This window comes from Pseudomonas sp. 1, from assembly GCF_056626735.1.
On record NZ_JBWXMQ010000010.1, the window covers coordinates 57,062 to 168,641 of the forward strand.

The following is a 111,580-nucleotide window of genomic DNA, read 5'->3' on the forward strand; positions in this document are numbered from 1 at the left end:
CGCTGGAACACACCGACCTGTCGCGCAGCCAACTGGAAGAGTTGCTCAATCCCGAGAAACTCACCGCCGGCGGCGTGTAAGCACCGCAACCGCTTTGGAGGTTCACCATGGAGCACTGGAAACGCACGATCGAACGGGCCAATCGCTGTTTCATGCTGGGCGATCTGATCGATGCCCGCGAGGCTTATCTGCAAGCCTTGGCCCTGGCTCAAGTGTTGTTCGAACGCTGGGCCGATGCCGACGAAGCGGTGGCGGCCTGCGTCATTTCCCATCACAACCTGGCGGATCTGCATCTGCGCCTGAATCAGCCGGAGGAGAGCGCCGAGTACCTCTGCGCTATCCACCAGCGCCTGTTGCAGACCATGCAGGACGAGCGACTGCGCCCGGCGCTGCGTGAAGCGGCATTGCGCCAGAGCAGCAAGACCTACGTCGAGCTGCTCAATTTCATCAGCGAACACGGCGAATACCCGCGCACCCAGCGTTTGCTGCACCCGGATACAGGCAATGCGCGCCGCGCGCCTGCCCCACATCACCATGGAGTCCATTGAAATGGCTTTTACCCTGCCAGCCTTGCCTTACGCCTACGACGCTCTGGAACCGCACATCGATGCGCAAACCATGGAGATCCACTACACCAGACATCATCAGACCTATATCAACAATCTGAACGCTGCAATCGAGGGCACCGAGTTCGCGGAATGGCCGGTGGAAAAACTGGTCGCCAGCGTCCAGCAACTACCGGAAAAACTTCGTGCGGCGGTGATCAACCAGGGGGGCGGTCACGCCAACCACTCGCTGTTCTGGGAAGTAATGGTGCCCAACGGTGGTGGTAAACCGGATGGTGCGCTGGCCAGGGCGATCGATGAACAATTGGGCGGCCTCGACAGCTTCAAGGACGCTTTCACCAAAGCCGCGCTGACCCGTTTCGGCAGTGGCTGGGCCTGGCTCAGTGTGACGCCGGACAAGAAACTGGTGGTGGAAAGCAGCGGTAACCAGGACAGCCCGCTGATGAGCGGCAATACGCCGATTCTCGGGCTCGATGTGTGGGAGCACGCGTACTACCTGCGTTATCAGAACCGTCGGCCGGAATACATCAGCGCGTTCTACAACGTCATCAATTGGCCGGAAGTCGCTGCGCGCTATCAGGCCGCGCTGGTTTAAGTCTTCTATAAAAACAATCCAAGGCTGACTATGGGCACTGAAACACTGGCGATCGGAAGTGGGCGTATGTTTCGTTACGCAATTGGATCGCTGTTGCTGTTGGCGGGTATGACCTTACTGGTCGCCCACGGACTGGAATGGCTGAATCTGGAGCCCAGGCTATCGCGTGCATTGCAGGGCGGGGCGATTTGCGCCCTCGGCACCGCACTTGGAGCCGTTCCAGTGTTGGTGATCCGCAACATGCCCCAGGCACTGGGCGATACGCTGCTGGGTTTTGGCGCCGGTGTGATGCTGGCGGCGACCGCGTTTTCGCTGATCGTGCCGGGAATCGCCGCCGCCGAAAGTCTGGGACTGAGTCCGTGGGGCGCCAGCGGCCTGATCTGCTTTGGCATCATGCTCGGAGCGTTCGGTCTGTATCTGGTTGACCGCCGGGTGTCGGGCGCTTCGCCGGAAATGCTCATCGGCACTGTCGAGCATCCGGTGATTCCGCCGCGGATCTGGTTGTTTGTGTTCGCCATCATCGCCCACAACATCCCGGAAGGGATGGCTGTCGGCGTCTCGGCTGGCGGTGGAATGCCGGACGCAGACAGTCTGGCGATGGGCATTGCCTTGCAGGATGTGCCGGAAGGGCTGGTGATTGCACTGGTGTTGGCTGGCGCCGGGATGTCGCGGGTGAAGGCGTTTTTGATTGGCGCAGCGTCAGGACTGGTCGAGCCGGTGTTCGCGCTTCTGTGTGCGTGGCTGGTCAGTCTGGCCGAGTTGTTGCTGCCCTTGGGGTTGGCGTTGGCGGCGGGAGCCATGCTGCTGGTGGTGACTCACGAGGTTATCCCGGAGTCGCGACGCAATGGCCATGAGAAGCTGGCAAGTCTGGGATTGCTGATCGGCTTCTGTCTGATGATGGTGATGGACACGGCGTTGGGATGAGTCGGGAGGAGGGAGCGAACTCCCTCGCCTCAAGCGTTCTCAACCACCTTCGTCGAAGTAGTTGTTAATCAGCGTTACCAACTCGTCCATGGCTTCCTGTTCCTGATGACCTTCGGTGCTCAGGTAGATTTTGGTGCCCTTGCCTGCAGCGAGCATCATCATCGCCATGATGCTTTTGCCGTCAACCGTGGTTTCCGGGGTGCGGCCCACTCTGATCGTGCAATCGGGAAACTTACCCGCCACCCCGACGAATTTTGCCGATGCGCGGGCATGCAGGCCCAGCTTGTTGATGATTTCTATTTCCCGAGCAGGCATCGCGGTGTGAATCCTTTAGCTGAGGTCGCGGTGGCGAACCTGGACGTTCTTCAGGGTCTTCTGCAGCGCCTGGCCAAGACGTTCGGTCAGGTAAACGGAGCGGTGATGCCCGCCGGTGCAGCCGATGGCAATGGTGACATAAGCGCGGTTGCTCGCCGCAAAGCGCGGCAACCATTTGTACAGATACGAGTAAATGTCCTGGTACATCTCCTCGACCTCCGGCTGCGCCGCCAGATACTCGGCGACCGGCTGATCGAGACCGGATTGTGCGCGCAGCTCCGGTTTCCAGTACGGATTCGGCAGGCAGCGTACATCGAACACCAGATCCGCATCCACCGGCATGCCGCGTTTGAAACCGAACGACTCCACCAGAAACGCAGTGCCCGGCTCAGGCTGGTTCAGCAGGCGCAGCTTGATGGTGTCGCGCAGTTGATAGAGATTGAGGTTAGTGGTGTTGACCTTCAGATCGGCCAGATCGGCGATCGGGCCCAGCAGGGCGGTTTCGTCGTTGATGGCCTCGGCCAGCGAGCGGTTGGCATTGCTGAGCGGGTGACGACGACGGGTCTCCGAAAAACGTTTGAGCAATGTTTCGTCATCGGCATCCAGGAACAGGACATCGCACTGGATGTGCCGGCTGCGAACTTCCTCGAGCAGCTCTGGAAAACGTGACAGATGGCTCGGCAGGTTGCGGGCGTCGATCGAGACAGCCACCAGCGGCTGGAGCATTTCGGTATGCACCAGCGCGCGCTCGGCGAGATCCGGAAGCAAGCCGGCAGGCAGGTTGTCAATGCAGTAGTAGCCATTGTCCTCAAGGACATCCAGGGCAGTACTCTTACCCGAGCCGGAACGGCCACTGACAATGATCAAGCGCATGATTACGGCCTGTTCTGTTCTTCCAGTACAACCTGGTACAAGGCTTCGTTGCTTGGTGCGCTACGCAGTCTGTCGCGCACATCCTTGCGGTCGAGCATGCTGGCGATCTGGCGTAAAAGCTCCAGGTGAGCATCGGTGGCGGCTTCCGGCACCAGCAGGACGAACAGAAGGTCCACAGGCGCGCCGTCGATAGCGTCAAAATCGATAGGGGCGTCAAGGTGCATCAGCGCACTGATCGGCGCTTCGCAGCCCTTGAGGCGGCAGTGGGGAATGGCGATGCCGTTGCCAAAACCGGTGGAACCCAGTTTTTCACGGGCAATCAATGCCTCGAAGACATCTTGCATCTCCAGATCCGGGACTTCCCGGGCGATCAGGTTGGCAATTTGTTCGAGGGCTTTCTTTTTACTGCCGCCCGGCACGTTCACCAGGGAACGGCCGGGGGTCAGGATACTTTCAAGTCGGATCATGGGGGTGGGGGTTATCGACCGGTAGCGCCCTGAAGCAGGCTCTGGGTCTTTTCCTTATGCTTTTTGAGTTGTTTATCAAGCTTGTCGGTCAGCGCGTCGATCGCAGCGTACATGTCAGTATGTTCCGCGTTAGCGACGACTTCATTGCCGGGAATATGCAGCGTGGCTTCGATTTTCTGCTTCAGCTTTTCGACGCACATCGTGACTTGCACGTTGGTGATCTTGTCGAAATGTCCCTCAAGCCTCTTGAGCTTTTGCTCAACGTACTCACGGAGAGGTTGGGTAACTTCCAGTTGGTGTCCACTGATGTTGACTTGCATACAGCTTCTCCTTCGTTGCCAGTGCATAAAGCGGCAGGCCGAAGAGCCTGCCACTGGAACGCTGTAACGTGGCTTACATCAACCGCTTGCGTTCGCTCGAAGGCGCGATCCCGAGGGATTCGCGGTACTTGGCGACGGTGCGGCGAGCCACCTGAATGCCTTGTGCCTCCAGTAAACCAGCGATCTTGCTGTCACTCAACGGCTTTTTCTGATTTTCCGCGGCAACCAGTTTCTTGATGATCGCGCGGATCGCCGTGGAAGAGCATTCACCGCCTTCGGAGGTGCTTACATGGCTGGAGAAAAAGTATTTCAGCTCATATATGCCCCGCGGGGTATGCATGAATTTTTGCGTGGTCACTCGGGAAATTGTCGACTCGTGCATGCCCACTGCTTCAGCGATGTCATGCAGGACCAGCGGCTTCATGGCTTCGTCGCCGTACTCCAGGAAGCCGCGCTGATGCTCGACGATCTGGGTGGCAACTTTCATCAGGGTTTCGTTGCGGCTCTGCAGGCTCTTGATGAACCAGCGGGCTTCCTGCAACTGATTGCGCATGAAGGTGTTGTCGGCACTGGTGTCGGCACGACGTACGAAACCGGCGTACTGGGCGTTGACCCGCAGACGCGGCACTGATTCCTGGTTCAGCTCCACCAGCCAGCGTTCGTTGTCCTTGCGTACGATGACGTCAGGCACCACGTATTCGGCTTCGGTCGACTCGATCTGCGAGCCGGGGCGCGGGTTGAGGCTCTGCACCAGTTCGATGACCTGGCGCAGTTCGTCTTCCTTGAGCTTCATGCGGCGCATCAGTTGGCTGTAGTCGCGACTGCCGAGCAGGTCGATGTAATCGGTAACCAGGCGCTTGGCTTCGGCCAGCCAAGGGGTCTTGGCCGACAGCTGGCGCAATTGCAGCAGCAGGCATTCGCCCAGGTTGCGCGCGCCGATGCCGGCCGGTTCGAACTGCTGGATGCGGTGCAGGACGGCTTCGATCTCGTCCAGCTCGATATCGAGTTCCGGATCAAAGGCGTCGAGGATTTCTTCGAGGGTTTCGTCGAGGTAGCCCTGATTGTTGATGCAATCGATCAGGGTGACCGCGATCAGGCGATCGGTGTCGGACATCGGTGCCAGATTCAATTGCCACAGCAGGTGGCTTTGCAGGCTCTCGCCGGCGGAAGTGCGGGTGGTGAAGTCCCACTCGTCATCATCGCTGCTCGGCAGGCTGCTGGCACTGGTCTGATAGACGTCTTCCCAGGCGGTGTCGACGGGTAGATCGTTGGGGATTCGCTCGTTCCATTCGCCGTCTTCGAGGTTATCGACTGTCGGCGCGGTCTCCTGATAGGAGGGTTCCTGGATCTCGGTGTTGGGCTTCTGCTCGGCGTTGTCGGCCATGGGATCGGAGTTGTCGAAGTCGTCGCCGTCTTCCTGGCGTTCGAGCATCGGATTGGATTCCAGAGCCTCCTGGATTTCCTGCTGCAGATCCAGGGTCGACAATTGGAGCAGGCGGATGGCCTGTTGCAGCTGCGGTGTCATCGTCAGCTGCTGGCCCATTCTCAAGACTAGCGATGGTTTCATGGCAGGGGCTTAACACCTTTTTCGCCGGCGCTATGCGCCATCCACTACAGGGCGCCGGGGCGCCAAACTTAAGCAAATTATATGCCTGAAACTGTCGTGTTTGCCTAGAGCGCTGTAACAATAAAAGCGTATAAAAAAGCGCTTCAACGTTACAGCACCCGAACGGCTGATCGAATGCCGTCTTGCTTACAGGCGGAACTCGTGACCCAGGTAGACTTCCTTCACCAGATCGTTGGCGAGGATGGTCGCGGAGTCGCCTTCAGCGATCAACTGGCCGTCGTTGACGATGTAGGCGGTTTCGCAGATATCCAGCGTCTCGCGGACGTTGTGGTCGGTGATCAGTACACCGATGCCCTTGGCCTTGAGGTGGTGGATGATCTGCTTGATGTCGCCGACCGAGATAGGGTCGACACCCGCGAACGGTTCGTCGAGCAGGATGAACTTCGGTGCCGTGGCCAGTGCGCGGGCGATTTCCACCCGGCGGCGCTCACCACCGGACAGGCTCATGCCAAGGTTGTCGCGGATGTGGCTGATGTGGAATTCCTGCAGCAGGCTTTCCAGCTCCTTGCGACGACCGGCCTTGTCGAGTTCCTGGCGGGTCTCGAGGATGGCCATGATGTTGTCGGCGACCGACAGTTTGCGGAAGATCGACGCTTCCTGCGGCAGATAGCCGATACCAGCCTTGGCGCGACCGTGCATCGGCTGGTGGCTGACGTCCAGATCGTCGATCAGTACGCGACCCTGATCGGCCTGGACCAGGCCGACGATCATGTAGAAACAGGTGGTCTTGCCGGCGCCGTTCGGGCCGAGCAGGCCGACGATCTGACCGCTGTCGATCGACAGGCTGACGTCGCGCACGACCTGGCGGCTTTTATAGGCCTTGGCCAGGTGCTGAGCTTTCAGAGTTGCCATTACTGGGTTTTCTCGTCGGTTTTCTTCTTCGGCTGGATCACCATGTCGATGCGCGGACGCGCTTCGGTGACCTTGCTGCCAGTGGCTCGACCGGCGCTGGCCAGTTTTTTCACCGTGTCATAGACGATTTTCTCGCCTTGAGTGGTGTTGTTGTCCTTGTCGACGACTTTGGCCTTGTCGATCAGTACAACGCGGTTCTGCTGTGCGTGGTACTGAATGGTCACGCCCCAGCCCTGAACGGGTTTGGTGTCGCCGGCAGTCTGCAACTGTTCGAAGTAGGCGAGGTTGCCAACCGAAGTCACGACGTCGATGTCGCCGTTGGGCGCACGGGTCATGGTCACGGTGTTGCCTTTGACGACCATCGAACCCTGGGTGATGATCACGTCGCCTTTATAGGTGGCAACGCCGTTCTTGTCGTCCAGCTGGGCATCGTCGGCCTGAATGCGGATTGGCTGCTCTTGATCGTTCGGCAGAGCCCAGGCGCTCACGCTTCCCAGTGCTGCGCCCAGACTGAGCAAAATAGGGAGGGTTTTAACGAGCCTCATACTGTCCTCTTACGTTCGATAGCAGGTGTATCCTGCTTTCCTTCAAATACGCTTTCATTCCTACGCCAGTCGATACACCGCCAGCGCCGTCGATTCTAACGGGTTGCTGGGTCTGCGCATATTGCTGCTGCGGGAACACCGTCATGCGAGTGGAGGTGATCAGGGTATCGCGGTTCTTTTCGTCGGTGCGCTTGACGCGTACCGAGTCGATCAGTTCGACCTCGGTGCCACCGGAGTTCACTTCGCCGCGTTCACTGGTTACGTGCCATGGAAAATCGGTGCCACGGAACATGTTCAGATCGGGCTTGGTGACCAGTGTAATGTCGGTCGCCTTGACGTGCTCAGCCTTGTCGGACGTCATTTCGTACTGCACTTTGCCGTCTTCGAGGTACTGGATCGTGTGTGTATTGGTCGCATACCAGTCGATCGGGCTTTCCTCTGCCGAAACCGGCGGTTTGTCGAGGAAGCGCTCCGGGCTGATGTTCCAGTAGCCGACCGCACCGAAAATCGCTGCGATGCAACCGAACAGCAGGATGTTGCGAAACTTTTTGCTAAACATGGTTGGACTCACAGGTACGCGTTGTTGGCGGCGTCGAGGCTGCCTTGGGCGCGCAGGATCAGTTCGCAGAATTCGCGGGCGGCACCTTCGCCGCCCCGGGCCTGGGTCACGCCATGGGCGTGCTCGCGCACGAATGCAGCGGCGTTGGCTACGGCCATGCCCAGCCCCACGCGGCGGATCACCGGCAGATCCGGCAGGTCGTCACCGAGATAGGCCACTTGTTCATAGCTTAGGCCCAGTTGCTCCAGAAGACCGTCGAGAACGACCAGTTTGTCTTCGCGGCCCTGAAACAGGTGCGCAATGCCGAGGTTTTTTGCCCGGCGCTCGACCACCGGAGTCTTGCGACCGCTGATGATGGCGGTCTGGACGCCGGCGTTCATCAGCATCTTGATGCCCTGGCCATCGAGCGTATTGAAAGTCTTGAACTCGCTGCCGTCTTCAAGGAAGTACAGGCGACCGTCGGTGAGGACGCCGTCGACGTCGAAAACCGCCAGTTTGATGGCTTTGCCGCGTTGCAGCAGATCGTTGCTCATTTACATCACTCCTGCGCGCAGCAGATCGGAGAGGTTGAAGGCGCCGACCGGGCGATCCTCTTCATCCACGACAACCAGTGCGTTGATTCGGTGGTCTTCCATGATTTTCAGGGCCTCGGCGGCGAGCATCTCGGCGCGGGCGGTCTTGCCGTGCACGGTCATCACCTGGTCGATGGTGGCGCTGTGGATATCGATGCTGCGATCCAGGGTGCGACGCAGGTCGCCGTCAGTGAAGATCCCGGCCAGTTTGCCGTCCGCTTCAAGAATGACGGTCATGCCCAGCCCCTTGCGGGTCATTTCCATCAATGCATCCTTGAGCAGGGTGCCGCGCTGTACCTGCGGCAGTTCCTGACCGGCGTGCATGACATTCTCCACTTTAAGCAGCAGGCGCCGTCCCAGCGCGCCGCCCGGGTGGGAAAAGGCGAAGTCTTCGGCGGTGAAGCCGCGCGCTTCCAGCAGCGCCACGGCCAGGGCGTCGCCCATGACCAGTGCGGCGGTGGTCGAGGAGGTCGGCGCCAGGTTCAGCGGGCAGGCTTCGTGCTCGACGTGCACGTTGAGATTGACCTCGGCAGCCTTGGCCAGCGGCGATTGCGGATTGCCGGTGACGCTGATCAGCTGGATGCCCAGGCGTTTGATCAGTGGCAGCAGGGTAACGATTTCGTTGGTGGAGCCGGAGTTCGACAGGGCCAGAATCACGTCGTCACGGGTGATCATGCCCATGTCGCCGTGACTGGCCTCGGCCGGGTGCACGAAAAACGCCGGGGTGCCGGTGCTGGCCAGGGTCGCGGCAATCTTGTTGCCGATGTGTCCGGACTTGCCCATGCCGACCACGACAACACGGCCCTTGCTGGCCAGAATCATCTCGCAAGCGCGTACGAAATCGGCGTCGATATGGGGCAACAAGCCTTGTACGGCTTCCACTTCGAGGCGGACGGTGCGTTGTGCCGATTGAATCAGGTCGCTGGTTTGGCTCATGTCAGAAATCGTATAGCCCGATGAAAAGGCGGCGATTATAGCGGTTATGTTGAAAAGCCTCACGCAAGTTCGTCGTGCTTTGTCATTCCTTGTTGCCAAAACTCTGTAAATAAGGCTTCAAGCCCTTCAAGTCGCAGAATGCAGGCCGGTGCAGGCCTTGGGCGCTTGCCCTTTGCAGTGATATAGTTCGCCGCCAGTTCGGCCTGCCCGGGATGTAGGGGCTTTCCTCCAGAAAGCCAGGTGTCCGAGTGAGAGGCTGCATCGCAAGGAGTTTAGATGAGTGCCGATAACGCCTACGCGGTCGAGCTGAAGGGAGTCTCCTTCAAGCGCGGTGCGCGGAGCATTTTCAATAACGTCGATATCCGCATCCCGCGCGGCAAGGTCACCGGCATCATGGGGCCTTCCGGGTGTGGCAAGACCACACTGTTGCGCCTGATGGGCGCCCAGTTGCGGCCATCCAAAGGCGAGGTCTGGGTCAACGGCCAGAACCTGCCGAAGCTGTCGCGCAGCGATCTGTTCGATGCGCGCAAACACATGGGCGTGCTGTTTCAGAGCGGTGCGCTGTTCACCGATCTTGATGTGTTCGAGAACGTCGCCTTTCCGCTGCGGGTTCATACCGATCTGCCGGACGAGATGATTCGCGACATCGTGCTGCTCAAGTTGCAGGCCGTGGGCCTGCGCGGTGCGATCGAGCTGATGCCTGATGAGCTGTCTGGCGGCATGAAACGTCGTGTCGCCCTGGCCCGGGCCATTGCCCTCGATCCGCAGATCCTGATGTACGACGAACCGTTCGTCGGCCAGGACCCGATCGCCATGGGTGTTCTGGTTCGCCTGATCCGGCTGCTCAATGATGCCCTGGGAATCACCAGTATCGTGGTGTCGCACGATCTCGCCGAAACCGCGAGCATTGCCGACTACATCTATGTGGTCGGTGATGGCCAGGTATTGGGGCAGGGCACGCCGGATGAACTGATGAGCTCGGACGATCCGCGTATCCGCCAGTTCATGACCGGTGAACCCGACGGCCCGGTGCCGTATCACTTTCCAGCGCCGGATTACCGCGCAGATCTTCTGGGGAAGCGCCGCTGATGCGCAGAATTACTTTAATGGAGCGTGTGCGTCGTTTCGGCCTCGCCGGCATCGACAGCGTCGCAGTGTTCGGGCGTTCGACCCTGTTCCTGTTTCATGCCTTGCTCGGGCGGGGCGGCATCGGCGGCGGTTTTGGTCTGCTGGTCAAGCAGTTGCATTCCGTCGGCGTGATGTCACTGGTGATCATCGTGGTGTCCGGGATCTTCATCGGCATGGTGCTGGCGCTGCAGGGCTTCAACATCCTGTCGAGCTATGGCTCGGAGCAGGCTGTAGGGCAGATGGTGGCGCTGACCCTGCTGCGTGAGTTGGGGCCGGTGGTGACCGCGCTGTTGTTCGCCGGTCGTGCCGGTTCGGCGCTGACGGCGGAAATCGGCAACATGAAGTCCACCGAGCAGCTGTCCAGCCTGGAAATGATCGGGGTCGACCCGCTCAAGTACATCATCGCCCCGCGTCTGTGGGCCGGCTTCATTTCCCTGCCGGTGCTGGCGATGATTTTCAGCGTGGTCGGCATCTGGGGCGGTTCGTGGGTCGCCGTCGACTGGCTGGGCGTCTACGAAGGTTCCTACTGGTCGAACATGCAGAACAGCGTGAGCTTCGGTGACGATGTGCTCAACGGCATCATCAAAAGTGCAGTATTCGCTTTTGTCGTCACCTGGATCGCCGTATTTCAAGGCTATGACTGCGAACCCACTTCCGAGGGAATCAGCCGTGCCACCACCAAGACCGTGGTTTACGCCTCGCTGGCAGTACTCGGCCTGGACTTTATTCTGACCGCTTTGATGTTTGGAGATTTCTGATGCAAAACCGCACCCTGGAAATCGGTGTCGGCCTGTTCCTGCTGGCAGGGATCCTGGCTTTGTTGCTGCTCGCTTTGCGGGTCAGTGGCCTTTCTCCGACTTCGACCACCGATACTTACAAGCTTTACGCGTATTTCGACAATATCGCCGGTTTGACGGTCAGAGCCAAAGTGACCATGGCGGGTGTGACGATCGGCAAGGTCACCGCGATCGATCTGGACCGCGACAGCTTCACCGGTCGGGTGACCCTGCAAGTGGATAAAAGCGTCGACAACCTGCCGACCGACTCCACAGCATCTATCCTGACTGCGGGTCTGCTGGGCGAGAAATACATCGGTATCAGCGTGGGCGGGGAAGACACCCTGCTCAAGGATGGTGGAACCATCCACGACACGCAGTCGTCTCTGGTACTGGAAGACCTGATCGGTAAATTCCTGCTCAATACCGTTAGCAAAGACGCCAAATGAGGAGCTTTTGAATGATCTCTACCTTGCGACGTGGCCTGTTGGTGTTGCTTGCGGCGCTGCCGCTGGTGGCTAACGCCGTGGCGGTACAGTCGGCGCACGATCTGGTTCAGGACACCACAAACCGGATGCTCGCCGATCTGTCGGCCAATAAAGAGAAGTACAAGCAGGATCCACAGGATTTCTACACGGCGCTGAACACCATCGTCGGCCCTGTGGTAGATGCCGAAGGCATTTCCAAGAGCATCATGACGGTCAAGTATTCGCGCAAGGCAACCCCGGCGCAGATGAAGACCTTCGAGGAAAACTTCAAGCGCGGCCTGTTCCAGTTCTACGGCAATGCGCTGCTCGAGTACAACAATCAGGGCATTACCGTTGATGCGCCCAAGGACGAGTCTGGCGACCGCACCAGCGTCGGCATGACCGTCAAGGGCAACAACGGCGCGATCTATCCGGTGTCGTACACCCTGGAGAAGATCAACGGCGAGTGGAAACTGCGCAACGTCATCATCAACGGCATCAACATCGGCAAGCTGTTCCGTGACCAGTTCGCCGACGCGATGCAGCGCAATGGCAACGACCTGGACAAGACCATCAACGGCTGGGCCGGGGAAGTCGCCAAGGCCAAGCAGTCGGCCGAGCAGAACGAGAAGCCTGCCCAATGACCGAGTCGGCCATTCGTCTGGATGAAGCCAGTGAGCTGCAGCTCAGTGGCGTGCTGGATTACCGCACCGCGCCCGATCTGCGCGAGCAGGGCCGGGCGCTGATCAAGTCGTGCAATGCCCCGGCATTGGTGATCGATTGCTCGGCGGTGGAGAAGTCCAGCAGCGTCGGTCTGTCGCTGCTGCTGTGCTTCATTCGCGATGCGAAGGCCGCCGGCAAGGCGGTCAGTATTCGCGGGATGCCCGAAGACATGCGCGAAATTGCTCAGGTCAGCGAGCTGACCGAGCTTTTGGCGCAACCCTGAATCCGCATCAATAGAGAAGCCCCCCGTCAGAGTCCTGCGCAGCGGGGTTCGCAGGCGCGGGGCTTTTTTGTATGATGTCCGACCCGTGCGCACAGGGCGCCGATTGAGGTTGAGCATGCAGGCCGTAGAAGTGAAGAGCTTCCTTGAAGGAAAGCTGCCAGGAACGCTGGTGGAAGTGGAAGGCGAAGGCTGCAACTTTCAGCTGAACGTGATTAGTGATGAACTGGCGGCGTTGAGCCCGGTCAAGCGTCAGCAAAGCATCTATGCCCATTTGAACCCTTGGATCGCCGATGGCAGCATCCACGCGGTCACTATGAAATTTTTCAGCAGCGCGGCCTGGGCCGAGCGCACCTGAGCCCTAGGGCGTCGAGATTCTTATGGATAAATTGATAATTACCGGTGGCGCTCGTCTTGATGGCGAGATCCGCATCTCCGGGGCGAAGAACTCCGCCCTGCCGATCCTGGCCGCCACCCTGCTGTGCGATGGCCCGGTTACCGTTGGCAACCTGCCGCACCTGCACGACATCACCACCATGATCGAGCTGTTCGGTCGCATGGGCATCGAGCCTGTGATCGACGAAAAGCTCAGCGTCGAAATCGACCCGCGCACCATCAAGACCCTGGTCGCTCCGTACGAGCTGGTGAAAACCATGCGCGCCTCGATCCTGGTACTGGGTCCGATGGTTGCGCGTTTCGGTGAAGCCGAAGTCGCACTGCCTGGCGGCTGCGCCATCGGTTCGCGTCCGGTCGACCTGCACATCCGTGGCCTGGAAGCCATGGGCGCGGTCATCGACGTCGAAGGCGGCTACATCAAGGCCAAGGCGCCTGAAGGCGGCCTGCGTGGCGCGCACTTCTTCTTCGATACCGTCAGCGTGACCGGTACCGAGAACATCATGATGGCCGCTGCTCTGGCCAAGGGCCGCAGCGTGCTGCAGAACGCCGCTCGCGAGCCGGAAGTCGTCGACCTGGCGAACTTCCTCAACGCCATGGGTGCCAAGGTATCCGGCGCCGGTACCGACACCATCACCATCGACGGCGTCGAGCGTCTGGGTTCGGCTTTCTATAAGGTCATGCCTGACCGTATCGAAACCGGCACCTACTTGGTGGCCGCTGCGGTCACCGGTGGCCGCGTGAAGGTCAAGGACACTGATCCGACCATCCTTGAAGCCGTTCTGGAAAAACTCCGTGAGTCCGGCGCAGAAGTCACCACCGGTGAAGACTGGATCGAGCTGAACATGCACGGCAAGCGCCCGAAAGCGGTCAACGTGCGCACTGCGCCGTACCCGGCGTTCCCGACCGACATGCAGGCGCAGTTCATCTCGCTCAACGCCATTGCCGAAGGCACCGGTGCCGTGATCGAGACGATCTTCGAAAACCGCTTCATGCACGTGTACGAACTGCACCGCATGGGCGCCAAGATCCAGGTTGAAGGCAATACGGCCATCGTGACCGGTACCGAAATCCTGAAGGGCGCGCCAGTGATGGCAACCGACCTGCGGGCCTCGGCCAGTCTGGTGATCTCGGCCCTGATGGCCGAAGGCGATACCCTGATCGACCGCATCTACCACATCGACCGTGGTTACGAATGCATCGAGGAAAAACTGCAGATGCTGGGCGCGAAGATCCGTCGCGTTCCGGGCTAGTCGCTGCATCTGGACACAGGGAAGTGTCCGTTGAATTCGTTTTGATCGGGGGTGGCAACGCCCTCGATGTATGTCCGGCGCCGATTGCGACCGGACATGAGTACCTTGATAAGGACTGACGTTTCCCATGTTGACCATCGCACTGTCCAAGGGCCGCATCCTTGACGACACCCTGCCGCTTCTCGCCGAAGCGGGCATCGTGCCGACCGAGAATCCGGACAAGAGCCGCAAGCTGATCATCCCCACGACCCAGGAAGACGTTCGCCTGTTGATCGTGCGGGCCACCGACGTGCCGACCTATGTCGAGCATGGCGCGGCCGACCTCGGCGTTGCCGGTAAAGACGTGCTGATGGAATACACCGGCCAGGGTCTGTACGAGCCGCTGGATCTGCAGATTGCCCGGTGCAAGCTGATGACTGCCGGCAAGGTCGGCGCCGTCGAGCCCAAGGGCCGCCTGCGCGTCGCCACCAAATTCGTCAATGTCGCCAAGCGCTACTACGCCGAGCAGGGCCGTCAGGTCGACATCATCAAGCTTTATGGCTCGATGGAGCTGGCACCGCTGATCGGCCTGGCCGACAAGATCATCGACGTGGTCGACACCGGCAACACCCTGCGCGCCAACGGCCTGGAGCCCCAGGAACTGATCGCCACGATCAGCTCGCGTCTGGTGGTCAATAAAGCTTCGATGAAAATGCAACACGCCCGAATCCAGGCGTTGATCGACACCCTGCGCAAGGCAGTGGAGTCTCGACACCGCGGCTGATGTACCTGCGCGACGTTAAGTCGCGCCCGTCTATCCGCCTCATAGCCAGAATCTCAGGTGCCCAAGCGGATCGAATGGTAATTTCGGGCGCCTGAGTTTTTTGCCATTCCTATGAGGCTCTCGCTATGACCGCACCGACTGCAATTCGCCGACTCAACGCTGCTGACCCGGATTTCGCGCATCATCTGGATCATCTGCTGAGCTGGGAAAGTGTGTCTGACGACTCGGTCAATCAGCGGGTGCTGGACATCATCAAGGCTGTGCGCGAGCGCGGTGACGCGGCGCTGGTCGAGTTCACCCAGAAATTCGATGGCCTGGAAGTCACTTCGATGGCGGACCTGATCCTGCCGCGCGAGCGCCTGGAACTGGCCCTGACCCGCATCACTGTCCCGCAACGCGAAGCGCTGGAAAAAGCGGCGGCCCGCGTGCGCAGCTATCACGAAAAACAGAAGCAGGATTCCTGGAGCTACACCGAAGCCGACGGCACGGTGCTGGGCCAGAAAGTCACGCCACTGGATCGCGCCGGTCTGTACGTGCCGGGCGGCAAGGCGTCGTATCCGTCATCGGTATTGATGAACGCGATTCCGGCCAAGGTTGCCGGCGTGGCCGAAGTGGTCATGGTGGTGCCGACCCCGCGCGGTGAAGTCAACGAACTGGTGCTGGCAGCAGCGTGCATTGCCGGTGTTGACCGGGTGTTCACCATCGGTGGCGCGCAAGCCGTTGCCGCGTTGGCCTATGGCACCGAAAGCGTGCCGCAGGTGGACAAGGTTGTCGGCCCGGGCAACATCTACGTCGCCACTGCCAAGCGTCACGTGTTCGGTCAGGTCGGCATCGACATGATCGCCGGCCCGTCGGAAATCCTCGTGGTATGCGACGGCCAGACCGATCCGGACTGGATCGCCATGGACCTGTTTTCACAGGCCGAGCACGACGAAGACGCCCAGGCAATCCTGGTCAGCCCGGACGCCGAATTCCTCGACAAGGTTGCCGCCAGCATCGACAAACTGCTGCCGACCATGGATCGCGCCACCATCATTGAAACCTCGATCAATGGCCGTGGCGCCCTGATTCACGTGCGCGACATGGCCCAGGCCATCGAAGTCGCCAACCGTATCGCCCCGGAACACCTTGAACTGTCGGTCGCCGACCCGCAGGCCTGGCTGCCGCAGATCCGCCACGCCGGCGCGATCTTCATGGGGCGTCACACCTCCGAAGCGCTGGGCGACTACTGCGCCGGTCCGAACCACGTGCTGCCGACCTCCGGCACTGCGCGTTTCTCCTCGCCGCTGGGCGTGTATGACTTCCAGAAACGTTCGTCGATCATCTTCTGCTCCGAGGCCGGTGCTTTGGAACTGGGCAAGACTGCATCGATCCTGGCCCGTGGCGAATCCTTGAGCGCCCACGCGCGCAGCGCCGAATACCGCATCAAAGACGACGTGAAGGGGAACTGAACATGAGCAAATTCTGGAGCCCGTTCGTCAAGGATCTGGTGCCTTACGTGCCGGGCGAGCAGCCGAAGCTGACCCGTCTGGTCAAGCTCAACACCAACGAAAACCCGTACGGCCCGTCGCCAAAAGCCTTGGCGGCGATGCAGGCCGAACTCAACGACAACCTGCGTCTGTATCCGGATCCGAACAGCGACCGGCTGAAAAACGCTGTCGCCGAATACTACGGCGTGCAGAGCAATCAGGTGTTCCTCGGCAACGGTTCGGATGAAGTGCTGGCGCACATCTTTCACGGCCTGTTGCAACACGATCAGCCGATCCTGTTCCCGGACATCAGCTACAGCTTCTATCCGGTCTACTGCGGTCTCTACGGCATCACGTTCGACGCGGTGCCGCTGGATGCGCAGTTCCGGATCAACCCGGCCGACTACGCCAAACCGAACGGCGGGATCATCTTCCCCAACCCGAACGCGCCGACCGGTTGCCTGCTGGCGCTGGAAGCGGTCGAGCAGATCCTCAAGGCCAGCCCGGATTCAGTGGTGGTGGTCGACGAGGCCTACATCGACTTCGGCGGCGAAACCGCGATCAGTCTGGTCGAGCGTTATCCGAACCTGCTGGTCACCCAGACGCTGTCCAAATCCCGTTCGCTGGCGGGCCTGCGGGTCGGTCTGGCGGTCGGCCATCCGGATCTGATCGAGGCGCTGGAACGGATCAAGAACAGCTTCAACTCCTACCCGATCGATCGCATGGCCAATGTCGGCGCGGCGGCAGCGTTCGAGGATCGCGAGTACTTCGACAAGACCTGCGCACTGGTCATAGAGAGTCGCGAGTGGGTGGTTGCGCAGTTGCAGGCCAAAGGTTTTGAAGTGCTGCCGTCAGCGGCCAACTTCATCTTCGCCCGGCATCCGCAACACGATGCGGCGGGGCTGGCGGCCAAACTGCGTGAGCAGGGCGTGATCGTGCGCCACTTCAAGCAGGAGCGGATTGCCCAGTTCCTGCGGATCTCGATCGGCACGCCGGAACAGAATCAGGCGTTGATCGACGGTCTGGGCGAACTCTGAAACGACGCTGATCCCTGTGGGTTCAGTCCCGCAGGGATCAGCGCTGGTTTATTCGTGATGCGGCTCGCCAAGGAACGTCAACGAACTGAACAACCCTCTGCTGCTCACCTCTGCACTGTCCTTCACCGGCACTTCCACCTGCGCCGCAATCACATTCAATCCCTCATTACGCACCAGCACCTGAGCGCGGCCGTCCTTGTCGGTTTCAGTGCTCAAGGTATTCGGCGCGCTGCGGTAGTCACCGATCAACTTCACGCCCGCGGCCGGTTTGCCATCCAGCAACACCCGCACCGGCAATGATTTCCCCGGGCCGACGGTCAGCGGATCGACCTCCGGCAAAATCAGCAATTTGATCTGATCCAGTTTGGGCAACTTCGCTCCGGGCTGATAAATCGCCAGGCTGTACTTGAGGGTCTCGGTCGACTCGATGGCTCCCGGGACTTTGCTACGCCCCTCGTTGACCCATTTCTTGTCGGCGGTTTGCGACCACATGCCGTTGTTCAGGGCCACGGCCATCACCGCCGGCGGTTTCAACGGTTGCAGGCGGGCGTGATCTGCCAGGCGCTGCACGCTGACGGGAATCATCTTGCCGCTTGCGTCATAGGCCCACGCTCCGCTGACTTTCTGCGGTTTGAACGCATTGTCCTCGGCACCGTGGCCGTAGACGACTTCGATATTGCCGCGCCGTTGTTCGGTCCACAAACCATGGGCCGAGGCGTGAGTGGCGAAGAGCGCGGCGATGAACAGCAGGGATTTGCCGTATTGCATGGAGACGTCCTTTTACAGGTTGAGTGTCAGGCTGACCGTGAAATTGCGCGGCTCGCCGGGGTTGACCCAGTAGTTGCTGTACGAGCGCTCGTAATACTTTTCGTCGAACAGGTTGTTCAGGTTCAGGCCGACGGTGATGTTGTCGCTGGCCTTGTAATGGGCCAGCAGGTCAACGGTGTGATAGGCCGGCAGCTCGAAATCGCTGCCGGACTCACCTGAGCGGTCACCGACGTAAGTGAACGCCGCGCCGATATCCGAGCCGCGCAAGCGGCCGTCCTGAAACTCGTAGACACCCAGCAGGCTGCCGCTGCGTTTGGCGACCCCGAGGATGCGGCTACCGGCGGGGATCGCGGCATCCCCCTTGGTCACTTCGGCGTCGATCCAGGCGAAAGCGCCGATCACCCTGACGGCGTCGGTGACTTGCCCGGTGACTTGCAGATCGAAACCCCGGCTGCGGGCCTTGCCCATGGCGCGGCTGGTGTCGGTGCCCGGGTCGAGGGCGAGGACGTTTTCCTTGTCGATATGGAAGAAGGCGAGGGTGCTGCTTAACCGTTCGTCGAACAGCTCGTTCTTGATGCCGATTTCGTAACCCACACCTTCTTCCGGATCGAAGGATTTGCCAGCCGCATCGAGGCCGTTGTTCGGTTTGAATGAGGTCGAGGCGTTGGCGAACAGGCCGGTGTCCGGTGTCAGTTGATAGAGCAGGCCGGCACGTTGAGTGAGCGCATCGTGGGTCTGGCGGCTGGTGCTGTTGCGGCTGTGGTCATCGATGGTTTGCTCAAAGTGCTCCAATCGCGCCCCGATCATCCCACGCAGTTTTTCGCTGAAGACGATTTGATCCTGCAGGTTCAGCGCAAGGCTATCGACGTGTTCGAAGAAGTCCGTGCCGGAGCGTGCACCGTTGGGTTTGGGCTGGCCGTATACCGGGTTATAGATATCGATGGCGTAAGGCCTGCCGGCGATGTTGGTGACGCGCTCGTTCTTGCGGAAGTTCTCGTACTCGCTGCCGATCAGCAGTTCATGCTGCCAGGTGCCAAGGTCGAACAGACCGCGCAGTTCCAACTGGGTGATGCTGTCGTGCCAGTTGGTATCGCGTTCGCGATAGCGGCGGTTGACTGAGTGGCCATCGGCATTCAAAGGACGGCTTTCAGAGGCGAATCCCCAGAGTTTGCCTTCCTTGTAGTGGCTGGCCAGGCGCAGTTTCCAGGCATCGTTGAGGTGGTGCTCAAGCGTGGCTTGCAGTCTGTTGTTGTGGTTGTCGATGTTGCCGTCGTTCGGTTCACCCAGGAATGTCGAACGCGAGACGCCGCTCCATTTATTGTTTGGCGCAACAATGCCGCGGTCGAAGGTCGAGCTATGACGTACGAATTCGCTCTCCACCAGCAGGCTGGTGTCCGGGTTCAACTGCCAACTGAAAGAGGGGGCGACGAATACACGTTTACTGTCGACGTGGTCGCGAAAACTGTTGTTGTCCTCGACCGCGAGGTTGATCCGCGACAGCACATCTCCCTGATCATCCAGCGGCGTGTTGACGTCCAGCGCGGTGCGATAACGATCCCAACTGCCGGCACTGGTTTGCAGGGTAGTAAACGCTTCGGGCTGCGGTTTTTTGGTGACGATGTTTACCGTGCCACCCGGATCGCCTCGGCCGTACAGGCTGGCGGCTGGTCCTTTGAGCACTTCGATGCGCTCGATGTTGGCAGCGTCGGGTGTGCTCGGGTAGCCACGGTTGGCGCTGAAGCCGTCCTGGTAAAACTCGGAAGTAGTGAAGCCGCGCACACTGTATTCGTAAAGCGTCAGGCCGCCGAAGTTGTTTTGCTTCGACACGCCACCGGCGAATTCCAGCGCACGTTCGACGCTGGTACTACCCAGATCCTTGAGTACGGTGGCGGGCACCACGCTGATGGCCTGTGGAATATCGCGGATTGCGGTGTCGGTTTTGGTGGCGCTGGACGAGCGCGTAGCGCGGTACCCTTTGACCGGACCGGTAGGGGATTCGTAATCGGAGGTGACGCTGATGGTATCGAGTTCAAGCGTTTGCGGTTCATCGGCAAACACGGGATCGCCAAGCAGGCCAAGGGTCAGGCCGAGCAGAGAAGCCTTTTTTCGAGACGACATGTTATGTTGTTCCAATGTATTAATTGAAACAATATAACATGCCCGTTGAGAATGTCTGTTATTCGCGCCATTGGTGCGAACAAAGTCTTACTCTTCTTTCTCTTGCACCGGCGCTGGCGGCGGACGCAGGCCGATTTCAGCGGTCAGCTTCAACTCCTTGCCATTGCGCATCACCTGAATCGTGACCTTGTCGGTCGGTTTGATTCGCGCTACCTGGTTCATCGACTTACGGCCATCACCGGCCGGTTCGCCGTCGATGCTCAGGATCACATCACCCAGTTGCAAGCCGGCCTTCTGTGCCGGGCCGTCGCGGAAAATGCCCGCCACCACGATTCCCGGGCGCCCGGACAGGCCAAACGACTCGGCCAGTTCCTGGGTCAGCGGCTGCACTTCAATGCCGAGCCAGCCGCGAATCACCTGACCGTGCTCGATGATCGATTTCATCACTTCCATCGCCAGTTTCACCGGGATTGCGAAGCCGATGCCTTGCGAGCCGCCGGACTTGGAGAAGATCGCGGTGTTGATGCCGGTGAGGTTACCGTTGGCGTCTACCAGCGCGCCGCCGGAGTTGCCCGGGTTGATCGCGGCGTCGGTCTGAATGAAGTCTTCGTAGTTGTTCAGGCCCAGTTGATTGCGGCCGGTGGCGCTGATGATGCCCATGGTCACGGTCTGGCCGACGCCGAACGGGTTGCCGATGGCCAGTGCGACGTCGCCGATGCGGATGTTGTCGGAACGGCCGACGGTGATCGACGGCAGGTTTTTGAGATCGATCTTCAGGACGGCGAGGTCGGTTTCCGGGTCGCTGCCGATCACCCGGGCCAGGGTTTCGCGACCGTCCTTGAGCGCCACGACGATCTGGTCGGCGCCACTGGTAACGTGGTTGTTGGTCAGAATGTAGCCTTCCGGGCTCATGATCACGCCGGAACCGAGGCTGGACTCCATGCGTTTCTGCTTCGGCGAATTGTCACCGAAGAAGCGGCGAAACTGCGGATCCTCGAACAACGGATGCGCCGGTTTGGCGATGACTTTGGTGGTGTAGAGGTTGACCACTGAAGGCGCGGCGATGGTCACCGCGTCGGCATAGGACACCGGCCCCTGCTGCACGCTGGTGGTCTGCGGGGCCTGTTGCAGGTTGACGTCAAGGCTTGGAAGCCCGACCCACTGCGGGTAACGCTGAATAATCAACAGAGCGATAAGTACGCCGGCCAACAGCGGCCAGCCGAAAAAACGCAGCGCCTTGAGCATTAAGCACGTCCTGGAAAAGTTGCAGGCGGGGTCAGACCGCCCATAATGTCGCGCATTATACGAGGCCGCGCGCGCCTCTGAACGGGATTTTCAGGAGTCTTTCATGGCCGTTGCCCTCAGTACCCTGGTCGAAGAAGCCGACCGTTACCTCGGCAGTGCGAAAATTGCCGATTATTGCCCCAACGGTCTGCAGGTCGAAGGCCGTCCGCAGGTGATGCGCATCGTCAGCGGCGTCACCGCCAGTCAGGCGCTGCTCGATGCTGCCGTCGAGGCCGAAGCCGATCTGGTGCTGGTGCATCACGGTTATTTCTGGAAGGGCGAGAACCCGTGCATCACCGGCATGAAACAGCGCCGTCTGAAGACGCTTCTCAAGCACGATATCAGCCTGCTCGGTTATCACCTGCCGCTGGATCTGCACCCGGACGTCGGCAACAACGTGCAGCTTGCGCGTCAGCTGGACATCACCGTCGAGGGGCCGCTGGATCCGGACAACCTGAAGGTCGTCGGTCTGGTCGGTTCACTGAGCGAGCCCATGACCCCGCGCGACTTCGCCCGCAAAGTGCAGGAAGTCATGGGCCGCGAGCCGCTGCTGGTCGAGGGCAGTGCGATGATTCGTCGGGTCGGCTGGTGCACCGGGGGCGGTCAGGGCTACATAGACAATGCCATCGCCGCCGGCGTCGATCTGTTCCTCAGCGGCGAAGCCTCCGAGCAGACATTCCACAGCGCCCGGGAAAACGACATCAGCTTCATCGCCGCCGGCCACCACGCCACCGAACGCTACGGCGTGCAGGCGCTGGGCGACTATCTGGCGAAGCGTTTTGCCCTCGAGCACATTTTCATCGACTGTCCGAATCCGATCTGACTTCACCCAAATCCTGTGGGAGCGAGCTTGCTCGCGAAGAGACAGTATCAGTCGCCATCATTGTTGAATGGCAGACCGCTTTCGCGAGCAAGCTCGCTCCCACATTGGCTTTCATCACCCGAACGGGCGGGCATATTCATATGCCCTTTCGATCTAGTTGGCGTCCTGATTAGAAGAGGTCGCTGTGCTAGGATTCGACGCTCGAACACGGCCCGCTGGCCGTTCATAAGAAAGCTTTCGTGAGTAGCCATGGTCGACAAACTGACGCATCTGAAACAGCTGGAGGCGGAAAGCATCCACATCATCCGCGAGGTGGCCGCCGAGTTCGACAACCCGGTGATGCTGTACTCCATCGGTAAAGACTCCGCCGTGATGCTGCATCTGGCACGCAAGGCGTTCTTCCCGGGCAAACTGCCGTTTCCGGTGATGCACGTCGACACCCGCTGGAAATTCCAGGAGATGTACAAGTTCCGCGACAAGATGGTCGAAGAGCTGGGCCTGGATCTGATCACCCACGTCAACCCGGATGGCGTTGCGCAGGGCATCAACCCGTTCACCCACGGCAGCGCCAAGCACACCGACATCATGAAGACCGAGGGCCTGAAGCAGGCGCTCGACAAGCATGGTTTCGACGCAGCCTTCGGCGGTGCCCGTCGCGATGAAGAGAAGTCCCGCGCCAAGGAGCGCGTCTACTCGTTCCGTGACAGCAAGCACCGCTGGGACCCGAAGAACCAGCGTCCCGAGCTGTGGAACGTCTACAACGGCAAGGTCAACAAGGGCGAATCCATTCGTGTGTTCCCGCTGTCGAACTGGACCGAGCTGGACATCTGGCAGTACATCTACCTCGAAGGCATCCCGATCGTACCGCTGTACTTCGCGGCCGAACGTGAAGTGATCGAGAAGAACGGCACGCTGATCATGATCGACGACGAGCGCATCCTCGAGCACCTGTCCGACGAGGACAAGGCGCGCATCGTCAAAAAGAAAGTGCGTTTCCGTACCCTTGGCTGCTACCCGTTGACGGGCGCGGTGGAGTCCGAGGCCGAAAGCCTGACGGACATCATTCAGGAAATGCTCCTGACGCGAACTTCCGAGCGCCAGGGCCGGGTCATCGACCACGATGGCGCAGGCTCGATGGAAGACAAGAAACGTCAAGGCTATTTCTAAGGGGCTGTCATGTCGCACGCATCTGATTTGATCAGCGAGGACATCCTCGCCTACCTGGGCCAGCACGAACGTAAAGAGCTGCTGCGCTTTTTGACCTGCGGTAACGTCGATGACGGCAAGAGCACCCTGATCGGGCGCCTGCTGCACGACTCGAAAATGATCTACGAAGATCACCTGGAAGCCATCACCCGCGATTCGAAGAAAGTCGGCACCACCGGTGACGACATCGACCTGGCATTGCTGGTCGACGGCCTGCAGGCCGAGCGCGAGCAGGGCATCACCATCGATGTCGCGTACCGCTATTTCTCCACCGCCAAGCGCAAATTCATCATCGCCGACACCCCCGGCCATGAGCAGTACACCCGCAACATGGCCACCGGTGCGTCCACCTGTGACCTGGCGATCATCCTGGTCGACGCCCGTTACGGCGTGCAGACCCAGACCCGTCGCCACAGCTTTATCGCCTCACTGCTGGGCATCAAGCACATCGTTGTCGCCATCAACAAGATGGACCTCAAGGGCTTCGATCAGGGCGTGTTCGAGTCGATCAAGGCCGACTACCTGAAGTTCGCCGAAGGCTTGAAGATGAAGCCTACGAGCATGCACTTCGTGCCGATGTCCGCCCTGAAGGGCGACAACGTGGTGAACAAGTCCGAGCGCTCGCCTTGGTACACCGGCCAGTCGCTGATGGAAATCCTTGAGACCGTGGAAGTGGCGGGCGACCGCAACTTCACCGATCTGCGTTTCCCGGTGCAGTACGTCAACCGTCCGAACCTGAACTTCCGCGGTTTCGCCGGCACCCTGGCCAGCGGCATCGTCAAGAAGGGCGACGAAGTCGTGGTCCTGCCGTCGGGCAAGAGCAGCCGCGTGAAATCCATCGTCACCTTCGAAGGTGAACTGGAACACGCAGGTCCTGGCCAAGCGGTAACGCTGACCATGGAAGACGAGATCGACATTTCCCGTGGCGACCTGCTGGTGCACGCCGACAACGTCCCGCCAGTGACCGACAGCTTCGAAGCGATGCTGGTGTGGATGGCTGAAGAGCCGATGCTGCCGGGCAAGAAATACGACATCAAGCGTGCTACCAGTTACGTGCCGGGCTCCATCGCCAGCATCGTCAACAAGGTCGACGTCAACACCCTCGAAGAGGGCCCGGCGAGCGCGTTGCAGCTCAACGAAATCGGCAAGGTGAAGATCGCGCTCGACGCGCCGATCGCCCTCGACGGTTACGACAGCAACCGCACCACCGGCGCGTTCATCGTTATCGACCGTTTGACCAACGGCACCGTCGGCGCCGGCATGATCGTCGCTCAGCCAGTGACCCACGGTACGGCCACGCACCACGGCAAAATGGCCCATGTAGCGACCGAAGAGCGCGCTCAGCGTTTCGGTCAGCAACCGGCTACCGTGCTGTTCAGCGGCCTGTCGGGCGCTGGCAAAAGCACCTTGGCGTATGCGGTCGAACGCAAGCTGTTCGACATGGGCCGCGCGGTGTTTGTACTCGATGGCCAGAACCTGCGTCAGGATCTGAACAAAGGTCTGCCGCAGGATCGCGCCGGGCGTACCGAGAACTGGCGTCGTGCCGCGCACGTGGCGCGTCAGTTCAACGAAGCCGGTTTGCTGACCCTGGCGGCGTTCGTTGCGCCAAGTGCCGAAGGTCGCGAGCAGGCCAAGGAACTGATCGGCAAGGATCGCTTGCTGACGGTCTACGTGCAGGCCTCGCCGACAGTGTGCGCCGAACGTGATCCGCAAGGGCTGTACGCCGCTGGTGGCGACAACATCCCGGGCGAATCCTTCCCGTACGACGTGCCGCTCAACGCCGACCTGGTGATCGACACGCAGTCGCTGAGTCTGGAAGAAAGCGTCAAGCAAGTGCTGGAGCTGTTGCGGCAGCGCGGCGCGATTTAAGCACTGAAGCAGCGACAAGCTTCCAGTTTCAAGCGGCAAGAAAAAGCCCGTCGATGAGCAATCATCGGCGGGCTTTTTTTGTGCCGGGTGATCGTTCCCACGCGGAGCGTGGGAATGATCAAACGATCAACTGTGGGAGCGAGCCTGCTCGCTCCCACAGGGGTCAGTGTTTGGGTGGATATTCGCGGTGCATCTGCTCCAGCAACGCATCCTTGTCCAGCCACAGCTGATTGATCCAGTCCTGAAACTGCAATCGATACTCGCCGTCCTGGTCGTAGTTCTTGCCGATGAAGGCCGGCGGGATTTTGATTTCCTCAAAATGCACCACCACATCGCGCACATTGCCGCAGAGCAAATCCCAGAACCCTGGACGCCCCGCTGGATAATGAATCGTCACGTTGACGATCGATTCCAGCTGTTCGCCCATCGCATCCAGTACAAACGCAATGCCGCCGGCCTTTGGTTTGAGCAAGTATTTGAACGGCGATTGCTGCTGTGCATGTTTGCCTTCGGTGAAGCGCGTGCCCTCGACGAAGTTGAAGATGCCTACCGGGTTGTCGCGGAATTTCGCGCAGGTCTTGCGGGTGGTTTCCAGGTCTTTGCCTTTCTTTTCCGGGTGTTTTTCCAGATAGGCTTTCGAATAGCGTTTCATGAATGGAAAGCCCAGCGTCCACCACGCCAGACCGATCACCGGGACCCAGATCAGCTCCTGTTTAAGGAAAAACTTCAGCGGCTGGATGCGTCGGTTGAGCACGTATTGCAGCACCAGGATGTCGACCCAGCTCTGGTGATTGCTGGTGATCAGGTACGAGTGTTGATAGTCCAGACCTTGCAGGCCGCTGAGGTGCCAGCGGGTGCGGCGCACCAGGTTCATCCAGCCTTTGTTGTTACTGATCCAGGCTTCGTGAGTGTGGCTCATCAGCCAGCGCGAAGCGCGGCGTGCGAGGTCGAACGGCAGCACTTTGATCAGTGCCACGAGAAACAGGAACGAGCACAGCACAATGGTGTTCAGCGCCAGCAGCAGCGCGGCGATCACGCCGCGCAAGTTGGCAGGGAGAAAAGCCAGCATCGGGTCAGATATCCAGAGGTCGGTTGGCAGCCTGAATCGCGGTCAGGGCAATGGTGTAGACGATGTCGTCGACCTGCGCGCCGCGCGGCAGATCGTTCACCGGTTTGCGCAGGCCTTGCAGCATCGGGCCGAGGCTGACGCAGTCGGCACTGCGTTGCACGGCCTTGTGGGTGGTGTTGCCGGTGTTCAGGTCAGGGAACACGAACACCGTGGCGCGACCGGCCACCTGGCTGTTCGGCGCCAGTTGCCGGGCCACGTTTTCGTTGGCGGCGGCGTCGTACTGCAACGGGCCGTCGATCAGCAGCGAGTGCTGTTGTTCGTGGGCGAGCAGGGTGGCTTCGCGAACCTTTTCGACTTCTTCGCCGGTGGCGGATTCGCCGCTGGAGTAACTGATCATCGCTACCCGTGGCGTGATGCCGAACGCGGCGGCCGAGTCGGCGCTTTGCAGGGCGATTTCGGCCAGTTCGCTGGCGCTCGGGTGCGGGTTCATCACGCAGTCGCCGTAGACCAGCACTTCTTCGGGAAACAGCATGAAGAACACCGACGACACCAGCGTGCAGCCCGGCGCCGTTTTAATCAGCTGCAAGGCCGGGCGGATGGTGTTGGCGGTGGTGTTGATGATGCCCGAAACCAGGCCGTCGACTTCATCCAGCGCCAGCATCATGGTGCCGATCACTACGGTGTCTTCCAGTTGCTGTTCGGCCATCGGCGCGTTGAGGCTCTTGCTCTTGCGCAGGGCGACCATGGGTTCGACGTAGCGCTCGCGGATCAGATCCGGATCGAGGATTTCCAGCCCCGGCGGCAGGACGATGCCCTGAGCCCGGGCGACGGCTTCGACATCCTCCGGTTTGGCCAGCAACACGCAACGGGCAATCCCGCGTTCCTGGCAGATCGCGGCCGCTTGCACGGTGAGCGGCTCGCTGCCTTCGGGCAGGACAATGCGCTTGTTGGCAGCCTGCGCGCGTTGAATCAATTGATAGCGGAACACCGCCGGCGACAGGCGCATTTCCCGCGGTGTACCGCAGCGCTGGTGCAGCCAGTTGGCGTCCAGGTGACTGGCGACGAAGTCGGTGATGATCTCCGCGCGTTCACGGTCATCGACGGGAATTTCCTTGTTCAGGCCGTTGAGCAGGTTCGCGGTGTCGTAGGAGCCGGTGCTCACCGACAGCACCGGCAAGCCAGCCTGCAACGCGCCACGGCACAGGTCCATGATGCGCGGATCGGGCAGGGTGTCGCTGGTCAGCAGCAGGCCGGCCAGCGGCACGCCGTTGATCGCGGCGAGGCTGACGGCGAGGATGATGTCGTCGCGATCGCCAGGAGTCACCACCAGCACGCCGGGCTTGAGCAGATCCACGGTGTTGCGCATGGTGCGCGCGCAAATGATGGTCTTGGTCATGCGCCGGGTTTCGTAGTCGCCGGCGTTGAGCACCTGGGCGCCCATCAGGTCGGCGACGTCGCGGGTGCGCGGGGCGTTGAGTTCCGGCTGGAACGGAATGCAGCCGAGCAGACGGAAATCACCGGTGCGCAGCAAGGGCGAATGCTCTTTCAGGCGCGCAGCGAAGGCGTCCATGCTCTCGTCGGTCTTGACCTTGTTGAGGATCACGCCGAGGACTTTCGGGTCCTTCGGCCCGCCGAACAGTTGCGCCTGCAACTCGACGCGGCCGGAAAGTTCGGTCAGCACTTCGTTTTCCGGGGCCGAGACCAGTATCACCTCGGCATCCAGGCTCTTGGCCAGGTGCAGGTTGACCCGCGCGGCGTAGCTGGCGCTGCGGGTAGGCACCATGCCTTCGACGACCAACACGTCTTTGCCGATGGCTGCCTGCTGGTAGAGGGTGATGATTTCTTCGAGCAGCTCGTCGAGCTGACCGTCGCCGAGCATCCGCTCGACATGGGCCAGACCCAGTGGCTGTGGCGGTTTCAGGCCGTGGGTGCGGGCCACCAGTTCGGTGGAGCGCTCAGGGCCGGTGTCGCCCGGATGCGGCTGGGCGATCGGTTTGAAGAAGCCGACTTTCAGCCCGGCCCGTTCCAGCGTACGCACCAGCCCGAGGCTGATGGAGGTCAGACCCACACCAAAGTCGGTGGGCGCGATAAAAAAAGTTTGCATGCGGATTCTCTAAGGGTGCATGGCAATGGCGATCGTCTCTGTGTGCCGATCTGCCGAGATTCAGTCGCCAAGGTTATCGCTAACCGAGGCTTGAGCGCACCAACCGCAAGCAAAGGGTTGGCCTATTTTTTCAATGCGTTGCGTGGCGTCCAGAACCCACGCCCGGGACTGCCAGGGCGGGAGGTGGCGCAGGTGCTGGGTGTGGCCGCAGGACAGCTCGGCGACCCAGTGGCCGTCCTCGTCCTGATGGAATCCGGTGACGGTCACGGGCGCCAATCGATCCCGTCTGTCCGGGTTCTGTTCGCTTTCGGGCAAATCCTTGTTTAGACTTGTCCGTTCTTCATTCTTATGCAAAAGGTCTCGCCCCATGCTGATCGCCGCCAATAAGGCTGTCTCCATCGACTATACCCTGACCAACGACGCTGGTGAGGTCATCGACAGCTCCGCCGGCGGCGCTCCGCTGGTCTACCTGCATGGCGCAGGCAACATCATCCCGGGCCTGGAAAAAGCCCTGGAAGGTAAAGAAGTCGGCAACGAGCTGGAAGTGTCCGTCGAGCCGGAAGATGCCTACGGCGAATACGCCGCTGAACTGGTCAGCACCCTGAGCCGCAGCATGTTCGAAGGCGTTGACGAGCTGGAAGTCGGCATGCAGTTCCACGCTTCGGCGCCGGACGGCCAGATGCAGATCGTCACCATCCGTGACCTGGACGGCGACGACGTTACCGTCGACGGCAACCACCCACTGGCCGGTCAGCGCCTGAACTTCAAAGTGAAGGTCGTTGCCATCCGTGACGCCAGCCAGGAAGAAATCGCTCATGGTCACGTCCATGGCGAAGGTGGCCATCACCACTGATTTTCTGCGCTAAGCTCAGAGAACTGGAGAGGCGCCCGAGGGCGCCTTTTTAGTCCGCGGCTGTCCTTGGTGCCCTCGCCAAGTGGCTGTTTCGAGTAGAACACGGGAATCTGGAGTTCGTCATGAGTGCTTTTCACGACCTTAAGTTGACAGCCCTGGATGGTCAGGAGCTACCGCTGGCACCCTTCAAGGGCCAAGTCGTGCTGGTGGTCAACGTCGCCTCCAAATGCGGCTTGACCCCACAGTACGCGGCGCTGGAAAACCTTTATCAGCAATACAAAGGCAAAGGCTTCAGTGTGCTGGGCCTGCCGTGCAACCAGTTTGCCGGTCAGGAACCGGGCAGTGAGCAGGAGATCCAGGAATTCTGCAGCCTCAACTATGGCGTGAGTTTTCCGTTGTCGAAAAAGCTCGAAGTCAACGGTCACGACCGTCATCAGCTGTACCGCCTGCTGGCGGGCGAGGGCGCGGAGTTTCCCGGTGACATCACCTGGAATTTCGAGAAATTCCTGCTCGGCAAGGACGGTCGGGTACTGGCCCGCTTCTCGCCGCGCACGGCGCCGGATGATCCTTCGGTGATTACGGCGATTGAAAAAGCCCTGAGTTGAAACACGAAAATCGCAGCCATTGAGCTGCGATTTTTTTCGCCTGCCTTTTGACCCTTAATCATTCAGATCAATAGTGCTATCGGGCGTTTGAAACTCCGCATATTATCGCCGTCATATGAATTGCGTGCCCGTCGATCAATTTTTCGTGGAGCTTCCCATGCCCGTGCAAGCCCTGTTCAAACCGTTCCAGCTCGGTTCCCTCGAACTGCCGACCCGCGTGGTCATGGCGCCGATGACCCGTTCGTTCTCTCCGGGCGGCGTGCCCAATTCCAAAGTGATCGAATACTACCGTCGTCGCGCGGCGGCCGGTGTCGGCCTGATCATTACCGAAGGCACCACCGTCGGCCACCAGGCATCCAACGGTTACCCGAACGTGCCGCACTTCTACGGTGAAGCAGCCTTGGCCGGCTGGAAGAAAGTCGTGGATGCGGTACACGCCGAAGGCGGCAAGATCGTTCCGCAACTCTGGCACGTCGGCAATGTGCGCCGTCTGGGCACCGAGCCGGACGCGAGCGTGCCGGGTTATGGCCCGTCGGAAAAACTCAAGGACGGTCAGGTCGTGGTGCACGGCATGACCAGACAGGACATTCAGGACGTGATCGCAGCCTTCGCCCAAGCGGCGAAAGATGCCCAAAGCATCGGCATGGACGGCGTGGAAATCCACGGCGCCCACGGTTACCTGATCGACCAGTTCTTCTGGGAAGGCAGCAACCAGCGCACGGACGAATACGGTGGCAGCCTGGCCAACCGTTCGCGTTTCGCCATCGAGCTGATTCAGGCTGTGCGTGCGGCGGTGGGCGAAGGCTTCCCGATCATCTTCCGTTTCTCGCAGTGGAAACAGCAGGACTACACCGCGCGTCTGGTGCAAACCTCTGAAGCGCTGGGGGAATTCCTCAAGCCGTTGTCCGACGCCGGGGTGGATATTTTCCACTGCTCGACGCGCCGTTTCTGGGAGCCTGAGTTTGACGGCTCCGACCTGAACCTGGCCGGCTGGACACGCAAGCTGACCGGCAAACCAACCATCACCGTCGGCAGCGTCGGCCTCGATGGCGAGTTCCTGCAGTTCATGGTCAACACCGACAAGGTCGCGCAACCGGCCAGTCTGGAGAGACTGCTGGAGCGTCTGAACAACGACGAGTTCGATCTGGTGGCAGTGGGGCGTGCGCTGCTGGTCGATCCGGACTGGGCGCAGAAAGTGCGCGAAGGCCGCGAGCAGGATATTCTGCCGTTCAGCCGTGAGGCGTTGATGACGCTGGTTTGATCGATGTGGGAGGCTTGTCGTGCAGGTCGCGGCAAGCCCCCAGCAAATGGTTTTCAAACTGTTCGACGATGGCCGCCCAACCCTGGCGGCTGGCGTGCTGGCGTGCGTTCAGGCGTACGCAGCGCAACCTTTCGTCTTCTTCCAGCAGCCATGCGGCTGCCTCGCAGAACGCCTCTTCATCTCCGGGCATTGCCAGCACGCCGTTGTAGCCATGGCGAATATGCTGGGCCGCCGCGGCCTGATCGTAAGACACCACCCCAAGGCCTGAGGCCAGCGCTTCCAGCACGACGTTGCCAAAGGTCTCGGTCAGGCTCGGAAACAGAAACACATCCCCCGACGCATAGTGCGCCGCCAGCGCTTCGCCCCGTTGCGAGCCGCAGAAAATCGCCTCGGGCAGTTCGTTTTCCAGTGCCATTCGTTGCGGTCCGTCGCCGACCACGATCAGCTTCAGGTTGCGCTGTGGATAAGTGCCGGCGAGCTTTTCGAAACTGCGCTTGAGCAAGCCGAGATTTTTCTCCGGCGCCAGGCGTCCTACGTGAATGACAGCAATGTCCCGCTCGCCAAGACCCCATTGCTCACGCAAGGCATTCAGGCGTTTGGCCGGGTGGAACAACTGACTGTCGACACCCCGGGACAGCAGCGCCAGGCGCTCGAAGTGCCGACGCTCCAGCTCCAGGCGCTGGCTGACGCTCGGCACCAGGGTCATGGCCGAACGATTGTGAAACCAGCGCAGATAGTGGGTGAGCAAGCGCGTCAGCAAGCCCAGCCCGTACTGGTGGGTGTATTGCTGAAAGTTGGTATGAAAACCACTGACCACGGCAATCCCCAGGCGCCGTGCCGCGCGTAACGCCGACAGCCCGAGCGGGCCTTCGGTGGCGATATAGAGCACGTCGGGGCGATGGCGCGTCCAGCGTCGCAACAGTTTGTGCATCGACGACTGGCCCCATTGCAGCCCCGGATATCCCGGCAACGGCCAGCCCCGGCACAGCAGCAGGGCGTCGTCTTCACTGCGCTGCGGATCGTCAGTCTGACGCGGTCGCACCAGTTCCACCCGATGCCCGCGTGCGCGCAAACCGTCGCACAAGCGGCCAAGGGTATTGGCCACGCCGTTGATTTCCGGTGGGAAGGTTTCGCTGATGAGGGTGATATGTAGAGCTGTCGTCATGGCCTCAGTGTCGGCTGAGGCCATGTCGTGGTTGTGACGTTCCGATGATGGATTTGTGACGCGGTCTCAGCGTTGCATCACCAGATTCTCGGCCCCGCGCTCACGCACCCAGAACAGCGTCGCGCCAGCCACGGCGGCCGGCATCATCAGGATGTTGACCAGCGGAATCAGCAACACCAGATAAACGATCCCGCCGAAGCTCATGCTCTGCCAGCGCTTCTGGCGCAGCCAGGCGAGCATTTCGTTCCAGCCCAGCTTGTGGTTATCCGCCGGGTAGTCGATGTACTGGATCGCCATCATCCACACCCCGAACAGCAGCCACAACGGCGCGGCGACGATGTTCACCACCGGGATGAACGACAGGATGAACAGGCCGATCGCGCGGGGCAGGAAATAACCGAGTTTGCGCATTTCCCGGGCCAGGGTGCGCGGGATCATGGCGATCAGTTCGCCCCAGCTGAAGGCCGGGAAGTCGTCGGTGCCGCGCACCACCACTTCAACCTTTTCCGCGAGGAAGCCGTTGAACGGCGCGGCGATCACGTTGGCCAGCATCGTAAAGGTGAAGAACACCATCAACGCCACCAGCACCACGAACAGCGGCCACAGGATGTAACTGAGGAAACTCAGCCATTCAGGCAGCGACGGCATCAGCGTGTCGACCCACAGGCTGAACTGGTGACCGGCCAGATAGATCAATCCGACGAACAGCACCAGGTTGATGGCCAGCGGCAGCAGCACAAACAGGCGCAGGCCGGGACTCAAGACCAGTTTGAGGCCTTCGCGCAGGTATTGCGGGCCGGACAGAACAGGGGCGGGCATAAGGTGCTCCGAGCAAGGGAAAACGCGCCGACCTTACCGACTTTGCAGAACCTGTGAAAGCGCGGCAGCGGGATCGACATTCACTGTAACAAAGACGTCCATCTCGTCCGTGTGTCGGCATAGAGACCACCTATGAGCTGGATTGTTAAACCGTATTTCCTTAATCTTGCCCCCCTCGATACGCTGCACCCAACTTTTTACAGGACTGTCGAGCTCACGCCTTCCCCAAGGTTATCCACAGTCCTTTTTTATTCCCGCCGGCAGTCCGGCGTCCGGCCAGGTGTCTTGGCCGGTCAACAGGAGCAGGTTCATGTCTGAAGTCCGTCATTCGCGAGTGATCATCCTCGGTTCCGGCCCTGCCGGTTACAGCGCTGCCGTCTACGCTGCCCGTGCCAACCTCAAGCCGCTGCTGATCACCGGCATGCAGGCCGGCGGTCAATTGACCACCACCACCGAAGTCGACAACTGGCCGGGCGACGTCCACGGCCTGACCGGCCCGGTGCTGATGGAACGCATGCGCGAGCACGCCGAGCGTTTTGAAACCGAGATCGTGTTCGATCACATCAACGCCGTGGACTTCGCTTCCAAGCCCTACAGCCTGACCGGCGACAGCGGCACCTACACCTGCGACGCGCTGATCATCGCCACCGGCGCCAGCGCCCGTTACCTGGGCCTGCCGTCGGAAGAAGCGTTCATGGGCAAGGGCGTTTCGGCCTGCGCGACCTGCGACGGTTTCTTCTATCGCAACAAGCCGGTGGCCGTGGTCGGTGGCGGCAACACTGCTGTCGAAGAAGCCCTGTACCTGGCCAACATCGCCAGCAAAGTCACCCTGATCCACCGTCGCGAAACCTTCCGCGCCGAGAAGATCCTGATCGACAAGCTCAACGCCCGTGTGGCCGAAGGCAAGATCGAGCTGAAACTGAATGCGACCCTGGACGAAGTGCTGGGCGACAACATGGGCGTGACGGGTGCGCGTCTGAAGAACAACGACGGAAGCTCCGACGAAATCAAGGTCGACGGCGTGTTCATCGCCATCGGCCACACCCCGAACACCTCGTTGTTCGAAGGTCAGCTGGAATTGAAGGACGGCTACCTCGTGGTTCAGGGTGGCCGTGAAGGCAACGCCACCGCGACCAGCGTCGAAGGCATTTTCGCTGCCGGCGACGTGGCCGACCACGTTTACCGTCAGGCCATCACCTCGGCCGGCGCCGGCTGCATGGCGGCACTGGACACCGAACGTTACCTGGACGGTCTGCAGAACGCTTCGTTCTAAGATCGCAGACACAAAAAAACCGGCCAATTGGCCGGTTTTTTGTGCCCGATTTTCAGAAACCACACAGTTCCAGTGTGGGAGCGGGCTTGCTCGCGAATGCGTCGTGTCAGGCAGTATTTTGGGTGACTGACACACCGCTTTCGCGAGCAAGCTCGCTCCCACAGGGGATTGTGATTGGCTTTGGAATCAGCGGCGGGTCAGCGGTTGCGCATCGAATTTCACGCCCGCCAGACCGTGCTGGATCAACGCACGGATATTGCCGTGATCGCTGCCTTCAGGCGTTGCCACGACCGAGCGGTAGTGTTCGCCGAACGCCAGCAGCGCTTCTTCATCGCTCAAGCCTTCCAGCAGCGCCAGACCCAGGGTCTTGCACGAACCTTCGTTCTGCCCGGCTGCGTTTTCCACGCCGCCGTTGTTGAACGCCTGAGGCTGGTAGTCGTAACCGGCGGCGATGAAGGCCAGGGTGTCGGCAAAAGCATGTTCGCCGCTCTTGAGGCTGGCGCGCAGGGTGTTCAGATCACTCATGACTTACGACTCCTTCTCAACAGTTACATGTGATATTCACAAATATATTCAAGAACTTACACATGGTAACTTTTTCGTGCCAGATGCGCGCCGGGTAATCGCACGGACGTGAAACTTATCCCTATGCCTTGCTCGCAAGCACGGTGTCGCGACAGCCATGTGCGCGATTGAGCTGCACCTCGATGTGATCGAACCGGTTTCCAGTCAGTAGCGCCACCAGAGAACTTGCGCTGAAGTTCTGCCCGCCCTCGGTCAGGATCTGTACATAGAGACTCATGAGCGCCGGCAGAATCGGCCCGGCCAGATCATCGTCCAACAAGGTTTCACTGACCGCCAGACATCCTCCTGGCTTGAGGTAATGGTGAGTATTGGCCAGCAGCTTGATCTGGTAATCATGACTCCAGTCCCCCAATACAGCAGAGATCAGCACCACATCGAAGTCAGCCTCGGTCAACGGCAAGTGATCGAAGATATTCCCTGACAGGCATGAAATTCGATCGCTCAATCCCTTGCGCTCGACTTCGGCGCGAGCGAAACGCGTGGCTTTATCCAGATCAATCATTGTGATCTGCGCCTGAGGGATCGCCTGCGCAATTTCAATGGACACCTGCCCACCGCCGCCGCCCAGATCAAGTATGCGTAACGGGGTCGCAGAACCGACTCTGGCGTTCAGCGCGTCGGCAATACGAGTCCCTGCGCCGGTGCTGAACGTGTTCATGGCCGTCATGAACACATTGAAGTCTTTCTCGCTTTTATCCAGCTCGGCATAGAACTCATTGGTATCGCCGTGCGTCGAGGACAGGTGCAGACGATCGGAGATCGGTTTACCGCTTTTAAGCGACTCGGCAAGCTGACCGAACAACGGATAGACATGACGGCTGTGGTGCTCGACCGCCGAACAAATATTGTTCGTACTATGGCGGGAGAGCAGTTTCTGCGCATCGCTTGAGTTGAAGAACTTTTCATCTCGCTGAATGATCAGTCCCACCGACAAACCGAAGGACACCAGTTTCTGGACTTGCGCCGCACTTAGCTGGCACGCGTCGGCCAATTCGCTGATTGCCGTTCCTGATGTCTCATCCAGATGACTGAACAGATTCACCTCGATACAACCGAATAACGAGGCAGACAGCATATAGCCATTAACCAGGGTGTGAACCAATGCTTCGGAACTTGGCAATTTACCGCGAAAATCAATCGTTCCCTGATTCTGCATATCTATGATCCCAGTATTGAGTTGATGTAAGCCAAAGTCTTGGCCGGTGCATACTTGAAAGCGGCTCCTTCGCCGAAAGCCAATACATGTGTGTGGGCCGGCAATGCGGTTTGCGCCTCGGGTGGCAGTGAGGCGAAGGCGTCTGCCGAGCGGGTGGTTCGTACTTCGGAGAATGAAAGCGGCAAGGGTGCGAACCGCTGCAAATGTGCCAGGGCCTTGTTCAGATGAGCGTCGGCGCGGTCAGGCAGATGGTTTGGCGCAACGTCCCAATCCGGCTGAGGAACGCCAAATAAAATCTCGCCGCATGCGGTCGGACGAGCATGGAAGCCACTGTCGTGTTCGACCACAAAGGGCAGATGCGACAGGTTATGGCCTGCAAGCCGATGAACAGTGATGGTTCGATTGCGCACTACAGCCGGCAGTCCCAAGCGTTCGAGCAGGCTCGGCGTCCAGTAACCGGTGGCAAAGATCACCCCATGCGCCGCGTAACGCCCCGCTTGCGTCAACAAGTGCCGTGCACCGGCACTTTGCTCCAGAGCCAGAACCGGATGGCCGAACCGGAAGGTCACCCCAAGTCGCTCACAGGCTGAACGCATTGCATGCCATGTGAGCAGGGGATCTCTGAAACCGGCGTGTTCATCTTCCACGGCGTAATCCACAGCCCCCCATTCGATATGCGGTCTGCGGGCCTGAAGTTGCGCACGTGAAAGAACCTGCAGGCCCCTCGGACTGGCCCCGTCCAGCAAAACCGCAGCTGCCGCACCGAAGCAGTAATAACTCGGGCAGGGACGGAAATCGCCAGCCAGGCCCAGTTCCGAGTAAAAACCGTGGCTTTCTACAACCTGGGCGCTGACAACAGGGTCAGGGTCGAAAAAACGTATCCCGGCCCCGGATGCAGTCGAAGCGTTTGTTACCTGGGACATCTGCTCGATGACACACACACGCAGCTTGCGTCGGGCCAGGTGCAGTGCGGTGCACAGACCAATGAGCCCGGCCCCGACGACGAGCCAGTCGTAGTGGCTGGATACCTGGCGTGAGCTCATCAGCGACCCAGCTCGCCAATCACTTGCGGCATTATGCAGCCCAAGTGCAGACGCAGCAGCGCCACGGCTTCGGTCTCCAGGTACATGCTGGTGCGTCGCTCGCCGTGATCGGCCGAGTCCTCGAAGTCGTCGGCGGTCATCCGCTGGAAGCGGCTTACCACATCAAGCAGTTGCTTGACCGAGCTGGCGTACTGTTTGACGGCATAGCCGTTGGGTACACCAAGGGCGTTGCCCAAATGGATCTTGTGCCGATTGAAAAACGTGTCGTATTCCTGGTGCAACCGAGTCCAGGAACCGGGCTGGGGGACGACTCCCGCGAATCGCCCCTCAAGTCGCTGCCGATGAGTCGCGAACAACCGTGCCAGATCAGCCAGAGTGCTTTGACGAAAGCTTTCAAATTCACTGCGATCATAGTTTTCACGGTTGACGTCGGGTCTTTTCAGCGACAGGTAAAAGCGATACCAGTCAGCAACGGCCGGTGAGGTAAATACATCGTTGGCCCAGATCGCGTGGTTGCGACTGGTGGAGAATTTCAACTGATCCAACAGCAGAAACTCATTGACCACGAACGTCATCTTCAACGCCCGTACGCCCAGTGCGGCAAATAACTGTGGGTACAGATGGGCGTAATAGAACGAGTTGTCGAAACCCATCAGGTGAATGATTTCGAAGTCTGCGGCGTTCAAGCGTTCGATTGCCCGCCCGACATCACTGATTTCCTCGCCAAATACACTCTTGTAAATGGCGGCCAGGTAGCCGGCAGCCATTTCGATCCAGGCCAGATAGGATTGCCCCCTCAATTCCGGATGTCTTGATGGCACGCCCCATTCGCTGTGGAACGTCACCACATAATCCTCTTGCTTGAGCGCTTGTTGCTTGAGCAAGTACTTCTCGAGTTTAGGTGGCGCAGTCACCTGAAAACCGGCGTGTACAAAATCGGCAGCGCATCGGCCCAGATCCAGTACACCCTTTTTACCTTGCCGCAGCGTCGGCGCCGAACCGCACAGGTTGCAGGACACAGCATGCAGGTTGTAGCTGTTATTGGGACTGCCGCAGTCTTCGCACACGCACCCGTTGGAGGGCGCCTGACAGGTGGGACAACCGCCTCGGGCAAAGGCGTCAAATACTTCGATCCGGCAATCGGCACACCATGCGATGTCCTGCGGTTTGATCTGCAGAATGTCTTTGGCCAGCAGGCGATGAATAAAGTCGTGGACGAATTCGAGGTGAAAATGACTGTCGCAATCATGCACGTCGTCGTAATCGATACCGGCATTGTCAAAGGTGCTCAGGATCGATCGACTGAAATGTTCATAGACTTCGCGGGCAGGAACGTCCTGTTGCCGAGCCTTCAGGTCGACATAGGACTGATGCTTGTCCAGACCGACAATCAGGCTGGCCGGAGTGCCTTGACTCTGTAGATAGCGCTTGATGATATCGGCACAGATATAAGGCCCGGAAATATGCCCCAGGTGCAGATTGCCGTTAGGTGTCGGTGGCGGAGTAAACAGGATCTGGCGAGTGGTCCGGGGGGCGGATTGTGATTCTGCGTCTTCCCACCAGATACTCATGAACTCGACTGGCGACTCAGGATGAGCCTCGATGTAGTGTTCGCTGAAAGGCTTGATGTAAATAACATCCCCGGCCGAGATATCGCTGCGAGTGTTGTCCTGAACAAACGCTCCATGACCGGATACGATGATGAACGTTTCATGTTCGTGATGCAGATGCGGTTGGCTTAGTGTCCCGGCTTCAACGGTGACACAGGCAGAACCGAAGGGTGTACGCAGCGACGGCTCAGGATAGATACGCTTGATCAGTGCATTGTATTCATGACTGGATTTGAACTGTTGGTGCTTTCTGACGACTTCCATGCTTGTCTCCCCAACTTGCAAAATGCTAATCACCGGGCACACGAATCCCCGGATGCAGACTTGTGTCTGCACCCTTCATCCGTTCTTATTTTTTTAAATCGTTTCTAGCGAAAGTAACTCGTCGAAAGTCTGACGACGACGGATAACCCTGACCGAGTCGCCATCCAGGAGTAACTCCGGGATTAACGGTCGGGTGTTGTAACTGGATGACATGCTTGCACCGTAGGCGCCGCAATCATGGAAAACCAGCAAGTCTTCCACCTGTAGATCCGGCAGCAATTGGTGATCGATTTCGCCGTTGCTCTGCTGAGTGAATACATCCCCAGCCTCGCACAACGAACCCGCCACCACGGTATTGCGCCACGTCCCCCGATCCAGCACCGGGATTTTCTGAATGGCAGTGATCTGGTGAAAACTGCCATACATGGCTGGCCGCATCAGATCGTTGAAGCCGGAGTTCACCAGCACGAAATGATTTGGCCCGACATCCTTCTTAGCTCTGACCTGAGTGACCAAGCATCCGGATTCAGCGACCAGAAGGCGCCCTGGTTCGATCTCCAGCGTCACCGAATGCCCGAGATGTGCTTCGATCTGGCGACGCGCCAGATCCCAGATCCGGAAGTACTCGTCAATGTCGATCTGCGGGTCATTGTCGCGATAGGCGATCGGCAATCCGCCCCCCGCCGAGATCGCCGAAATATCGAACGGGCAACGCAATACGTGCTCGACCATGCTTGCGCAGACACGTTGCAGATGCTCGTAATCGACGCCGGAGCCAATGTGCATGTGCAGACCCACCAACTCCAGGCCATAGGTTTCGATCAGTTGGTAGCATTCAGCCAGGTTTTCATGCCAGTTGCCGTGTTTGCTGCTTGGCCCCCCGGTATTGGTTTTGCGGCTATGGCCGTGACCGAATCCCGGGTTAATCCGCAACCAGACTTTATGCCCGGGACTTGCCTTGCCCAGTTGCTCCAGCATTTGCGGTGAGCCGGCGTTGACCGGAATGTTCAGTTCGATCACCCGCTCCAGCGTCGCTTCGTCCAGGACATCACAGGTGTAAACGATTTGGGCATGCCCTTCATCGTTGCGAAATCCGGCTCTGTGAGCGCGTTCAATTTCGCCCAGTGACACTGCGTCGACCATAGCGCCCAGACTTTTCATCAACTTGAGTATTTGAAGGTTCGGATTGGCTTTCTGTGCGTAGCGAATCACGTCGAATGCGCGCAACTGTGCGGTCCGGCGTCGAATGGAATCGGCGTCATAGAGCCAGAACGGCGTACCGAACTCGTGCGCCAGTTGGTTGATCAGTGAATCGTTGAAGTTGTTCACAATGAGGTATCCGTTCAAGGAGTCGGAGGGCTTAGTTCGTACCAGACATAAGACTTTCGGGACGGTTCGAGCACATTCCATTCGCCCTTGTAACCGGCGGGAAAGACCAGTTGCATACCGGGTAAAAACATGACCTGGGAGCCATGCTCGTCTTCGATCATGATCCGCCCCTCCAGCAGGCTGGCGAATTCATGCCCGGTGAAATTCACCGTAAAACTGCCCACGGTGCATTCCCAGATCCCGACCGAGAACAAACGGTCAGCGCTCTCGAACTGTTTGTGAAAAGTTTGCACGGGACGACCCTGCGTGCACTTTTCAGGTGGTGTTGCGTACTCGATCAATTCCATGGCCGGATTGGCTAGCGAGCGAATGTGGCGATTGTCAAACATGCTTTTATCTCGCGAAGGCGTTGGCAGAGCCGGCTCAGTTTTGTTCGATTTCAAACAGGTCGGCTGAGAGCCTGGCGGTTTGAAACATGAAGTCGGGCGTGTCCTGATGCTCGATCGGCCAGAACCATTCCACATGCCCTTCCCGGGTTTCGAAGTTCTGTGCGTCCCGGTCGGAAAAATCTCCCACGCCTTTATAAAGGCTGAGTTCGTGCACACCCTCGGGCAGTGCAACGGGATTGATACGGGTGATTCTTCCAGGTGCCGCTTTCAGGAAAGCGACGGCCGCCGTTCCGCGATGCTTGATCAGGGGCATGTCGTCCCAGATATCGCAATAGCTCTTGGCATGCAGGGCATAAAGGTCGACACCCAGCGAGCGATAAACCAGGTCGATGATGCGGTCGCCTGCGGGCCGGGCACCGACCTCGATAATGAAAGGCACACCGTTGACGATCTTGATCTCGACGTGTGATACGCCACGTTCGATACCCAGCGCCCGACATGCCTTTTCGGCGGTAACGCACAAGGCGTGGTAGTCCGTCCCGGCATAGGGAACGATGTGACCCATTTCAGCAAAAAAAGGACGGGGCGACAGTTGCTTGTGGGTGACGGCCGCCGCCTTGCACTCCCCAGGTCTGCAATAAACTTCGACGGAGACTTCAAGCTCGCTGTCGAGAAAGGCTTCCAGATGAATCCGCTCAGGATCGATGTAAAGAATGTCCTTGTACTTGTGCAACAACTTCGCAGCGTCCTCAATCGCCACCTGCAACTCCTGCGGGTTGCTCACCAGACGCACGCCGCCACTGCCACCAAAGACACTGGGTTTGAAAATGACCTTTTCCTGATCTTTGAAGATGTAACTGGCGACACTTTCATTGACGGCCAGGGTCGGCGCGACGTTCAGACCGGCCCCGCTCAGTTCAGTCTTCATCAGTAACTTGTCGCGGCAGCGCAGAATGACCTCGTCACTGTGGAACGGTATTGCGTATTGTCTTGCTATCGCAGCGCCAGCCTCCAGAACGAAATCATTGACCGGAATGACCGCTGCCGGTGTGAGGCCGGTCTTGCGTTCGTAGTCTTTGACCGCCTCAAATGCGCGCACCGGATCCAGCAGGTACGGGCTGACGATGTAGTCATCGGCCAGGCTGGCTGCCGGCCTGCGCCGCTGGGCCAGGACCTCGCCTGGATAGGCCAGCACCACAACGGCCATACCCAGCGCACGCGCGGTACACAACACGGCCCGCTCCCTCATGGGTAAGTCGGCGCCGATCAACAAGGCGTAGCGATTGGATAAGGTCATATCGAATCCTCAAACTTTTACGTAGTTAGGGTGCGGCCTTTATCAGGCGCTGGCAGATGCAGTGTTCGCTTGCCCTTTGGCGAAACGAGTCGCTGAGGTCTGCAGCAGGAGCGCGATGGACAACGTGATCATCAGGAACGGCACAAACCAGGCCGTTTCGATCATTGCCAGTTGCAGGCTAAGAATCAGCAACAACACCGGCGTAGCCAGCGCATTCGCTCTGCTGACACAAAGGCCGACGGCGGCCTCGCTGTAGCGATAGGCGATCGCAGCGCGGATATGCACCCGGGCGCCGCCAAACGCCATGCCTAGAATCAGCAGACTCAGGGCCTTGAGCACAAGTGTGTCAGGCACCAGGAACCACACCAGAGCGGCGGTGATGGCAAGTGCAATCAGGCCGGACAGGAAGACCAAGAGGTTACGGCCGGTATTGCCCAGAATGATCAGCACACCGATTAACGCCATGCCCATGCCGAATACGGCGTCCAGCACACCTAACTCAAACAGCGCCCAGCCATGGCTCGACACGTACACCGGAAGCATGAAATTGAATGCTCCGAGGATGGGCCAGATCAACACCATTGGAATGAACAGGGTCAGTGGAAGCTTCGCCGGCGCTGCCAGGGCACTGCCTTCCTGGGCTTCAATCACGGCGGCGCCGTTTCGGGTGTAGCAGACCACTGCGACGAGCAAGAAGCTGACGCCCAGAAGAATGGAAAACCCCATGCCGGTCAGAATCGGCATCAGTCCGGCCGCCAGCAACGGTCCAATCATCAGCGCCGCCTGGCTGGTGGCGGTGGTCGCACCGCTGATGCGTCTGACTGTCGCTACATCCATACCGCGCTGAACCTGGGTAAACCACATATCCAGGCTGGCCTCCAGCAACATGAATATCAGCCACACAAACAGATTGGTGATCAACAGCCCGACCGTGATATCACGGCACACCCCGGCGACCAGGCTCAGACCTGCGAGACAGACCAGGAACCAACTGCTCATCTGGCGTCCGTTCATTCGGGTCGACAGGCGTTTGATCATCATCGGCGTAACAAACGCCGGAATGAAGGAACAGAAAATCGCGAGTGCCAGCGGCAAGTGGCCGCCTTCATCCTGATTGAGAATGGTCCATGTCAGGGAAACCAGCAGTGCACCGGAAAACAACCGGTAAACCGTGGAACAGATTAAAAAAACGATCAGCTCTCTGCGTGTTTTCATGTCGTCAATGCTCCCTGCAAGACTTCTTTATTCAGAGTGTTGACGATTTCCCCACCCACTTCATGGGACCGCCGTGAGATAACCGAAAGCAACGTATCGCTCAGGCCATGGGTATGTTCCGACATGCCTTGGATAAAAATGTTGGGTTTGAAGTTGTCATTCATCTGCAACGCGTAATGACGGCTCAAACGCGGCATGTGTGCAGGCTCTGCCCAATAAGACTTGAGGGAGTCCAGCAGCGCCAGGTTGTTCCGACGGCTGTAGCCGGTTGCGCAGATGACGACGTCCACTTCAAGTTCCTGATGCTCGCCGTCTAGCGTCGAGACCAATGTGACGGACAACGCATTATTGCGCTCGACTACCTCGGTGAGTCGTTTGAACTTGAGCATTCCGAAGCGATCGACGTTCTCGCCAATCGTGGCTTCGTATTCTTCGCGATAAAGGTTTTGAATAATTGCCAGATCGGCCACCGAATAGTTGGTGTCGAAGTGTTTTCGAATCAGTGCCTGGCGATTGTCCGGATCCAGATAATAAACCCGGTCGATCATTTCGTTATCAAATACTTCATTTACATATTCACTGTCATCGGCTTGCTTGAACCCGATACCACTGCTGGCCACTCGAACATCTGCATGACGATAATGGCCTATCAGGTGCTGATAGATCTCCGCCGCGCTCTGTCCGGAGCCCACGACCAGAAAACGATAGCGTTTGTTCTCGTCGTATTCAGGCAGCTTTTCCAGCAACTGCGAAGAGTGGAAGACATGGGGACTGGCGCACGCCACAGGCATTGCCGGTTCACCGCCAATTGCGATGGCGAGGTTTTGCGTCCTGACGACCTGTGTGTTGCCCGTCAGCGTGTCATTGACGGTTACATCAAGAGCTACGACTTGATCACCTTCTTTAACCGGTAAAACCGATTGAACCCATGATGAGTAACGCGTTACATGATTGAAGTGGCCGGCGACCCAGCGCAGGTAATCATCAAATTCCTTGCGACTGGGATTGAAGTCTCGCAGGTTGGCGAAAGAACCCAGTCGGCGATGTTCATGCAAGTAGTTCACAAATGTGAAATGACTTTTTGGATTGCGCAAGAAACAAAGATCTTTCATGAAGGAAATTTGCATTTTGGCACTGGGTAGCATCATCGGATGGTGCCAGCCATGTTTGTTCTTGGCTTCAAAGAACATGATTTTTTTGCCTTCAGTCTCTTCTTTGTAATCTTCATAAAGCGAGACTGCCAAGCCAATATGCGAAGGACCAAAACCAACGCCAACCAAATCATGCATGTCCATAAGTTGACCCCTCACCTGGGTCGATTCCGGTTAATCCGTTGGTAAACCTGATCCGCCTCTTGCTCGCACGCGCCGGCTTCCGAAGATCATGTCGGCACCGCTGAATAACGGGCAGCTGATCTCGGATCTGAAGGGCGCAGTGGCAGAGGTTTATTTTGTCGGGCCATTGTAGTTATATGGCCAGTACATTCAAAATATCATTTCTTCTGAGGGGGCTTTCATTCCTGATATGCCCTGAGCAAGCTTCAAACAGCCACGCTTGCTATGTTCGCTGGCGCTTTTCAATGAATTCAGGCGGTATCTGTCTGGGGGTAGAGTGAGATTCAGTTTCAGGCAAGTCGAAATATTCTGGGCGGTCATGACCACCGGCAGCGTGACGAAGGCGGCGGCGTTGCTCAAAACCTCACAGCCGACCGTCAGCCGTGAAATCGCACGGTTCGAGCATGTCCTGGGGCTCAAACTGTTTGAACGGACACAAGCGCGCTTGCAGCCGACTACTCAGGGGCTGAGTTTGTTCGAGGAGGTAAAAACCTCCTATTACGGGCTCGAACGCATCCACAATGCGGCGCAGTCGATCAAGAATTTCCAGAGCAGTCTCACGATCGCGTGCCTGCCTGCTTTTTCGCAGAGCCTGTTGCCTTATGTGTGTGGTCGGTTCATCAACGCGTTCCCGGAGGTGAACATCAACATCACCCCGCAGGAATCCCCGTTGCTTGAGGAATGGATGACAGCCCAGCGGTATGATCTGGGACTGACTGAAAACAGTGACACGCCGCCAGGTACTCGGTGTGAAAACATCTTTACCGGCGATGAAGTGTGCGTGCTGCCACTCAGTCATCCGCTGTGCGACAAAAAGGTGATTACGCCTTTGGATATGGCCGGTATCAACATGGTCAGCCTATCGGGTCAGGATCCCTACCGGATCATCTTCGACAAGATACTTGCCGACGCCCAGGTTAAGACGCGCACGGTCATAGAAACCCACAGCGCAGCAGCCGTCTGCTTCTTCGTTCAGCAAAACGTAGGGGTCGGTATCATCAATCCGCTGACGGCCTTGAGTTTTGCCGATCAGGGTGTGTGCTTGCGGCGGTTTTCGATCTCGATACCGTTTTCCGTCAACCTCATCCGACCGCTGTACCGGCCACAGACGCCAGTTGCTAACGCCTTCATTGATGAGATGAAGTTGAGATCCGGTGAGTTGCACCAACAGCTTCACACTTTGCTGGGGTAGCAACGAAGTGAAAGCTGTCTGATTCCCTGTTCGTCAGGCATGCCTGTTTTTGATACCTGGCAAGCGCCTAACCGTTGGGTTTTCCTTTGGCGAACGCCGCTTGCTGTTCGGCGCTGGCTTCATGCTGATATTGGGCTTTCCAGTCGGCGTATGGCATGCCGTAAACCACTTCACGGGCATCGTCGAGGCTGACCTCGATCTGGCGCTCGTCGGCGGCTGCCTTGTACCACTTCGACAGGCAGTTGCGGCAGAACCCGGCGAGGTTCATCAGGTCGATGTTCTGCACGTCCTTGCGGCTGTCCAGGTGGGCGACCAGCCGGCGGAAGGCGGCGGCTTCGAGTTCGAGGCGTTGTTGCTCGGTCATGATGGGCTCTGTGCAGTCAAATCGTGGCGCGGATGATAAAAGTCTGACGCCCGGAGCGCCAGACACGTTCAACGGCTGGCGGCGAGGGTGATCGACACCGATTCGGCAAAACGCAAGGCATGCGGCTTGTCGACTTCGACTTCGGCGTACAGCACCGATTCGTTGGCCATCACCAGATCCAGCAGCTCCTGGGTCAGGCGTTCGAGCAGCGCGAAACGGTTGCCTTCCACGTGGGCGATGATCGCCTTAGTGATCGTGCGGTAGTTCAGCGCGTGGTCGATGTCGTTGTCACGCACCGCTTCCTGCGCGGCGTACAGGATGGTCAGGTTGATCAGCACATCCTGCTTGTTGAGGATTTCGTCCTCGTTGATCCCGATAAAGGTGCGCAGGCGCAGATCCTTGACCCGGATGCGCGCCATTCCCGGCTGAAGTTGAGGCATTTACTTGCTCCGTCCAATCAATTGCAGGAACTCCTGACGGGTGTTGCTCGACTCGCGGAAGGCGCCGAGCATGACCGAGGTGTTCATGGTCGAATTCTGTTTCTCGACACCGCGCATCATCATGCACATGTGTCGGGCTTCGATGACCACCGCGACACCGGCGGCATCGGTGACTTGCTGGACCGCCTCGGCGATCTGGCGGGTGAGGTTTTCCTGGATCTGCAGGCGACGGGCGAACATGTCCACCAGTCGCGCGATCTTCGACAACCCCAGCACCTTGCCCGTCGGAATATAAGCCACATGGGCCTTGCCGATGAAGGGCAGCAGGTGATGTTCGCACAACGAATAGAGCTCGATGTCGGCGACGATGATCATCTCGTCGCTGTCGGAGGCAAACAGCGCGCCATTGACGATTTCCTCGACGCTCTGTTCGTAGCCGTGACACAGGTACTGCATGGCCTTGGCCGCCCGCACCGGGGTGTCGAGCAATCCTTCGCGGTCAGGGTCTTCACCGAGACCGATCAGGATCTCGCGGTAACTCTCGGGCAGGGAACGGGTCATGGAGCATCCTCGCGGGGCGTATTACTTGACGTGCCGCCCGCCATTGACGGTCAGGGTCGTGCCGGTGACGTAAGGGTTGTCGAGCAGATAACGCAGGCTCTGATAAATCACTTCGCTGCCGGGTTCGATGCCCAGCGCGGACTTGGCCAGCGCTTTGGCGCGGTACGCTGCGTCGTCGTCGGGATTGAACAATAGCAGGGCCGGCGCGATGCCGTTGACCTTGATTGAGGGCGCGTAGCGCGCCGCGAAGGACAGCGTGAGACTGTCGAGCCCGGCCTTGCTGGCGCAATAGCCGATGTGTTTGCTGCTGCCCTTGCGGGTGACGTCATCGCTGATGTGGATGATGTCGGCAGGACTCGAACGTTGCAGCAATTCGGCGCAATGCAGGTTGATCAGGTACGGCGCAAGCATGTGGACGTTAAACATGCGGCAGAACGCTTCGGCTTCGCCGTCGTCGGTTTCCGCCAGCCACTGCGAGGCGTTGTGCACGATGGCGCGCAGGCTGTCGGTGTGGGTCTTCAGTTCGGTGATGAATGCGAGGATCGAGGCTTCGCTGGAAAAGTCCGCGTGCAGCCCGAGGGCGCCCAGATCCCGCAAAGCCTTCACTCCCGGTCGTTCGCTGCGGTAGGTGAAGATCACCCGATGGCCGTCGTCCAGCAGACGCTGCGCACAATGCAGGCCGACCCGCTGGCCGGCGCCGGTGATGAGGATGGGAGCTGTGGGAAAAGTCATGTACGGCTCGCGTCGAAGTCAGAGCAAAAACTATAACAGCGACGCGAGCGACGGCTTCAGCGATTTTGCGTAGAGGGCGCGGCGGGCAGTGGGCGTGCAGGCGCCGGGTTGAGCCAGCCGGCCAGCAGGCGGGTCGACAGCGGAATGAAGAAGTAGACCATCAACGGGGTCAGGCACAGCGTGCTGACGAAGACTCGGGGAACCAGGCTCATTTCGGCGAGCAACGGTCCCAGCACGAAATTGAACAGCAGCGACACCGGGAAGAACGCCAGCCAGATTGCCACGGCCTGTTTCCAGCGCGGGGGGCGATGACCGGCAGCACCGAACCAGCCTTCAATGCCGCTGACCCGATGTTCCGTCGGGTGGGCAAACAGATCGCTGCCACGCGCCAGCCATGCGGTGCGCGATGCCGAGTGTTCCCAGGCATGCAGGGTCTGTTCGTCGACGAAGCGGAATATGATCTGGAATTCATCGTCGCCGGGAGGCGGGGCCAGTACGCCGGAGCCGAGGTAACCGGGGAAATCGGTGGCCAGTTGTTCGCCTTCTCGCAACCAGGCGATCAGATCCTGATAACGACCATGGGTGACGCGACGCGCGACCATCAGCGTGACGGGGGAAGTAGACATTGTGTATCTCCGTATTGCATGTGCGTCGCTCCGGGTAGGAGTTTCGCCTGACGCAGCGCCGGGTAGAGGGCTGCGTTTTTCGACAAGCAAGGATTATTCCTCATCTTCGTGACAAACCAGAGACTTTCGTCTCATTTCACCGCTTGAACCGCTCGATGGCATCCGGAGTAGAATGGGATCCAACTACGCTCACACTCGCCAACGAGGACGTACCCGCGCAAATGCCTGTCATGACTGACGTTCGTCCTGCTTTCCCCGTCTCTGTTGCGCTGGAGCGCGAAGAGCTTTTCCCTATCCGCGAAGTAGCGCGGCTGACCGGCGTGAACCCGGTTACGTTGCGCGCCTGGGAGCGTCGCTACGGTTTGATCCAGCCGACACGCACCGAAAGCGGGCATCGGTTGTATTCGATGACCGATATCGAGCGCGTTCGCAGCATCGTCGACTGGATCGATCGGGGTGTCGCCGTGAGCAAGATCGGCAGGATCCTGGCCAAGACCGAGCCGATGAAAGTCCTGGCCCCGTTCATATCCGATGACAATATGCAGACGGATTACCTGCAGTGGCAGGAACAGGTTCGGCACGCGGTCGGTTCATTCGACGATCAGGCGCTGGATCAACTCTACGGCCAGATTTTCTCCTCCTACGCATTGCCTGTCGTGTTTCAGGACATCCTGATGCCGTTATGGCTGCAAATGCTGCAGCGCCAGGACGCTTTCGGACAAACCAGCGAGTGGCTGTTCCTTGATGGTTTTCTGCGAGCGAAGGTGCTGCAGCGCATCGTCATGCTCCGCGGCTCTCAACCGCGCAGGGTGATCGTCAGCGCACTGGCCGGTCAATGTCGTGAGCTTGAACTACTGGTGGCGGCGCTGTTTCTCAGCGGCAATGACGCGGGTGTTCGTGTACTCACCACCGGCCAGCCGTTCGATGAACTGACGCTGGTGTGCGAAAAGACCAGGCCTCAGGCGCTGGTGCTGTTTTCCAATCATGCGCCGACTGCAGAGCTGCCACGACGTCTGAATCGTCTGGCCTTGAGCCTGGATTGTCAGTTGATGCTGGCGGGCGATGCCGCCGATCTGGCGCAGGACAGCCTCGCCGGATCAGCGGTTGGCTGCCTGGGCAATGACGGATCGACCATGCGTCAACGCATGAATCAGTTTCTGGCGGGGACGCTGGATACCTGAGACTCAGGTGTGCATGGCAGGGTGGGTCAAACGATGCTGTTGCAGGATGAACTGGCGCAGACGCTCGGTTTCGTCGGCATCGCTCTGGCTTAGCTCGTAAGCATAAAAGCCGCTTTCGGTTTCCCGCTCGAACGTCCCGCGCAGGGAAATCCGCTCATAGCCCGACGGGCTGAACCACAAGGCAAAATGCTTCGGTGGTTTGGTCTTGTTGCGCACTTCCAGCAGCACACCCTTGTGCGAAACCTCGTGAACCCACAGCGTACCGGGCTGACCCTTGGCATTTTCCAGTGCCACCGGCTCTTCCAGAGTCAGTCGCCATGGACGCACCATCGGTCCGTCTTCATAGATGCTCGGTACACCCAGGCGCAGGTGCAGGGCGTGGAACTCATCTTCCACCAGATGCAACGGGAAGGTCATCTGCTGATTTTCGAAGTTGGCCTGGATGGTGACTTGTTCATGGGCCGCCAGGCGCGTGAGCAGGTCACGGATCTGCGAACCACCGTTGACCAGCAGGCTCGACGTCGCATCCCGCACGTTGAGTTGCGGGTTGTGTTGCATGGTCTGGATGAAATCCAGCTCATCCTGGGTCAGGAGGGCGTCACGCTGCATGGCTAACTCGAAATGAATAATTACAAAGTCATTGGTGATTGTAGTTAGTGACAATTAGTTCGCTGTTTTGTTTGCGCCGTTCGTCGCTTTCAGTTCAGCGAGCTCGGCTTCCAGAGCCGCGACCCGGGCTTCCAGTTGCACAACGCGCTGCTGGGCCTTGACCTGAACCGTAACGTCCTTTTGCACGCCGACGAAATAGGTCAGCCCGTCGTCGGCATTTTTCACGGTCGACAGCGACAGTTCGTTCCAGAACGGCGTGCCATCCTTGCGGTAGTTACGCAGGATCTCCCGGCATGAGCCGCCTTCGCTCAATACGTCGCGAATCAACTTCAAACTGGCCTGGTCACGATCTCCGGCCTGCAGGAAGCGGCAGTCCTGATAAAGAATCTCTTCACTGGTATAGCCGGTCATTTTTTCGAAGGCCGGATTCACGTAGATCAGGATGTTGTCCTGATCGCCTTCCTTTTCTGCCACCACGATCCCTTCGTTCGACGCGTTGATCACCATTTGCAGCAAACTGGCACTGATCATCTATGAAGCCTTTAAGGATTTCGGTGGCAGGCATTCTAGAAGATCGATCGGCGCTGTCTACCGGCCACCAGCGCTTATCGAGAGCCAATCGCGACAAGGCGCCGCTGGCTGTTACTATCGCCGCTCTTTTTTTCAGTTTCAGGATCAGATTGATGAAAGTCGCCATCCTCTCCGGCTCTGTGTATGGCACGGCCGAAGAAGTCGCTCGCCACGCTCAGAGCCTGTTGAACGCCGCCGGTTTTGAAACCTTCTACAACTCGCGCGCCAGCCTCGCTGATCTCCAGGCCTTTGGCCCTGAAGTCTTGCTCGGCGTAACTTCGACCACCGGCATGGGCGAGCTGCCGGACAACCTGCAACCGTTGTACTCGGCCATTCGCGACCAATTGCCGGCGGCCTGGCGTGGCTTGCCTGGTGCCGTGATCGCCTTGGGCGATGCCAGTTATGGCGACACCTTCTGCGGCGGCGGCGAGCAATTGCGCGAGTTGTTCGGCGAACTGGGCGTGCGCGAAGTGCAGGACATGCTGCGCATCGACGCCAGCGAAAGCGTCACGCCTGAAACCGACGCCGAACCTTGGCTGGAACAGTTGATTGCCAAGCTCAAGGGCTGATTTCACGTTCGCGCAGCAGCGCCAGCCAGGCCTGCGCAGCCTTCGACAGATAGGCGCCCCGGCGCCAGATGAAAGCGATGTCCCAGCGCAAGTAATCCGGCGCGTTCAAGGTCAGGCGCACCACGCCTGGTCGCACCAGTCCGCGCGCCACCACGCTGGGCAGCAACACCACGCCTTGTCCGGCGGCGACCAGCGCCGCGAGAAAATCCGCCTGCCCACTGCGCCCGCCTTCCTTCGGGGTGAAGCCCATCTGCTGGCAGGCCTGAAGCAAACGATCGTTGAGCACGAAACTGCGCTGATACAAAAGGAACGGCGTATCGGCCAATTCCTCCAGGCCGATTTCGCCTTTTGCCGCCAGTGGGTGATCCACCGGAAGCAGCGCATCGAGCGGTTCATCGCAGAACGGCTGAAAGTCGAACTGCGGATCTTTCGGCAGCAAGCTGCCACCCAACTCCAGCTCCCCGCTGAGCACAGCCTGTTCGATGTTGCGACTGCCACCCTCTATCAGTTGAACGCTGATGTTCGGATATCGCCGTCGGTATTCGGCAAATAGCCCGGCAAACAACGCGTCGCTGCCCAGTAATGGCAGCCCGAGACGCAGCTCGCCGCGTGCCAGATGACTGAGATCATCCAGCTCGCTGAGCAATTCATTGCGCAACCGCAGCATGCCTTCGGCCCGTTGCAGCACCACGCTGCCGGCGGCGGTCAGGCGTATTTGCGAGCCCAGCCGTTCAAGCAGCGGGGTGCCGAGACTTTGTTCGAGCTGGGCAATCTGCTTGCTCACCGCAGACTGACTGATGTGCAGGTTTTTTGCGGCTTGAGTGAAACCGCCCTGATGCATGACTTCGACAAAGCTTTTGAGCTGTTTGAATTCCATGGCCTGATTCCAGATTGGAATGGCCTTGAGTCTAACAATTCGCTTCGGAGATGGAAGTCCGGTTCGTAAAATAGGCACCTGTGAAAGGAGCCCCCCGATGAAATCCTCGACCGTTAAATACTTTTCCCGCCTGCTGGCCGAACTGGCCGTGCTGCTCGGTCTCTACCTGCTCGGATGCCAGATCGCAGCGTGGCTGCCCTGGCCGATTCCCGGCGGGGTGATCGGCATGGCATTGCTGCTGCTGGCTTTTGCGTTCGGCTGGGTCAAACCGGCGGCGCTGCAAATGGGCGCGGGATTGCTGATGGCCGAGATGCTGCTGTTCTTCATTCCGGCGTTGATGAGCCTGCTGGATTACGGCGCGTTGCTGCACGATGACGGCTGGCGGATCTTGTTGGTGATCGCGGCCAGCACATTGATGGTGATGCTGGTGACCGCGTTCACCGTAGAGCTGGCCGTGCGCCTGAGGCGGTCCCATGAAGCTTGAGCTGATGCCGATGTTCTGGCTGGCGTTCACGTTGCTGGCTTATCTGTTCAGTCGCTGGCTGTATCGCCGGACCGGGCGCTACGTGTTGTCGCCACTGATTCTGGTCCCCGCGTTGCTGCTGGCGCTTGCCGTGCCGCTGCACACCGCTTACGCCGAATACTCGAGCAATACCCATTGGCTGATGCTGGTGCTTGGTCCGGTCACCGTGGCATTTGCGGTGCCGATCTGGCAGCAGCGCCAGTTGCTGGTGCGGCATTGGTCGGCATTGCTGCTGGGCATGCTGGCCGGCAGTGCGGCGTCGATCGCCACTTCGTTCGGTCTCGCGAAAGCACTGGCGCTGGACAGTCCGGTGGCGCTGTCGCTGGTGCCGCGCTCGATCACCACACCGTTTGCCATGCCGCTGGCCCAGGACCTCGGTGGCGTGCCGGAACTGACAGCGGTGTTCGTGATGTTCACCGGGGTGTTCGGCGCGATGCTCGGTGGTGTGCTGCTCAAGTGGTTGCCGTTGCGCAGCGCTTTGGCACGCGGTGCATTGTTCGGCGTCGGTGCGCACGGCGCCGGGGTCAGCCGGGCCCATGAAGTGGGTGGCGAAGAAGGCTCGGTCGCGGGCCTGGTGATGGTGCTCACCGGGCTGCTCAATCTGTTCGCCGCACCTTTGTTGGCGTCGTTGCTTTGACATGGATCCAAGCTGTTTGCGTTGCTGACTCGTTCAGTCATCAAGCTGGCTGCCAATGCAACTACGCGACCGTCCGGGGCTGACTAGACTGCTGACACACGCAAAAACAATAAGAACGCAGAGGTGCATACAGTGAGCGTAGCCCCCGTCCCTTCGTCCATAAACGTCAAAGACCAGGTCAGTGCCGCGGAATGGCAGACCCGGGTCGATCTGGCCGCCTGCTATCGTCTGGTCGCGCTGCATGGCTGGGATGATCTGATCTTCACCCACATTTCCGCCAAGGTGCCCGGCACCGAAGATTTCCTGATCAACCCGTTTGGCCTGATGTTCCATGAGATCACCGCCTCGAGCCTGGTGAAGGTCGACCAGGCCGGCAACAAACTCATGGACAGCCCTTACGAAATCAATCCCGCTGGCTACACCATCCACAGCGCCGTGCATGAAGTCCGCCACGACGTGGCCTGCGTGCTGCACACCCATACCGCTTCCGGTGTCGCGGTGTCGGCGCAGAAGCAGGGTGTGCTGCCGATCAGTCAGCAATCGTTGTTCGTGCTGTCGAGCCTGGCCTTTCACGCCTATGAAGGGGTGGCGCTTAACCATGAAGAGAAAGCGCGGTTGCAGGCGGATCTGGGCGACAACAATTTCCTGATGCTGCACAACCACGGTCTGCTGACCTGTGGCGGCACCATCGCCGATACCTTCCTGATGATGTTCACCTTCCAGCGCGCCTGCGACATCCAGGTCATGGCGCAGACCGGCGGGGCCGAACTGATCGCCATCGAACCGCAGATTCTGGCAGGCGCCAAGGCGATGATCGCCGGTGTAACCAAAAGTGCTCAAGGCATGGGTGGCGCGCTGGCCTGGCCGGCGCTGCTGCGCAAACTCGATAAACAAGACCCGGGGTATAAACTCTAATGCCTCTTGCCGAGATTCCGCTGAGTGCCTGGCGCAAACGCAGCCAGGCGTTTGTCTTCCATGGTCAGCCGATCCGCTACTGGACGGCCGGGCAGGGTGAACCGCTGCTGCTGATCCATGGCTTTCCCACGGCCAGTTGGGACTGGCATTACTTGTGGCAACCACTTTCCCAGCGCTACCGGGTGATTGCCTGCGACATGCTCGGCTTCGGTGACTCGGCCAAACCGCTCAATCACACCTACAGCCTGCTGGAGCAGGCCGATCTGCAACAGGCCTTGCTCGCGCATCTGCAGGTCGAGCAACCGGTGCACATTCTGGCCCACGACTACGGCGACAGTGTTGCCCAGGAACTGCTGGCCCGACATTACGAAGACCTGATCGAAGTCGCCAGTTGTGTGTTCCTCAACGGTGGTCTGTTTCCGGAAACCCACCGGCCACTGCTGACGCAAAAACTGCTGCTCAGCCCGCTGGGCTGGATGATCGGCCGGGCCTTCACCCGGGATGCGCTGGTGAAAAGTTTCCATCAGATTTTCGGCCCGGACACCCGGCCCAGCGAAAGCGAGATGGATGATTTCTGGAGCCTGATCGAGTGCAATCGCGGGCAACGCGTCATGCACAAGCTGATTCACTACATTCCCGAGCGTCGGGTTCAGCGTGATCGCTGGGTCGCGGCGATGCAGCGTGGCGAGGTGCCGCTGCGGGTGATCGATGGCGAAGTCGATCCGATTTCCGGGGCGCACATGGTCGAGCGTTATCGCGAGCTTATCGCCGACGCGGACATCGTGCTGTTGGCGGGTATCGGCCACTACCCGCAAACCGAAGCGCCGGTACAGGTGCTCAAACACTATCTCGCATTTCGCGATCACTTCGTGTTGCCACCGCGCAAGGCGGCGTGCTCCTGAGTTCTTGCCGGAGGCGCCTGGCGCCCCGGCACGTTTTCATCATCCCCCAGCCTTATCGCGCACCATTCAGCCCCAGCTGTGTTCGTTGTGACCGAGCGCGTCGTGCCTGACACTCGGGGAAACTGTCCCTCAGGCCTGCTGGAGTTGCCCCGATGAATGATTCTGTGCGTTTCGAAGATAAAGTCGTGATCGTCACCGGAGCCGGTGGTGGCCTGGGACGCGCGCACGCCTTGCTGTTCGCCAGACAGGGCGCCAAGGTGCTGGTCAATGACCTCGGCGGCTCGACTCAGGGCGAAGGCGCCAACGCTTCGGCGGCCGACCGCGTGGTGGCGGAAATCCGCGAGGCCGGCGGCATCGCCGAAGCCAACCATGACTCGGTCACCGACGGCGAAAAACTGGTGCAGAACGCGCTCGACGTATTCGGCCGCGTCGACGTGGTGGTCAACAACGCCGGGATCCTGCGCGACAAGACTTTCCACAAAATGGAAGACGCCGACTGGGATCTGGTCTATCGCGTCCATGTCGAAGGCGCCTACAAGGTGACCCGCGCCGCGTGGCCGCACCTGCGCGAGCAGAACTATGGGCGAGTGATCTTCACCGCATCGACCTCGGGCATTTACGGCAACTTCGGCCAGTCCAACTACGGCATGGCCAAACTCGGCCTCTACGGCCTGACTCGCACCCTGGCCATCGAAGGCCGCAAGAACAACATCCTGGTCAACGCCATCGCCCCCACCGGCGGCACCCGCATGACCGAAGGCCTGATTCCGCCGCAAGTGTTCGAACAACTCAAACCGGAACTGGTCAGCCCGCTGGTGGTGTACCTGGCCAGCGAGCAATGCCAGGAAACCTCGGGCCTGTTCGAAGTCGGCGGCGGCTGGATGGGCAAAGTGCGCTGGGAGCGCAGCCTGGGCGCCGGGTTCGATCCCCGCGTCGGTTTTTCCCCGGAAGACGTCGCGGCGCACTGGCAGCAGATCTGTGATTTCGAAGGCGCGGCGCATCCAAAGGACAACATCGAGGCGCTGAAGGAAATGATGGCGAACCTGCAGAAATATTCGCTGTAAACCGTACCGGCAAGGTCAAGAAACGACCTTGCCTTTCAAGTGTTCAAGGAAAGTATTTGGCCACGAGTGCCGCCAGGTTTGCCGCCGTCTGTGCGTCCATTTCTCCTTCGCAGGCTTGCGGGCGAAAGTGCAATTGAAAGGCACGCACGAGTTGCCGATAGCCCGCCTCGTCTGTGGCCCTGGATGTGTCGTAGCCATAGGTCTTGAACTGTTGCAGCAGGTTGGCCCGGGATGGAATGCCTGATTCGGTGAACTGCTGCAAAAAGCGGTTCCGGGTGTCCTCGTCATACCAGGCGCCAACGCCCTTCAAATACAACGCGTACCACGGAAACATCGGTCCGGGATCACTCTTGCGGCCGATGGCAATGTCCGAATGGCCGAGCACCTGGGTCGGCCCGATATCCGGATAGCGCGCAAGAATGTTCAATGCCAATTCTTCGATCGCACGGATCTGTTCAGGATGGTACGGCGGAAAGTTGAAGAGGCCGTCCTTGAATGTCGCCATGTTGACGATTTCCACGCCGATGGACGTGTCGTTGAGGTTGCTGCGATTACCCCACTGACTGATCCCGGCATGCCAGGCACGCTGGGTTTCATCCACCAGACCGAAAACCTCCTGGGTGCTGTGACCGGCCCGCTGATAGCTGGGATCAGTGATGTCCGGCACCAGATAGTGCGCACTGACACTCGGGCCGGTCAGGGCGGCAATCGAGCCGGCGAAGTCGACGGCGGTGTAGTGAAAGACAAGAAACCGAATCCGTCCGTTGAAACTGTGGATGGAGCGGTATTGGTTATAGCTGATGGTTTTCAACGAGCAATCCTTCCAATGGATAAAGTCAAAACCAGCCCTTGGTGTTCGCTGGTCTGGCAATGATCTTAATTGAGAAGCGCGATCGCGAAGTTACAGAGACGTGTAGCCGATTTCGGGAAATTGTGTAGTTCGGGCACTTGTAGATCGCATTGCCCAGTGCAGAGGAAGCTGTCGGTGCGCCAGCGACATTTGCCAGGTCGCGCCCATAAAAAAGGCCGCTGCAAACGCAGCGGCCAAGGTAAGACGTTGGATCAAGGAGCTACAAATCAACGTCAGTGAACACCGGGGCGATGGATCGAGGAAATGCTTCGGTCCATCAGAAATCGGTTGCCGACGACTCGGTCGCGGACTTTGTGCTTGCGGGCGGTGCGCCGTGAAAGCCCGCTCAGAATAAGCGCTCGAGACCAAAGTAAAAATAGCGAAACCGGACATGCACTGTTACGGGGCATGTAACAGTGCAGTGATTCGAAGGGCCATCATCCGTCACGTTGATGGTGGTGCATCCAGCCTGTTCATGGCGGGCGCAGAGCCTTGCCGCAGGCGGGTATTCATCCTTTCGAGCGACGGCGCGAATACCTCCTTGGTGCGCTTATCGTCCCCGTGTGGCGGCAGTAGGGTGGGGCCTTCTGTCACTCACCGGGGAAGACGCATGACAAAAACAACAATGCGCGCCATCTTCACACCGCAGGCGCTCGCCGCTGCGGTGGCCTTGGGCTGCTGTGCCCAGGCGCACGCGGTCGCTTTCAATATCGGGGAAATCGAAGGCACCTTTGATTCTTCGCTGTCGGTCGGCGCGAGCTGGGGCATGCGCGATGCCGACAAGTCGCTGGTGGGTACGGTCAACGGCGGAACCGGCCAGTCGTCCACCGGTGATGACGGGCGTTTGAACTTCAAGAAAGGCGAGACCTTTTCCAAGATCTTCAAAGGCATCCACGACCTCGAACTCAAGTACGGCGACACCGGTGTGTTCGTGCGCGGCAAGTACTGGTACGACTTCGAGCTCAAGGACGAAGACCGCGAGTTCAAGCCGATCAGCGACAAGGGCCGCAAGGAGGGCGCCAAGTCCTCCGGCGCGCAGATTCTCGATGCGTTCATCTATCACAACTATTCCATCGCCGATCTGCCGGGCACCGTGCGCGCCGGCAAACAGGTGGTGAGCTGGGGTGAAAGTACTTTCATCGGCAACTCGATCAACAGCATCAACCCGATCGACGTCTCGGCGTTTCGCCGGCCGGGTGCGGAGATCAAGGAAGGGCTGATTCCGGTAAACATGCTGTTCGCCTCTCAGGGGCTCACCGATCAACTGACGGTCGAGGGCTTCTATCAACTGGAATGGGATCAGACCGTCCTCGACAACTGCGGCACCTTCTTCGGTGTTGACGTGGCGGCGGACGGCTGTAACAACGGCTACACCGTCGGCAGTCCGGCGATCGCCCCGTTTGTACCGCTGACGGCAGCCTTCGGTCAGCCGATCCAGGTGACCCGCGAAGGCGTGATCGTGCCCCGTGGCGGCGACCGCGATGCGCGGGATTCCGGACAATGGGGTACGGCACTGCGCTGGCTCGGCGATGACACCGAGTACGGCCTCTACTTCATGAATTACCACAGCCGCACGCCGACCGTCGGCACCAGCACCGCCGGGCTTTCGACCCTCGCGGCGCTGCCGGGCATGGTCGGGATCGCAAACGGTCTGGCACCCGGCAGCGGTTCGGGGCTGGCGCAAAGCGTGATGCTCGGGCGCGGCCAGTACTACCTCGAATACCCGGAAGACATCCGCCTGTACGGCGCGAGTTTCTCCACCACGCTGCCGACCGGCACCGCCTGGACCGGCGAGATCAGCTACCGGCCCAACGCGCCGGTGCAGGTCAACACCAATGACTTGACCCTGGCGCTGCTCAATCCGATTGCCGGCGGTGCGGCGTCGCCGCTGGTGACCTCGCCGGGCGCCGACAACAAGGGCTACCGGCGCAAGGAAGTGACGCAGATCCAGAGCACGCTGACGCACTTTTTCGATCAGGTCTGGGGTGCGGAACGCCTGACCCTGGTCGGCGAAGCGGCGGTGGTGCGGGTCGGTGGGCTGGAGTCGCGCAGCAAGCTGCGTTATGGCCGTGACTCGGTCTACGGTCAGTACGGTTTCGGCGGTGACACCGACGGTTTCGTCACCTCCACCTCCTGGGGCTATCGCGCCCGGGCGATCCTCGATTACGCCAACGTGATCGGCGGGATCAACCTCAAACCCAACCTGTCCTGGTCCCACGACGTTGCCGGTTATGGCCCCAACGGTCTGTTCAACGAAGGCGCCAAGGCCATCAGCGTCGGGGTGGATGCCGATTACCGCAATACCTATACCGCCAGCCTGAGTTACACCGACTTTTTCGGTGGTGACTACAACACCCTCGAAGACCGTGACTTCGTGGCCCTGAGTTTCGGTGTGAACTTCTGATCTGCCCGAGAAGGATGAATGCAATGCGCAAGATGATTCTGCAATGCGGTGTCCTGGCCCTGAGCCTGCTGGCCGCCAACGTGATCGCGGCGGTCTCGCCGGAAGAGGCCAGCAAGCTCGGCACCAGCCTGACGCCGCTGGGCGCCGAAAAGGCCGGCAACGCCGACGGCTCGATTCCGGCCTGGACCGGCGGTATTGCGAAAAACGCCGGTGCGGTCGACAGCAAAGGCTTTCTGGCGGACCCGTTCGCCAGCGAAAAACCGCTGTTCACCATCACTGCTGCCAACGTCGACAAGTACAAGGACAAGCTGTCCGACGGCCAGGTGGCGATGTTCAAGCGCTACCCCGAAACCTACAGGATCCCGGTCTACCCGACCCATCGCACCGTGGCCGTACCGCCGGAAATCTACGAATCGGCCAAGCGCAGTGCGCTCAACGTCACTAGCATCAACGACGGCAACGGCCTGGCCAACTTCACCGGCAACCGTTACTACGCATTTCCGATTCCGAAGAACGGTGTTGAAGTGTTGTGGAATCACATCACCCGGTATCACGGCGGCAATCTGCGACGGATCATCACTCAGGTGACCCCGCAGACCAATGGCAGCTACACACCGATCCGCTTCGAAGAAGAGATCGCCGTGCCGCAATTGATGAAGGATCTCGATCCGGAAAAAGCCGCCAACGTCCTGACCTTCTTCAAGCAGTCGGTGACCGCCCCGGCGCGTCTGGCCGGTAACGTGCTGCTGGTGCACGAGACCCTCGATCAGGTGAAGGAACCGCGTCTGGCGTGGATCTACAACGCCGGCCAACGGCGGGTGCGTCGTGCGCCGCAAGTTGCCTATGACGGGCCGGGCACCGCTGCCGATGGCCTGCGCACCTCGGACAACTTCGACATGTTCTCCGGTGCGCCGGATCGCTACGACTGGAAACTGATCGGCAAAAAGGAAATGTACATTCCGTACAACAGCTACAAGCTCGACTCGCCGAGTCTCAAGTACGACGACATCGTCAAGGCCGGGCACATCAATCAGGACCTGACCCGCTATGAACTGCACCGGGTCTGGGAAGTGATCGGCACGGTGAAACCGAACGAGCGGCACATCTACGCCAAGCGCCACATGTACATCGACGAGGACAGCTGGCAAGTGGCGCTGGCCGATCATTACGACGGTCGCGGGCAACTGTGGCGGGTGGCCGAGGGACACGCGCAGTATTACTACGATCACCAGACCCAGGCCTACACCCTTGAAGCGCTCTACGACATCATCGCCGGCCGCTACATTGCTCTGGGGATGAAGAACGAAGAGAAGCACAGCTTCGAATTCGGCTTCGAAGCCAAGGCTGCCGACTACACGCCGTCAGCCCTGCGCGCCGAGGGCGTACGGTAAGGGTTTTGATACATCGGCAAGGCGAAAGGCGACCGTACGGTCGCCTTTTTTATGGGCGCCAATCAGCTTGCTGAATACTCGTCAACAAGCGCCGGAGAGAGGTCTAGGGTGAGCGTACAACGATAAGAAGGCGCACCCGATGACCGCCATGACACCCAGTTTGGACCGACCGGATTTTCTCCCGAGACTGTCTCCCCATCATCTGCCGCGCCCGCGCCTTTGCGAGGCACTCTTCGATTCGACGGCCCGGGTCAAACTGATCTGTGCGCCGGCCGGCAGCGGTAAAACCGCGCTACTCACCGAGTGCCTGCTGCAAGCGCCGGCCAATTGCACCGTCTGCTGGTTGCCGCTGGCAGGGGCTGCCTTGGGTGTCGGCGAATTTTGCGAACGGCTTGCATGTGCGATGGGACTGACGGTCTCGGACGAGGCTTCGTTGCTTTATGAACTGGCGCGAAGGTCCTCGGAAACCTGGGTGTTGATCGACGATTACTGCCGCAATCCACAGCCGGCGCTGGACGCATTGCTCGACCGGATGCTGGCGATCAGCAGTCCGGCCGTGACATGGTGGATCGGTACGCGGCGGCGGCCACCCTGCAACTGGCCGCGTCTGCTGCTCGATGATGCCCTGTACGAATGTGAAGGGGCGATGCTGGCGCTGACCCGGGACGAAATCGCACAACTACTGCGGCACTTGCCGCCAGACCAGGCCGACAGCGTGGCGGCTCGTATTCATCAGCGCAGCGGTGGCTGGTGTGCCGGAGTACGGATGCTGATGATGCAAAAATGCGACTGGTCGCAAAAGACCTTGCCCCAGCAGCGCATGGATACCTTGCTGGACTACCTGCAACACGAACTGTTCAGCGGCCTGAGCCCGGAACTGGCCGAAGCCTGGCGGGTGCTGGCGCATTTGCCGCGTTTCAATGCCAGCCTTTGCGATCACCTGTTTGGTGCCGGAGACGGGGCGCAATGGATGCGCAACCTGCAGACGCTGGGATGTTTTATCGAACCCTGGCGAGGATCTCCGGACTGGTTGCAGGTGTGTGCGCCACTGTCACGCCTGATGCGTGACGAACCGTGGCCTGCCGGGCGTTCCTGGCATCGCCGGGCCTGTCAGTGGTTTGCTGCCGGGCAACATTGGAAATGTGCTTTCGAGCAGGCGTTGCTGGCCGAGGAGTACGAGGTCGCTGTGAGTCTGTTACAGCATTTCAGTTTCGAGCATCTGTTCGAGGAACAGACGGTCGTGCTGTTGCTGCGTCTATATGAACAGCGCGGCGAGGAACTGTTGCTGGGTTCGGCGCAACTGGTCGGGTTGATCACGGCTGCATTGTTGTTCGCCGGTCGCTTTGTCCAGGCGGCGGATTGCATCGGGCAGCTGTCGCGTTTTTTGCCGCCACCGACGGCTGGCCAGCAACGGCAATTGATCGCCCGCTGGCAGGCTCAGCAAGGCTGGCTGTTGCACCTGCAAGGACGGATGGAAGAGGCGCGTGATCACTTTGAACAAGCCTTGAGCGATCTGTCGCCGAAGGCCTGGACAGCGCGCCTGCTGTGCCTGTCGGGACGTACACAGCAGGCGCTGCTGTGTGGCGATCTGGAACTGGCGCATTCGATCAATCGTGAAGCACTTTGCCTGGCCCGGGCTGAAGGTTCATTGCTGTTCGAGGCGTTGCTGGAGCTTGATCATGCCCAGGTGCTCGAACAGCGTGGTGGGGCCGCCCGGGCCGAAGAGCTGCTGGCCAATCTCTGCGAAATGCTCGGATTGTCCATTGAGCGGCCGACGCCGCTGCTGGGCCGTATCGCCCTGCGACGCGGGCGACTGGCGCTAAGCCTGGGACAGCAGGAACGGGCAGCCGAGTTCTTTCAACAGGGGCTCGACGACTGTCTGCGCAGCTTTGACAAGCGTGTGCTTTACGGCTTTCTGGGGCTGGCTCAACTGGCTGCCGATCAGGGGGATTTCCCACAAGCCTTCATGCGTCTGCGCGATGCGGAACGGTTGATGCAGCAGCGGCAGATTCCGGACACGGTCTATCGCAGCATCCTGTTGCAGGTCAGCAGCGAGTTCTGGCTGCAACAGGGGCGGCCAGAACTGGCCCGGGAGGCCTTGACTCGGGTAATTCGGCACTTTCGTGGCCCCAACGCACGGCAGGCACCGCCGGCGACGCTGGAGCTTGTCCCGCGCATCGAGTGTTTGCTGATTCTGGCCGAGACCCGGTTGCATCAGGCACCTCAACCAATGGCACGTTTGCAGCGACTGTTCGAACAGGCCAGATCCCGTCGGATGATCCTTCTTGAAGCCGAACTGTTGCTGGCGATGGGGGAGGTGGCCTCGTTGCTCGATGAAGGCGAATCTGCCCGGCTTTACTTTGAAAGAGGCCGGGCATTGGCAAGCCATTTCAAGTTGTCACGATTATTGTTGAAGTTTGAAGAGCAAGTGCCGGATGCCTGGGTTGATTTGGTACAGCAAAAGAAACTTTCAGATAAAAGTGGCGATGAAAATTCATTGAGTTTGCGAGAGTCTCAGGTCCTGGAATTGATTGCTTCGGGAAACTCCAATCAACAAATAGCGGACAAGTTGTTCATCTCATTGCATACGGTTAAAACTCATGTCCGAAGAATTCACGCCAAGTTGGGCGTGGAACGTCGGACGCATGCCGTGGCGCGGGCAAGAATGCTGGGGTTGTGCAGTTAATTGTCAGTTAATGAAATTGTAGGTCAGGTTGGCGGCCGGAAATTTTCAAAACTTTGTAAAGTGTGGTGGGTGTCTGTGTGGGTGCTTCTCAAGCTAAGTTAATTACACGTTTCGGGTGATGTTGTATTGCCTGGTAGTAATGTGTATTGCCGGAGTTTGTTTATGAGTGCCATGGAAAAAATTTCGATTGAAACAAGTCTGGGTAAAGTTGATCAGGGTTTTGTAGAGTTTGAACGTATGCTGGGAGGGTTGCCTTCGTTCAAGTCGTATTTGCAGGAGCTAGTGTTAAACGAACTTCAGAAATTGCTGCCGGATATTTACATCAGCAAGACTTACATCACTGCCCGAAGTCGGGAAATCGTCAATCCGCAACCGACCGGGCTGGTCATGAACGTATTCATGCAGTGCCTGGCGCGGGGCCGGGCACCCGTGTATGACGCCAGCCAATACGGCGTCTACGACTGGCCTGACTCCACGGATGACGAGGATCGAATCCAGGGTCTGGATGTGGCTGCCGTCGGCTCGGTGATCGCCAATGTGTTGGGCTCGCTGGCACAAAAATACTCGCCCTTGCTGGCGCAATATTGGGCCGCATCTTCGGGCAAGGATGACAAGGGGCGCAAGCTGCCGTCGCGCAGCCGTCAACTACAGGATGCCTATGCCGCGCTGTTCTGGCAGGAATTGAGTGCGACAGTGCAGTTGCAAGGTGTTTTGCCGTCTTCATAAGGAACGCATCCATGACGCCGGCCTACAGTGTTTCTCTGCAACTGGAAAACGGCCGATTCGCGACGCTGGCCGGTTGCTTTGTCACTTACCTCTCTGGCCGCTCGGTCTCTGAACTGATACCGGGCGAGAACGAATGGGTCGTTCTTTTCACTCACGTGAACGGCCTGGAAACATTCCGCACATCGGCCATGATGCAGCGTGTTCTGGAGCAGCGCCTGAGCAACCCGGACAGCCGGCTGCAACTGCTCAAGGGCATTGCCCTGGAAGACGCCGCTCAGGTCAGGCAGGTTCCGGACATCCGTTACCTGAACATTCAGGGAGAACTCTTCCACACCCTCACGGCCGGGTTGCTAGAACAGCAGCAGAGAGACGTGACCTGGCATCTTCGCCAACTGGAAAAAAACGGCGCGGATCTGCAGGCCGTCATTCAGTCCATCGAATCGGTGCATCGTCAGCAGACAGTGAGCGATACCGCAAAGGGACGCATTGCCCACCTCCTGATCCTGATGAACAAAAAAAATCGGCCGCAATGGCTCAAGGACGCTCCCGCCGCCCATCAGGAAGTTTTCGCCTCGATGGAAAACGGATTGTTGAGAAGTCAGGTGGCATTGCATGAGTCGATGGGCGGGGTGTCTTCATTCCAGGAATATGTGCGCGGTGTCGTCGAAACTCATATTTCCGCAGACGATACCCAACGTGTGGATCCTGATACGGTCTGGGTGACGGTGCAACATTCACTGCCGATGGGCAGCCGGCGTATCGAGCATATCGAGCGTAAAACCCTGACCCAGCTGTTCATGTACGGCGTGCATGACAAGGGGGCTGCGTACTCGATCAAGTTCGAGGCGTTTCACAACAACCCGCGACTGACCGCGTCCAATATCGAACGCACCATCCGCCAGCTTGATCTGCGGGTGCAATACGCCAATGAACGCAATGACCGCTTTGGACGGGCGTCGGTCAGAGAAGCCATGTGTAAAGTGCTGGCACAGCAGATTGCCGTCAGTAACTTCGCCGCGATCCTGCAAAAACACATCAGCCCGCAGGCCCAGGATATGGTACAGCGGTATCTGCTCGGGAAACCGGAAATGGAGGCAACGGGTGTTGCTTTCCGGCCTTACTACAAACCGTTCAGGGACATGCTTGCGTTTCGCGCGAAAGGCGCGGCGCCTGATCATTCAAGGCATGTCCTTTATGCTCCCGGCGCACCGACAGGGCAGCAGTGGTTCGAGTTCACCGATCTGACGGCATTGAAGCGACAGTTCATTGCCTGGGGATTCGAGCCGCGTGACCGTGACTTCCTGACCGGTCAGGCATTCAGCGAAAATCGTGCGGAATTCGAGAAGGACTACCTTTCCTTCAGCGAACCGGGCCCGGTATTCCAGCCATGGTGGTGGGGGGACGTGACACTGGTGCAATGGACTCAAGGGCTGGATGATGGCCCGCTGATGGGGGCCATCCACGGGATCATCGACTGGGAAGTCGCTGAGGAAAAAGTGGCTACCCCCGTCTGGTACCGGAACGCGGCGGCGCAGGATCGTGAGCTGCTCACCCGGCTGAATACGGAGTTCAAGGCGATCTACGAAGTGTCAAAAGATGAGCTGAATATCCCCACAATGGTGTCGTTTTCGCGAGACCTGGTGATGGAAAGGCTGAACCGTCATCTGCGAGGGGCTGACCCGAAACACCCATTGATCGATCCTGATCAAGTGAACGTCAAGGTGCGTGGGCAGGAGTGGATGACGCTTACTCAACTGTTCATTCAATGGCAACTCTGGCCGAGCGATGGTCAGGTGGCATTTGCCTCCAGAAATGGTGCTTCGCTGGGAAATCTGAATGCGAGCGTTGTGAGGGCCTTGATCAGCCTGAAACCGGCCATGGCGTATGAGTGGCATCTGGTTGACCATTTCGCCAATTCCCCGAAGCAGAGCCTGAAGGCGAAGCTCTTCTGCAAGGTCAAGCAAAACGAAATGCTCAAGGCTGCAGTGACCCAAAAGATGCAGGGCTCCCTGTCCTCCGAGCAATTCAATTGGTTGGCGGGACTGGTCGAGGGGCTGGATCATGACCGCCCTCATGAGCTGGAACCGTTCAAACCCGGAACCACCCCGCAGGAAGGTATTTATACGCTGACCCTTGAGGGGCGACGCATCGAGGGTGCCTACACGTTCGGACGCCGTGTGGCGGGGAAGTTGCAACTGCTGGTCTACATTCCCAAGGCACCGGACGGTTTGAGCTTTCGTCCGCTCGCGTCGCTGACACTGGGACTCAAGGGCGGCAGCCTGGGCAATCACGTCATTGCACTGGCAAGGCTGGAGCACCGAGCTGTCGTGCAGAATTTCGTCATTCGTTGTCAGAAAGCTGCAAACACCCTCCCTGCACCTGCATTGATCAACAGTTACGCCGTGACTCATTTCAAGTTCGAGTTCGACAGCATGGTTTCGCGGGTGCTCAGCGATGTCGATCATCAAACGACCACGCCTGCCGAGCGTTTCTGGAACACGGTGCTGGTGGTCACGGAGCTGGCGGTGGATATCGTCTCGCTGTTTGTACCGCCGGTGGGACTGGTCGCCAGTATCGTACGGATCACAAGGTCGATCGTTCAGGGCATCGTTGCCTACAGCCTGGGGGATGACGACGCAGGCAGGAACCATCTGGCCTCGGCCTGGAGAAGCTCCATCCTCTTGTACGTCGGCGTGATCGCCGGTGTTGGCGGATCGGTTTCGGCGGTGGGCGCGTTGACACGGGTCAAGGATATTGCGGACATCGTATCTACCGCGACCGGCGTGCCGGTCGGGATCGGTTACATCACCGCAGCGGTTTCTCCCCATGTGATTGCGGACAGCAAGACCCATATCGTCGGCTGATCATTCAATCTTTCAAGCTGGCTGAAACCCCATCCGCCAACTCACGGCCCGCGTCGCCGCCAGCAATCGCTGCGCCGCCGGGCCGTTTTCGTCGGCGTGGAACAACGAGGTCGGGCCGACGATGGTCAATACCGCCGCGACCTGCCCGAGGGCGTTGAACACCGGTGCCGAGAGAGCATCGACGCCAGGCATCAGCAAGCCGTGGACATGATGCAGACCGCGTTCGCGAATCTGTCCGCACAACGCCGCATAGGCTTTTTCGTCCGCCAGCGGATGGCCGCCGACGGCGATTTCCTGCTCGCGCAATTCATCGGTTTCACGATGCGGCAGGTACGCGCCGAAGACCAGACCAGTGGATGAACTGAGCAGCGGCAACACCGAGCCCAGTTGCGTCACCACGGTTACCGCGCGCACCGCCGGTTCGATGTGCACCACGGTCGCGCCCTGATTGCCCCATACCGCCAGGAAACAGGTTTCGTTGAGTTCGTCGCGCAGCTCGGCCAGGGGCAGGGCGGCGACTTTCAGCACGTCCATACTGTTGAGTGCCGCCAGGCCCACGCGCAGCGCTTCACGACCGAGGCCGTAATGGTTGGTGGCGGTGTTCTGCTCGGCGAAGCCGCTGGCGATCAATGCCTGCAGATAACGATGAACCTTGCTCGCCGGCATCTGCACATGTTCGGCCAGACGCGACAGCGAAGTGGACGGCGACAACTCGGCCAGGGCCTTGAGGATGTCGGTGCCGACCTCGGCGGAGCGGACTTTCTGTTTGCCGTTGCTGTCGCTGGTTTTTTCCATGGTGCTGCCGTGTCCCGGAACGAATGGGCGTCTTTATAGCTTGACGCTGGATAGCGAGCAAATTACGTTATGCGTAATTGAATTACGATAAAAATAACCCCGGCGTGCCAAGACCTCCGATCCAGAGCGTCCGGCCATGCCGACTCCCAGTTCAGGAGGCTCCATGAACCTCGATTCAGCCCTGGCTTACCAGTCCGGTTTCGGCAACGAATTCAGCTCCGAAGCGTTGCCCGGCGCGCTGCCCGTCGGCCAGAACTCTCCGCAAAAAGCCCCTTACGGTCTGTACACCGAACTGTTCTCCGGCACCGCGTTCACCATGACCCGCAGCGAAGCGCGGCGTACATGGATGTACCGGATCCAGCCATCGGCCAATCACCCGGCTTTCGTCAAACTGGAGCGGCAACTGGCAGGTGGTCCGTTGGGTGAAGTGACCCCCAATCGCCTGCGCTGGAACCCACTGGACATCCCGGCCGAACCCACCGATTTCATCGATGGTCTGGTGAGCATGGCGGCCAACTCCGCTGCCGAAAAACCGGCCGGCATCAGCATCTATCACTATTGCGCCAACCGTTCGATGGAACGCGTTTTCTTCAACGCCGACGGCGAGCTGCTGCTGGTGCCGCAACTGGGTCGCCTGCGCATCGCCACCGAACTGGGTGTGCTGGAAGTGGCGCCGCTGGAAATCGCCGTGCTGCCACGGGGTTTGAAATTCCGCGTCGAACTGCTCGATCCGCAAGCGCGCGGCTACGTCGCCGAGAACCATGGCGCGCCGCTGCGCCTGCCGGATCTGGGACCGATCGGCAGCAACGGTCTGGCCAATCCGCGGGACTTCCTGACCCCGGTCGCCGCCTACGAAAACCTGCAACAACCGACCACCCTGGTGCAGAAATTCCTCGGTCAGTTGTGGGGCACCAAACTCAATCACTCACCGCTGAACGTGGTCGCCTGGCACGGCAACAACGTGCCTTACAAATATGACCTGCGCCGCTTCAACACCATTGGCACCGTCAGTTTCGATCACCCGGACCCGTCGATCTTCACCGTGCTGACCTCGCCGACCAGCGTCCACGGCCTGGCCAACCTCGACTTTGTGATCTTCCCGCCGCGCTGGATGGTGGCCGAGAACACCTTCCGTCCGCCGTGGTTCCACCGCAACCTGATGAACGAATTCATGGGCCTGATCCAGGGCGAGTACGACGCCAAGGCCGAAGGTTTTGTGCCCGGCGGCGCATCTCTGCACAGCTGCATGAGCGCCCACGGCCCGGACGGCGAGACCTGCACCAAAGCCATCAACGCGGACCTCAAACCGGCCAAGATCGACAACACCATGGCCTTCATGTTCGAGACCAGCCAGGTGCTGCGCCCAAGCCGCTTCGCCCTCGAGTGTCCGCAACTGCAATCCACTTACGACGCCTGCTGGGCTTCGCTGCCCGCCACGTTCGACCCGACCCGGAGATAATCCATGACTCAGAATTCCATCACCCGCAGTTGGGTCGCTTCCGCCAATGGCCACAGCGATTTCCCGCTGCAGAACCTGCCGCTGGGTGTGTTCAGCCTCAACGGCTTGGCGCCGCGCGCGGGCGTGGCGATTGGTGAACACATCTTCGATCTGCAAGTAGCGCTGGAGGCCGGGCTGTTCGACGGCGTCGCGCGCCGTGCTGTCGAAGCCATGCGCGGCGGTCAGTTGAACGCCTTCTTCGAACTCGGCCGCGACGCCCGCGTTGCATTGCGCGAACGTCTGCTGGAGCTGTTCAGCGAAGGCAGCACCCATCGCGGCAACATTGAAGCCCAGGGCGCAAAACTGCTGCCGCTGGCTGCCGATTGCCAGTTGCACCTGCCGGCGCGCATCAGTGACTACACCGACTTCTACGTTGGCATCGAACACGCGCAGAACGTCGGCAAACTGTTCCGCCCGGACAACCCGCTGCTGCCGAACTACAAACACGTGCCGATCGGCTACCACGGTCGTGCATCCACCGTACGCGCCTCCGGCGCCGACGTGCGCCGCCCGAAAGGCCAGACCCTGCCAGCCGGTGCGACCGAGCCGACCTTCGGCCCGTGCGCGCGTCTGGACTATGAGCTGGAGCTGGGAATCTGGATCGGTCAGGGCAACGAGATGGGCGAGCCGATTGCCATTGGCGATGCCGCTGAACACATTGCCGGTTTCTGCCTGCTCAACGACTGGTCGGCCCGTGACATTCAGGCCTGGGAATACCAGCCGCTTGGCCCGTTCCTGTCCAAGAGCTTCATCACCAGCGTCTCGCCATGGGTGGTGACTGCCGAAGCGCTGGCGCCATTCCGCACCGCACAACCGGCGCGTCCGCAAGGTGATCCGCAGCCGCTGCCGTACCTGCTCGACAAACGCGATCAGGAGGGCGGTGGTTTCGACATCGAGCTGGAAGTGCTGCTGCTTACCGAGAAAATGCGCGAGCAGAATCTGCCGGCCCATCGCCTGACCCTGAGCAACACGCGCTACATGTACTGGACCGTTGCGCAAATGGTCGCGCACCACAGCGTCAACGGTTGCCAGTTGCAGGCCGGTGACCTGTTCGGTTCGGGCACCTTGTCCGGCCCTGAAAACGGTCAGTTCGGCAGCCTGCTGGAAATCACCGAGGGCGGCAAAAAACCGATCGAGCTGGCGTCCGGCGAAGTGCGCAAATTTCTTGAAGACGGCGACGAAATCATCTTGCGCGCTCGCTGCGCCCGCGAAGGTTTTGCCTCGATCGGTTTCGGCGAGTGCCGTGGCACCGTGCTGGCGGCACGCTGACAGGAGCGGGTCATGGATCTTTACACCTATTACCGTTCCACCTCGTCGTACCGGGTGCGGATTGCGCTGGCACTCAAGGGCCTCGACTATCAGGCGCTGCCGGTCAATCTGATCGCAGCGCCTGGCGGCGAGCATCGGCAACCGGCGTATCTGGCGATCAATCCTCAGGGCCGGGTGCCGGCGCTGCGCACGGACGAAGGCAAGTTGCTGATCCAGTCGCCGGCAATCATCGAATACCTGGAAGAGCGTTATCCACAGGTGCCGTTGCTCCCCGAGGACCTCGTTGCCCGTGCCCAGGTGCGCGGTGTGGCGGCGGTGATCGGCTGCGACGTGCATCCGCTGCACAACGTCAGCGTGCTCAATCGCCTGCGCGGGTTGGGGCATGACGAGCCGCAGGTCAACGAGTGGATCGGCCACTGGATCAGTCAGGGGCTGGCGACGGTGGAGCAATTGATCGGCGACAGCGGTTTCTGTTTTGGCGAGTGGCCGTGTGTGGCTGACGTTTACCTGATTGCGCAGTTGTACGCGGCCGAGCGGTTCAACGTTTCGCTGGAGGCCTATCCACGGATTCGCCGGGTCGCCGCGTTGGCCGCTGAACATCCGGCGTTCATTGCGGCGCATCCGGCGAATCAGCCGGACACACCGTAACCCTTGTGGGAGCGAGCTTGCTCGCGAAGAGGGGGGGGGCCGCCAGCAATGTCGCCTGACTGACCGCTTTCGCGAGCAAGCTCGCTCCCACAATAGATCTGCGCTGTGACCAAAAAATCATAAAAACAAAACAGGTACCTTGCGATGCACAACCAGATTGCCAGCTTCCGGGCGGCACTCGACGCCCGTCCTGTGTCCCGCTTTCAGTGGTTGCTCCTGATTCTTCTCGCCTTGCTGCTGGTCACCGACGGCTATGACGCCCAGGTGCTCGGTTACGTGGTGCCGGCACTGGCGCAGGACTGGGGCCTGGAAAAGTCCGCGTTCGGCCCGGTGTTCAGCGCCAACTTGCTGGGTCTGACGCTTGGCTCCCTCGCGGTGACGCCTCTGGCCGACCGCTTCGGCGTTCGACGGATTCTGCTCGCCTGCGTGCTGATCTACGCCAGCCTCACCGTGCTGATGGTGTTCGCCGATTCCCTGAATACCCTGATGATCGCGCGCTTCATCTGCGGTATCGGCATGGGCGGCGCGATGCCCAGCGCCATGGCGCTGATGTCGGAATATTCACCGCCACGCCTGCGTACGCTGATGGTGACGCTGGCGGCTTGCGGCTTCTCGTTCGGCGGTGCGGCCGGTGGTTTTGTGGCGGCCGGGTTCATCGACCGGTTCGGCTGGCAGGCGGTGTTCCTCGCCGGTGGTGTCACGCCGTTGCTGCTGTTTCCGTTTCTCTGGTGGATGTTGCCGGAATCCTTGCCGCGTCTTCTACGTGATGCGCCGCCCTATGCGCGCCTGCGCAAGGTCACCGCACGCATGCTGCCGGAGTGGCAACCGCCCGCCGCATCGGTCGAGCAGAACGAACGCGAGCAGGGCAGCAAGCTGACCGTGGTGGAATTGTTCCGCAACGGTTATGCGCGTCCGACCTTGCTGATCTGGGCAACCTTTTTCGTCAGCCTGATCCTGCTGTATTTCATGATCAGTTGGCTGCCGTCGCTGCTGCTGGAAAGTGGCCTGAAACTCAACGAAGCGAACCTGGTGACGTCGATGTTCCTGTTCGCCGGTACGCTCGGCGCGATCTGCATGGCGTGGTTCGCCGATCGATTGAAAAGCAAGGTGCGACTGTTGTCCGGCGTGCTGGCTGGCGCGGCGGTGTGCACGATTCTGCTGGGCCTGAATCACGACAACCCGCGTTATCTGGTGGCCTGTGTGTTCGCGGCAGGGTTCTGCATCATCGGCGGGCAACTGACGCTCAATGCGTTCGCCAGCAATTTCTATCCGGCCCAGGTTCGCGCCACCGGCACTGGCTGGGCATTGGGAGTCGGGCGATTCGGCTCGATTCTCGGGCCGCTGTTCGGCAGCCTGTTGCTGGCGATGCACATTCCGGTGGAGCAGATTTTCTTCTTCTGCGCGATTCCGGCGGTGATCGCGGCGTTGCTGATCATTCAGGTGCGTTCGCCTTCGCAGGTTGCGCAAGATCCTGTGGGAGCGAGCTTGCTCGCGAAGAACGATAACGCGGTTTGACTGATCGACCGCGTCGCCTGATTCGCGAGCAAGCTCGCTCCCACAAGGGATCAGTGGACGACTGAGTTGGGTGGCAGATGTCCCAGCCGCTCCGTCAGGCGAAGTCGCTGAATCGGGTCGTCACTGAGCAACAGCGCGTGCTCCAGATCGAAACGCTCGGCGTTCGGGCAATCAAGGCGCTGGTACAGACTGGCCCGGGCCAGGTAATCGGCGGCGCTGGCGTTGCCCAGTTCGAGCACGCGCTCGGCATCAATCAGCGCCGCGATGAAATCGTCGTGGGTCAGGTGCAACTGGCGCAGGTTGCGTGACAGACGCTGAAGCATCTGCACCGGCTCGGCAGTCAGCAGGTGGTCGGCGTTGAGTTTCATCTGATGGCCGTACTGGCGATGCAGCAGTTCGCGGCAATCGTTCGGGTACAGGCGCCGCCCGCCGCACGGATCGAGCAGGTGATCGGCTCCGGGCACTTTCAGCAGGAAGTGCCCGGGGAAGTTCACGCCAACCAGCGGGATCTCCAGACCACGGGCCAGTTCCAGGGCGATCAGTGCCAGCGCCAGCGGCTGGCCGCGTTTGGTCTGCATGACTTTGTGCACCATCGCGGCCTGCGGACGCAGCGGTACGAAATCATCCTGGGCAAAACCGAGGTCGGTCATGCGCCGCAGCAACGGTTGCGCCAGTTCGCTGACCGGAAGCAACGGCAAGCCATAACTGACTCGCTGCTGCAGTTCCTTGAATTCCTGCAACAGCGCTTCGGGATCGGCTTGTTTGTCGTGTTCGGCGGCCATCCACAACGCGGCTTCGAACAGCGCGGGCGGTGAACGGTGCAGACAATCGAAGAAACGTTGGCGCGGACTCATCAAAATCTCCGGAGCATGCCTCGTTTTAGCCCCGTCTTTGCCATTCGTCCAGTGTCGGGGCTGCTCTGCCATCGGGTTATGCCGCAACGTATTGGTCGCTGTCGGGCCTTATTCCCGTGCGCTTCAGCAATTTTTGGGCGCAAGCCTATACTGGCGTCTACCAGAAGTGATTCGGGAGCCTGCCGATGTTTGCTCTCATGCAAAGCACTCGCCTGGAATCGCTGCACCTTAGCGTTGATCCGGTGTCCGGATTGAAGGCGGTCATTGCCATCCATAACAGTCGCCTCGGGCCAGCCCTGGGCGGTTGTCGTTATCTTGCCTACCCGAACGACGAATCTGCGGTCGAGGACGCCATACGCCTGGCCCAGGGCATGAGCTACAAGGCCGCGCTGGCCGGTCTTGCTCAGGGCGGCGGGGTGGCCGTGATCGTGCGGCCGGTCCACGTGGAAAACCGCGCTGCATTGTTTGAAGCCTTCGGCCGTTGCATCGATCAGCTCGACGGGCGCTACATCACCGCCATCGACAGCGGCACCTCGGTGGCGGACATGGATTGCATCGCCCAGCAGACTCAGCATGTCACCAGCACTACTTCAGCCGGCGACCCGGCGCCGCATGCCGCGATGGGCGTGTTCACCGGGATTCGCGCCACGGCCATGGCACGGCTGGGGAGCGACAATCTCGAAGGCTTGCGCGTGGCGATTCAGGGGTTGGGCAATGTCGGGTTTGCGCTCGCGGAGCAGTTGCACGCAGCGGGCGCCGAACTGCTGGTCAGCGACATCGACCACGGCAAGGTGCAACTGGCGATGGAACAGCTCAACGCCCATCCGATTGCCAACGACGCATTGCTCAGCACGCCGTGCGACATCCTCGCACCGTGCGGCCTTGGCGGTGTGCTTAACAGCCACACGGTCACCCAGTTGCGCTGCTCGGCGGTGGCGGGCTCGGCCAACAATCAGCTGACGCATCTGGACGTCGCCGATCAACTGGAACGGCGCGGCATCCTGTATGCACCCGATTACGTGATCAATGCCGGCGGGCTGATCTACGTTTCCCTCAAGCACCGGGGCGAAGAACTGACGACCATCACTGCGCACCTGTCGAAAATCAGTTCGCGGCTGACGGAAGTGTTTGCCCATGCCCAGGCGGAAAAACGTTCACCGGCGCGGGTGGCGGACGAACTGGCGGAAAAGGTGTTGTACCGCTGAGGTTTGTCCGGGCATGAAAAAGCCCCTGAGTCTTTCAACTCAGGGGCTATTCAATTCAAGTGCCGATTACTTCGCAGCCTTTGCCGCCTTGGCAGGTTTGGCCGGCGCTTCTGCCGGTTCAGCCACCTCTGCAGGCTCGGTTGCCACAACCGGTGCCGCTGGTGCGTTGATCAGCTCCGACAATGCGTCAGGCTGGCTCTTGAACGCCCGGGCGAACACATCGCGGTTCTTCGCCATGAAGATCCCGACTTCTTCCACTTGCTGCTCGCTCAACGAAGGAACGGCTTTTTCCAGCACTTCGGCCAACAGTTCGGCCAGTTCGAGCATTTTGTCATGACGGTCAGCTTCGGCTTTATCCATGAACAAGCGCTCCAGATCTCGGCTGCTGCGGTATACCACTTCGACGGCCATTCACCACCTCACATGCCTTCACATTAAGTTGTCTTTGCGACTACTGTATCTATATACAGCGAAAAGGATAAGCGAATCCCTGCGCTTTGGGTAGTGGCTTTTCAATGTAGACCGGATTCGGATTTTGTCAGCCCTGCGCCTGCGCGCAGGTGCGACCAAACGCCACGGCGCGGGTTTTGCGTCACCTCGCCATCATGGCGTGGCCTCTTTTCTGCATGCATCTGCGTACGTGCGCAATAACCGTCACGTCCAGCACGCAACATCCGCTCGAACCGGGCTAAGGAACCTTCATCGTGAAAATCAACTGGGCCGAGAAACTGCGGCAAAACGTGCATCAACTGGCCGAGTCCCTGGGCAACCTGTTCGTCGAGACTTTCCACTACCTGGCGCTGTTTGCCATCGGTGCGGTGACCGCGTGGGCGGCGGTGATGGAATTTCTCGGGATGCTCGAGGAAGGGCACATCAAGATCGATGACATTCTGTTGCTGTTCATCTATCTGGAACTGGGGGCGATGGTCGGGATTTATTTCAAGACCAACCACATGCCGGTGCGCTTTCTGATCTACGTGGCGATCACGGCACTGACGCGCCTGCTGATCTCCAACGTCTCCCACCACAATCCGCCAGACATGGGCATCATCTACCTGTGCGGCGGGATTCTGCTGCTGGCGTTTTCGATCCTGGTGGTGCGTTACGCCTCATCGCAATTCCCTTCGGTGAAAATCGAGAACCCGCACCGCAAGATCGGCACGGGTTCCAGTGAACATCCTGAAGTGGAGAAGGGCGAACTCTAGAGGCCGGCAGCTGGCCGGGGCTGATGTCTGGCCTGACGCGGTGGCGGAGTGATTCCGTCGCCGCGGGTCATGGCGTCGAGGATCGCCATGGCGCTATGGCCCTGCTCGATGGCGATGCCGAACTGAATGCTTTGCACCAGGCGCTTGAGGCGCTTGGGGTCGTTGCGCTGTTCGGCGCTGATCATCCGTTTGGCGACGATCCGGCCGCCGTTGGAAAGGGTCAGCATGATGCTGCCGTCGAGCCCCTGAATGCTCAGGTTGATCTGATAGTCCGGCGCGAAGGCATCGGTAATGATCTGAAAAGGATTGTCCATGATGCGTCACCGCCTGATTGAACGTGCAGTTGTTGACCGGCCTTGATCGGGTTGGTTCGCCAAACCTGACCATCGGCCCTTCCGTGGTCCCGTCTCCTTCAGCGATGTAGCAAGGGACATGCCGGGAATATTGTCGAACAATGAAACCGTTCAAAAAGAAGGCGAGCCCATGGCTCGCCTTCTTCGTTTGCGGCTCGTTTCAGGGCAGAACCGAGTAGATGATCGCTGACAGTGCAATCAGACCGATCAGCACCACGAACACGTTGGACGCCTGGCCCGAATACTGGCGCAAGGCTGGCACGCGGCGGATGGCGTACATCGGCATCAGGAACAACAGGCAGGCAATCACCGGGCCGCCGAGGGTTTCGATCATGCCGAGGATGCTCGGGTTGAAGGTCGCCACGGCCCAACAGCTGAGGATCATGAACAGCGCGGTTGCACGGTTCAGCCAGCTCGCCGACATCACCCGGCCACGGCTGCGCAGACTTTTGACGATCATGCCCTGGAAGCCTTCGCTGGCGCCGATGTAGTGGCCGAGGAAGGATTTGGTGATCGCCACCAGCGCGATCAGCGGCGCAGCGTAAGCGATGACCGGGGTCTGGAAGTGGTTGGCCAGGTACGACAGGATCGAGATGTTTTGCGCCTTGGCCGCTGCCAGATCCGCCGGCGACAGCGCCAGCACGCAGCTGAAGCAAAAGAACATCACCGTGACAACCATCATGCCGTGAGCCATGGCGAGAATGCCGCTGCTCTTGCGCTCGGCCTGATCGCCATAGCGCTGTTTCTGGTCGACGGCGAAGGCGGAAATGATCGGCGAATGGTTGAACGAGAACACCATCACCGGGATCGCCAGCCACAGGGTCTTGAGGAACACCGACATTTCCATCGGTTCCCGGGCACTGGCGAAGAATGCACCGTTCCAGTTCGGAATCAGGCTGATGCCGAGCAACAGCAACGCGGCGACGAACGGATAGACCAGCACGCTCATGGCTTTGACGATCACGCTCTGACCGCAACGGACGATGGCCATCAGACCGAGGATCAGCGCCAGCGACAGCACCGCGCGCGGCGGCGGGGCGATGTGCAATTGATGTTCAAGGAAGCTGCCCAGGGTGTTGGTCAGCGCCACGCTGTACACCAGCAGGATCGGGAAAATCGCAAAGAAATACAGCAGCGTGATCAGCTTGCCGGCGCCGATGCCGAAGTGTTCTTCCACCACTTCGGTGATGTCGCCGGAGCGGCCCGACAGCACGAAGCGGGTCAGGCCCCGGTGCGCGAAAAAAGTCATCGGGAATGCCAGCACCGCCAGGATCAGCAACGGCCAGAAGCCGCCGACACCGGCGTTGATCGGCAGGAACAAGGTGCCGGCACCGATGGCCGTGCCGTACAGGCCGAGCATCCAGGTGGTGTCGAATTTGCTCCAGCCCTTGTGGGCGATTTCGTTGTTGCATGTGCGGTCTACAGCGGGATTCTCGGCAGCAGGTGTGCGTACATCGGTCATCGTTTTTGCCTCGTTATTATTCTTGCTCGGGCTCACGTGTTACGGGCGGTCAGGGAGCGCTCCTCAGCACTCCACCCAGCTCACGGCCAGGCCGCCCCGTGAAGTCTCTTTGTATTTGTCATGCATGTCGGCGCCGGTATCGCGCATGGTGCGGATCACCCGGTCGAGGGAAATGAAGTGTTTGCCGTCGCCGCGCAGGGCCATTTGCGTGGCGTTGATCGCCTTCACCGCAGCGATGGCGTTGCGCTCGATGCATGGCACCTGCACGAGCCCGCCGACCGGGTCGCAGGTCAGACCGAGGTTGTGTTCCAGGCCGATTTCGGCGGCGTTTTCCAGTTGTTCCGGCGTGGCGCCGAGCACATCGGCGAGCCCCGCAGCAGCCATCGCACAGGCAGAGCCGACTTCGCCCTGGCAGCCGACTTCGGCGCCGGAGATCGAAGCGTTTTTCTTGCACAGGATGCCGACCGCTGCCGCGCCCAGAAAGAACGCAACCACGTCATCGTCGGACGCATCCGGATTGAATTTCATGTAGTAGTGCAGAACGGCCGGGATGATCCCGGCGGCGCCGTTGGTCGGCGCGGTGACCATGCGCCCGCCGGCGGCGTTCTCTTCGTTGACGGCGAGGGCGAACAGATTGACCCACTCCATCGCCGACAGGGTCGAACTGATCACGTTCGGCTTGCCGATTTCCAGCAGGCTGCGGTGCAATTTCGCGGCACGACGCGGCACATTCAGACCGCCAGGCAGGACGCCTTCGTGACGCAGGCCCTGCTCGACGCATTCGCGCATCACCGACCAGATGTGCAGCAGGCCCTGACGGATTTCGGCGTCGCTGCGCCAGGCCCGTTCGTTGGCCATCATCAGTTCGGAAACCCGCAGGTTGTGCTGCTTGCACAGCGCCAGTAGTTCGACGGCGCTGGAGAATTCGTAAGGCAACTCGACGTCGCCGGCCGGCACTACACCGGATTCGGCTTCGTCCGCTTCGATGATGAAACCGCCGCCGACCGAGTAGTACGTTTGCTCGAACAGTTGCCCGGATGCACCGAAGGCTGTCAGCGACATGGCGTTCGGGTGGTAGGGCAGGCTCTCGTCCAGCAGCAGGAGATCGTGCTGCCAGTTGAAGGCGATCGAACGTTCACCGGCCAGAGACAGTTGGCCGGTTTCGCGCAGTTGCTGGATGCGCGGTTCGATGGTCGATGGATCGATGCTGTCCGGCCATTCGCCCATCAAGCCCATGACCGTCGCGCGGTCTGTGGCATGGCCGACACCGGTGGCCGAAAGCGAGCCGTACAAGCGGATTTCCACTCGCTGCACATCATTCAGCAAACGCTGGTCGATCAGGGCTTGGGCGAAGGTCGCGGCGGCGCGCATCGGGCCGACGGTGTGGGAGCTGGACGGGCCGATGCCGACTTTGAATAGATCGAAAACACTGATAGCCATGCTAAACCCTTACAAGCAATGGAGTAGGAATCGCTGCCATTTTTTGTAGGACAAGCGCAATGTCGGCGATACTGCCTGCCTCGCTACAACGTGACTAACGAAACTTCCTAAGTAAGCCTTTAGCAGGACTAAACCATGAGTCGTCAATTGCATGCCCAGACTTACGTCTGGCTGCAGGTGTTTTCCTGTGCCGCGCGGCACCTGTCATTCACCCGTTGTGCCGAAGAACTGCACATCACGCCGGGAGCGGTGAGTCAGCAAATCCGACAGCTGGAAGAGCGCCTGGGCTTTCGTCTGTTTCACCGTCGTGCGCGGGGTGTGGAGCTGAGTGCGGAAGGGCAGCGACTGGCGATTACGGTCAACGAGGCTTACGGCAGCATCGATGCGGAATTGCGTCGTCTTGATGCAGGGATGATCAGCGGGATTCTGCGGCTGCGCTCGATTCCGTCGTTCCTCAGCAAATGGCTGACCCCGCGCCTGCCGCGTCTGCAACAGCGTTATCCCGACATACAGCTGCGGCTGGTGGCCGAGGACAGCAGCGTGCCGTTACATGAAGGGGATTTCGACCTGGCCATCGACCTGAACGATGGCAGCTATCCGGGACTGTTATCCACAGCCTTGCTCGATGAGCAGATTTTTCCGGTGTGCGCGCCGGGCCTTCTGCGTGGGCGACCACCGCTGCATGGGCCGGCGGATCTGGTGCATTTCCCACTGTTGCACGACATCACTGCCTGGCGCGGCAGCTACGAATACGCGGAGTGGGAGTTTTATCTCAATGCCATCGGTTTCGAGGGCGCCGATGTGCGGCGCGGGCACACATTCAATCGCAACCACCTGACCATCGAAGCAGCGATTGCCGGTATGGGCGTGGCGATTGCCCGGCGCACGCTGCTCAACGACGAGTTGGAGCGGGGAACGCTGATTGTGCCGTTCGGGATTTCGGTGCCCAATCACAAGCGCTATGTCTTGCTCTACTCGCCGGGGGCGTTGAGCCATCCGGGTGTGCGGGCGGTGCATGACTGGCTGGTGGAAGAGGCGGGGATTTTTCGCAGCCTGCACCCGTTGGGTGATGGCCAATTGTGAGCAGATTTTTCGGGGTGGCGGGGCGATGCAACTCCCGACCTTACCAGCGCTTTGCTCGGTTGTCCGGCTTTTTTTGCGTATGAATATTTATCTTTTTTAAGGGGTTGAAATGTTCGTCCGGCGGGCCGATTGTTGTAATCAAGAGGTCACGAAATCCTGTTCCAGGCCTCTTGCGAGCTAGCTGAAATAAGGGATGAACTATGCAAATCCAAGTCAACAGCGACAACCATATTCAAAGCAGCAAACGACTGGAGGAGTGGGTACGCACCACAATTGAGAGCACGCTCGACCGTTATGAGGAAGACCTGACCCGTGTCGAAGTCCATCTGAGCGACGAGAACGGTGACAAGCCGGGTCCCCATGACTTGCGCTGCCAACTGGAAGCGCGGCCGAAAGGCCATCAACCGATTTCCGTCACCCACAAAGCCGATTCGCTGGAACAGGCGATCGATGGTGCAGCCGAAAAACTGGAGCACGCGCTGGAGCACCTGTTTGGCAAACTGCGCGGCAAACCGCGGGCCGCTGTGGTGCCATTCACAAGCAAAGCCAATGACAAGCTGTTGGCGGAAGAGTTTGACGAAAACGAACAGGCAGCGATCAACAGTTGATGCGCTGATTTTCCAAGCCACCCAATGAGAAAGGGCCTGCAATTGCAGGCCCTTTCTGTTTTCGGCAGGGATCAGAAAGCAACGGAAGTCTGCACGTACACCGTGCGCGGCTCACCGACATACTTGCCTTTGTTGTTGTCATCGAACGAACGGGTGAAGTACTGGGTGTTGAAGATGTTCTTCACCCCCACCGCCACGTTCAGGTCCGACAACTGCGGGCCGAAGTCTTGGCGTAAGTGGCGTAGACATCGAAGCCGGCCAGCGCCGGGCTCAAGTCGTCGAGAGCGTAATTGACGCTGGTCTCGATGCCCTGATGCCGGGTTTCACCACGGGCGATCACCGAGTCGTTGGTCTGGTTGCTTTCGTACTGGTTGTCGAAGTTGATCAGGAATGCGCCGATCTCCGCTCGCAGCGCACCGTTGTCGTAACGGGTACCGACTTCCCAGGTGCGGGCCTTTTCCGGTTTCACTTATTCGCATTGTTGGGCTGTCAGTGATGCCCGGCAATCAGACTCTTTTGCGTATGAGAATATTTATCATTAATATCGCATGCCTGCCGTCCCGGTCTGTTGACCGGGCGTTAACCGTTTCAGGGTCGAAACATGAAAGCCAAACTCGCCACTCTCCCCATGTCCTATCGTCTGGCCGTCACTTCGCGGGTGCTCGCGGCGGTGCTTGGCGGCTATCTGGTCGCGGCGCTGGCCAGTGTCACGCTGACACTGTGGTTGCCGCTGAACCGCGCCGAAGCGGTTGTCACCGGCATGACCGTTTCGTTTCTGGTCTATCTGGTGGCGGTGCTCTGGTGTTTCGCCTGTCGTACGGCGTGGTCGGCGTGGGTCGGTCTGCTGGTGCCGAGCGTGATCCTGGCGACCGTGTCCGGGGCTGCGCGCGGTCTGGGGCTGGCATGAAAGAAGGCTTTCGGCAGGCGATGGCCTGGCTGCACACCTGGACCGGGCTGGTCTTTGGCTGGCTATTGTTCGCGATTTTCCTGACCGGAACCCTGGCCTATTTCAAGGATGAAACCAGTCACTGGATGCGGCCGGAGATCGTCGCCCATCCATTGGATGCCGAAAAAAGCCTGACGCTGGCCCAGCAGTATCTGCAACAACAAGCCCCCGACGCCACACGCTGGATCATCGGTTTGCCCGACGCCCGCGATCCCGGCCTGAGCGTGGGCTGGCAGCAGTCGCCCGCCAGGCCCGGCGAACGCGGCGCATTCATCCGCAAGACCCTCGACGCAGAGACCGGTGCCGAAGTACAGGCCCGGGAAAGCATGGGCGGCGAGTTCTTCTATCGCTTCCATTTCCAGCTGCAAATGCCTTACCCGTGGGGCCGCTGGCTCTCGACCATCGCCGCCATGGTGATGTTCGTCGCGCTGATCACCGGGATCATCACCCACAAGAAAATCTTCAAGGACTTCTTCACCTTCCGCCCGCGCAAGGGCCAGCGTTCGTGGCTCGACGGGCACAATGCGGTGGGCGTGCTGGTGCTGCCGTTTCATCTGATGATCACCTACAGCAGCTTGGTGATTTTCATGTCGATGGTGATGCCGGCAAGCATTCTGGCTTCGTACGGCGACAACGTCCGGGCGTTTTACGACGAGGTATTTCCCGCCTCCAATATTCCCGAGCGAGCCAATCAACCGGCGACACTGGCACCGCTGGCGTCCCTTGTGCTGGCGGCCAGCGAGCAATGGTCGGGCGGGCATGTCGGACGTATCAGCGTCAACAATCCGGGCGACGCCAATGCCTCGGTGGTGATGTCCCGCGCGAGCTCCGACCGTGTGGTGAACGACTCCGGTAGCGCCGTAACCTTCAACGGTGTCAGCGGACAAATCATTGGCAGCGTGCCTGAGCAGCCAATGGCGATGGCGATTGCCGGCAGTTTCTACGGGTTGCACATGGGCCACTTTGCTGGGCCGGTGTTGCGTTGGCTGTATTTCATCTGCGGTCTGGCGGGCACGGCGATGATTGGTACCGGGCTGGTGATCTGGCTCGGCAAGCGTCAGCTTAAACACGCCAAAACCGGTGTGATGCCTTTCGAATTGCGGCTGGTTGAAGTGTTGAACATCGCCAGCATGGCCGGGCTGGTGGCAGCGATTGCCGTGTTCTTCTGGGCCAATCGTCTGCTGCCGGTGAGTCTGGCCGGGCGTGCCGATTGGGAAGTGAACGCGTTCTTTATCACCTGGGGGCTGAGCGTGGCCCATGCGATGTTGCGGCCGGGGCGCAAGGCCTGGGTCGAACAGCTGTCGCTGGGGGCCGCGTTGTTTGTCGCGGTGCCGGTTCTCAATGGCCTGACCACGCCTTATCACCTCGGCGTGACAGTGCCCGAAGGCGACTGGGTCTTGGCCGGTTTTGACCTGACGTGTCTGGGCAGCGGACTCTTCCTGGCCTGGGCCGCCCGGAAAATGCAGCGCGCCGGGCACTCCGTCAGCGTGATAAAACCGGTCCGCGAAAAGACCCGGCCGATCACCCTTGAGCAAGGGGCGAATTGAATGTTGCTTGCGCTGTTGCTTTGCTATTGCGCATTCACCGCGCTGTGCCTGGCGATGCCCCGGCATCACGAAGAACTGCTGGGCCACAAACCTTCAGCTCGCCTTCGTCAAGGTCTGAAACTGGCGGGCTGGTTGTTGTTGGGGTTGTCGCTCTGGGCGGCGGTTTCCATGAAAGGCTGGAGCTTCGGCCTGGTCCACTGGTGCGCGGTATTGATGCTCAGTGCGTTGACGCTGGTGCTGTTGTTGCCCTATCGCCCGCGTCTGGCATTGACCATGGCCGGACTGAGCCTGCTCGCCAGCCCGGTCGCTGCGTGGGTCTTGAACTGACATGCTGATCGGCCATCCTCCCGAACACCGCGACGACGAACCCCATGGCGCCCGTGCGCATTTTCTTCAGGTGTTCCTGTCCCAGCGTTCGCAGATGGAAGCGCTGGTGAACCGGCGCGTCGGTTGCCGGGCGACGGCGGCGGATCTGGTGCAGGACCTGTTCCTGCGTTTCTGGCGTCGGCCGTTGGTGCAGGTCGAAGAGCTCAGCACTTATCTGTTGCGTTGTGCCGGCAATATCGCCATCGATCATTTGCGCAGTGAAGGCGCGCGGGTGCGGGTCAACGAAGGCTGGCAACCGGATGAGCCCGACAGCAGCGCCAGCGAACCGCAGGCGGCGCTCGAAGCGGGCAACGATTTGCGCCACGTCGAAGCGGCGTTGCGTGCGTTGCCCGAACGCACGCGGCAGATCTTTTTGCTCAATCGCATCCACGGGCGCAAGTACTCCGAGATCGCTAGGGCCATGGGCCTGTCCCAAAGCGCTGTGGAAAAACATATGATGCGCGCCCTCGAGGCCTGCAAGGCCAGCCTGCGCGAACCCGCGCCACGCCTGCCAGGGAAAGCACCGTGAACAACACCGACCGCGTCATCCCGACGCCCGCTCAGGAACAGGCCGCTTTCGCCTGGCTGAGCCTGCTGCACGATCACCCGAGCACCGGTGATCAATTGACCTTCAGCCAGTGGCTGCACGCTGACCCGGCCCACGCCGAGGCCTATGCCCAGGCGCAAGTGGTGTGGGAATTGAGCGAAGAGCCGGCGCGCACCTTGGCCGGCGAAGACGCGCTGGCATTGCAGGGTTTGCTTGATGCGATGGACCGGCCGCGCCGTGTACCGCTGCGACGCTGGACTGGCGCGCTGGCGATGGCGGCCTGTCTGCTGTTGATGATCAGCCTCGGGACAGGTTGGCAGCCGCAGCGCTGGATCGATGATCTGGGCGCCGATTACGTGTCGGCACCGGGCGAGATCCGCACCGTGACCCTGGCCGATCAATCGCAGGTGACGCTGGACGCGGATAGCGCCATCGCGGTGAATTTCAATCACGGCGAGCGGCATGTGCAATTGCGCCGCGGCGCCGGATTTTTCAGCGTGACCCACACCGGTGATCCTTTTGTGGTCGAGGCCGAGAAGGGCCGGGCGCGGGTGCTCGGCACGCAGTTCGAAGTGCGCCTGCAACCTCATGGCGCGCAGGTCACCGTGCTGTCAGGACGCGTCGGTGTGACGGCGGCGCGTGATGCCGAGCAGCAGATTCTCACCGCCGGCCAGCAAGTGGCGTACGGCGCAGGCACTGCGGAAAAACTGCATGCCGTAGACAGCGAAACGCAGTTGGCGTGGCGTCAGGGCTGGCTGACTTACTACAAGTCGACACTGGCCGATGTGGTGCAGGATCTTCGCCGCTATTACCCCGGACGGATCGTGTTGCTCAACGACGAACTGGGCGCACGAAAGGTCAGCGGCAGCTTTCCGAGCAAGGATCCGCAAGCCGTTTTGAATTCCCTGCAAGGGGTTCTGGGATTCGAGCAGCATCAAGTGCTGGGGCATCTGATAATTCTTCGCTGACTTTGCTGGCCCCTTCGCGAGCAAGCTCGCTCCCACAGGGAGTGCATTCCAAGGTGGGAGGTGGGAGTGAGCTTGCTCGCGAAGGCGTCGGCAGCGACAACGAAAATATTTTCAACTTTGTGGTGAGGTAAACCCGGACGCCATCCGTGTAGTGACTGAAACTGCGAGTCATTCGCATCCGTTGCGGTTCTACACAGGTCATGAGCAATGAAGTCCAGGGCAAAATCGGGTTTGGTCAAACAGTGGTTAGGCGTTTCGGCCTTGGGTTTTTCGGCGTTGGCCCTGTTGCCGGTGAGCGTGGCGCTGGCCGCTGAAACAGTCAGCAGTCAGCCGCAAAAGCAATTCAGTTTTTCTCTGGCAGCCAAGCCGCTGCCTCAGGCCCTGAGTGATTTCAGCCGCGTCACCGGACAGAGCGTGGTCTACACCGATGAGGCGCCTTACGGTCTGACCGCTCCAGCGCTCAACGGCCAGATGAGTGTCGAACAGGCGCTGCAACGTCTGCTCACAGGCTCCGGCCTGACCTTCCGTCGCACCGACAGCCATACCCTGGCGCTCGAACCGCAACCGACCGCAGGCGCATTGAACCTCGGCGCGACCACCATCACCTCGGTGGCCAACCAGCCGATGAGTTATCAGCCACCGGAAACCAGTTCGGTGATGCGTTCTTCCGCTTCGCTGCAGGAAATTCCGCAGACCGTCAACGTGATCCCGGCCCAGGTCATTCGCGATCAGGCACCCCGCAATCTCGATGACGCCCTGGCCAACGTCAGCGGCATTACCCAGGGCAACACTTTGGGCAGTACCCAGGATTCGGTGATGACCCGTGGCTTCGGCGATAACCGCAACGGCTCGATCATGCGCGACGGCATGCCGGTGGTGCAGGGCCGTGGCTTGAACGCGACCGTTGATCGCGTCGAAGTGCTCAAGGGACCGGCCTCGCTGCTCTACGGGATTCAGGATCCGGGCGGCGTGGTCAACATGGTCAGCAAGAAGCCCGAACTGACCCAGTACAACGCCCTGACGCTGCGCGGCTCGACCTACGGCGACGGCAAGAATGGCAGCGGCGGCTCCTTCGACAGCACTGGCGCACTGGGGGATTCCGGCCTCGCGTATCGCATGGTGCTCGATCACGAAGACGAAGATTACTGGCGCAACTTCGGCACGCATCGTGAAACCCTGATCGCGCCGTCGCTGGCCTGGTATGGCGAGCGAACCAAGCTGTTGTTCGCCTACGAGCATCGAGAATTTCTGACGCCATTTGATCGCGGAACCCTGATCGACCCACGCACCAACCATCCGCTGGACATCTCGCGCAACGAGCGCCTCGACGAAAAATTCAACGACATGGAAGGGCGCTCGGATCTCTATCACTTCGAGGCCGACCACGAACTCAACGACGACTGGAAAGCCCATTTCGGCTATAGCTGGAACCGCGAAACCTACGATGCCAGCCAGGTTCGCGTCACCGCGATCGACACCAAAAAAGGCACGCTGACCCGCAGCATGGATGGCACCCGAGGCGCGATCAGCACCGACCGTTTCACCACCGCCAGCCTCGAAGGCAAGGTCAACGTGCTGGGCATGCAACATGACCTGGTGTTCGGCGTCGACGACGAATACCGCAAGATCTATCGCGCCGACCTGATCCGCCAGAAAAGCCTGAGCACCTTCAGTTACGTCAACCCGGTCTACGGCCGTGAAGTTGAAGGCACCACCGTCAGCCCGGCGGACAGCGCGCAGACCGATCTGCTGCGCAGCGATTCGGTGTTCCTGCAGGACTCGATCCACCTCAACGACCAGTGGATCCTGGTAGCTGGCGGGCGTTTCCAGGAGTACGACCAGTACGCCGGCAAAGGCGTGCCGTTCAAGGCCAACACCGACAGCAACGGCCAGAAGTGGGTGCCGCGCGCAGGTCTGGTGTATCGCTACACCGACGAACTGTCGTTCTACGGCAGCTACACCGAATCGTTCAAACCCAACTCGACCATCGCCCCGCTGAGCGGCAGCAGTACCGTGCTCGACGGCAGCATCGCGCCGGAAGAAGCCAAATCCTGGGAGCTGGGCGCACGTCTGGATATACCGGGACGCATCACCGGCAACGTCGCGCTGTTCGACATCAAGAAACGCAACGTGCTGGTGGCCAACGCCGAAGGCCCGACCACGATCTACAGCGCCGCCGGTGAAGTACGCTCCCGTGGTCTGGAAGTCGATCTGACCGGCCAGCTCAGCGACCGCTGGAGCATGATCGGCAGCTACGCCTACACCGACGCCGAGGTCACGGAAGATCCGGACTACAAAGGCAACCGGCTGCAAAACGTGGCGAAGAATAGCGGCTCGTTGTCGGCGGTCTATGACTTCGGCAGCGTGATCGGTGGCGATCAGCTTCGGGTCGGTGCCGGAGCGCGCTATGTCGGTGAACGAGCGGGTAACGCGGTGAATGATTTCGATCTTCCGAGCTACACCGTGGCCGATGCGTTCGCCACTTACGACACCCGGGTTGAGGGGCAGAAGGTCAAGTTCCAGCTCAACGTGAAGAACCTGTTCGACCGCACTTACTACACCTCGGCGGCGAGCCGGTTCTTCGTGTCGATGGGCGATTCGCGGCAGATTTCGTTGTCGAGCACCCTGGAGTTCTGATCAGCGCAAAAACGCCTGGCGATACTCGCCGGGCGTTCCACCCAGCACCTGGCGAAAGCGGTTGGTGAAGTGGCTGGCGCTGGCAAATCCGCACGCCAGAGCAATCTCCCCCAGCGGCAACGCCGTTGCGCGCAACAACTCCCGCGCCCGGCTCAAGCGCCGCGCCAGCACGTACTGATGTGGCGGCAAGCCAAAACTCACCCGGAACATCCGCGCAAAGTGGTATTCCGACAACGCACACAACCCCGCCAGTTGCCCGAGGCTGATCGGCTCGGCCAATTGGCTGTCGATGAATTCCGCCAGTTGCCGGCGTTGATGCGGCGCCAGCCCACCCTTGAGGCGCAAGCCCTGACGTACGCCGACCTGACTCAGCAAGGTATGGCTGATCAATTCGTGGGCCAGGCTACTGGTCAGTAAACGCTCGCCGGGTTCGTCCCAGTTCAGCGTCAGCAACTGGCGAAACCGTCGGGCCTGTTGCGGATCCTCCAGAAAAGTCTGTTCGCGCAACTGCATTTCCCGTGGCTCGCGGTCCAGCAGCGTCACGCAACCGAGGGCAAATTGTTCGGCGCTGAAATACAGGTGGGCCAGACGAATATCACCGTTGATGACCCAACCCGATTCATGGTCGGCCGGCAGGATGCACAACTTGTCCGGGCCACCCTTGATAGCGGGTTCGCCACGGCGGAAGGTACCGGTGCCGCCAGCGATGTAGCAGGAGAGGGTGTGATGGCTTGGCGCTTCATATTCCTGGGCGTCGTGGTGATTGGTCCACAAAGCTGCAGACAAGCCGTCACCCAGTTCGGCGCTGTGCACAAGGCGTGCATTGGGCGAATTGTTGAGCGCTTGAAAGACTTGCAGGGTATCGATGGCGGCCATGATCGGTTCTCTTCAACGCCTTGCATCCTACTCCCTGGATTTCGCGCTGGCAGCCTGCGCACCGACAAAAGCGCAAGTTTATGCAAGCGAGGGGCGAGGGCACAGGCGGACACTGAAAGCCAATCAAGGAGTGTCTGCCATGAACCTGTCGTTGTATCTGTTGACCGTGCTGATCTGGGGCACCACCTGGATCGCCCTGAAGTGGCAACTGGGCGTGGTGGCGATTCCGGTGTCGATCGTCTATCGCTTCGGTCTCGCCGCGCTGGTGCTGTTTGCGCTGTTGCTGCTCAGCCGTCGCCTGCAACCGATGAACCGGCGCGGGCATTTGATCTGTGTGGCGCAGGGCTTGTGCCTGTTCTGCGTCAACTTCATGTGTTTCCTGACCGCCAGTCAGTGGATTCCCAGCGGTCTGGTGGCGGTGGTGTTTTCCACCGCGACCTTGTGGAACGCGCTGAATGCGCGGGTGTTCTTCGGCCAGCGTATCGCGCGCAATGTGCTGATGGGTGGGGCGCTGGGGCTGTGTGGTCTGGGCCTGTTGTTCTGGCCCGAACTGGCCGGGCATCACGCCAGTCCGCAAACCCTGCTCGGCCTTGGCCTGGCACTCTGCGGCACCTTGTGTTTTTCGGCGGGCAACATGTTGTCGAGCCTGCAACAGAAGGCCGGTCTCAAGCCGCTGACTACCAATGCGTGGGGCATGGCTTACGGTGCAGCGATGCTGTCGGTGTGGTGCCTGGTCAAAGGCATTCCGTTCGAGATGGAATGGACGTCGCGCTACATCGGCGCTCTGCTGTACCTGGTCATCCCCGGTTCGGTGATCGGTTTCACCGCGTACCTGACGCTGGTCGGTCGCATGGGGCCGGAACGCGCAGCTTATTGCACCGTGCTGTTCCCGGTGGTGGCGCTGAACGTTTCGGCCTTTGCCGAAGGCTATCAATGGACGGCGCCGGCATTGGTGGGTCTGGTGCTGGTGATGTTGGGCAATGTGTTGGTGTTTCGCAAACCCAAACCCGACATTGCCATGGTCGCCAAACCTGCACATTGAATATTGAATGTTCAACTGTCGACTTTCATTACCAGAAAGATAAGTGCCGGTAATAGAAAGTCGACAATGCTTTGTGCCCACTTCATGGCATTCCAGTCTTCTGATTGATCCATGTCGAACCATTCAATGCCAATGACTTGCAGGCAAAAATAATAAATAAACAGCGCCACGAGAAATCCCAGTACGGCATATTTCTTGGCTTCATGAAACTGCTCGTCTGATGCATTTATATTCTTTGCAAGTTGATAGCCTCCCAACAGGCAGGCTGAAGTAAATATGGTCTCCAGTGTCATGATCATCCAGTAGATCCGGTGATGCATCATTTCCGAGTTGATCGACCGGTACATCAAATGGCTGCCTGTCGTATCCATGCTCAGGATATGACCAAGGTAAATGTAGTTTGAGTTGTAATCGGTGGCGTTGCTGAAAACAATCAGGGCGCCCAGAATACCTACCATGAAAACGATTGCAACTTTACTTCTTCGAATAAGTTGGGAGGTTTTAAGATAAGTCATTATTGATTCTCCGTGAGTAGTGTCTGTCCGTTGGCAGATGACTCTCGGGATTCTATAGCGAGTATAAAGAAGTTGGGTGAGGAGTCGTTTTCAAGTTGTGTAGTTAAAGGGGGTTAATAACTTCAGGCCATTTGGGAAACAGGTTTAAAACAGACGGGGCCGGGAAACTTTTACTCCAGCCCCGTGGATCGTCAGTCCTTCCAGACTTGCGGATTAACCAGATCCTGCGGCCGTTCGCCGAGCAGGGCGCTGCGCAGATTGGCCAGCGCACGGTTGGCCATGGCTTCACGGGTTTCATTGGTGGCCGAGCCGATGTGCGGCAGGGTGACAGCGTTTTTCAGCTGGAACAGCGGCGATTCGGCCAGCGGTTCTTTTTCGTAGACGTCGAGGCCGGCGCCGCGAATGCGGTTGTTCTGCAACGCTTCGATCAGTGCCGGCTCGTCGACCACGGGGCCGCGGGAGATGTTCACCAGAATCGCGTCCGGCTTCATCAGCGCCAGTTCGCGATGACTGATCAAGTGGCGGGTTTTGTCGCTCAGTGGCACGACAAGGCAGACGAAATCGGCTTCGGCCAGCAGTTGGTCAAGGCTGCGGAACTGCGCGCCGAGTTCCTGTTCCAGTCCGGTCTTGCGGCTGTTGCCGCTGTAGAGAATCGGCATGTTGAAGCCGAAGCGGCCGCGACGGGCGACGGCGGCGCCGATGTTGCCCATGCCGACGATGCCCAGAGTCTTGCCGTATACGTCGCAGCCGAACAGCGATGCGCCGACGCTGGCCTGCCATTGGCCGGCCTTGGTCCAGGCGTCCAGTTCGGCGACGCGGCGGGCGCTGCTCATGATCAGGGCGAAGGCCAGGTCAGCGGTGCTTTCGGTGAGGACGTCCGGGGTGTTGGTGAGCATGATCCCGCGTTCGTTGAAGTAGGCGAGGTCGTAGTTGTCGTAGCCGACGGAGACGCTGGAGACCACTTCGAGTTTTGCGGCGTTTTCCAGTTGGGCCTTGCCGAGTTTGCGTCCGACGCCGATCAGGCCGTGGGCGTGGGGCAGGGCTTCGTTGAACTGGGCGTTGATGTCGCCGTTTTTCGGGTTGGGGACGATGACGTCGAAGTCCTGTTGCAGACGTTCGATCATGGGTGGGGTGATTCGGCTGAAGGCCAGGACTGTTTTTTTCATTGGCATTGGGCTCGGGCTTGGCGGCTTACGTGATTGCCAAGCAAGCTAACATTTTCTGTTTGGAGTTGTCTTGGCGGCCTTTGGGCCGACCAGAATTTTGGGGTTTTGGGTTTATATCCGTTTTTTCGGATGTTGCGGATTATGGTTCCGCCCTTACGGCGGGTCACTTTTGACAAACGCCTCAAAAGTAACCAAAAAGGCTTGGCCCCTGCGTTCGGCACCTCGCTGTGGCTCGGTGTTCCTTCGTTCCGGGATTGATCCGGGGGGCATCGCCTACGGTTTGCTTCGCTGCACCTCCTCTCGATGTGTTTGGCTTCGCCAAACGGTCGCTTCGCTCCCACCCCCGGATCAATCCCTACACTCAGCCTTCCGATGGGGCCGGTACGTCAAGAGCGGTACTCGAGCTAACGCTCATTGTGTTGAGTGGTGGGAAGCGGAAAGCAGAAGCAGAAAGCAGAAGCAGAAGCAGAAAGCAGAAAGCAGAAAGCAGAAAGCAGAAAGCGGACTGCTTTTGCTTTGATCGTTCCCACGCTCCGCGTGGGAATGCAGCCCGGGACGCTCTGCGTCCCAATCGATCTGCCAGCGAATGCAGTCGGCGCTGGCAGGTCGGTTTTGTCGGAACGGCTTAGCTGTGTGTTGGGCAACGCTGAACTTCGACGTTGTCCAGCACCCGATTCACCGCCAGTTCCGCCAGCATGATTACTTGCTGAATACCCAGGATGCGGTGCCGCTGCGGTGTGTCGAAAAAAGCCGCTACATCACTGGCCATGGCACTGGCGGTGGCCAGGGATTCGCAGGCGTGGGCCAGCAGGCTTTCGTCGTCCATGTCCGGGGCGACCTGGAACATCTTGCTTGGTCGGCGACTGGAGCATTTTTTCGGGAAGGGGTTGAGGTGATGGTCGAGGGCGCGTTCGGCAGCCTCGTGGAGTTTTTTTGAATCGGCGGACTCGTAGGGCGAGGTGTCGTTGGTTTCAGGGGGATTCGGAGTAAGTTTTTTCATGGCATAGATCCTTAAGTCTTGGAGGAGCTGCCATTCTTCGTTTTCCAGGCGAAAGAGGTGGCAGCTGTACGCGGACTGGAAAAACCGGAAAGGATCAAACCCGGCAGACCCGGAGGTCTCCCACGTACAGCTACCATAACGTCGCGAAAAAACGCCGCATTATGTCATGGGCTGTGATCCTGAACTTCGGGTTTTCCAGACCCGGCCGCCGATGCGTCAGCGACCCCAAAAGCCTATCCACCTCGTTTCCGAGGGACAACCGACACGACTTGTCGGAAACATCCGCCAAAAACCAGCCCGTCTGTAGGACGGCCAAGTCAATTCGCCACCCGAGCCCCCGCCAGACTTCCACTCATTTCATAAGCCGCCAGTTCCGCCTGATGCCCCGCCAATATCTCCGGCAACGAGCCACGCAGGTACTCGACCCAGGTCTTGATCTTCGCATCCAGATACTGCCGCGACGGGTAGATCGCATACAGGTTCAGTTCCTGCGAGCGGTAGTTGGGCATGACCCGTACCAACGAGCCATTGCGCAGGCCTTCAATGGCGGCGTACACCGGCAACACGCCGACGCCCATCCCGCTGGTGATCGCGGTTTTCATCGCGTCGGCGGAGTTGACCAGGAACGGCGAGCTGTTGATGGTGACCATTTCCTGGCCGTCCGGGCCGTCGAAGGCCCATTTTTCCAGGGGGATCACCGGGCTCACCAGGCGCAGGCAGGCGTGGTTCAGCAGGTCGCTGGGTTTTTGTGCGCAGCCGTTGGCTTTCACATAGGCCGGGGAGGCGCAGACGATGCTGTAGGTGATGCCCAGACGTTGCGAGACGAAGCCTGAGTCCGGCAGCTCGCGAGCGAGGACGATGGACACGTCGTAGCCTTCGTCGAGCAGGTCCGGCACGCGGTTGGCCATGGTCAGGTCGAAGGTCACGTCCGGGTGGGTCTTGCGGTAGCGGGCGATGGCGTCGATCACGAAGTGCTGGCCGATGCCGGTCATGGTGTGCACTTTCAACTGACCGGCCGGGCGCGCGTGGGCTTCGCTGGCTTCGGCTTCGGCCTCTTCGACGTAGGCCAGGATCTGCTCGCAGCGCAGCAGGTAGCGCTTGCCGGCTTCGGTGAGTGCGATGCGCCGCGTCGTGCGGTTCAGCAGGCGGGTTTGCAGGTGGGCCTCAAGGTTGGAGACCGCGCGCGAGACGTTGGCGGTGGTGGTGTCGAGTTGCACGGCGGCGGCGGTGAAGCTGCCGGCTTCGGCCACGCAACTGAAGGCGCGCATGTTTTGCAATGTGTCCATGGGGTGCTCTCAAGGGAGATGGCAAATTGTGACACGAAGTTTCAGGGGCTGAGACCCCCGACCAAGGGATTATCTCGTTAACCGTAACAAAGATTCGCAGAAAACCCAGCTTATCGCCGTTCAGGGCGCCCCCTAGAATTGCGCCCACCTCGAAACATCTCCCACCTCAGGAATTCGCAGCAGTGCCGCGTCGCATCAACAGAGCGCTTTTGCCGCTCAGTGTTCTGGCTTTTTCGTTAGGTCTTGGCGGCTGCATCGGAACCGGAGGGATTGCCCCGCAGGGCAAGGCTCTGGAGGCCAATGAACTGGCCACCGACGAGGCCATCGCCCACGCCGCCCGTGACGCAAACTGGCCCACCGCCCAATGGTGGCAAGCCTACGGCGACCCGCAACTCAACCGCTGGATCGACCTTGCCCTGCAAGGCAGCCCGACCCTGGCGATGGCCGCTGCGCGAGTGCGTCAGGCACGGTCCATGGCCGGTGTCGCCGAAGCCGCCGAGTCGTTGCAGATCAATGGCGAGTCGACCCTCAAACGTCACAACTGGCCGACCGACCAGTTCTATGGCCCCGGTGAGCTGGCCAATACCACGACTTGGGACAACAACGCCGCGCTGGGTTTCAGTTACGCCCTCGACCTCTGGGGCCGTGAAAGCAACAGCACCGAGCGGGCCGTCGATCTGGCGCACATGAGCGCTGCCGAGGCGCGGCAGGCGCAACTCGAATTGCAGAACAACATCGTGCGCGCCTACATCGAGCTGTCGCTGCATTACGCCCAGCGCGACATCGTCGCGGCGACGCTCAAGCAGCAACAGCAGATTCTCGATTTGGCGCAGAAACGCCTGAGCGGCGGGATCGGTACGCACTTCGAAGTCAGTCAGGCTGAAACCCCGCTGCCGGAAACCCATCGGCAACTGGATGCGCTGGACGAGGAAATCGCCCTGAGCCGCAACCAGATTGCGGCACTGGCCGGCAAAGGGCCGGGCGCCGGCGCGCAGTTGCAGCGTCCGACCCTGTCCCTCGGCGCGGCGCTGAAACTGCCGTCGGCATTGCCCGCCGAACTGCTCGGCCAGCGCCCGGACGTGGTTGCCAGTCGCTGGCAAGTGGCGGCGCAGGCGCGCGGGATCGATGTGGCGCATGCCGGGTTTTATCCCAACGTCGATCTGGTCGGCAGCCTCGGCTACATGGCCACCGGCGGCGGGGCGCTGGAGTTTCTGACCGGCAAGAAGCTCAACTACAGCGTCGGGCCGGCGATCTCGCTGCCGATCTTCGACGGCGGGCGACTGCGTGCCGAACTCGGTGAGGCCTCGGCGGGCTATGACATCGCCGTCGCGCATTACAACCAGACCCTGGTCAATGCGCTGAAGAACATCTCCGACCAGTTGATCCGCCGCGAGTCGATGGACAAGCAGCAGACGTTCGCCGCCGAATCCGTGGCCACCGCGCAGAAGACTTACGACATCGCGATGATCGCCTACCAGCGCGGCCTCACCGATTACCTCAACGTGCTCAACGCCCAGACCCTGCTGTTCAAACAGCAACAGGTTCAGCAGCAGGTGCAGGCGGCGCGCTTGAGCGCCCATGCGGAACTGGTGACGGCATTGGGCGGCGGTCTTGGCGCGGGTAAAGACGTGCCGACCACCGAACAGACCGCCGCCCCGAAAACCCCGGTTCTCCTGCGTTGAAAACACAATCTGTGGGAGCGAGCTTGCTCGCGAAGCGGGAGTGTCAGCCAGCACACATGTCGGCTGATACACCGCATTCGCGAGCGAGCTCGCTCCCACAGGGTATGGGTCCGACCTGAAACTCATTGAGCATAATTGAATGACTCCCTTGCCCGCACCCTTGCGCTGGCTCTACTCCCTGGAATGGCGCCGGGGTTTCTTCGAATGGGCACGCAGCGACGGCGTGACCTGGGTCTACATCTTCAAGGTGTTGATCGCCGCATTCCTGACCCTGTGGCTGGCGATGCGCCTGGAACTGCCGCAACCGCGCACGGCGATGATCACGGTGTTCATCGTCATGCAGCCGCAGAGCGGCCAGGTGTTCGCCAAGAGTTTCTATCGCTTCCTCGGCACCCTGGCCGGGTCGGCGATGATGGTCACGCTGATTTCCCTGTTCGCCCAGAACACTGAATTGTTCCTCGGTTCGCTGGCGATCTGGGTCGGCGTCTGCTCGGCCGGCGCCGCCCGTTGCCGCAACTTCCGCGCCTACGGTTTTGTGTTGGCCGGGTATACGGCGGCGATGGTCGGCCTGCCGGCGCTCGCCCATCCCGATGGCGCGTTCATGGCGGCGGTGTGGCGGGTGCTGGAGATTTCGCTGGGGATTCTCTGCTCGACGCTGGTCAGCGCCGCGATCCTGCCGCAAACCGCCAGCGCGGCGATGCGCAACGCTTTGTATCAGCGCTTCGGCGTGTTCGCCCTGTTCGTCACCGACGGCTTGCGCGGGCGCAGCAAGCCGGAGTCGTTCGAGGCCAGCAACGTGCGCTTCATCGCCGAAGCGGTGGGGCTGGAAGGGCTGCGCAGCGTGACCGTGTTCGAAGACCCGCACATGCGTCGGCGCAACGGTCGTCTCAGTCGCCTGAACAGCGAGTTCATGGGCATCACCACCCGGTTCAACGCCTTGCATCAGTTGCTCGAGCGTCTGCGCGTCAATGACGAAGCGCATGTCGTGGCGGCGATCAAACCGGGCCTGCAGGATCTGGCCGAAGTGCTCGACGGGTTCAGCGGCCGCGCCCTGACCAGCCCGGACGCGGCGCGTCTGGCGCTCGCGCTCGCGGCGTACAAGGAAGGCTTGCCGGCGCGGGTGCGCAGCCTGCGGGCGATCTTTCAGGAGAGCGAACCGAGCGACGCCGAGCAACTGGATTTCCACACCGCGTACGAGCTGCTCTATCGCTTCGTCGATGACCTGCACAGTTATGCACAGACCCACGCCTCGCTGGCCGACCACAGCCACGAACGCGAGCGCTGGGACGAGCCGTTCACCCCGCAGACCAGTTGGTGGGCCGCAGCAGCTTCGGGGATTCGTGCTGCGTTCATCCTGGTCGTGCTCGGCAGTTACTGGGTTGCCACCGCGTGGCCGAGCGGCGCGACCATGACCCTGATCGCTGCCGCCACCGTGGGCCTGTCGGCGGCGACACCGAACCCGAAACGCATGGCGTTTCAAATGGCGTGCGGCACGTTTCTGGGGGCGCTGATCGGCTTCGTCGAAATGTTTTTCATCTTCCCGTGGATCGATGGTTTCCCGCTGCTGTGCGTGATGCTTGCGCCGGTGATCGTGCTCGGCTCGTTCCTCACTTCGCGGCCGCAATACGCCGGTGTCGGTCTTGGCTTGCTGATCTTTTTCAGCACCGGTTCGGTGCCGGACAACCTGACCATCTACAACCCCTACACCTTCATCAACGACTACATCGCCATGGTCATGGGCATGCTGGTCTGCGCGGCGGCGGGGGCGATCATTCTGCCGCCGAACAGCCGCTGGCTGTGGCAGCGTCTGGAACAGGATTTGCGCGGGCAAGTGGTGTACGCGATCAGCGGCAAACTCAAGGGTCTGGCGTCGAGTTTCGAAAGCCGTACCCGCGACTTGATGCATCAGGCTTACGGTCTGGCGGCCGGTCAGCCGCTGGTGCAGAAAAACCTCTTGCGCTGGATGTTCGTGGTGCTGGAAGTCGGCCACGCGATCATCGAGCTGCGCAAGGAACAGGCGATCCTGCCGGTGCATCCGGCCTATGCCGAATCGCAGCCATGGCGCCAGGCAATCCGGGTCATGGGGCGCTCGCTGGTGCGCCTGTTCCTGCAACCGAACTCGAGCAATCTGGAACGTGCGCTGGTGGCGGTCGATCACGCGATCAGCCGGGTCGCCGCCACTGACGAACCGTTCGCACCGCACTTCGATACCTCGGCCCTGCGGCGGGTGAAAAGCTACCTGCACTTCATCCGCACCTCGTTGCTCGACCCGCAATCGCCCCTTGCTGCCTACGCCATCGCCAAGCCCGAAGGACTTGCCCATGCCTCGTGAAATCGCCTTCCACGGCGTGTACATGCCGACCATGACCCTGATGTTTTTCATCGCCGCGGCACTGGCCTGGGCGCTGGATCGGTTCTTGTCCGGGTTCGATCTGTACCGCTTCTTCTGGCACCCGGCGCTGCTGCGCCTGAGCCTGTTTTCCTGTCTGTTCGGCGCGATGGCGCTGACTGTCTACCGTTGAGTCTGAGAATTGTCCCGATGAAAAAGTTTTTCAGCCTGCTCGCGACCCTGCTGGTGCTGGCCCTGGCGTTGTGGATCGGCCGCACGTTGTGGGAGCACTACATGAACACCCCGTGGACCCGCGACGGTCGGGTCCGCGCCGACATCATCAACGTCGCCGCCGACGTCACCGGTGAAGTGGTCGACGTGCCGGTGCGCGACAACCAGTTGGTGAAGAAAGGTGATCTGCTGATGCAGATCGATCCCGAGCACTACCGCCTGGCGGTGAAGCAGGCGCAGTCGCTGGTCGCTTCGCGCAAGGCCACGTGGGAGATGCGCAAGGTCAACGCCCATCGCCGCGCCGACCTGGACAACCTGGTGATCTCCAAGGAAAACCGCGACGACGCCAGCAACATCGCAGACTCCGCACTGGCCGATTACCAACAGGCCCAGGCGCAGCTGGAAGCCGCCGAACTCAACCTCAAACGCACCGAAGTGCGGGCGGCGGTGGACGGGTACGTGACCAACCTCAACGTCCATCGCGGTGACTACGCGCGCATCGGCGAGGCGAAAATGGCCGTGGTCGACATGAACTCGTTCTGGGTCTACGGCTTCTTCGAAGAAACCAAACTGCCTCACGTGCGGGTCGGCGACAAAGCCGACATGCAACTGATGAGCGGAGAAGTCCTCAAGGGCCACGTGGAGAGCATTTCTCGCGGCATCTACGACCGCGACAACCCGGAAAGCCGCGAGCTGATCGCCGATGTGAACCCGACCTTCAACTGGGTGCGTCTGGCGCAACGGGTGCCGGTGCGGATTCACATCGATGAAGTGCCGGAAGGTGTGCTGCTGGCGGCAGGGATTACCTGCACCGTGGTGGTGAAGCAGGGCGCTGTGGATAACTGACAGACCGCAACGCCTTCATTGATCGTTCCCACGCTCTGCGTGGGAATGCATCCTGTGACGCTCTGCGTCACGTCCTGTATTCAAAGCTGCCCCCGCAACCCGAAGCGCTTCATCAACGTCGACTCCAGCAACCCTTTTGGCAACAACGTCGCCAGCAACGGCAACGCCCGGCTGCCATTGCCGATACGGATCAGCCGTGGCGGTTTGCTCTGCTGCACAGCCTTGAGCAACTCGGCGGCAAAGTCGCTGGCCGGCGTTGGTTTGTCCTGGGACGCCTTGGCCCGCGCCCGGATGCCTTCGCGCAGTGGAAACCACGGCGATTGTTCGTTGATCAGTTGTTCGGCTTCATGCCCGGCATTCTTGGCGAAGCTCGATTGAATCGCCCCCGGCTGCACTTCCATCACGCGAATCCCGAACGGCGCCAGTTCCATGCGCAACGCATCGCTCAGTGCATGCACCGCCGCTTTCGACGCGCAATAGGCGCCGGCAAATGGCGTGACCAGCACCCCGGAAACACTGCCGATATTCACCACCAGGCCTTTGGCCCGGCGCAGTACCGGGAACAGCGCACGGGTCACGCCGACAATCGAAAACACATTGGTTTCGAACTGGCGCTGCATGGCCGTCACACCGCCATCGAGCAATGGGCCCATGGCGCCGTAGCCGGCGTTGTTGATCAGCACATCGAGGCCGCCGTGTTGCTGGTTGATTCGTTCGGCAAGTTGTTCCAGCGCTGCGTTGTCATTGACGTCGAGCTGCACCGCTGTGAACCCGGCGGCACTGAGAGCCGCGACATCTTCGGTCTTGCGCGCACTGGCCCAGACCTCGTAGCCGGCGCTTTTGAAGGCATCGGCGAGGGCGCGGCCGATGCCGCTGGAACAACCGGTAATCAACGCAACGGGCATGGCGCATTCCTTGTGCAAAACAGTGGGAGAGGGGATCAGTCGGAGAAACTACCCTGCAATCGCTCGGCGCGAAACTCCAGGGTTTGCGGGCGATAACCGGGACGCAGTGGCGGCATCGGCAAACAGTCTTCCCAGTTGCCACCGGCCTGCAATTCGCCGGGGCCGCGATAGCGTGGGGCGGCGTATTGATTGTCGGCCAGGTTCACGGTATCGCCCGGCGCGTACGCGGCAATGCGCCAGCGCAGTTCGGTCAGCGGCACGTCGTTGCCATTGTTCAACTTGAGCAACAGCGGACGGTCGGCGGGGCAGTGTTCGGGGGCATAGACGATGCGCAGTTCAAGCCGCGCCAGTTGCTTGATCTCACGGTTGTCCAGCCACACCACCCACATCGCCACCAACCCGAGGCCCACGGCGGCGGCTATGGACACCGGCAAGGCTTTGGCCGGATAACGCAACAGCAGGATCAGCCAGGTGATGACCAGCAAGACGCCGATGAACATGTCGCGAAACCTCGTGGGCAGGGAAGGTTCATCCTACCTAAGCCTGGACGAGGTTGGCGAAAAAAAAAGCCCCCGCCCAACCCGTTGCGGATAGGGGACGCAGCGGGCTGGACGGGGGCTTCCTGTTACGGAGCGATCACTGCGCGATGGTTTTCACCGACACGCCGCGTTCGATCGGGGTGGAGCGACCGTAGATATCTTCGAAGCGCTCGATATCGTCTTCACCCAGGTACGAACCCGACTGCACTTCGATGATTTCCAGCGGGATCTTGCCCGGATTGCGCAGGCGATGCACCGACGCGATCGGGATGTAGGTCGACTGGTTTTCGGTCAGCAGGAACACGTTCTCGTCGCAGGTCACTTCGGCGGTGCCGCTGACCACGATCCAGTGTTCGGCACGGTGGTGGTGCATCTGCAGCGACAGGCACGCGCCCGGCTTGACCGAAATGTGCTTGACCTGGAAGCGACCGCCCATGTCCACCGAGTCGTAGGAACCCCACGGACGGTAAACCTCGCAATGGTTCTGGGTTTCGCTGCGGCCCTGCTCGTTGAGGGTGTTGACCATCTGCTTGACGCCCTGGACCTTGTCCTTGTGGGCGATCATCATGGCGTCCTTGGTTTCGACCACCACGATGTTTTCCAGACCGATCACCGACACCAGTTTGCCGTTGCCGTGGATCATGCAGTTCTTGCTGTCCTGGATCACCACATCGCCCTTGCTGACGTTGCCGTTGGCGTCCTTCTCGTTGACTTCCCACAGCGACGACCAGCAGCCGACATCGCTCCAGCCGGCAGTCAGTGGCACCACGCAGGCGCGCTGGGTTTTTTCCATCACGGAGTAGTCGATGGAGTTGTCCGGGCAGCAGGCGAAAGTGGCTTCATCGAAAGTGATGGTGTCCGGGTCCTGAGCACTGCGTTCGAGGGTCAGCAGGCAAGTGTCGTAGATGTCCGGATCGTGCTTTTTCAGCTCTTCGAGGAAGCGGCTGGCGCGGAACAGGAACATGCCGCTGTTCCAGTAGTAACCGCCGGACTCGACGTATTCGGTGGCGCGTTTGACGTCGGGTTTTTCCACGAAGTGCGAGACGCGGCTGACGCCTTCCGGCAGCAGCGAATCGCCGGTGGACTTGATGTAGCCGTAGCCGGTTTCCGGTTTGGTGGCCGGCACGCCGAACAGCACCATCTCGCCGTTTTCGGCGGCGACGGTGGCCAGGGCGAGGGCGCGTTGCAGGGCTTTCTGGTCTTCGAGGACGTGGTCGGCCGGCAGCACCAGCATCAGTTCGTCGCGACCTTCATTGACCAGCATCATCGCGGTCAGCGCCACGGCCGGCGCGGTGTTGCGACCAAACGGTTCCATCAGGATGCGTTGGCATTCCAGATTGCGGTTGGCCAACTGCTCGTTGACGATGAAGCGGTGATCCTTGTTGCAGACCACGATCGGGGTGTCCATGCCTTCGAACACCAGGCGCTCGAGGGTTTGCTGGAACAGCGTGTGTTCGCCGGTCAGGGCGAGGAACTGCTTGGGAAACTGCTTGCGCGAAAGCGGCCAAAGACGTGAACCGCTACCACCTGACAAGATCACCGGAATCATATTGTTTACTCCATAAAATCGATTGGGTTAGAGCCACGAACCTGTGTCGTTTCACTCTTGTTTTTGTCGCGTACCCGAACTGACAACCCGATTCATTGTGGGAGCGAGCTTGCTCGCGAAGGCGGCGTATCAGTCGACACATCTGTTGAATGTCAGACCGCTTTCGCGAGCAAGCTCGCTCCCACAGGGGATATGCGTCAGGTCGGGAAATGGTTAGCGGGTCGATACCGGGCGTTTTACCCAGACTGGCGACAGGTTGCTGCCGTTGCCGGTGACGTACAGCACTGCTGCCTCACCGCGCTCCAGGGCGACCGGTTTCACGTCGCCGACTTTCTTGTCGCCCTCGTACAGCGCCAGGCTGACTTTCACCGGGTTGATTTCACGTTCGCCACGGCCCTTGGCGGCCACGTTCGGCACAACTTCGGTCTTGCCGTCGGCGGTCTTCAGGGTCAGCGACTTGTCGCTGAGGTTCTGCACGCGCACCAGGGATTTCTGCTTGTTCTTGAACGGTGGTTCTTCAATCAGTTGCGGCGCGCCGGAGGCGTTGTTGACCAGGGTGTAGTAGTGATCACCGGCGAGTTTCACCGGCAGGGTCTGGCTGCCGACCTTGGCGCTGTAGTCGCCGCCCGGCATGAAGCTGAAGTCGCTGCTGGCCAGCGGCGCGACGTCGCTCAGATTGGTGCTGCCGACAGTGGCGCTGACTTCAGCATTGCTGGCGTTGTAGACACGGACGAAGGTCGAGCCTTTCGGTGCAGTCGGACCGTACAGCGCAGCGTCGCCACCGGCAAAGGCCTGGACCGACAACACACTCAGGCCGGCGACCAGAGCAATGCGTTTAGCGAGACGACGAGGAGTTGTAGTGAAAGTCATGGTGTACCTCTCTTTCAGTTTTGCGCCCGATCGGGCGTCTCGGATTTAGTGTTTACAGCTACGTTTTGTTGGCGCGCGCCGGCTTGTTTAAGCTCTGCGACCCACTGTGGGTCGGCGTCGCCGATTTCGTTGTTCACAGGCAGATATCGTTCAGGAAACTCCCAGATCAGCACCTGTGGCGGGCTGTTCTTGAAGTCATCGCTTTTCAGGTAGCTGAGCATCGGCAGGATCGGGCCGTGGCCGTCCTCGGCGTAGTTGACGACGTCGCTGTGCAGCGCTTGCTTGAGCGCACCGACGAAATTCCAGTTGGGGTTGGCGCTGTAGCTGGTACCGATCAGTGCCACCGGCACTTCACTGTTGGCGAACAGGGCGTCGTCACCGGCAGGTTGTTCGGCGGCCACAGTGTTGCGCTTTTGCAGCGGCTCTTTGGCCGGCATCAGGTTTTCGAACAGTGGATCCAGCGGCAGGAACAGACGCAGATCGCCCTTGTGCGTGACCTTTTCCGCCGGGGTGGTGACGAAGCGCTGCGGCTCGCCGCTGAGCGGGAACTTGTCAGCGATGGTTTTGGCCAGGGTGTTGGCGGCGATTTCCGCGCCTTCCGGAGTCCAGTGGGTGTCGGTGCGCAGGAACACTTGCTGACCGTTCTGCTTGGCCGCTTGCAGCGGGCCGAGCAGGTCGGGGGCGAGGATCTTGTCGGCCGCGACGCGGGCGTGGAAGTCCTGATAAAGGTTGGCGTGAATGCTCGCCGGTTTCACTTCACCCAGGTGTTCCGGGTACAGGCGAACCTTGGCCGGCACGATCGCCATCACCAGTTTCACGCCTTTCTCTTTCAGGGTCTGGCGCACGCCTTCGACCAGCGCATAGTTGCCTTGCAGGTTCAGCTCTTCGTTGACGATCGGGTTGAATTCCTCATCGCTGTACAACCACTGATCGCGACCGAGCACCACGCCCGGACGACCTTCGTTGAACAGTTTGAAATCCAGCGCGGCCCAGAGGTTGGTGCCCAGGCGCTTGATCGGGAATTCATCGTCGTAGTGGGTTTCCACGGCTTTGGTCCAGCGGCCGTTGAGCACCGTCGCATCGGCGTTGGTGCTGAAGCCGAAGAAGCTGCGCACCGACCACAGACCGAGCACCAGCAGGGTCAGCAGAAACAGCGCGATGTAGAAGATGCGTAATGAGCGGGTCATGTCAGATCCCTCAGAACTGGAAGTAAAGGAACGGCGAGAAGCTTTGCGCCGAGAGTTTGAGAATCGAGGCGATGAACAGCAGCAGGATCAGCCCGCGCATCACGTAGCGCGACCAGTCCGCGGTCCAGTAGGCCGGTTGCACCTGGGCTTCGACGCCGACGGTGTAGCCAGGCTCGTGGATGCTCGCCGGATTTTCACCCGGAGCCGCTTTGATCAGACCTGGAGTCGCCGTGGCAGGGCCGTTGGCCTCGACGTTGACCTCAGGTTTGCTCTTGACCGGCGGCTGGTTGGTGTACAGATCACGCAGGCCGAAGAACGCCAGGGTCACGTAGGCCACCACCAGAGTCGCCACTTGCAGGCCGGTCAGGCTGGCCTGATTGAGTTCCGACAGCGACCAGTCGCCGAAGCTGAACATCGCGCCGTACATGCGGCCGGCAACGTGCAGGTTCTCGGCGCGGAAGATCACCCAGCCCATGACCACCAGCAGGAAGGTCAGCGCCCAGCGGATCGGGTTGAGGCTGCGCGGCGAAGTGTTGAGACCGAGCATTTTTTCGATCGCCAGCCACATGCCGTGCCAGGCACCCCAGACGATGTAGGTGATGTTCGCGCCGTGCCACAGACCACCGAGCAGCATGGTCAGGAACAGGTTGCGATAGGTCATCAGCGTGCCTTTGCGGTTGCCGCCGAGGGTGATGTAGAGGTAGTCACGCAGCCAGGTCGACAAGCTGATGTGCCAGCGGCGCCAGAACTCGGTGATCGACTGGCTGATGTACGGCTGCTTGAAGTTTTCCATGAAGCGGAAACCCATCATCAGGCCCAGGCCGATGGCCATGTCGCTGTAACCGGAGAAGTCGAAATACAGCTGCGCGGTGTAGGCCAGCGCGCCGAGCCAGGCATCGCCCGTGGTCGGGTTTTGCAGGGCGAAGCAATGGTCGGCGACCACGGCAAGGGTGTCGGCGATGAAGACCTTTTTGATGAAACCCTGCATGAACCGCGTGCAGCCCTCGGAGAATTTGTCGAGGGTGTGGGTGCGGTTGTTGAACTGGTCGGCCAGGTCACGGAAACGCAGCACGGGACCGGCGATCAGGTGCGGGAAGATCGCCACGAACGCTGCGAAGTCGATCAGGTTGCGGGTGGCCGGGGTGTCGCCGCGGTAGACGTCGATGATGTAGCTGATCGACTCGAAGATGTAGAACGAGATACCGATCGGCAGCAGCACGTGGGTCAGGATGAACGGCTCGAGACCGACCGACGTCATCATCGCGTTGATGCTTTCGACGCCGAAGTTGGCGTACTTGAAGTAGCCGAGGATGCACAGGTCCACCGCCACGCCGAGCAGCAGCCAGCGCTGGGCCGGTTTGGTGCGCACGCCGGCGGCGCCGACTCTCAGGCCGATCCAGTAGTTCCACAGGGTGACGCCGGCGAACAGCGCCAGGAAGTCCACCCGCCACCACGCGTAGAACACGTAGCTGGCAATCAGCAGCAGCAGGTTGCGATAGCGTTGCCCGCTCAGGTAGTACAAGCCGAGAAAGATCGGCAAGAACAGAAACAGGAACACGTTGGATGAAAATACCATCCCGATCTCTCCATGTTTGAACCAACAGTCAAGGGCCAAAGCCCCCCCAAACCCCCCGCTGAAAACTGGAGAGCTAACTCACACATCTCAAACCTGACACTTAACCTGTGGGAGCGAGCTTGCTCGCGAAAGCGGTGTGCCAGACGACATCATTTTTGAATGTCGGATCCTCTTCGCGAGCAAGCTCGCTCCCACAGGGTTTATCAGTGTCCTCAGGAACCCTTGTTGCCCTTTTCATGGGACGGGTCGTAGACCTTGGTCAGGTCGCCGCCGAGTCGGAACGTCTTGAACGGCTGCATCCCGTGCTTCTTCTCCAGCACATCCGGCGAACAGGTGTAGAGCGTGCAAAACGGCTCGAGCCAGGCGAATTTCATGTCCTGTTTCAGGTCGGTCATGTCCTGCTCTTTGCCGTTCTTCTTCTCGAACTGATCGGGGTCTTTCACCCCGGCCAGCACCCGATCACCCAGACGTTTCAGCGCGCCGTTGTTTTCCTGACGCAGATCCACACCGTTGACCTGCGCAAAACTGGCGATCATCGCCAGTGGCGGCAGGGCGTAGTTGTGATAGGCGAGGGCGCGTTGCTGGCGCTTGAGTTCGTTGGGCAGGTAGCCGTCGGCATCGACCTGGTTGACGCCGACCTTGTATTCCTTGACCGCCCAATCGAACAGGTCGCGGCGGTTGGTCGCGACCGATGTCGCCATCACCGACCAGGCGGCCCAGTACGAGTGGTTGTTGGTTTTTTCCAGCGGCAGGTTGTCCCAGTCGCTGACCACCTGATCGGCCAATTTGCTGAACCAGGCCTCGATCAACTGTGCTTCCTGCTGGTGCTGGGCCAGCGGATGGGAGTCGGAGAACTTCAGGCGAATGTACGACGAGGCCATGCTGCCCAGCGCCCATTTGCGCATCGACTTGCCGGTGTGGTTGAAGTCCTTGGACATCAATGCATCCGCCCGGGCCCAATTAACCAGCCAGTTCAGTGTGCAATCGAGCTGTTCCGGGCGACCGTCGCGCATGAACTGCATGACACGCTTGGCGGTGCCGCGCTCCAGGGTGGTGATGTCTTTGGTGGTGTCGCGGAAGGCTTTCTCCGACTGCACGTTCAGTGTCGCGCGGGCCTTGTCCGAGCCTTCGTATTTGCTGCGAAATTGCAGCGGTCCGGTGTACGGCGTCGGCATTGCGTCGCAGCCTTCGCTCTTGTCGCCGGTCTTGAATTTATCCACAGGCGCAAAGTAGCCCTGAGGAGGACGCAGCGGCGCGGCGGCCTGCGCGGTGCCGGCGAAGATCGCCAGTCCGAGCAGCGTTGGCGCCAACAGAGTTTTCAGTTTCGGATTTCGCATAGCAGACCTCATTGCCCGACCTGAGCGGTTTGTTGCCCAGCGCCCGGGAATACGTTGCGTTTGCAGATTTTCGCTTCGACTTTCTGTGGCGCGGTGCCCGCTTCCGGGCCCTGGACTTCGACCGCGAGCAGGTTTTGCGAGGCCCAGTCTTCGTCCGTGCGCAGCTCAAAGGCGAAACGACCGTCGGTGTCGGAGGTTTCCGGTTTCTCGATCTTGATGTCCTCGTGGCGACCGTTCATGTACCAGAGGGTGGCTTGCAGGGTTTTCACCGAGGTGTCGGCGAAGCGGATGTCGACCTGATGGCTGCTGTTCTGCAGGTTCAGGTTCTTGCTGTTGACCAGCAGTTCTTGTTTGCCGCCCGGCTTGAGGGTTGTGCTCGCGGACATCTGTGCCTCTTTGCCTTCGCAGCCGTTGTCGAGCAGCGCCATCATCTGGCGATAGATGGTTTCCTGGTCGAGGCGGTACAGCGGCGAGAATTCCCAGATGAGGATTTTCGGCGGAGATTTCTGGAATTCGTCGCTGCCCAGGTACTGCAGCATCGAACCTTCCAGACCACCGCCGGGGAAGGCGACGTTGAGGATGTCGGCGCCGATGGCTTCTTCGAGGAAGCCTGCGAAGTTGTAGTTCTTGCCGCTGTGCGAAGTACCCACGAGGGTGATTTGCGGGTTGCCGGAATCACCGAACAGGTCGCCGTCACCGGCTTCGCCTTTCGGCTCGGTGGTGAACTGATCCATGTACTGGATTGCGTAACTGGTGCCGCACAGTTGTCCGGCCATGTTGTGCAGGGTGCCGGTCTTGCCCATGCGTCCGGAGCGTTTGGTTTCGAACTCACGCTTGGGAATGTCGGCGAAGGCCGGGATCTGCTTGACCTTCTCGGCGACGATTTTTGCCGTGCGCTGGGCACCGTATGGCGTCCAGTGCTGGTCGCCGCGGAAATAGAAATCGTGGGCGGGCAGGGTGTCCGGCAGCGATTCGTTGGTCAGCGGCGACAGGTCCGGCACCACGTAACCCATCTTCGCGAAACGGCCGAGCATGGTCTTGTAGTTGCCCAGCGCTTTCTCGTAATCGAACGCGGCTTTTTCTGCCGGGTTGAGCTTGTTGCGGTTCACCAGACCTCGGGTCGGCTGGTAGACGATCACCAGTTCGACGCCTTTGGCCTTGAACGCATCGTGCAGCTGTTGCAGGCGTTTGTAGCCGGCCGGGGTGGTGTTGAACTCGGTGCGCAAATCTTCCTGGGTCCGGAACAGCCAGTCGCCCTGCGCCTGCACCAGGGTGGTGAAGTTCTGCTGGTAGCGGGTGGTGTAGTTCTTCGCATCGTGGGCGGCCGGGCACAGGCTGCAGCAAGGTTCGGCCGTGAATTCAGGCGGCTGGACTTCATCTGCGCGGGCGCCGTTGCCGGCCGCCAGAATGCCCACGGTCAGGGCCGACAGGCTGAGTAATTTGATCAGGTGTGGGTGCATAAAATTATCCTCAGTCCTGCAATTCGGTCTGGCGTTCGACAGGGTCGATCAGCACGGCTTTCTGCTGGCGCACCAGCAGGTCGAGAATTTCATCCTGGCGCTCGCCGAGGATGCCGTTGAAGCTGATGCCGCTGGATTTGGTCGGCGCCAGCATCGACACGCGATACAGCTCGACACTCAACGGCGAATCGATCGACAGCGGACCGCTGCCGTTGGCCGCCAGTTCACCGCCGACCACGATCAGCGAGACCTGGGCGTCGAACGGGTCGAGCTCGATGTCACGGTCGGTGTCGGTCAGGTCCTTGATGTGCCCGTAGACGCCGGTCAGGCCGTTGGCCATGGCGACGTTTTCGTAGAGGCGGATGTTCACGCTGTTACGAATGCGGATGCCGTGGCGTTTGTTGCTGATGACCTTGTTGCCCCACAGCAGGTTGTCGGCGGACTCGTAGAGCGTGATGCCGTCGGTGTGGTTCTTGTAGATCTCGTTGTAGGCGATCAGGTTGTTCACGCTGTTACGGTCGATCACCAGGCCCGAGAGGTGGTTGTCGTAGCTTTTGTTGTTGAAGATGAAGCTGTCGTTGACCTCACGGGAAATGATGATCCCGTGCTTCTTCTTCGTGCCGTACACCGTGTTCTCGGCAATGATCAGACCGTGGGAACGGTCGTGCGGGTCGATGCCGTAGACGATGTTGTCCTTGTAGGTGTTGCCCTTGACCACGAAGTCGCGGGTCTCGTAGCAGTAGAAGCCGTACCACATGTCCGAGAACTCGGAACCGACGATCCAGCCGGTCGGCTCGGGACGCTTGAGCACCTTGGCCATGTTCGGCGTGTACTGGGAAATACTCACACCGTAGGACTTACTGTTGGCGTAGCCGAAACTGGCCATCTTGCTGTTGACGATGTAGGTCTCGGTGCCACCCCAGGCCAGCAGGAACGGGCGGAATTCCTTCGGCGAACGGAAGGTCGCCGGGCCGTTGTCCTTCTCGCGCCAGCCGGTGACCTTGGTGTCACGCACGAACAACTGGCCGTCGTTGACCAGGAACGATCCGGCTTCCTGGGACAGGCGCAGTTCCTGGGTCTGGCCGTCGATTTCGAGGATGCCTTTGCGGCCGACCACGATCGGCAGCTTGGCCAGATAGACGCCCGGCGAGGTTTCGCTGAAGTACTGCTTGGGCAGTTTCTGCGCCAGCTCTTTCAGGTTCATGTAGCCGTCGTCGACGAAGATCGCCTGCGGGATGCCGTGCTGACGCACCACCCATTCGGCCATCTTGTTGTCGCCGCCGATGAAGTCCTTCAGGGCGTCTTCCTGCATCATCCGGCGCACGCTGATCTTGCCCGGTTTGCTGCGCACGATTTTCGCGGCGGCGGCTTCGGCGGTGTAGCCGGAGAGGTCGGGCAGTTTCGGCTTGGCCAGTTCCAGCGCGTCGGTCGGCGCGCTGCTGACGGTGTAGGTCTTGGCCTGTTGCAGCTCCTTGGCAGTGGTCACCGGCTTGGCCGGTTCCACACTGGCGAAGGCGCCGGCCGAGGCCAGCAGCATCGCGCCGGCCAGCAGGCTGAGTGAGCCTTTGCGGGCACTGTTCATGTCGGGCACTCCCTTGGCGGTCAGCATCAGAAGCGCCAGATCACGTCGATGAACGCGCGGTGCATGTACGAATCAACCTGGCTGCCGTAGGCATCACCCGGCTTGAACACACCGCCACGGAAACGTACCAGCGCCGACGGCTCGTCGATCGACTGGCTCAGCGCTGCCGGCAGCAAGCCTTGCTTGAAGTACTTGGTGACGACCAGATCCATTTCCTGGCCCAGATCCTTGTTGCCGTCCTGCAGTGGCAGCGAGGTGCTGGAGAGGATTGCACCTGTCACGTCGTCGGTGTTGTTTTCCACAGCGTTGATGCCGTTGCTGCCCACCGGTTTGTTGCCGTCCACGCGCCAGAACTTGTGGTAGATCAGGCTGGCGTCGTACTGGTCGTTGAGCATCCACGAACCGAACAGGGTGGCGGTCTGCATGTTGTTCATTTCGCCACGGAAAGCCTCGCCGAAACGGTGAACCCGCGAGCGGGTACCGGTGTAGTTCGAGCGGTTGCTTTCCAGGCCGTTCTGTTGGTAATCGGCGCTGGCACGGGCATAGGCTGCACCGACCTGCCACTGCGGATCGAGGCGCAGACGCACACCGACGTCGGTGGCCCAGCCGTTGATGTCTTCGCTGCGTTTGGCCTGCGCCGGGCGGGTGCCATCGGCGTTCAGCGGGTTGACCGTGTCGCGGTCGCCGCTCATGCCGGTGATGCTGCCCCAGTAGTTGACGGTGTTGGTGTTGCGCCAGTTGTAGGCGTCGCTGTCGGCGGTCAGGCCGAGCCAGCTGATGTCGCCGTTCTGGGTTTTGTCGAGGGTGTCGCGGGGCACACCCGGTTCGGCGTAATCGAGTTTGCCGTCGTCGTGGGTGTGGTGACCGCGAATCCCGACCCACTGGCCCGGCGTCCACTGGTAAGCGGCATCGGCGTAGGCGTGCAGGCGATCCTTGTCTTTCGGCGCCAGCTCCTTGAGGTCGGTGCGGTATTCGCTGAAGCGCTCGGCGACACCGGCATTGGCGCGCAGCAGGGTGGTGTCGAAGGTCCAGTTCAGCGCTTCGATGTTGGTGTCGCGCCACTGACCGTCGTCGTTGCGCAAACGCTGGCGACCGAACTTGAGGATCTCGCCGGGGTAGGGCGTCAGGCCGCTGTAACCGACCCAGAACTCGCG

109 protein-coding genes and 2 pseudogenes (2 of these 111 cut by a window edge) are annotated in these 111,580 nt (G+C 60.0%); 53 read left to right on the plus strand and 58 right to left on the minus strand.

The features are described from left to right. The 4 genes in view from AC1MDC_RS16445 to AC1MDC_RS16460 are tightly spaced (at most 30 nt apart) and all read left to right on the plus strand, a layout consistent with a single transcriptional unit that may run on beyond the window. A protein-coding gene (locus AC1MDC_RS16445) for a class II fumarate hydratase (protein ID WP_480393350.1) crosses the window boundary here: on the plus strand, positions 1-80 show its final stretch. It extends 1,297 nt beyond the left edge of the window; 80 of the gene's 1,377 nt are visible here — the last part of the coding sequence; the start codon falls outside the window, past its left edge; its stop codon occupies positions 78-80. Positions 81-107: 27 nt separating this feature from the next. Then, on the plus strand, positions 108-548 hold the full coding sequence (locus AC1MDC_RS16450) for a hypothetical protein (RefSeq protein WP_085698456.1): 441 nt from the start codon (positions 108-110) through the stop codon (positions 546-548). A 1-nt stretch (position 549) separates the two neighbouring features. Continuing rightward, positions 550-1,161 carry a superoxide dismutase gene (locus AC1MDC_RS16455; RefSeq protein WP_480393351.1) on the plus strand — a complete coding sequence of 204 codons (612 nt, stop codon included), beginning with the start codon at positions 550-552 and terminating at the stop codon, positions 1,159-1,161. A 30-nt stretch (positions 1,162-1,191) separates the two neighbouring features. Next, positions 1,192-2,085 (plus strand): ZIP family metal transporter, encoded by an 894-nt coding sequence (locus AC1MDC_RS16460; RefSeq protein ID WP_085608078.1) that lies wholly within the window; start codon positions 1,192-1,194, stop codon positions 2,083-2,085. Between the two features lie 39 nt (positions 2,086-2,124). Here the strand turns inward: AC1MDC_RS16460 and AC1MDC_RS16465 are convergent, their stop codons facing one another. The 10 genes from AC1MDC_RS16465 to AC1MDC_RS16510 all read right to left on the minus strand — a co-directional run bounded on the left by AC1MDC_RS16465 (position 2,125) and on the right by AC1MDC_RS16510 (position 9,151). Continuing rightward, the gene (locus AC1MDC_RS16465) at positions 2,125-2,400 is read right to left on the minus strand and encodes an HPr family phosphocarrier protein (RefSeq protein WP_085698459.1); all 276 of its coding nucleotides are present in this window, start codon (positions 2,398-2,400) and stop codon (positions 2,125-2,127) included. 15 nt (positions 2,401-2,415) lie between these two features. Further along, on the minus strand, positions 2,416-3,273 hold the full coding sequence (gene rapZ / locus AC1MDC_RS16470) for an RNase adapter RapZ (protein WP_480393352.1): 858 nt from the start codon (positions 3,271-3,273) through the stop codon (positions 2,416-2,418). A 2-nt stretch (positions 3,274-3,275) separates the two neighbouring features. Then, positions 3,276-3,740 carry a PTS IIA-like nitrogen regulatory protein PtsN gene (ptsN, locus tag AC1MDC_RS16475; RefSeq protein WP_007953580.1) on the minus strand — a complete coding sequence of 155 codons (465 nt, stop codon included), beginning with the start codon at positions 3,738-3,740 and terminating at the stop codon, positions 3,276-3,278. Between the two features lie 11 nt (positions 3,741-3,751). Continuing rightward, positions 3,752-4,060 (minus strand): ribosome hibernation-promoting factor, HPF/YfiA family, encoded by a 309-nt coding sequence (hpf, locus tag AC1MDC_RS16480; RefSeq protein WP_007953578.1) that lies wholly within the window; start codon positions 4,058-4,060, stop codon positions 3,752-3,754. A gap of 73 nt (positions 4,061-4,133) precedes the next feature. Continuing rightward, positions 4,134-5,627: an RNA polymerase factor sigma-54 gene (locus tag AC1MDC_RS16485; protein ID WP_085698462.1), complete on the minus strand. Its 1,494-nt coding sequence runs from the start codon at positions 5,625-5,627 to the stop codon at positions 4,134-4,136. 186 nt (positions 5,628-5,813) lie between these two features. Beyond that, positions 5,814-6,539, minus strand: a complete 726-nt coding sequence (gene lptB, locus AC1MDC_RS16490; protein WP_007953572.1) for an LPS export ABC transporter ATP-binding protein — start codon at positions 6,537-6,539, stop codon at positions 5,814-5,816. After that, positions 6,539-7,084, minus strand: coding sequence for a lipopolysaccharide transport periplasmic protein LptA (gene lptA / locus AC1MDC_RS16495; RefSeq protein ID WP_085698463.1), 546 nt, complete (start codon positions 7,082-7,084; stop codon positions 6,539-6,541). The genes lptB and lptA overlap by 1 nt, the downstream gene beginning before the upstream one ends. After that, positions 7,071-7,643: an LPS export ABC transporter periplasmic protein LptC gene (gene lptC / locus AC1MDC_RS16500; RefSeq protein ID WP_007953568.1), complete on the minus strand. Its 573-nt coding sequence runs from the start codon at positions 7,641-7,643 to the stop codon at positions 7,071-7,073. The genes lptA and lptC overlap by 14 nt, the downstream gene beginning before the upstream one ends. An 8-nt stretch (positions 7,644-7,651) precedes the next feature. Next, a complete protein-coding gene (locus tag AC1MDC_RS16505) occupies positions 7,652-8,176 on the minus strand; it encodes a KdsC family phosphatase (RefSeq protein WP_085698464.1) in 525 nt (174 codons plus the stop codon). After that, entirely contained in the window at positions 8,177-9,151 is a 975-nt protein-coding gene (locus AC1MDC_RS16510) for a KpsF/GutQ family sugar-phosphate isomerase (protein ID WP_085698465.1), read from the minus strand. A 276-nt stretch (positions 9,152-9,427) separates the two neighbouring features. Here AC1MDC_RS16510 and AC1MDC_RS16515 point away from each other — a divergent pair, with 276 nt between their 5' ends. From AC1MDC_RS16515 to hisC, 10 genes are all read left to right on the plus strand, one after another. Beyond that, the gene (locus AC1MDC_RS16515; protein ID WP_007953564.1) at positions 9,428-10,240 is read left to right on the plus strand and encodes an ATP-binding cassette domain-containing protein; all 813 of its coding nucleotides are present in this window, start codon (positions 9,428-9,430) and stop codon (positions 10,238-10,240) included. Beyond that, the gene (gene mlaE, locus AC1MDC_RS16520) at positions 10,240-11,037 is read left to right on the plus strand and encodes a lipid asymmetry maintenance ABC transporter permease subunit MlaE (RefSeq protein WP_007953561.1); all 798 of its coding nucleotides are present in this window, start codon (positions 10,240-10,242) and stop codon (positions 11,035-11,037) included. The genes AC1MDC_RS16515 and mlaE overlap by 1 nt, the downstream gene beginning before the upstream one ends. Further along, a complete protein-coding gene (gene mlaD, locus AC1MDC_RS16525) occupies positions 11,037-11,504 on the plus strand; it encodes an outer membrane lipid asymmetry maintenance protein MlaD (protein WP_085698466.1) in 468 nt (155 codons plus the stop codon). The genes mlaE and mlaD overlap by 1 nt, the downstream gene beginning before the upstream one ends. An 11-nt stretch (positions 11,505-11,515) precedes the next feature. Next, on the plus strand, positions 11,516-12,166 hold the full coding sequence (locus AC1MDC_RS16530) for an MlaC/ttg2D family ABC transporter substrate-binding protein (protein WP_085698467.1): 651 nt from the start codon (positions 11,516-11,518) through the stop codon (positions 12,164-12,166). Beyond that, a complete protein-coding gene (locus tag AC1MDC_RS16535; protein ID WP_085698468.1) occupies positions 12,163-12,468 on the plus strand; it encodes an STAS domain-containing protein in 306 nt (101 codons plus the stop codon). Before AC1MDC_RS16530 ends, AC1MDC_RS16535 begins: the two co-directional genes overlap by 4 nt. A 115-nt stretch (positions 12,469-12,583) precedes the next feature. Further along, positions 12,584-12,823 (plus strand): BolA family protein, encoded by a 240-nt coding sequence (locus tag AC1MDC_RS16540; RefSeq protein ID WP_039769303.1) that lies wholly within the window; start codon positions 12,584-12,586, stop codon positions 12,821-12,823. A 22-nt stretch (positions 12,824-12,845) separates the two neighbouring features. Continuing rightward, positions 12,846-14,111, plus strand: coding sequence for a UDP-N-acetylglucosamine 1-carboxyvinyltransferase (gene murA, locus AC1MDC_RS16545; RefSeq protein WP_085698469.1), 1,266 nt, complete (start codon positions 12,846-12,848; stop codon positions 14,109-14,111). A gap of 127 nt (positions 14,112-14,238) precedes the next feature. After that, complete coding sequence (hisG, locus tag AC1MDC_RS16550) at positions 14,239-14,874, plus strand: ATP phosphoribosyltransferase (protein ID WP_065260859.1); 636 nt, start codon at positions 14,239-14,241, stop codon at positions 14,872-14,874. Between the two features lie 125 nt (positions 14,875-14,999). Beyond that, the gene (hisD, locus tag AC1MDC_RS16555; protein ID WP_480393353.1) at positions 15,000-16,325 is read left to right on the plus strand and encodes a histidinol dehydrogenase; all 1,326 of its coding nucleotides are present in this window, start codon (positions 15,000-15,002) and stop codon (positions 16,323-16,325) included. A 2-nt stretch (positions 16,326-16,327) separates the two neighbouring features. Then, the gene (gene hisC / locus AC1MDC_RS16560) at positions 16,328-17,380 is read left to right on the plus strand and encodes a histidinol-phosphate transaminase (RefSeq protein ID WP_085698471.1); all 1,053 of its coding nucleotides are present in this window, start codon (positions 16,328-16,330) and stop codon (positions 17,378-17,380) included. 48 nt (positions 17,381-17,428) lie between these two features. Here hisC and AC1MDC_RS16565 read toward each other — a convergent pair whose 3' ends face one another. The 3 genes from AC1MDC_RS16565 to algW all read right to left on the minus strand — a co-directional run bounded on the left by AC1MDC_RS16565 (position 17,429) and on the right by algW (position 21,511). After that, positions 17,429-18,148 carry a DUF4198 domain-containing protein gene (locus AC1MDC_RS16565; protein ID WP_234206472.1) on the minus strand — a complete coding sequence of 240 codons (720 nt, stop codon included), beginning with the start codon at positions 18,146-18,148 and terminating at the stop codon, positions 17,429-17,431. Positions 18,149-18,160: 12 nt separating this feature from the next. Continuing rightward, the gene (locus AC1MDC_RS16570) at positions 18,161-20,266 is read right to left on the minus strand and encodes a TonB-dependent siderophore receptor (protein ID WP_480393354.1); all 2,106 of its coding nucleotides are present in this window, start codon (positions 20,264-20,266) and stop codon (positions 18,161-18,163) included. 87 nt (positions 20,267-20,353) lie between these two features. After that, entirely contained in the window at positions 20,354-21,511 is a 1,158-nt protein-coding gene (gene algW / locus AC1MDC_RS16575; RefSeq protein ID WP_085702481.1) for a Do family serine endopeptidase AlgW, read from the minus strand. 103 nt (positions 21,512-21,614) lie between these two features. Between algW and AC1MDC_RS16580 the strand changes: the two genes are divergently transcribed. The 3 genes from AC1MDC_RS16580 (at position 21,615) to cysN (ending at position 25,448) form a co-directional block, all read left to right on the plus strand. Beyond that, positions 21,615-22,373, plus strand: a complete 759-nt coding sequence (locus tag AC1MDC_RS16580) for a Nif3-like dinuclear metal center hexameric protein (RefSeq protein WP_480393355.1) — start codon at positions 21,615-21,617, stop codon at positions 22,371-22,373. Between the two features lie 249 nt (positions 22,374-22,622). Next, entirely contained in the window at positions 22,623-23,540 is a 918-nt protein-coding gene (cysD, locus tag AC1MDC_RS16585) for a sulfate adenylyltransferase subunit CysD (RefSeq protein WP_007953546.1), read from the plus strand. A gap of 9 nt (positions 23,541-23,549) precedes the next feature. Further along, positions 23,550-25,448, plus strand: coding sequence for a sulfate adenylyltransferase subunit CysN (cysN, locus tag AC1MDC_RS16590; RefSeq protein WP_085698476.1), 1,899 nt, complete (start codon positions 23,550-23,552; stop codon positions 25,446-25,448). 163 nt (positions 25,449-25,611) lie between these two features. Here the strand turns inward: cysN and AC1MDC_RS16595 are convergent, their stop codons facing one another. Genes AC1MDC_RS16595 through AC1MDC_RS16605 form a run of 3 tightly spaced genes read right to left on the minus strand, consistent with a single transcriptional unit; the run spans position 25,612 to position 29,020 of the window. After that, on the minus strand, positions 25,612-26,517 hold the full coding sequence (locus AC1MDC_RS16595) for an acyltransferase (RefSeq protein WP_480393356.1): 906 nt from the start codon (positions 26,515-26,517) through the stop codon (positions 25,612-25,614). A gap of 4 nt (positions 26,518-26,521) precedes the next feature. After that, positions 26,522-28,621 (minus strand): phosphate acetyltransferase, encoded by a 2,100-nt coding sequence (gene pta, locus AC1MDC_RS16600; protein ID WP_480393357.1) that lies wholly within the window; start codon positions 28,619-28,621, stop codon positions 26,522-26,524. Between the two features lie 60 nt (positions 28,622-28,681). Next, the gene (locus AC1MDC_RS16605) at positions 28,682-29,020 is read right to left on the minus strand and encodes a DUF3565 domain-containing protein (protein ID WP_227234467.1); all 339 of its coding nucleotides are present in this window, start codon (positions 29,018-29,020) and stop codon (positions 28,682-28,684) included. Here AC1MDC_RS16605 and AC1MDC_RS16610 point away from each other — a divergent pair. The 3 genes from AC1MDC_RS16610 (at position 28,989) to AC1MDC_RS16620 (ending at position 31,340) form a co-directional block, all read left to right on the plus strand. Continuing rightward, positions 28,989-29,474 (plus strand): FKBP-type peptidyl-prolyl cis-trans isomerase, encoded by a 486-nt coding sequence (locus AC1MDC_RS16610; protein WP_085698479.1) that lies wholly within the window; start codon positions 28,989-28,991, stop codon positions 29,472-29,474. The genes AC1MDC_RS16605 and AC1MDC_RS16610 overlap by 32 nt on opposite strands. A 122-nt stretch (positions 29,475-29,596) precedes the next feature. Beyond that, the gene (locus tag AC1MDC_RS16615) at positions 29,597-30,079 is read left to right on the plus strand and encodes a glutathione peroxidase (protein WP_007959082.1); all 483 of its coding nucleotides are present in this window, start codon (positions 29,597-29,599) and stop codon (positions 30,077-30,079) included. 157 nt (positions 30,080-30,236) lie between these two features. Then, a complete protein-coding gene (locus tag AC1MDC_RS16620) occupies positions 30,237-31,340 on the plus strand; it encodes an NADH:flavin oxidoreductase (protein WP_480393358.1) in 1,104 nt (367 codons plus the stop codon). Here the strand turns inward: AC1MDC_RS16620 and AC1MDC_RS16625 are convergent. Next, entirely contained in the window at positions 31,309-32,529 is a 1,221-nt protein-coding gene (locus tag AC1MDC_RS16625) for a glycosyltransferase family 4 protein (RefSeq protein WP_266202113.1), read from the minus strand. The genes AC1MDC_RS16620 and AC1MDC_RS16625 overlap by 32 nt on opposite strands. 42 nt (positions 32,530-32,571) lie before the next feature. After that, entirely contained in the window at positions 32,572-33,324 is a 753-nt protein-coding gene (gene cysZ / locus AC1MDC_RS16630; RefSeq protein ID WP_085698482.1) for a sulfate transporter CysZ, read from the minus strand. Positions 33,325-33,634: 310 nt separating this feature from the next. Between cysZ and trxB the strand changes: the two genes are divergently transcribed. Beyond that, positions 33,635-34,597: a thioredoxin-disulfide reductase gene (gene trxB, locus AC1MDC_RS16635; protein WP_085698483.1), complete on the plus strand. Its 963-nt coding sequence runs from the start codon at positions 33,635-33,637 to the stop codon at positions 34,595-34,597. A gap of 186 nt (positions 34,598-34,783) precedes the next feature. Here trxB and AC1MDC_RS16640 read toward each other — a convergent pair whose 3' ends face one another. From AC1MDC_RS16640 to AC1MDC_RS16680, 9 genes are all read right to left on the minus strand, one after another. Next, a complete protein-coding gene (locus tag AC1MDC_RS16640; RefSeq protein WP_085702486.1) occupies positions 34,784-35,122 on the minus strand; it encodes a HopJ type III effector protein in 339 nt (112 codons plus the stop codon). Positions 35,123-35,243: 121 nt separating this feature from the next. After that, complete coding sequence (locus tag AC1MDC_RS16645) at positions 35,244-36,338, minus strand: methyltransferase (protein WP_480393359.1); 1,095 nt, start codon at positions 36,336-36,338, stop codon at positions 35,244-35,246. A 2-nt stretch (positions 36,339-36,340) separates the two neighbouring features. Further along, a complete protein-coding gene (locus AC1MDC_RS16650) occupies positions 36,341-37,381 on the minus strand; it encodes an NAD(P)/FAD-dependent oxidoreductase (RefSeq protein WP_480393360.1) in 1,041 nt (346 codons plus the stop codon). Beyond that, positions 37,381-39,327, minus strand: coding sequence for a class I tRNA ligase family protein (locus tag AC1MDC_RS16655; protein WP_480393361.1), 1,947 nt, complete (start codon positions 39,325-39,327; stop codon positions 37,381-37,383). Before AC1MDC_RS16655 ends, AC1MDC_RS16650 begins: the two co-directional genes overlap by 1 nt. A gap of 21 nt (positions 39,328-39,348) precedes the next feature. Beyond that, positions 39,349-40,584 (minus strand): diaminopimelate decarboxylase, encoded by a 1,236-nt coding sequence (lysA, locus tag AC1MDC_RS16660; RefSeq protein ID WP_480393362.1) that lies wholly within the window; start codon positions 40,582-40,584, stop codon positions 39,349-39,351. Between the two features lie 14 nt (positions 40,585-40,598). Next, positions 40,599-40,973, minus strand: a complete 375-nt coding sequence (locus tag AC1MDC_RS16665; protein ID WP_480393363.1) for a cupin domain-containing protein — start codon at positions 40,971-40,973, stop codon at positions 40,599-40,601. A gap of 34 nt (positions 40,974-41,007) precedes the next feature. Beyond that, positions 41,008-42,270 (minus strand): ATP-grasp domain-containing protein, encoded by a 1,263-nt coding sequence (locus AC1MDC_RS16670; RefSeq protein ID WP_480393364.1) that lies wholly within the window; start codon positions 42,268-42,270, stop codon positions 41,008-41,010. A gap of 42 nt (positions 42,271-42,312) precedes the next feature. Beyond that, positions 42,313-43,485, minus strand: a complete 1,173-nt coding sequence (locus AC1MDC_RS16675) for an MFS transporter (RefSeq protein WP_480393365.1) — start codon at positions 43,483-43,485, stop codon at positions 42,313-42,315. After that, complete coding sequence (locus AC1MDC_RS16680) at positions 43,482-44,780, minus strand: SidA/IucD/PvdA family monooxygenase (protein WP_480393366.1); 1,299 nt, start codon at positions 44,778-44,780, stop codon at positions 43,482-43,484. The genes AC1MDC_RS16675 and AC1MDC_RS16680 overlap by 4 nt, the downstream gene beginning before the upstream one ends. Positions 44,781-45,096: 316 nt before the next feature. On the opposite strand from AC1MDC_RS16680, the gene AC1MDC_RS16685 reads away from it, so the two are divergent. Further along, positions 45,097-46,011 (plus strand): LysR family transcriptional regulator, encoded by a 915-nt coding sequence (locus AC1MDC_RS16685; RefSeq protein ID WP_480393367.1) that lies wholly within the window; start codon positions 45,097-45,099, stop codon positions 46,009-46,011. 67 nt (positions 46,012-46,078) lie between these two features. On the opposite strand, the gene AC1MDC_RS16690 is transcribed toward AC1MDC_RS16685, so the two are convergent. The 5 genes from AC1MDC_RS16690 to AC1MDC_RS16710 form a co-directional block, all read right to left on the minus strand. Beyond that, a complete protein-coding gene (locus AC1MDC_RS16690; RefSeq protein ID WP_480393368.1) occupies positions 46,079-46,375 on the minus strand; it encodes a DUF1244 domain-containing protein in 297 nt (98 codons plus the stop codon). Positions 46,376-46,443: 68 nt separating this feature from the next. After that, positions 46,444-46,815 carry a dihydroneopterin triphosphate 2'-epimerase gene (gene folX, locus AC1MDC_RS16695; RefSeq protein WP_007957207.1) on the minus strand — a complete coding sequence of 124 codons (372 nt, stop codon included), beginning with the start codon at positions 46,813-46,815 and terminating at the stop codon, positions 46,444-46,446. Beyond that, positions 46,816-47,376, minus strand: a complete 561-nt coding sequence (gene folE, locus AC1MDC_RS16700) for a GTP cyclohydrolase I FolE (RefSeq protein WP_085698486.1) — start codon at positions 47,374-47,376, stop codon at positions 46,816-46,818. A gap of 21 nt (positions 47,377-47,397) precedes the next feature. Continuing rightward, positions 47,398-48,108, minus strand: coding sequence for a dihydromonapterin reductase (folM, locus tag AC1MDC_RS16705; protein ID WP_234206478.1), 711 nt, complete (start codon positions 48,106-48,108; stop codon positions 47,398-47,400). Between the two features lie 56 nt (positions 48,109-48,164). Then, positions 48,165-48,734, minus strand: a complete 570-nt coding sequence (locus AC1MDC_RS16710; RefSeq protein WP_085698488.1) for an antibiotic biosynthesis monooxygenase — start codon at positions 48,732-48,734, stop codon at positions 48,165-48,167. A 221-nt stretch (positions 48,735-48,955) separates the two neighbouring features. Here AC1MDC_RS16710 and AC1MDC_RS16715 point away from each other — a divergent pair, with 221 nt between their 5' ends. Beyond that, on the plus strand, positions 48,956-49,915 hold the full coding sequence (locus tag AC1MDC_RS16715; protein WP_480393369.1) for a MerR family transcriptional regulator: 960 nt from the start codon (positions 48,956-48,958) through the stop codon (positions 49,913-49,915). A 3-nt stretch (positions 49,916-49,918) separates the two neighbouring features. On the opposite strand, the gene AC1MDC_RS16720 is transcribed toward AC1MDC_RS16715, so the two are convergent. After that, positions 49,919-50,524, minus strand: coding sequence for a hypothetical protein (locus AC1MDC_RS16720; RefSeq protein WP_085698490.1), 606 nt, complete (start codon positions 50,522-50,524; stop codon positions 49,919-49,921). Positions 50,525-50,578: 54 nt separating this feature from the next. Then, positions 50,579-51,055, minus strand: coding sequence for a PAS domain-containing protein (locus tag AC1MDC_RS16725; protein WP_085698491.1), 477 nt, complete (start codon positions 51,053-51,055; stop codon positions 50,579-50,581). 152 nt (positions 51,056-51,207) lie between these two features. On the opposite strand from AC1MDC_RS16725, the gene AC1MDC_RS16730 reads away from it, so the two are divergent. After that, on the plus strand, positions 51,208-51,663 hold the full coding sequence (locus tag AC1MDC_RS16730; RefSeq protein WP_480393370.1) for a flavodoxin: 456 nt from the start codon (positions 51,208-51,210) through the stop codon (positions 51,661-51,663). Here the strand turns inward: AC1MDC_RS16730 and AC1MDC_RS16735 are convergent. Further along, positions 51,653-52,540, minus strand: a complete 888-nt coding sequence (locus AC1MDC_RS16735) for a LysR family transcriptional regulator (protein ID WP_480393371.1) — start codon at positions 52,538-52,540, stop codon at positions 51,653-51,655. The genes AC1MDC_RS16730 and AC1MDC_RS16735 overlap by 11 nt on opposite strands. Before the next feature lie 97 nt (positions 52,541-52,637). On the opposite strand from AC1MDC_RS16735, the gene AC1MDC_RS16740 reads away from it, so the two are divergent. The 5 genes from AC1MDC_RS16740 to AC1MDC_RS16760 all read left to right on the plus strand — a co-directional run bounded on the left by AC1MDC_RS16740 (position 52,638) and on the right by AC1MDC_RS16760 (position 56,581). Further along, positions 52,638-53,024 (plus strand): CidA/LrgA family protein, encoded by a 387-nt coding sequence (locus tag AC1MDC_RS16740; protein WP_085698494.1) that lies wholly within the window; start codon positions 52,638-52,640, stop codon positions 53,022-53,024. Beyond that, positions 53,014-53,700 (plus strand): LrgB family protein, encoded by a 687-nt coding sequence (locus AC1MDC_RS16745; protein ID WP_085698495.1) that lies wholly within the window; start codon positions 53,014-53,016, stop codon positions 53,698-53,700. The genes AC1MDC_RS16740 and AC1MDC_RS16745 overlap by 11 nt, the downstream gene beginning before the upstream one ends. Before the next feature lie 132 nt (positions 53,701-53,832). After that, positions 53,833-54,615 carry a class II aldolase/adducin family protein gene (locus AC1MDC_RS16750; RefSeq protein ID WP_085698496.1) on the plus strand — a complete coding sequence of 261 codons (783 nt, stop codon included), beginning with the start codon at positions 53,833-53,835 and terminating at the stop codon, positions 54,613-54,615. Further along, positions 54,615-55,517, plus strand: a complete 903-nt coding sequence (locus AC1MDC_RS16755) for an alpha/beta fold hydrolase (RefSeq protein ID WP_234206487.1) — start codon at positions 54,615-54,617, stop codon at positions 55,515-55,517. The genes AC1MDC_RS16750 and AC1MDC_RS16755 overlap by 1 nt, the downstream gene beginning before the upstream one ends. A gap of 152 nt (positions 55,518-55,669) precedes the next feature. After that, positions 55,670-56,581 (plus strand): SDR family oxidoreductase, encoded by a 912-nt coding sequence (locus tag AC1MDC_RS16760; RefSeq protein WP_085698498.1) that lies wholly within the window; start codon positions 55,670-55,672, stop codon positions 56,579-56,581. Positions 56,582-56,624: 43 nt separating this feature from the next. Here AC1MDC_RS16760 and AC1MDC_RS16765 read toward each other — a convergent pair whose 3' ends face one another. After that, positions 56,625-57,392, minus strand: a complete 768-nt coding sequence (locus tag AC1MDC_RS16765; RefSeq protein ID WP_085698499.1) for an N-acetylmuramoyl-L-alanine amidase — start codon at positions 57,390-57,392, stop codon at positions 56,625-56,627. A 649-nt stretch (positions 57,393-58,041) separates the two neighbouring features. Between AC1MDC_RS16765 and AC1MDC_RS16770 the strand changes: the two genes are divergently transcribed. The 5 genes from AC1MDC_RS16770 (at position 58,042) to AC1MDC_RS16790 (ending at position 67,502) form a co-directional block, all read left to right on the plus strand. After that, positions 58,042-59,835, plus strand: a complete 1,794-nt coding sequence (locus AC1MDC_RS16770) for a DUF1302 domain-containing protein (RefSeq protein WP_085698500.1) — start codon at positions 58,042-58,044, stop codon at positions 59,833-59,835. Positions 59,836-59,858: 23 nt separating this feature from the next. Further along, positions 59,859-61,226, plus strand: coding sequence for a DUF1329 domain-containing protein (locus tag AC1MDC_RS16775; RefSeq protein ID WP_227234487.1), 1,368 nt, complete (start codon positions 59,859-59,861; stop codon positions 61,224-61,226). Positions 61,227-61,365: 139 nt separating this feature from the next. Then, positions 61,366-63,912: a helix-turn-helix transcriptional regulator gene (locus tag AC1MDC_RS16780; protein ID WP_480393372.1), complete on the plus strand. Its 2,547-nt coding sequence runs from the start codon at positions 61,366-61,368 to the stop codon at positions 63,910-63,912. Positions 63,913-64,074: 162 nt separating this feature from the next. Continuing rightward, the gene (locus tag AC1MDC_RS16785; RefSeq protein WP_480393373.1) at positions 64,075-64,638 is read left to right on the plus strand and encodes a hypothetical protein; all 564 of its coding nucleotides are present in this window, start codon (positions 64,075-64,077) and stop codon (positions 64,636-64,638) included. Positions 64,639-64,649: 11 nt separating this feature from the next. Then, on the plus strand, positions 64,650-67,502 hold the full coding sequence (locus AC1MDC_RS16790) for a dermonecrotic toxin domain-containing protein (RefSeq protein ID WP_480393374.1): 2,853 nt from the start codon (positions 64,650-64,652) through the stop codon (positions 67,500-67,502). 12 nt (positions 67,503-67,514) lie between these two features. On the opposite strand, the gene AC1MDC_RS16795 is transcribed toward AC1MDC_RS16790, so the two are convergent. Further along, positions 67,515-68,297: an IclR family transcriptional regulator gene (locus AC1MDC_RS16795; RefSeq protein ID WP_227234493.1), complete on the minus strand. Its 783-nt coding sequence runs from the start codon at positions 68,295-68,297 to the stop codon at positions 67,515-67,517. 163 nt (positions 68,298-68,460) lie between these two features. On the opposite strand from AC1MDC_RS16795, the gene hmgA reads away from it, so the two are divergent. The 4 genes from hmgA (at position 68,461) to AC1MDC_RS16815 (ending at position 73,227) form a co-directional block, all read left to right on the plus strand. Beyond that, the gene (hmgA, locus tag AC1MDC_RS16800; RefSeq protein WP_480393375.1) at positions 68,461-69,756 is read left to right on the plus strand and encodes a homogentisate 1,2-dioxygenase; all 1,296 of its coding nucleotides are present in this window, start codon (positions 68,461-68,463) and stop codon (positions 69,754-69,756) included. 3 nt (positions 69,757-69,759) lie between these two features. Continuing rightward, positions 69,760-71,064, plus strand: coding sequence for a fumarylacetoacetase (fahA, locus tag AC1MDC_RS16805; protein WP_480393376.1), 1,305 nt, complete (start codon positions 69,760-69,762; stop codon positions 71,062-71,064). 12 nt (positions 71,065-71,076) lie between these two features. Further along, positions 71,077-71,712 (plus strand): maleylacetoacetate isomerase, encoded by a 636-nt coding sequence (gene maiA, locus AC1MDC_RS16810; RefSeq protein WP_085698507.1) that lies wholly within the window; start codon positions 71,077-71,079, stop codon positions 71,710-71,712. Positions 71,713-71,856: 144 nt separating this feature from the next. Next, complete coding sequence (locus AC1MDC_RS16815) at positions 71,857-73,227, plus strand: MFS transporter (protein WP_085698508.1); 1,371 nt, start codon at positions 71,857-71,859, stop codon at positions 73,225-73,227. 50 nt (positions 73,228-73,277) lie between these two features. Here the strand turns inward: AC1MDC_RS16815 and AC1MDC_RS16820 are convergent, their stop codons facing one another. Next, complete coding sequence (locus AC1MDC_RS16820; protein WP_007957252.1) at positions 73,278-74,081, minus strand: SirB1 family protein; 804 nt, start codon at positions 74,079-74,081, stop codon at positions 73,278-73,280. 185 nt (positions 74,082-74,266) lie between these two features. Between AC1MDC_RS16820 and AC1MDC_RS16825 the strand changes: the two genes are divergently transcribed. Beyond that, complete coding sequence (locus tag AC1MDC_RS16825; RefSeq protein WP_085698509.1) at positions 74,267-75,286, plus strand: Glu/Leu/Phe/Val dehydrogenase family protein; 1,020 nt, start codon at positions 74,267-74,269, stop codon at positions 75,284-75,286. 153 nt (positions 75,287-75,439) lie between these two features. Here the strand turns inward: AC1MDC_RS16825 and AC1MDC_RS16830 are convergent. Next, a pseudogene (locus tag AC1MDC_RS16830) lies at positions 75,440-75,697 on the minus strand (YebG family protein); the annotation flags it as partial. Positions 75,698-75,990: 293 nt separating this feature from the next. Here AC1MDC_RS16830 and AC1MDC_RS16835 point away from each other — a divergent pair. Beyond that, the gene (locus AC1MDC_RS16835) at positions 75,991-76,491 is read left to right on the plus strand and encodes a phosphate-starvation-inducible protein PsiE (RefSeq protein WP_007957255.1); all 501 of its coding nucleotides are present in this window, start codon (positions 75,991-75,993) and stop codon (positions 76,489-76,491) included. Here AC1MDC_RS16835 and AC1MDC_RS16840 read toward each other — a convergent pair. From AC1MDC_RS16840 to AC1MDC_RS16850, 3 genes are all read right to left on the minus strand, one after another. Next, positions 76,488-76,805, minus strand: coding sequence for a DUF3509 domain-containing protein (locus AC1MDC_RS16840; RefSeq protein ID WP_085698510.1), 318 nt, complete (start codon positions 76,803-76,805; stop codon positions 76,488-76,490). The two genes, AC1MDC_RS16835 and AC1MDC_RS16840, sit on opposite strands and share 4 nt — an antisense overlap. 199 nt (positions 76,806-77,004) lie before the next feature. After that, a complete protein-coding gene (locus AC1MDC_RS16845; RefSeq protein ID WP_085698511.1) occupies positions 77,005-78,306 on the minus strand; it encodes an HAAAP family serine/threonine permease in 1,302 nt (433 codons plus the stop codon). Between the two features lie 63 nt (positions 78,307-78,369). Continuing rightward, positions 78,370-79,746: an L-serine ammonia-lyase gene (locus AC1MDC_RS16850; RefSeq protein WP_266202108.1), complete on the minus strand. Its 1,377-nt coding sequence runs from the start codon at positions 79,744-79,746 to the stop codon at positions 78,370-78,372. A 135-nt stretch (positions 79,747-79,881) separates the two neighbouring features. Between AC1MDC_RS16850 and AC1MDC_RS16855 the strand changes: the two genes are divergently transcribed. Together AC1MDC_RS16855 and AC1MDC_RS16860 are read left to right on the plus strand one after the other, a co-directional pair. Further along, a complete protein-coding gene (locus tag AC1MDC_RS16855) occupies positions 79,882-80,829 on the plus strand; it encodes a LysR substrate-binding domain-containing protein (protein WP_085698513.1) in 948 nt (315 codons plus the stop codon). 200 nt (positions 80,830-81,029) lie between these two features. Continuing rightward, positions 81,030-81,437, plus strand: a complete 408-nt coding sequence (locus AC1MDC_RS16860) for an HPF/RaiA family ribosome-associated protein (RefSeq protein ID WP_011332524.1) — start codon at positions 81,030-81,032, stop codon at positions 81,435-81,437. A 71-nt stretch (positions 81,438-81,508) separates the two neighbouring features. On the opposite strand, the pseudogene AC1MDC_RS16865 reads toward AC1MDC_RS16860, so the two are convergent. Then, positions 81,509-81,906: pseudogene (locus AC1MDC_RS16865) on the minus strand (TonB-dependent receptor domain-containing protein); the annotation flags it as partial. Positions 81,907-82,038: 132 nt separating this feature from the next. Between AC1MDC_RS16865 and AC1MDC_RS16870 the strand changes: the two are divergent. The 6 genes from AC1MDC_RS16870 to AC1MDC_RS16895 all read left to right on the plus strand — a co-directional run bounded on the left by AC1MDC_RS16870 (position 82,039) and on the right by AC1MDC_RS16895 (position 88,448). After that, positions 82,039-82,344, plus strand: coding sequence for a DUF3649 domain-containing protein (locus tag AC1MDC_RS16870; RefSeq protein WP_480393377.1), 306 nt, complete (start codon positions 82,039-82,041; stop codon positions 82,342-82,344). Beyond that, positions 82,341-83,930, plus strand: coding sequence for a PepSY-associated TM helix domain-containing protein (locus AC1MDC_RS16875; RefSeq protein WP_480393378.1), 1,590 nt, complete (start codon positions 82,341-82,343; stop codon positions 83,928-83,930). Before AC1MDC_RS16870 ends, AC1MDC_RS16875 begins: the two co-directional genes overlap by 4 nt. Further along, entirely contained in the window at positions 83,931-84,257 is a 327-nt protein-coding gene (locus AC1MDC_RS16880) for a DUF3325 domain-containing protein (protein ID WP_085698517.1), read from the plus strand. 1 nt (position 84,258) lies between these two features. Continuing rightward, on the plus strand, positions 84,259-84,825 hold the full coding sequence (locus tag AC1MDC_RS16885; protein ID WP_480393379.1) for an RNA polymerase sigma factor: 567 nt from the start codon (positions 84,259-84,261) through the stop codon (positions 84,823-84,825). Continuing rightward, positions 84,822-85,811 carry a FecR family protein gene (locus tag AC1MDC_RS16890; RefSeq protein ID WP_480393380.1) on the plus strand — a complete coding sequence of 330 codons (990 nt, stop codon included), beginning with the start codon at positions 84,822-84,824 and terminating at the stop codon, positions 85,809-85,811. Before AC1MDC_RS16885 ends, AC1MDC_RS16890 begins: the two co-directional genes overlap by 4 nt. Positions 85,812-86,018: 207 nt before the next feature. Then, positions 86,019-88,448 (plus strand): TonB-dependent siderophore receptor, encoded by a 2,430-nt coding sequence (locus AC1MDC_RS16895; RefSeq protein ID WP_480393381.1) that lies wholly within the window; start codon positions 86,019-86,021, stop codon positions 88,446-88,448. Here the strand turns inward: AC1MDC_RS16895 and AC1MDC_RS16900 are convergent, their stop codons facing one another. After that, positions 88,449-89,324: a helix-turn-helix domain-containing protein gene (locus tag AC1MDC_RS16900; RefSeq protein ID WP_227234507.1), complete on the minus strand. Its 876-nt coding sequence runs from the start codon at positions 89,322-89,324 to the stop codon at positions 88,449-88,451. A gap of 139 nt (positions 89,325-89,463) precedes the next feature. Between AC1MDC_RS16900 and AC1MDC_RS16905 the strand changes: the two genes are divergently transcribed. Further along, entirely contained in the window at positions 89,464-90,366 is a 903-nt protein-coding gene (locus AC1MDC_RS16905; RefSeq protein WP_085702510.1) for a DMT family transporter, read from the plus strand. A gap of 11 nt (positions 90,367-90,377) precedes the next feature. Here AC1MDC_RS16905 and AC1MDC_RS16910 read toward each other — a convergent pair whose 3' ends face one another. From AC1MDC_RS16910 to AC1MDC_RS16925, 4 genes are all read right to left on the minus strand, one after another. Then, positions 90,378-90,881 carry a DUF2165 domain-containing protein gene (locus AC1MDC_RS16910; protein WP_085698523.1) on the minus strand — a complete coding sequence of 168 codons (504 nt, stop codon included), beginning with the start codon at positions 90,879-90,881 and terminating at the stop codon, positions 90,378-90,380. 191 nt (positions 90,882-91,072) lie between these two features. Then, a complete protein-coding gene (locus AC1MDC_RS16915; protein WP_085698524.1) occupies positions 91,073-92,047 on the minus strand; it encodes a 2-hydroxyacid dehydrogenase in 975 nt (324 codons plus the stop codon). A gap of 625 nt (positions 92,048-92,672) precedes the next feature. Further along, a complete protein-coding gene (locus AC1MDC_RS16920; RefSeq protein ID WP_085698525.1) occupies positions 92,673-93,047 on the minus strand; it encodes a DUF6124 family protein in 375 nt (124 codons plus the stop codon). A 317-nt stretch (positions 93,048-93,364) separates the two neighbouring features. Then, a complete protein-coding gene (locus AC1MDC_RS16925) occupies positions 93,365-94,333 on the minus strand; it encodes a LysR family transcriptional regulator (protein WP_085698526.1) in 969 nt (322 codons plus the stop codon). A 182-nt stretch (positions 94,334-94,515) separates the two neighbouring features. Here AC1MDC_RS16925 and AC1MDC_RS16930 point away from each other — a divergent pair, with 182 nt between their 5' ends. From AC1MDC_RS16930 to AC1MDC_RS16945, 4 genes are all read left to right on the plus strand, one after another. After that, positions 94,516-96,015, plus strand: coding sequence for an efflux transporter outer membrane subunit (locus AC1MDC_RS16930; RefSeq protein ID WP_480393382.1), 1,500 nt, complete (start codon positions 94,516-94,518; stop codon positions 96,013-96,015). Positions 96,016-96,154: 139 nt separating this feature from the next. Then, positions 96,155-98,347, plus strand: coding sequence for an FUSC family protein (locus AC1MDC_RS16935; RefSeq protein ID WP_480393383.1), 2,193 nt, complete (start codon positions 96,155-96,157; stop codon positions 98,345-98,347). Next, positions 98,337-98,537: a DUF1656 domain-containing protein gene (locus AC1MDC_RS16940; RefSeq protein ID WP_085702513.1), complete on the plus strand. Its 201-nt coding sequence runs from the start codon at positions 98,337-98,339 to the stop codon at positions 98,535-98,537. The genes AC1MDC_RS16935 and AC1MDC_RS16940 overlap by 11 nt, the downstream gene beginning before the upstream one ends. A gap of 17 nt (positions 98,538-98,554) precedes the next feature. Then, positions 98,555-99,421, plus strand: coding sequence for an efflux RND transporter periplasmic adaptor subunit (locus tag AC1MDC_RS16945; protein ID WP_085698530.1), 867 nt, complete (start codon positions 98,555-98,557; stop codon positions 99,419-99,421). An 80-nt stretch (positions 99,422-99,501) separates the two neighbouring features. On the opposite strand, the gene AC1MDC_RS16950 is transcribed toward AC1MDC_RS16945, so the two are convergent. The 10 genes from AC1MDC_RS16950 to AC1MDC_RS16995 all read right to left on the minus strand — a co-directional run. Continuing rightward, the gene (locus AC1MDC_RS16950) at positions 99,502-100,326 is read right to left on the minus strand and encodes an SDR family oxidoreductase (RefSeq protein WP_480393384.1); all 825 of its coding nucleotides are present in this window, start codon (positions 100,324-100,326) and stop codon (positions 99,502-99,504) included. A 35-nt stretch (positions 100,327-100,361) separates the two neighbouring features. Next, positions 100,362-100,826: a multidrug transporter gene (locus AC1MDC_RS16955; protein ID WP_266202105.1), complete on the minus strand. Its 465-nt coding sequence runs from the start codon at positions 100,824-100,826 to the stop codon at positions 100,362-100,364. A gap of 136 nt (positions 100,827-100,962) precedes the next feature. After that, positions 100,963-102,414 carry a mannose-1-phosphate guanylyltransferase/mannose-6-phosphate isomerase gene (locus AC1MDC_RS16960; RefSeq protein ID WP_085698533.1) on the minus strand — a complete coding sequence of 484 codons (1,452 nt, stop codon included), beginning with the start codon at positions 102,412-102,414 and terminating at the stop codon, positions 100,963-100,965. A gap of 213 nt (positions 102,415-102,627) precedes the next feature. After that, the gene (locus tag AC1MDC_RS16965; RefSeq protein ID WP_085698534.1) at positions 102,628-103,284 is read right to left on the minus strand and encodes an alginate O-acetyltransferase AlgF; all 657 of its coding nucleotides are present in this window, start codon (positions 103,282-103,284) and stop codon (positions 102,628-102,630) included. A gap of 14 nt (positions 103,285-103,298) precedes the next feature. Next, positions 103,299-104,471, minus strand: a complete 1,173-nt coding sequence (locus tag AC1MDC_RS16970) for an alginate O-acetyltransferase (RefSeq protein ID WP_227234514.1) — start codon at positions 104,469-104,471, stop codon at positions 103,299-103,301. A gap of 10 nt (positions 104,472-104,481) precedes the next feature. Beyond that, on the minus strand, positions 104,482-106,047 hold the full coding sequence (locus AC1MDC_RS16975) for an MBOAT family O-acyltransferase (protein WP_480393385.1): 1,566 nt from the start codon (positions 106,045-106,047) through the stop codon (positions 104,482-104,484). 212 nt (positions 106,048-106,259) lie between these two features. Further along, positions 106,260-107,384 (minus strand): mannuronate-specific alginate lyase, encoded by a 1,125-nt coding sequence (locus AC1MDC_RS16980; RefSeq protein ID WP_085702516.1) that lies wholly within the window; start codon positions 107,382-107,384, stop codon positions 106,260-106,262. A gap of 8 nt (positions 107,385-107,392) precedes the next feature. After that, positions 107,393-108,844 carry an alginate O-acetyltransferase gene (locus AC1MDC_RS16985; RefSeq protein ID WP_085698538.1) on the minus strand — a complete coding sequence of 484 codons (1,452 nt, stop codon included), beginning with the start codon at positions 108,842-108,844 and terminating at the stop codon, positions 107,393-107,395. Between the two features lie 10 nt (positions 108,845-108,854). Beyond that, positions 108,855-110,426, minus strand: a complete 1,572-nt coding sequence (gene algG, locus AC1MDC_RS16990; RefSeq protein ID WP_227234517.1) for a mannuronan 5-epimerase AlgG — start codon at positions 110,424-110,426, stop codon at positions 108,855-108,857. Between the two features lie 26 nt (positions 110,427-110,452). Next, on the minus strand, positions 110,453-111,580 hold the 3' portion of the coding sequence (locus AC1MDC_RS16995; protein ID WP_085698539.1) for an alginate export family protein. Its footprint extends 360 nt past the window's final position; 1,128 of the gene's 1,488 nt are visible here — the last part of the coding sequence; the start codon falls outside the window, past its right edge; it ends in the stop codon at positions 110,453-110,455.

Excerpts from the sequence above, each read along its gene's own strand:
- AC1MDC_RS16450 (WP_085698456.1), top strand. The coding sequence starts at position 108 with ATGGAGCACTGGAAACGCACGATCGAACGGGCCAATCGCTGTTTCATG.
- AC1MDC_RS16455 (WP_480393351.1), top strand. The coding sequence starts at position 550 with ATGGCTTTTACCCTGCCAGCCTTGCCTTACGCCTACGACGCTCTGGAA.
- AC1MDC_RS16460 (WP_085608078.1), top strand. The coding sequence starts at position 1,192 with ATGGGCACTGAAACACTGGCGATCGGAAGTGGGCGTATGTTTCGTTAC.
- AC1MDC_RS16465 (WP_085698459.1), bottom strand. The coding sequence starts at position 2,400 with ATGCCTGCTCGGGAAATAGAAATCATCAACAAGCTGGGCCTGCATGCC.
- rapZ (WP_480393352.1), bottom strand. The coding sequence starts at position 3,273 with ATGCGCTTGATCATTGTCAGTGGCCGTTCCGGCTCGGGTAAGAGTACT.
- ptsN (WP_007953580.1), bottom strand. The coding sequence starts at position 3,740 with ATGATCCGACTTGAAAGTATCCTGACCCCCGGCCGTTCCCTGGTGAAC.
- hpf (WP_007953578.1), bottom strand. The coding sequence starts at position 4,060 with ATGCAAGTCAACATCAGTGGACACCAACTGGAAGTTACCCAACCTCTC.
- AC1MDC_RS16485 (WP_085698462.1), bottom strand. The coding sequence starts at position 5,627 with ATGAAACCATCGCTAGTCTTGAGAATGGGCCAGCAGCTGACGATGACA.
- lptB (WP_007953572.1), bottom strand. The coding sequence starts at position 6,539 with ATGGCAACTCTGAAAGCTCAGCACCTGGCCAAGGCCTATAAAAGCCGC.
- lptA (WP_085698463.1), bottom strand. The coding sequence starts at position 7,084 with ATGAGGCTCGTTAAAACCCTCCCTATTTTGCTCAGTCTGGGCGCAGCA.
- lptC (WP_007953568.1), bottom strand. The coding sequence starts at position 7,643 with ATGTTTAGCAAAAAGTTTCGCAACATCCTGCTGTTCGGTTGCATCGCA.
- AC1MDC_RS16505 (WP_085698464.1), bottom strand. The coding sequence starts at position 8,176 with ATGAGCAACGATCTGCTGCAACGCGGCAAAGCCATCAAACTGGCGGTT.
- AC1MDC_RS16510 (WP_085698465.1), bottom strand. The coding sequence starts at position 9,151 with ATGAGCCAAACCAGCGACCTGATTCAATCGGCACAACGCACCGTCCGC.
- AC1MDC_RS16515 (WP_007953564.1), top strand. The coding sequence starts at position 9,428 with ATGAGTGCCGATAACGCCTACGCGGTCGAGCTGAAGGGAGTCTCCTTC.
- mlaE (WP_007953561.1), top strand. The coding sequence starts at position 10,240 with ATGCGCAGAATTACTTTAATGGAGCGTGTGCGTCGTTTCGGCCTCGCC.
- mlaD (WP_085698466.1), top strand. The coding sequence starts at position 11,037 with ATGCAAAACCGCACCCTGGAAATCGGTGTCGGCCTGTTCCTGCTGGCA.
- AC1MDC_RS16530 (WP_085698467.1), top strand. The coding sequence starts at position 11,516 with ATGATCTCTACCTTGCGACGTGGCCTGTTGGTGTTGCTTGCGGCGCTG.
- AC1MDC_RS16535 (WP_085698468.1), top strand. The coding sequence starts at position 12,163 with ATGACCGAGTCGGCCATTCGTCTGGATGAAGCCAGTGAGCTGCAGCTC.
- AC1MDC_RS16540 (WP_039769303.1), top strand. The coding sequence starts at position 12,584 with ATGCAGGCCGTAGAAGTGAAGAGCTTCCTTGAAGGAAAGCTGCCAGGA.
- murA (WP_085698469.1), top strand. The coding sequence starts at position 12,846 with ATGGATAAATTGATAATTACCGGTGGCGCTCGTCTTGATGGCGAGATC.
- hisG (WP_065260859.1), top strand. The coding sequence starts at position 14,239 with ATGTTGACCATCGCACTGTCCAAGGGCCGCATCCTTGACGACACCCTG.
- hisD (WP_480393353.1), top strand. The coding sequence starts at position 15,000 with ATGACCGCACCGACTGCAATTCGCCGACTCAACGCTGCTGACCCGGAT.
- hisC (WP_085698471.1), top strand. The coding sequence starts at position 16,328 with ATGAGCAAATTCTGGAGCCCGTTCGTCAAGGATCTGGTGCCTTACGTG.
- AC1MDC_RS16565 (WP_234206472.1), bottom strand. The coding sequence starts at position 18,148 with ATGCAATACGGCAAATCCCTGCTGTTCATCGCCGCGCTCTTCGCCACT.
- AC1MDC_RS16570 (WP_480393354.1), bottom strand. The coding sequence starts at position 20,266 with ATGTCGTCTCGAAAAAAGGCTTCTCTGCTCGGCCTGACCCTTGGCCTG.
- algW (WP_085702481.1), bottom strand. The coding sequence starts at position 21,511 with ATGCTCAAGGCGCTGCGTTTTTTCGGCTGGCCGCTGTTGGCCGGCGTA.
- AC1MDC_RS16580 (WP_480393355.1), top strand. The coding sequence starts at position 21,615 with ATGGCCGTTGCCCTCAGTACCCTGGTCGAAGAAGCCGACCGTTACCTC.
- cysD (WP_007953546.1), top strand. The coding sequence starts at position 22,623 with ATGGTCGACAAACTGACGCATCTGAAACAGCTGGAGGCGGAAAGCATC.
- cysN (WP_085698476.1), top strand. The coding sequence starts at position 23,550 with ATGTCGCACGCATCTGATTTGATCAGCGAGGACATCCTCGCCTACCTG.
- AC1MDC_RS16595 (WP_480393356.1), bottom strand. The coding sequence starts at position 26,517 with ATGCTGGCTTTTCTCCCTGCCAACTTGCGCGGCGTGATCGCCGCGCTG.
- pta (WP_480393357.1), bottom strand. The coding sequence starts at position 28,621 with ATGCAAACTTTTTTTATCGCGCCCACCGACTTTGGTGTGGGTCTGACC.
- AC1MDC_RS16610 (WP_085698479.1), top strand. The coding sequence starts at position 28,989 with ATGCTGATCGCCGCCAATAAGGCTGTCTCCATCGACTATACCCTGACC.
- AC1MDC_RS16605 (WP_227234467.1), bottom strand. The coding sequence starts at position 29,020 with ATGGAGACAGCCTTATTGGCGGCGATCAGCATGGGGCGAGACCTTTTG.
- AC1MDC_RS16615 (WP_007959082.1), top strand. The coding sequence starts at position 29,597 with ATGAGTGCTTTTCACGACCTTAAGTTGACAGCCCTGGATGGTCAGGAG.
- AC1MDC_RS16620 (WP_480393358.1), top strand. The coding sequence starts at position 30,237 with ATGCCCGTGCAAGCCCTGTTCAAACCGTTCCAGCTCGGTTCCCTCGAA.
- AC1MDC_RS16625 (WP_266202113.1), bottom strand. The coding sequence starts at position 32,529 with ATGGCCTCAGCCGACACTGAGGCCATGACGACAGCTCTACATATCACC.
- cysZ (WP_085698482.1), bottom strand. The coding sequence starts at position 33,324 with ATGCCCGCCCCTGTTCTGTCCGGCCCGCAATACCTGCGCGAAGGCCTC.
- trxB (WP_085698483.1), top strand. The coding sequence starts at position 33,635 with ATGTCTGAAGTCCGTCATTCGCGAGTGATCATCCTCGGTTCCGGCCCT.
- AC1MDC_RS16640 (WP_085702486.1), bottom strand. The coding sequence starts at position 35,122 with ATGAGTGATCTGAACACCCTGCGCGCCAGCCTCAAGAGCGGCGAACAT.
- AC1MDC_RS16645 (WP_480393359.1), bottom strand. The coding sequence starts at position 36,338 with ATGCAGAATCAGGGAACGATTGATTTTCGCGGTAAATTGCCAAGTTCC.
- AC1MDC_RS16650 (WP_480393360.1), bottom strand. The coding sequence starts at position 37,381 with ATGAGCTCACGCCAGGTATCCAGCCACTACGACTGGCTCGTCGTCGGG.
- AC1MDC_RS16665 (WP_480393363.1), bottom strand. The coding sequence starts at position 40,973 with ATGTTTGACAATCGCCACATTCGCTCGCTAGCCAATCCGGCCATGGAA.
- AC1MDC_RS16670 (WP_480393364.1), bottom strand. The coding sequence starts at position 42,270 with ATGACCTTATCCAATCGCTACGCCTTGTTGATCGGCGCCGACTTACCC.
- AC1MDC_RS16675 (WP_480393365.1), bottom strand. The coding sequence starts at position 43,485 with ATGAAAACACGCAGAGAGCTGATCGTTTTTTTAATCTGTTCCACGGTT.
- AC1MDC_RS16680 (WP_480393366.1), bottom strand. The coding sequence starts at position 44,780 with ATGGACATGCATGATTTGGTTGGCGTTGGTTTTGGTCCTTCGCATATT.
- AC1MDC_RS16690 (WP_480393368.1), bottom strand. The coding sequence starts at position 46,375 with ATGACCGAGCAACAACGCCTCGAACTCGAAGCCGCCGCCTTCCGCCGG.
- folX (WP_007957207.1), bottom strand. The coding sequence starts at position 46,815 with ATGCCTCAACTTCAGCCGGGAATGGCGCGCATCCGGGTCAAGGATCTG.
- folE (WP_085698486.1), bottom strand. The coding sequence starts at position 47,376 with ATGACCCGTTCCCTGCCCGAGAGTTACCGCGAGATCCTGATCGGTCTC.
- folM (WP_234206478.1), bottom strand. The coding sequence starts at position 48,108 with ATGACTTTTCCCACAGCTCCCATCCTCATCACCGGCGCCGGCCAGCGG.
- AC1MDC_RS16710 (WP_085698488.1), bottom strand. The coding sequence starts at position 48,734 with ATGTCTACTTCCCCCGTCACGCTGATGGTCGCGCGTCGCGTCACCCAT.
- AC1MDC_RS16715 (WP_480393369.1), top strand. The coding sequence starts at position 48,956 with ATGCCTGTCATGACTGACGTTCGTCCTGCTTTCCCCGTCTCTGTTGCG.
- AC1MDC_RS16720 (WP_085698490.1), bottom strand. The coding sequence starts at position 50,524 with ATGCAGCGTGACGCCCTCCTGACCCAGGATGAGCTGGATTTCATCCAG.
- AC1MDC_RS16725 (WP_085698491.1), bottom strand. The coding sequence starts at position 51,055 with ATGATCAGTGCCAGTTTGCTGCAAATGGTGATCAACGCGTCGAACGAA.
- AC1MDC_RS16730 (WP_480393370.1), top strand. The coding sequence starts at position 51,208 with ATGAAAGTCGCCATCCTCTCCGGCTCTGTGTATGGCACGGCCGAAGAA.
- AC1MDC_RS16735 (WP_480393371.1), bottom strand. The coding sequence starts at position 52,540 with ATGGAATTCAAACAGCTCAAAAGCTTTGTCGAAGTCATGCATCAGGGC.
- AC1MDC_RS16740 (WP_085698494.1), top strand. The coding sequence starts at position 52,638 with ATGAAATCCTCGACCGTTAAATACTTTTCCCGCCTGCTGGCCGAACTG.
- AC1MDC_RS16745 (WP_085698495.1), top strand. The coding sequence starts at position 53,014 with ATGAAGCTTGAGCTGATGCCGATGTTCTGGCTGGCGTTCACGTTGCTG.
- AC1MDC_RS16755 (WP_234206487.1), top strand. The coding sequence starts at position 54,615 with ATGCCTCTTGCCGAGATTCCGCTGAGTGCCTGGCGCAAACGCAGCCAG.
- AC1MDC_RS16760 (WP_085698498.1), top strand. The coding sequence starts at position 55,670 with ATGAATGATTCTGTGCGTTTCGAAGATAAAGTCGTGATCGTCACCGGA.
- AC1MDC_RS16770 (WP_085698500.1), top strand. The coding sequence starts at position 58,042 with ATGACAAAAACAACAATGCGCGCCATCTTCACACCGCAGGCGCTCGCC.
- AC1MDC_RS16775 (WP_227234487.1), top strand. The coding sequence starts at position 59,859 with ATGCGCAAGATGATTCTGCAATGCGGTGTCCTGGCCCTGAGCCTGCTG.
- AC1MDC_RS16780 (WP_480393372.1), top strand. The coding sequence starts at position 61,366 with ATGACCGCCATGACACCCAGTTTGGACCGACCGGATTTTCTCCCGAGA.
- AC1MDC_RS16785 (WP_480393373.1), top strand. The coding sequence starts at position 64,075 with ATGAGTGCCATGGAAAAAATTTCGATTGAAACAAGTCTGGGTAAAGTT.
- AC1MDC_RS16790 (WP_480393374.1), top strand. The coding sequence starts at position 64,650 with ATGACGCCGGCCTACAGTGTTTCTCTGCAACTGGAAAACGGCCGATTC.
- AC1MDC_RS16795 (WP_227234493.1), bottom strand. The coding sequence starts at position 68,297 with ATGGAAAAAACCAGCGACAGCAACGGCAAACAGAAAGTCCGCTCCGCC.
- hmgA (WP_480393375.1), top strand. The coding sequence starts at position 68,461 with ATGAACCTCGATTCAGCCCTGGCTTACCAGTCCGGTTTCGGCAACGAA.
- fahA (WP_480393376.1), top strand. The coding sequence starts at position 69,760 with ATGACTCAGAATTCCATCACCCGCAGTTGGGTCGCTTCCGCCAATGGC.
- maiA (WP_085698507.1), top strand. The coding sequence starts at position 71,077 with ATGGATCTTTACACCTATTACCGTTCCACCTCGTCGTACCGGGTGCGG.
- AC1MDC_RS16815 (WP_085698508.1), top strand. The coding sequence starts at position 71,857 with ATGCACAACCAGATTGCCAGCTTCCGGGCGGCACTCGACGCCCGTCCT.
- AC1MDC_RS16820 (WP_007957252.1), bottom strand. The coding sequence starts at position 74,081 with ATGAGTCCGCGCCAACGTTTCTTCGATTGTCTGCACCGTTCACCGCCC.
- AC1MDC_RS16825 (WP_085698509.1), top strand. The coding sequence starts at position 74,267 with ATGTTTGCTCTCATGCAAAGCACTCGCCTGGAATCGCTGCACCTTAGC.
- AC1MDC_RS16840 (WP_085698510.1), bottom strand. The coding sequence starts at position 76,805 with ATGGACAATCCTTTTCAGATCATTACCGATGCCTTCGCGCCGGACTAT.
- AC1MDC_RS16845 (WP_085698511.1), bottom strand. The coding sequence starts at position 78,306 with ATGACCGATGTACGCACACCTGCTGCCGAGAATCCCGCTGTAGACCGC.
- AC1MDC_RS16850 (WP_266202108.1), bottom strand. The coding sequence starts at position 79,746 with ATGGCTATCAGTGTTTTCGATCTATTCAAAGTCGGCATCGGCCCGTCC.
- AC1MDC_RS16855 (WP_085698513.1), top strand. The coding sequence starts at position 79,882 with ATGAGTCGTCAATTGCATGCCCAGACTTACGTCTGGCTGCAGGTGTTT.
- AC1MDC_RS16860 (WP_011332524.1), top strand. The coding sequence starts at position 81,030 with ATGCAAATCCAAGTCAACAGCGACAACCATATTCAAAGCAGCAAACGA.
- AC1MDC_RS16870 (WP_480393377.1), top strand. The coding sequence starts at position 82,039 with ATGAAAGCCAAACTCGCCACTCTCCCCATGTCCTATCGTCTGGCCGTC.
- AC1MDC_RS16875 (WP_480393378.1), top strand. The coding sequence starts at position 82,341 with ATGAAAGAAGGCTTTCGGCAGGCGATGGCCTGGCTGCACACCTGGACC.
- AC1MDC_RS16880 (WP_085698517.1), top strand. The coding sequence starts at position 83,931 with ATGTTGCTTGCGCTGTTGCTTTGCTATTGCGCATTCACCGCGCTGTGC.
- AC1MDC_RS16885 (WP_480393379.1), top strand. The coding sequence starts at position 84,259 with ATGCTGATCGGCCATCCTCCCGAACACCGCGACGACGAACCCCATGGC.
- AC1MDC_RS16895 (WP_480393381.1), top strand. The coding sequence starts at position 86,019 with ATGAAGTCCAGGGCAAAATCGGGTTTGGTCAAACAGTGGTTAGGCGTT.
- AC1MDC_RS16900 (WP_227234507.1), bottom strand. The coding sequence starts at position 89,324 with ATGGCCGCCATCGATACCCTGCAAGTCTTTCAAGCGCTCAACAATTCG.
- AC1MDC_RS16905 (WP_085702510.1), top strand. The coding sequence starts at position 89,464 with ATGAACCTGTCGTTGTATCTGTTGACCGTGCTGATCTGGGGCACCACC.
- AC1MDC_RS16910 (WP_085698523.1), bottom strand. The coding sequence starts at position 90,881 with ATGACTTATCTTAAAACCTCCCAACTTATTCGAAGAAGTAAAGTTGCA.
- AC1MDC_RS16915 (WP_085698524.1), bottom strand. The coding sequence starts at position 92,047 with ATGAAAAAAACAGTCCTGGCCTTCAGCCGAATCACCCCACCCATGATC.
- AC1MDC_RS16920 (WP_085698525.1), bottom strand. The coding sequence starts at position 93,047 with ATGAAAAAACTTACTCCGAATCCCCCTGAAACCAACGACACCTCGCCC.
- AC1MDC_RS16925 (WP_085698526.1), bottom strand. The coding sequence starts at position 94,333 with ATGGACACATTGCAAAACATGCGCGCCTTCAGTTGCGTGGCCGAAGCC.
- AC1MDC_RS16935 (WP_480393383.1), top strand. The coding sequence starts at position 96,155 with ATGACTCCCTTGCCCGCACCCTTGCGCTGGCTCTACTCCCTGGAATGG.
- AC1MDC_RS16940 (WP_085702513.1), top strand. The coding sequence starts at position 98,337 with ATGCCTCGTGAAATCGCCTTCCACGGCGTGTACATGCCGACCATGACC.
- AC1MDC_RS16945 (WP_085698530.1), top strand. The coding sequence starts at position 98,555 with ATGAAAAAGTTTTTCAGCCTGCTCGCGACCCTGCTGGTGCTGGCCCTG.
- AC1MDC_RS16950 (WP_480393384.1), bottom strand. The coding sequence starts at position 100,326 with ATGCCCGTTGCGTTGATTACCGGTTGTTCCAGCGGCATCGGCCGCGCC.
- AC1MDC_RS16955 (WP_266202105.1), bottom strand. The coding sequence starts at position 100,826 with ATGTTCATCGGCGTCTTGCTGGTCATCACCTGGCTGATCCTGCTGTTG.
- AC1MDC_RS16960 (WP_085698533.1), bottom strand. The coding sequence starts at position 102,414 with ATGATTCCGGTGATCTTGTCAGGTGGTAGCGGTTCACGTCTTTGGCCG.
- AC1MDC_RS16965 (WP_085698534.1), bottom strand. The coding sequence starts at position 103,284 with ATGACTTTCACTACAACTCCTCGTCGTCTCGCTAAACGCATTGCTCTG.
- AC1MDC_RS16970 (WP_227234514.1), bottom strand. The coding sequence starts at position 104,471 with ATGACCCGCTCATTACGCATCTTCTACATCGCGCTGTTTCTGCTGACC.
- AC1MDC_RS16975 (WP_480393385.1), bottom strand. The coding sequence starts at position 106,047 with ATGGTATTTTCATCCAACGTGTTCCTGTTTCTGTTCTTGCCGATCTTT.
- AC1MDC_RS16980 (WP_085702516.1), bottom strand. The coding sequence starts at position 107,384 with ATGCGAAATCCGAAACTGAAAACTCTGTTGGCGCCAACGCTGCTCGGA.
- AC1MDC_RS16985 (WP_085698538.1), bottom strand. The coding sequence starts at position 108,844 with ATGCACCCACACCTGATCAAATTACTCAGCCTGTCGGCCCTGACCGTG.
- algG (WP_227234517.1), bottom strand. The coding sequence starts at position 110,426 with ATGAACAGTGCCCGCAAAGGCTCACTCAGCCTGCTGGCCGGCGCGATG.